The 112928-nt window shown below is 65.8% G+C and carries 105 protein-coding genes, 1 tRNA gene and 3 pseudogenes (2 of these 109 running past the window's edge); 55 read left to right on the plus strand and 54 right to left on the minus strand.

The window, feature by feature from the left end:
• Window positions 1-593: the 5' portion of a hypothetical protein gene (locus ACQR07_RS19660; RefSeq protein ID WP_434903972.1), read on the minus strand. It extends 319 nt beyond the left edge of the window; 593 of the gene's 912 nt are visible here — the first part of the coding sequence; it begins with the start codon at window positions 591-593; the stop codon falls past the left edge of the window.
• A 267-nt stretch (window positions 594-860) separates the two neighbouring features.
• On the opposite strand from ACQR07_RS19660, the gene ACQR07_RS19665 reads away from it, so the two are divergent.
• The gene (locus tag ACQR07_RS19665; RefSeq protein ID WP_434903835.1) at window positions 861-1424 is read left to right on the plus strand and encodes a nitroreductase family protein; all 564 of its coding nucleotides are present in this window, start codon (window positions 861-863) and stop codon (window positions 1422-1424) included.
• A 737-nt stretch (window positions 1425-2161) separates the two neighbouring features.
• On the opposite strand, the gene ACQR07_RS19670 is transcribed toward ACQR07_RS19665, so the two are convergent.
• Window positions 2162-2644, minus strand: coding sequence for a DUF1566 domain-containing protein (locus tag ACQR07_RS19670; RefSeq protein WP_434903836.1), 483 nt, complete (start codon window positions 2642-2644; stop codon window positions 2162-2164).
• 218 nt (window positions 2645-2862) lie between these two features.
• Here ACQR07_RS19670 and ACQR07_RS19675 point away from each other — a divergent pair, with 218 nt between their 5' ends.
• Together ACQR07_RS19675 and ACQR07_RS19680 are read left to right on the plus strand one after the other, a co-directional pair.
• Window positions 2863-3096 carry a hypothetical protein gene (locus ACQR07_RS19675; RefSeq protein WP_434903837.1) on the plus strand — a complete coding sequence of 78 codons (234 nt, stop codon included), beginning with the start codon at window positions 2863-2865 and terminating at the stop codon, window positions 3094-3096.
• A 52-nt stretch (window positions 3097-3148) separates the two neighbouring features.
• Window positions 3149-4015, plus strand: coding sequence for a hypothetical protein (locus ACQR07_RS19680; protein WP_434903838.1), 867 nt, complete (start codon window positions 3149-3151; stop codon window positions 4013-4015).
• A 195-nt stretch (window positions 4016-4210) separates the two neighbouring features.
• Here ACQR07_RS19680 and ACQR07_RS19685 read toward each other — a convergent pair whose 3' ends face one another.
• Window positions 4211-5293, minus strand: a complete 1083-nt coding sequence (locus tag ACQR07_RS19685) for a hypothetical protein (RefSeq protein WP_434903839.1) — start codon at window positions 5291-5293, stop codon at window positions 4211-4213.
• 256 nt (window positions 5294-5549) lie between these two features.
• Between ACQR07_RS19685 and ACQR07_RS19690 the strand changes: the two genes are divergently transcribed.
• Complete coding sequence (locus tag ACQR07_RS19690; protein WP_434903840.1) at window positions 5550-6575, plus strand: patatin-like phospholipase family protein; 1026 nt, start codon at window positions 5550-5552, stop codon at window positions 6573-6575.
• On the opposite strand, the gene ACQR07_RS19695 is transcribed toward ACQR07_RS19690, so the two are convergent.
• The 3 genes from ACQR07_RS19695 to ACQR07_RS19705 form a co-directional block, all read right to left on the minus strand.
• Window positions 6562-6990 carry a CBS domain-containing protein gene (locus ACQR07_RS19695; RefSeq protein WP_434903841.1) on the minus strand — a complete coding sequence of 143 codons (429 nt, stop codon included), beginning with the start codon at window positions 6988-6990 and terminating at the stop codon, window positions 6562-6564. The genes ACQR07_RS19690 and ACQR07_RS19695 overlap by 14 nt on opposite strands.
• 287 nt (window positions 6991-7277) lie before the next feature.
• Window positions 7278-8072 (minus strand): rhomboid family intramembrane serine protease, encoded by a 795-nt coding sequence (locus tag ACQR07_RS19700; protein ID WP_434903842.1) that lies wholly within the window; start codon window positions 8070-8072, stop codon window positions 7278-7280.
• 300 nt (window positions 8073-8372) lie between these two features.
• Window positions 8373-9227 carry a hypothetical protein gene (locus tag ACQR07_RS19705; RefSeq protein WP_434903843.1) on the minus strand — a complete coding sequence of 285 codons (855 nt, stop codon included), beginning with the start codon at window positions 9225-9227 and terminating at the stop codon, window positions 8373-8375.
• 202 nt (window positions 9228-9429) lie between these two features.
• Here ACQR07_RS19705 and ACQR07_RS19710 point away from each other — a divergent pair, with 202 nt between their 5' ends.
• Entirely contained in the window at window positions 9430-9726 is a 297-nt protein-coding gene (locus ACQR07_RS19710) for a hypothetical protein (protein ID WP_434903844.1), read from the plus strand.
• Window positions 9727-10031: 305 nt separating this feature from the next.
• Window positions 10032-10589, plus strand: coding sequence for a PAS domain-containing protein (locus ACQR07_RS19715; protein ID WP_434903845.1), 558 nt, complete (start codon window positions 10032-10034; stop codon window positions 10587-10589).
• Between the two features lie 9 nt (window positions 10590-10598).
• Here ACQR07_RS19715 and ACQR07_RS19720 read toward each other — a convergent pair whose 3' ends face one another.
• The gene (locus ACQR07_RS19720; protein WP_434903846.1) at window positions 10599-11582 is read right to left on the minus strand and encodes an MBL fold metallo-hydrolase; all 984 of its coding nucleotides are present in this window, start codon (window positions 11580-11582) and stop codon (window positions 10599-10601) included.
• A gap of 188 nt (window positions 11583-11770) precedes the next feature.
• Here ACQR07_RS19720 and ACQR07_RS19725 point away from each other — a divergent pair, with 188 nt between their 5' ends.
• The 5 genes from ACQR07_RS19725 to ACQR07_RS19745 all read left to right on the plus strand — a co-directional run bounded on the left by ACQR07_RS19725 (window position 11771) and on the right by ACQR07_RS19745 (window position 16003).
• On the plus strand, window positions 11771-12385 hold the full coding sequence (locus tag ACQR07_RS19725; protein WP_434864710.1) for a PilZ domain-containing protein: 615 nt from the start codon (window positions 11771-11773) through the stop codon (window positions 12383-12385).
• A gap of 332 nt (window positions 12386-12717) precedes the next feature.
• On the plus strand, window positions 12718-13344 hold the full coding sequence (locus tag ACQR07_RS19730) for a transglutaminase-like cysteine peptidase (protein ID WP_434903847.1): 627 nt from the start codon (window positions 12718-12720) through the stop codon (window positions 13342-13344).
• 273 nt (window positions 13345-13617) lie between these two features.
• Window positions 13618-14028 carry a hypothetical protein gene (locus ACQR07_RS19735; RefSeq protein ID WP_434864713.1) on the plus strand — a complete coding sequence of 137 codons (411 nt, stop codon included), beginning with the start codon at window positions 13618-13620 and terminating at the stop codon, window positions 14026-14028.
• 253 nt (window positions 14029-14281) lie between these two features.
• Window positions 14282-14800 carry a hypothetical protein gene (locus tag ACQR07_RS19740; protein ID WP_434864714.1) on the plus strand — a complete coding sequence of 173 codons (519 nt, stop codon included), beginning with the start codon at window positions 14282-14284 and terminating at the stop codon, window positions 14798-14800.
• A 315-nt stretch (window positions 14801-15115) separates the two neighbouring features.
• A complete protein-coding gene (locus ACQR07_RS19745) occupies window positions 15116-16003 on the plus strand; it encodes a dienelactone hydrolase family protein (protein WP_434903848.1) in 888 nt (295 codons plus the stop codon).
• 180 nt (window positions 16004-16183) lie between these two features.
• Here ACQR07_RS19745 and ACQR07_RS19750 read toward each other — a convergent pair whose 3' ends face one another.
• The 3 genes from ACQR07_RS19750 to ACQR07_RS19760 form a co-directional block, all read right to left on the minus strand.
• Window positions 16184-16321 (minus strand): hypothetical protein, encoded by a 138-nt coding sequence (locus ACQR07_RS19750; protein ID WP_434903849.1) that lies wholly within the window; start codon window positions 16319-16321, stop codon window positions 16184-16186.
• Between the two features lie 141 nt (window positions 16322-16462).
• A complete protein-coding gene (locus tag ACQR07_RS19755; RefSeq protein WP_434903850.1) occupies window positions 16463-16756 on the minus strand; it encodes a hypothetical protein in 294 nt (97 codons plus the stop codon).
• Between the two features lie 157 nt (window positions 16757-16913).
• The gene (locus ACQR07_RS19760) at window positions 16914-17453 is read right to left on the minus strand and encodes a hypothetical protein (protein ID WP_434903851.1); all 540 of its coding nucleotides are present in this window, start codon (window positions 17451-17453) and stop codon (window positions 16914-16916) included.
• 75 nt (window positions 17454-17528) lie between these two features.
• On the opposite strand from ACQR07_RS19760, the gene ACQR07_RS19765 reads away from it, so the two are divergent.
• Window positions 17529-17786: a hypothetical protein gene (locus tag ACQR07_RS19765; protein WP_434903852.1), complete on the plus strand. Its 258-nt coding sequence runs from the start codon at window positions 17529-17531 to the stop codon at window positions 17784-17786.
• The gene (locus ACQR07_RS19770) at window positions 17783-17950 is read left to right on the plus strand and encodes a hypothetical protein (RefSeq protein WP_434903853.1); all 168 of its coding nucleotides are present in this window, start codon (window positions 17783-17785) and stop codon (window positions 17948-17950) included. Before ACQR07_RS19765 ends, ACQR07_RS19770 begins: the two co-directional genes overlap by 4 nt.
• A 44-nt stretch (window positions 17951-17994) precedes the next feature.
• Here the strand turns inward: ACQR07_RS19770 and ACQR07_RS19775 are convergent, their stop codons facing one another.
• Window positions 17995-18525, minus strand: coding sequence for a gamma carbonic anhydrase family protein (locus tag ACQR07_RS19775; protein WP_434903854.1), 531 nt, complete (start codon window positions 18523-18525; stop codon window positions 17995-17997).
• Window positions 18526-18611: 86 nt separating this feature from the next.
• A complete protein-coding gene (locus ACQR07_RS19780) occupies window positions 18612-18941 on the minus strand; it encodes a DUF6949 family protein (protein ID WP_434903855.1) in 330 nt (109 codons plus the stop codon).
• Window positions 18942-19137: 196 nt separating this feature from the next.
• Here ACQR07_RS19780 and ACQR07_RS19785 point away from each other — a divergent pair, with 196 nt between their 5' ends.
• Window positions 19138-19836 (plus strand): hypothetical protein, encoded by a 699-nt coding sequence (locus ACQR07_RS19785; RefSeq protein ID WP_434903856.1) that lies wholly within the window; start codon window positions 19138-19140, stop codon window positions 19834-19836.
• A 346-nt stretch (window positions 19837-20182) separates the two neighbouring features.
• On the opposite strand, the gene ACQR07_RS19790 is transcribed toward ACQR07_RS19785, so the two are convergent.
• The gene (locus ACQR07_RS19790; protein ID WP_006611186.1) at window positions 20183-20395 is read right to left on the minus strand and encodes a DUF3126 family protein; all 213 of its coding nucleotides are present in this window, start codon (window positions 20393-20395) and stop codon (window positions 20183-20185) included.
• A 269-nt stretch (window positions 20396-20664) separates the two neighbouring features.
• Window positions 20665-21492 carry a serine O-acetyltransferase gene (gene cysE, locus ACQR07_RS19795; protein WP_434903857.1) on the minus strand — a complete coding sequence of 276 codons (828 nt, stop codon included), beginning with the start codon at window positions 21490-21492 and terminating at the stop codon, window positions 20665-20667.
• A gap of 417 nt (window positions 21493-21909) precedes the next feature.
• Here cysE and ACQR07_RS19800 point away from each other — a divergent pair, with 417 nt between their 5' ends.
• Complete coding sequence (locus tag ACQR07_RS19800) at window positions 21910-23298, plus strand: hypothetical protein (protein WP_434903858.1); 1389 nt, start codon at window positions 21910-21912, stop codon at window positions 23296-23298.
• Between the two features lie 160 nt (window positions 23299-23458).
• On the opposite strand, the gene ACQR07_RS19805 is transcribed toward ACQR07_RS19800, so the two are convergent.
• Window positions 23459-24208 carry an alpha/beta fold hydrolase gene (locus ACQR07_RS19805; RefSeq protein ID WP_434903859.1) on the minus strand — a complete coding sequence of 250 codons (750 nt, stop codon included), beginning with the start codon at window positions 24206-24208 and terminating at the stop codon, window positions 23459-23461.
• A gap of 45 nt (window positions 24209-24253) precedes the next feature.
• Window positions 24254-25405, minus strand: a complete 1152-nt coding sequence (locus ACQR07_RS19810; RefSeq protein ID WP_434903860.1) for a hypothetical protein — start codon at window positions 25403-25405, stop codon at window positions 24254-24256.
• A 295-nt stretch (window positions 25406-25700) separates the two neighbouring features.
• Here ACQR07_RS19810 and ACQR07_RS19815 point away from each other — a divergent pair, with 295 nt between their 5' ends.
• Together ACQR07_RS19815 and ACQR07_RS19820 are read left to right on the plus strand one after the other, a co-directional pair.
• Window positions 25701-25943 (plus strand): zinc-finger domain-containing protein, encoded by a 243-nt coding sequence (locus tag ACQR07_RS19815; RefSeq protein WP_434864727.1) that lies wholly within the window; start codon window positions 25701-25703, stop codon window positions 25941-25943.
• Between the two features lie 10 nt (window positions 25944-25953).
• Window positions 25954-27153 carry an FAD-dependent monooxygenase gene (locus tag ACQR07_RS19820; protein ID WP_434903861.1) on the plus strand — a complete coding sequence of 400 codons (1200 nt, stop codon included), beginning with the start codon at window positions 25954-25956 and terminating at the stop codon, window positions 27151-27153.
• 72 nt (window positions 27154-27225) lie between these two features.
• Here ACQR07_RS19820 and ACQR07_RS19825 read toward each other — a convergent pair whose 3' ends face one another.
• The gene (locus tag ACQR07_RS19825) at window positions 27226-27693 is read right to left on the minus strand and encodes a hypothetical protein (RefSeq protein ID WP_434903862.1); all 468 of its coding nucleotides are present in this window, start codon (window positions 27691-27693) and stop codon (window positions 27226-27228) included.
• A 391-nt stretch (window positions 27694-28084) separates the two neighbouring features.
• Here ACQR07_RS19825 and ACQR07_RS19830 point away from each other — a divergent pair.
• Window positions 28085-28171: transfer RNA gene (locus tag ACQR07_RS19830), tRNA-Leu, on the plus strand.
• Between the two features lie 82 nt (window positions 28172-28253).
• Here ACQR07_RS19830 and ACQR07_RS19835 read toward each other — a convergent pair.
• Together ACQR07_RS19835 and ACQR07_RS19840 are read right to left on the minus strand one after the other, a co-directional pair.
• A complete protein-coding gene (locus tag ACQR07_RS19835) occupies window positions 28254-28550 on the minus strand; it encodes a type II toxin-antitoxin system RelE/ParE family toxin (RefSeq protein WP_434903863.1) in 297 nt (98 codons plus the stop codon).
• Window positions 28540-28800 carry a type II toxin-antitoxin system ParD family antitoxin gene (locus tag ACQR07_RS19840; RefSeq protein WP_434903864.1) on the minus strand — a complete coding sequence of 87 codons (261 nt, stop codon included), beginning with the start codon at window positions 28798-28800 and terminating at the stop codon, window positions 28540-28542. The genes ACQR07_RS19835 and ACQR07_RS19840 overlap by 11 nt, the downstream gene beginning before the upstream one ends.
• Window positions 28801-29094: 294 nt before the next feature.
• Here ACQR07_RS19840 and ACQR07_RS19845 point away from each other — a divergent pair, with 294 nt between their 5' ends.
• Window positions 29095-29826: an SDR family NAD(P)-dependent oxidoreductase gene (locus ACQR07_RS19845; protein ID WP_434903865.1), complete on the plus strand. Its 732-nt coding sequence runs from the start codon at window positions 29095-29097 to the stop codon at window positions 29824-29826.
• Window positions 29827-29896: 70 nt separating this feature from the next.
• Here ACQR07_RS19845 and ACQR07_RS19850 read toward each other — a convergent pair.
• A pseudogene (locus tag ACQR07_RS19850) lies at window positions 29897-30004 on the minus strand (SRPBCC family protein); the annotation flags it as partial.
• Between the two features lie 137 nt (window positions 30005-30141).
• On the opposite strand from ACQR07_RS19850, the gene ACQR07_RS19855 reads away from it, so the two are divergent.
• Complete coding sequence (locus ACQR07_RS19855) at window positions 30142-31545, plus strand: methyl-accepting chemotaxis protein (RefSeq protein ID WP_434903866.1); 1404 nt, start codon at window positions 30142-30144, stop codon at window positions 31543-31545.
• 78 nt (window positions 31546-31623) lie between these two features.
• Here the strand turns inward: ACQR07_RS19855 and ACQR07_RS19860 are convergent, their stop codons facing one another.
• The 3 genes from ACQR07_RS19860 to ACQR07_RS19870 all read right to left on the minus strand — a co-directional run bounded on the left by ACQR07_RS19860 (window position 31624) and on the right by ACQR07_RS19870 (window position 37273).
• Window positions 31624-33237, minus strand: a complete 1614-nt coding sequence (locus ACQR07_RS19860; RefSeq protein ID WP_434903867.1) for an ABC transporter substrate-binding protein — start codon at window positions 33235-33237, stop codon at window positions 31624-31626.
• Window positions 33238-33693: 456 nt separating this feature from the next.
• Complete coding sequence (locus ACQR07_RS19865; RefSeq protein ID WP_434903868.1) at window positions 33694-35307, minus strand: ABC transporter substrate-binding protein; 1614 nt, start codon at window positions 35305-35307, stop codon at window positions 33694-33696.
• A gap of 352 nt (window positions 35308-35659) precedes the next feature.
• The gene (locus ACQR07_RS19870; RefSeq protein WP_434903869.1) at window positions 35660-37273 is read right to left on the minus strand and encodes an ABC transporter substrate-binding protein; all 1614 of its coding nucleotides are present in this window, start codon (window positions 37271-37273) and stop codon (window positions 35660-35662) included.
• A gap of 291 nt (window positions 37274-37564) precedes the next feature.
• On the opposite strand from ACQR07_RS19870, the gene ACQR07_RS19875 reads away from it, so the two are divergent.
• The 8 genes from ACQR07_RS19875 to ACQR07_RS19910 all read left to right on the plus strand — a co-directional run bounded on the left by ACQR07_RS19875 (window position 37565) and on the right by ACQR07_RS19910 (window position 48377).
• Entirely contained in the window at window positions 37565-38695 is a 1131-nt protein-coding gene (locus ACQR07_RS19875; RefSeq protein WP_434903870.1) for a M20/M25/M40 family metallo-hydrolase, read from the plus strand.
• 496 nt (window positions 38696-39191) lie between these two features.
• Complete coding sequence (locus ACQR07_RS19880; RefSeq protein WP_434864766.1) at window positions 39192-40133, plus strand: ABC transporter permease; 942 nt, start codon at window positions 39192-39194, stop codon at window positions 40131-40133.
• Window positions 40134-40145: 12 nt separating this feature from the next.
• Window positions 40146-41036: an ABC transporter permease gene (locus ACQR07_RS19885; protein ID WP_434903871.1), complete on the plus strand. Its 891-nt coding sequence runs from the start codon at window positions 40146-40148 to the stop codon at window positions 41034-41036.
• A gap of 133 nt (window positions 41037-41169) precedes the next feature.
• Window positions 41170-42816 carry an ABC transporter ATP-binding protein gene (locus ACQR07_RS19890; RefSeq protein ID WP_434903872.1) on the plus strand — a complete coding sequence of 549 codons (1647 nt, stop codon included), beginning with the start codon at window positions 41170-41172 and terminating at the stop codon, window positions 42814-42816.
• Window positions 42817-43080: 264 nt separating this feature from the next.
• On the plus strand, window positions 43081-44580 hold the full coding sequence (locus ACQR07_RS19895) for a M81 family metallopeptidase (RefSeq protein ID WP_434903873.1): 1500 nt from the start codon (window positions 43081-43083) through the stop codon (window positions 44578-44580).
• Window positions 44581-44602: 22 nt separating this feature from the next.
• The gene (locus tag ACQR07_RS19900) at window positions 44603-45766 is read left to right on the plus strand and encodes a M20 aminoacylase family protein (protein ID WP_434903874.1); all 1164 of its coding nucleotides are present in this window, start codon (window positions 44603-44605) and stop codon (window positions 45764-45766) included.
• A 60-nt stretch (window positions 45767-45826) separates the two neighbouring features.
• Complete coding sequence (locus tag ACQR07_RS19905; RefSeq protein ID WP_434903875.1) at window positions 45827-47248, plus strand: amidase; 1422 nt, start codon at window positions 45827-45829, stop codon at window positions 47246-47248.
• Window positions 47249-47486: 238 nt separating this feature from the next.
• Window positions 47487-48377 carry a crotonase/enoyl-CoA hydratase family protein gene (locus ACQR07_RS19910; protein WP_434903876.1) on the plus strand — a complete coding sequence of 297 codons (891 nt, stop codon included), beginning with the start codon at window positions 47487-47489 and terminating at the stop codon, window positions 48375-48377.
• Between the two features lie 298 nt (window positions 48378-48675).
• On the opposite strand, the gene ACQR07_RS19915 is transcribed toward ACQR07_RS19910, so the two are convergent.
• From ACQR07_RS19915 to ACQR07_RS19925, 3 genes are all read right to left on the minus strand, one after another.
• Window positions 48676-49653, minus strand: coding sequence for an NADPH:quinone oxidoreductase family protein (locus ACQR07_RS19915; RefSeq protein ID WP_434903877.1), 978 nt, complete (start codon window positions 49651-49653; stop codon window positions 48676-48678).
• Window positions 49653-50258 carry a 2-hydroxychromene-2-carboxylate isomerase gene (locus ACQR07_RS19920; protein ID WP_434903878.1) on the minus strand — a complete coding sequence of 202 codons (606 nt, stop codon included), beginning with the start codon at window positions 50256-50258 and terminating at the stop codon, window positions 49653-49655. The genes ACQR07_RS19915 and ACQR07_RS19920 overlap by 1 nt, the downstream gene beginning before the upstream one ends.
• Before the next feature lie 233 nt (window positions 50259-50491).
• A complete protein-coding gene (locus ACQR07_RS19925) occupies window positions 50492-51196 on the minus strand; it encodes a glutathione binding-like protein (protein ID WP_434903879.1) in 705 nt (234 codons plus the stop codon).
• 138 nt (window positions 51197-51334) lie between these two features.
• Here ACQR07_RS19925 and ACQR07_RS19930 point away from each other — a divergent pair, with 138 nt between their 5' ends.
• From ACQR07_RS19930 to ACQR07_RS19985, 12 genes are all read left to right on the plus strand, one after another.
• Complete coding sequence (locus ACQR07_RS19930) at window positions 51335-52357, plus strand: methionine synthase (RefSeq protein WP_434903880.1); 1023 nt, start codon at window positions 51335-51337, stop codon at window positions 52355-52357.
• A 374-nt stretch (window positions 52358-52731) separates the two neighbouring features.
• Window positions 52732-53865 (plus strand): TRAP transporter substrate-binding protein, encoded by a 1134-nt coding sequence (locus ACQR07_RS19935; RefSeq protein WP_434903881.1) that lies wholly within the window; start codon window positions 52732-52734, stop codon window positions 53863-53865.
• 178 nt (window positions 53866-54043) lie between these two features.
• Window positions 54044-54712 carry a TRAP transporter small permease subunit gene (locus ACQR07_RS19940; protein ID WP_434903882.1) on the plus strand — a complete coding sequence of 223 codons (669 nt, stop codon included), beginning with the start codon at window positions 54044-54046 and terminating at the stop codon, window positions 54710-54712.
• A complete protein-coding gene (locus ACQR07_RS19945; protein ID WP_434903883.1) occupies window positions 54709-56454 on the plus strand; it encodes a TRAP transporter large permease in 1746 nt (581 codons plus the stop codon). Before ACQR07_RS19940 ends, ACQR07_RS19945 begins: the two co-directional genes overlap by 4 nt.
• Before the next feature lie 107 nt (window positions 56455-56561).
• A complete protein-coding gene (locus ACQR07_RS19950) occupies window positions 56562-57899 on the plus strand; it encodes an amidase (protein ID WP_434903884.1) in 1338 nt (445 codons plus the stop codon).
• A 263-nt stretch (window positions 57900-58162) separates the two neighbouring features.
• Window positions 58163-58558, plus strand: coding sequence for a hypothetical protein (locus ACQR07_RS19955; RefSeq protein WP_434903885.1), 396 nt, complete (start codon window positions 58163-58165; stop codon window positions 58556-58558).
• Window positions 58559-58572: 14 nt separating this feature from the next.
• Entirely contained in the window at window positions 58573-60642 is a 2070-nt protein-coding gene (locus tag ACQR07_RS19960) for a DUF6745 domain-containing protein (protein WP_434903886.1), read from the plus strand.
• A 55-nt stretch (window positions 60643-60697) separates the two neighbouring features.
• Complete coding sequence (locus ACQR07_RS19965) at window positions 60698-61627, plus strand: STM4015 family protein (RefSeq protein WP_434903887.1); 930 nt, start codon at window positions 60698-60700, stop codon at window positions 61625-61627.
• Window positions 61624-62814, plus strand: coding sequence for an STM4014 family protein (locus tag ACQR07_RS19970; RefSeq protein WP_434903888.1), 1191 nt, complete (start codon window positions 61624-61626; stop codon window positions 62812-62814). Before ACQR07_RS19965 ends, ACQR07_RS19970 begins: the two co-directional genes overlap by 4 nt.
• On the plus strand, window positions 62811-63662 hold the full coding sequence (locus ACQR07_RS19975; RefSeq protein ID WP_434903889.1) for an STM4013/SEN3800 family hydrolase: 852 nt from the start codon (window positions 62811-62813) through the stop codon (window positions 63660-63662). Before ACQR07_RS19970 ends, ACQR07_RS19975 begins: the two co-directional genes overlap by 4 nt.
• Window positions 63659-65014: an STM4012 family radical SAM protein gene (locus ACQR07_RS19980; RefSeq protein ID WP_434903890.1), complete on the plus strand. Its 1356-nt coding sequence runs from the start codon at window positions 63659-63661 to the stop codon at window positions 65012-65014. The genes ACQR07_RS19975 and ACQR07_RS19980 overlap by 4 nt, the downstream gene beginning before the upstream one ends.
• The gene (locus ACQR07_RS19985; protein ID WP_434903891.1) at window positions 65005-65910 is read left to right on the plus strand and encodes an STM4011 family radical SAM protein; all 906 of its coding nucleotides are present in this window, start codon (window positions 65005-65007) and stop codon (window positions 65908-65910) included. Before ACQR07_RS19980 ends, ACQR07_RS19985 begins: the two co-directional genes overlap by 10 nt.
• Window positions 65911-66180: 270 nt before the next feature.
• Here the strand turns inward: ACQR07_RS19985 and ACQR07_RS19990 are convergent, their stop codons facing one another.
• The 3 genes from ACQR07_RS19990 to ACQR07_RS20000 form a co-directional block, all read right to left on the minus strand.
• On the minus strand, window positions 66181-66840 hold the full coding sequence (locus ACQR07_RS19990) for a hypothetical protein (RefSeq protein ID WP_434903892.1): 660 nt from the start codon (window positions 66838-66840) through the stop codon (window positions 66181-66183).
• A gap of 108 nt (window positions 66841-66948) precedes the next feature.
• Window positions 66949-67470, minus strand: coding sequence for a xanthine phosphoribosyltransferase (gpt, locus tag ACQR07_RS19995; protein ID WP_434864789.1), 522 nt, complete (start codon window positions 67468-67470; stop codon window positions 66949-66951).
• A gap of 37 nt (window positions 67471-67507) precedes the next feature.
• On the minus strand, window positions 67508-68245 hold the full coding sequence (locus ACQR07_RS20000) for a competence/damage-inducible protein A (RefSeq protein WP_434864790.1): 738 nt from the start codon (window positions 68243-68245) through the stop codon (window positions 67508-67510).
• Between the two features lie 228 nt (window positions 68246-68473).
• Here ACQR07_RS20000 and ACQR07_RS20005 point away from each other — a divergent pair, with 228 nt between their 5' ends.
• The 5 genes from ACQR07_RS20005 to ACQR07_RS20025 all read left to right on the plus strand — a co-directional run bounded on the left by ACQR07_RS20005 (window position 68474) and on the right by ACQR07_RS20025 (window position 73959).
• Window positions 68474-69892: a circularly permuted type 2 ATP-grasp protein gene (locus ACQR07_RS20005; protein WP_434903893.1), complete on the plus strand. Its 1419-nt coding sequence runs from the start codon at window positions 68474-68476 to the stop codon at window positions 69890-69892.
• A gap of 317 nt (window positions 69893-70209) precedes the next feature.
• Window positions 70210-71154 carry an alpha-E domain-containing protein gene (locus tag ACQR07_RS20010; protein WP_434864792.1) on the plus strand — a complete coding sequence of 315 codons (945 nt, stop codon included), beginning with the start codon at window positions 70210-70212 and terminating at the stop codon, window positions 71152-71154.
• A 149-nt stretch (window positions 71155-71303) separates the two neighbouring features.
• A complete protein-coding gene (locus ACQR07_RS20015) occupies window positions 71304-72158 on the plus strand; it encodes a transglutaminase family protein (RefSeq protein ID WP_434903894.1) in 855 nt (284 codons plus the stop codon).
• Window positions 72159-72394: 236 nt separating this feature from the next.
• Entirely contained in the window at window positions 72395-73153 is a 759-nt protein-coding gene (locus ACQR07_RS20020; RefSeq protein WP_434903895.1) for a peptidase, read from the plus strand.
• Window positions 73154-73203: 50 nt separating this feature from the next.
• Complete coding sequence (locus ACQR07_RS20025) at window positions 73204-73959, plus strand: SDR family oxidoreductase (RefSeq protein ID WP_434903896.1); 756 nt, start codon at window positions 73204-73206, stop codon at window positions 73957-73959.
• Between the two features lie 18 nt (window positions 73960-73977).
• Here ACQR07_RS20025 and ACQR07_RS20030 read toward each other — a convergent pair whose 3' ends face one another.
• Window positions 73978-75030: a glycosyltransferase family 2 protein gene (locus tag ACQR07_RS20030; RefSeq protein ID WP_434903897.1), complete on the minus strand. Its 1053-nt coding sequence runs from the start codon at window positions 75028-75030 to the stop codon at window positions 73978-73980.
• Between the two features lie 165 nt (window positions 75031-75195).
• Between ACQR07_RS20030 and ACQR07_RS20035 the strand changes: the two genes are divergently transcribed.
• Window positions 75196-76476: a glycosyltransferase family 87 protein gene (locus ACQR07_RS20035; RefSeq protein WP_434903898.1), complete on the plus strand. Its 1281-nt coding sequence runs from the start codon at window positions 75196-75198 to the stop codon at window positions 76474-76476.
• 13 nt (window positions 76477-76489) lie between these two features.
• On the opposite strand, the gene ACQR07_RS20040 is transcribed toward ACQR07_RS20035, so the two are convergent.
• Both ACQR07_RS20040 and ACQR07_RS20045 read right to left on the minus strand, forming a co-directional pair.
• Window positions 76490-77089, minus strand: a complete 600-nt coding sequence (locus tag ACQR07_RS20040) for a hypothetical protein (protein WP_434903899.1) — start codon at window positions 77087-77089, stop codon at window positions 76490-76492.
• A gap of 165 nt (window positions 77090-77254) precedes the next feature.
• Entirely contained in the window at window positions 77255-78481 is a 1227-nt protein-coding gene (locus tag ACQR07_RS20045) for an MFS transporter (protein WP_434903900.1), read from the minus strand.
• Between the two features lie 121 nt (window positions 78482-78602).
• Here ACQR07_RS20045 and ACQR07_RS20050 point away from each other — a divergent pair, with 121 nt between their 5' ends.
• Window positions 78603-79853, plus strand: a complete 1251-nt coding sequence (locus ACQR07_RS20050; RefSeq protein WP_434903901.1) for a NupC/NupG family nucleoside CNT transporter — start codon at window positions 78603-78605, stop codon at window positions 79851-79853.
• Here the strand turns inward: ACQR07_RS20050 and ACQR07_RS20055 are convergent.
• The 3 genes from ACQR07_RS20055 to ACQR07_RS20065 form a co-directional block, all read right to left on the minus strand.
• Window positions 79791-81767, minus strand: a complete 1977-nt coding sequence (locus ACQR07_RS20055; protein WP_434903902.1) for an acyltransferase family protein — start codon at window positions 81765-81767, stop codon at window positions 79791-79793. The two genes, ACQR07_RS20050 and ACQR07_RS20055, sit on opposite strands and share 63 nt — an antisense overlap.
• Window positions 81768-81933: 166 nt before the next feature.
• Window positions 81934-82557 (minus strand): cupin domain-containing protein, encoded by a 624-nt coding sequence (locus ACQR07_RS20060; RefSeq protein WP_434903903.1) that lies wholly within the window; start codon window positions 82555-82557, stop codon window positions 81934-81936.
• A gap of 210 nt (window positions 82558-82767) precedes the next feature.
• On the minus strand, window positions 82768-83052 hold the full coding sequence (locus tag ACQR07_RS20065; protein ID WP_434864802.1) for an usg protein: 285 nt from the start codon (window positions 83050-83052) through the stop codon (window positions 82768-82770).
• Window positions 83053-83432: 380 nt separating this feature from the next.
• On the opposite strand from ACQR07_RS20065, the gene groES reads away from it, so the two are divergent.
• The 3 genes from groES to ACQR07_RS20080 all read left to right on the plus strand — a co-directional run bounded on the left by groES (window position 83433) and on the right by ACQR07_RS20080 (window position 86273).
• Entirely contained in the window at window positions 83433-83747 is a 315-nt protein-coding gene (groES, locus tag ACQR07_RS20070) for a co-chaperone GroES (RefSeq protein ID WP_434864803.1), read from the plus strand.
• A 91-nt stretch (window positions 83748-83838) separates the two neighbouring features.
• On the plus strand, window positions 83839-85479 hold the full coding sequence (gene groL / locus ACQR07_RS20075) for a chaperonin GroEL (protein ID WP_434903904.1): 1641 nt from the start codon (window positions 83839-83841) through the stop codon (window positions 85477-85479).
• Between the two features lie 137 nt (window positions 85480-85616).
• A complete protein-coding gene (locus ACQR07_RS20080; protein ID WP_434903905.1) occupies window positions 85617-86273 on the plus strand; it encodes a hypothetical protein in 657 nt (218 codons plus the stop codon).
• A gap of 46 nt (window positions 86274-86319) precedes the next feature.
• Here ACQR07_RS20080 and ACQR07_RS20085 read toward each other — a convergent pair.
• Window positions 86320-86532, minus strand: a pseudogene (locus ACQR07_RS20085) (S26 family signal peptidase); the annotation flags it as partial.
• A gap of 208 nt (window positions 86533-86740) precedes the next feature.
• Between ACQR07_RS20085 and ACQR07_RS20090 the strand changes: the two are divergent.
• A complete protein-coding gene (locus ACQR07_RS20090) occupies window positions 86741-87313 on the plus strand; it encodes a hypothetical protein (protein WP_434903906.1) in 573 nt (190 codons plus the stop codon).
• Window positions 87314-87346: 33 nt separating this feature from the next.
• Here ACQR07_RS20090 and ACQR07_RS20095 read toward each other — a convergent pair whose 3' ends face one another.
• Together ACQR07_RS20095 and ACQR07_RS20100 are read right to left on the minus strand one after the other, a co-directional pair.
• Window positions 87347-88357: a hypothetical protein gene (locus tag ACQR07_RS20095; protein ID WP_434903907.1), complete on the minus strand. Its 1011-nt coding sequence runs from the start codon at window positions 88355-88357 to the stop codon at window positions 87347-87349.
• A 167-nt stretch (window positions 88358-88524) separates the two neighbouring features.
• Window positions 88525-89370, minus strand: coding sequence for a LysR family transcriptional regulator (locus ACQR07_RS20100; protein ID WP_434903973.1), 846 nt, complete (start codon window positions 89368-89370; stop codon window positions 88525-88527).
• A gap of 141 nt (window positions 89371-89511) precedes the next feature.
• Between ACQR07_RS20100 and ACQR07_RS20105 the strand changes: the two genes are divergently transcribed.
• A complete protein-coding gene (locus ACQR07_RS20105) occupies window positions 89512-90108 on the plus strand; it encodes a cysteine hydrolase family protein (RefSeq protein ID WP_434903908.1) in 597 nt (198 codons plus the stop codon).
• Here ACQR07_RS20105 and lepB read toward each other — a convergent pair.
• From lepB to ACQR07_RS20145, 8 genes and pseudogenes are all read right to left on the minus strand, one after another.
• Window positions 90105-91319, minus strand: coding sequence for a signal peptidase I (gene lepB / locus ACQR07_RS20110; RefSeq protein WP_434903909.1), 1215 nt, complete (start codon window positions 91317-91319; stop codon window positions 90105-90107). The genes ACQR07_RS20105 and lepB overlap by 4 nt on opposite strands.
• A gap of 136 nt (window positions 91320-91455) precedes the next feature.
• Window positions 91456-92801: pseudogene (locus tag ACQR07_RS20115) on the minus strand (RtcB family protein).
• A 253-nt stretch (window positions 92802-93054) separates the two neighbouring features.
• Complete coding sequence (locus ACQR07_RS20120; RefSeq protein ID WP_434903910.1) at window positions 93055-93636, minus strand: 2OG-Fe(II) oxygenase; 582 nt, start codon at window positions 93634-93636, stop codon at window positions 93055-93057.
• A 78-nt stretch (window positions 93637-93714) separates the two neighbouring features.
• Window positions 93715-95055: an RtcB family protein gene (locus ACQR07_RS20125; protein ID WP_434903911.1), complete on the minus strand. Its 1341-nt coding sequence runs from the start codon at window positions 95053-95055 to the stop codon at window positions 93715-93717.
• Between the two features lie 636 nt (window positions 95056-95691).
• Window positions 95692-96843 (minus strand): slipin family protein, encoded by a 1152-nt coding sequence (locus ACQR07_RS20130; protein WP_434903912.1) that lies wholly within the window; start codon window positions 96841-96843, stop codon window positions 95692-95694.
• Window positions 96844-97869: 1026 nt separating this feature from the next.
• On the minus strand, window positions 97870-98406 hold the full coding sequence (locus ACQR07_RS20135) for an HNH endonuclease (RefSeq protein WP_434903913.1): 537 nt from the start codon (window positions 98404-98406) through the stop codon (window positions 97870-97872).
• Window positions 98407-98433: 27 nt separating this feature from the next.
• Window positions 98434-98646, minus strand: coding sequence for a hypothetical protein (locus ACQR07_RS20140; protein WP_434903914.1), 213 nt, complete (start codon window positions 98644-98646; stop codon window positions 98434-98436).
• A gap of 1148 nt (window positions 98647-99794) precedes the next feature.
• A complete protein-coding gene (locus tag ACQR07_RS20145; RefSeq protein ID WP_434903915.1) occupies window positions 99795-100967 on the minus strand; it encodes a tlde1 domain-containing protein in 1173 nt (390 codons plus the stop codon).
• Window positions 100968-101618: 651 nt separating this feature from the next.
• On the opposite strand from ACQR07_RS20145, the gene ACQR07_RS20150 reads away from it, so the two are divergent.
• Window positions 101619-102419, plus strand: coding sequence for an FkbM family methyltransferase (locus ACQR07_RS20150; RefSeq protein ID WP_434903916.1), 801 nt, complete (start codon window positions 101619-101621; stop codon window positions 102417-102419).
• Window positions 102420-102427: 8 nt separating this feature from the next.
• On the opposite strand, the gene ACQR07_RS20155 is transcribed toward ACQR07_RS20150, so the two are convergent.
• From ACQR07_RS20155 to ACQR07_RS20165, 3 genes are all read right to left on the minus strand, one after another.
• Complete coding sequence (locus ACQR07_RS20155; protein ID WP_434903917.1) at window positions 102428-103945, minus strand: glycosyltransferase family 39 protein; 1518 nt, start codon at window positions 103943-103945, stop codon at window positions 102428-102430.
• A complete protein-coding gene (locus ACQR07_RS20160; protein WP_434903918.1) occupies window positions 103942-105075 on the minus strand; it encodes a glycosyltransferase family 2 protein in 1134 nt (377 codons plus the stop codon). Before ACQR07_RS20160 ends, ACQR07_RS20155 begins: the two co-directional genes overlap by 4 nt.
• 255 nt (window positions 105076-105330) lie before the next feature.
• Window positions 105331-105531, minus strand: coding sequence for a hypothetical protein (locus ACQR07_RS20165; RefSeq protein ID WP_434903919.1), 201 nt, complete (start codon window positions 105529-105531; stop codon window positions 105331-105333).
• Between the two features lie 152 nt (window positions 105532-105683).
• Here ACQR07_RS20165 and ACQR07_RS20170 point away from each other — a divergent pair, with 152 nt between their 5' ends.
• Window positions 105684-106508, plus strand: a complete 825-nt coding sequence (locus ACQR07_RS20170) for a DUF72 domain-containing protein (protein WP_434903920.1) — start codon at window positions 105684-105686, stop codon at window positions 106506-106508.
• 11 nt (window positions 106509-106519) lie between these two features.
• Complete coding sequence (locus tag ACQR07_RS20175) at window positions 106520-106987, plus strand: DUF488 domain-containing protein (protein WP_434903974.1); 468 nt, start codon at window positions 106520-106522, stop codon at window positions 106985-106987.
• A 4-nt stretch (window positions 106988-106991) separates the two neighbouring features.
• On the opposite strand, the gene ACQR07_RS20180 is transcribed toward ACQR07_RS20175, so the two are convergent.
• The 5 genes from ACQR07_RS20180 to ACQR07_RS20200 form a co-directional block, all read right to left on the minus strand.
• Entirely contained in the window at window positions 106992-108677 is a 1686-nt protein-coding gene (locus tag ACQR07_RS20180) for a tannase/feruloyl esterase family alpha/beta hydrolase (RefSeq protein ID WP_434903921.1), read from the minus strand.
• A 104-nt stretch (window positions 108678-108781) separates the two neighbouring features.
• Window positions 108782-110086 carry an adenylate/guanylate cyclase domain-containing protein gene (locus tag ACQR07_RS20185; protein ID WP_434903922.1) on the minus strand — a complete coding sequence of 435 codons (1305 nt, stop codon included), beginning with the start codon at window positions 110084-110086 and terminating at the stop codon, window positions 108782-108784.
• Window positions 110087-110125: 39 nt separating this feature from the next.
• Window positions 110126-111280 (minus strand): ABC transporter permease, encoded by a 1155-nt coding sequence (locus ACQR07_RS20190; protein WP_434903923.1) that lies wholly within the window; start codon window positions 111278-111280, stop codon window positions 110126-110128.
• Window positions 111277-112215, minus strand: coding sequence for an ABC transporter ATP-binding protein (locus tag ACQR07_RS20195; RefSeq protein WP_434903924.1), 939 nt, complete (start codon window positions 112213-112215; stop codon window positions 111277-111279). The genes ACQR07_RS20190 and ACQR07_RS20195 overlap by 4 nt, the downstream gene beginning before the upstream one ends.
• Window positions 112212-112928, minus strand: partial view of an HlyD family secretion protein gene (locus ACQR07_RS20200; RefSeq protein ID WP_434903925.1) — the 3' portion only. It continues 60 nt past the right edge of the window; only the last 717 of its 777 coding nucleotides appear in the window; its start codon lies beyond the right edge, outside the window; it ends in the stop codon at window positions 112212-112214. The genes ACQR07_RS20195 and ACQR07_RS20200 overlap by 4 nt, the downstream gene beginning before the upstream one ends.

The following is a 112928-nucleotide window of genomic DNA, read 5'->3' on the forward strand; positions in this document are numbered from 1 at the left end:
CTGAACAGGATCACCATGCCGGCGGTGCGCTCGGCAAACGGCTCCAGCTCCGGCGCGCCGTCGAGCACGCGCGTGCCGGCGATGAAGCGGCGACCGAGCTCGAGCACGAAGGTCTTCACAAAGGCTTGGTCGTTGAGCGCGGCCCGGTAGGCCACGGCTTCCGGAAGCACCGCACTCATGGCGTCGAACTGGACGCCCCAGCGCTCACGATGCAGCGCGATCAGCTTGTCGGTCGGCACCAGCGGACGCCGGCGCCGGTCGAGATTGGAGGCGGACGCGACGAGCCCGGTGGCGCGCATCAGGACCAGCATCGCCTCGCAGCGGCCGCCGCTGCACAGGCCAATCCGCGCGCACATCTCCTTCATGGCGCCGACGGTGAGCCCGAGTTCGCCCTCACGATGCGGAGCAAAGTGCAGGTACAGCGCGACATGCGGAAACAGCGCCCGCGCGCGGTCGCTCAGCAGCGCATTGAGGATCCGGTCGCCCCGATAGAGCGCAACGGCGGCCGCGGTCGAGACGCGCATCGCCTGGTCAAACCCAGGCTGGCCGCGCAGCCGTGCGACGGCATCGGGGGAGGGTGTCAGCGCTGTCATTCCCACGGCATAGTCCTGCAACACCGGGTCCTGCACCATCAGGTCTGGGCCGGGCCCCCCGGGCAGGCTTCTCATCGTCATCTTTTTACCGATCCGCCCAAATTTCCACAATTGCCAACCCAGAACACGGCCGCTGACAGATGGCCGCAGTTGCCCTCCCCCGCACTCCGCCGGGCGATAGAAGCGATCAAAACGCCGTGCCGGACCCTCGTTGCGGGTGGAGGCGCATGCTATCTCCGCGCCATAACCATTGAGAGATCCCGCCACGTGCCCGACGCGATTGAACTCCTGAAGACCCGCCGCTCCGTGAAGCCGCGCGAGATGAGCGGCGCCGGCCCCACCGCCGCCGAGCTCGACACCATCCTGACCATCGGCGCCCGGGTGCCCGATCACGGCAAGCTCGCGCCCTGGCGCTTCATCGTGTTCGAGGGCGACGGCCGGCGGCGAGCGGGCGAGGTGATCGCGTCCGTGTTCGCCAGCAGGAACCCGCAGGCCGGCGCCGCCGAACTCGAGGTCGAGAGGAACCGCCTCATGGAGGCGCCGCTGGTGATCGGCCTCGTCAGCTTCACCAGGCCGCATCCCAAGGTGCCCGCCTATGAGCAGGAGCTGTCCGCCGGCGCCAGCGCCATGAACATCCTGACCGCCGCCACCGCGCTCGGCTATGGCGGTTGCTGGCTGTCCGGCTGGTTCATGTTCGACCGCGACGTGATGAACGGGCTCGGCCTGAAGGCCGACGAGAAGCTTGCGGGGCTGATCCACATCGGCAAGCCGACCAAGCCAAGCGAAGACCGGCCGCGCCCGGCGCTGGCGGACATCGTGACAAGGTTCTGAGCGCCACCGACGACGCTGCAGTAGGGTGGGCAAAGCGACGCCGAAGGCGGCGCGTGCCCACCGTCGCGCGGCGTATTCGTTGCGCCATGGTGGGCACGGCGCCACGGCGATCTTGCACGAAGAAGCAATGGTGCACGCGCCTTTGCCCACCCTACGACTCCACATTCAGGCCTTCGATCGCTGCGCAAGTCGACAATGCGTCCTCCGCAGATCGAGGCCAAGGATGCGCAACTACGTTCCCGCGACGGACAATCGCCCGGGTGATGCATCATGCGGCGCCCTCGAACAGCGTGAGGGCGCAGGGAGGACCGGACCTCGACTGAGGCCCGTGGCCCGCCTGCGAAAAAAATGCAGGCGGCAGGTACCACAGGTCAGCCGGAAACCCGGCCCTCCCTGCGCGATGGCTTAACGGCTGCTTCGCGTTCTCCCTGGTGCGCCGTGCTTTCTGGCCACCATATCGCGACAACGCGCTTTCGCGCGCTGCACGGGACATCAGCGTCGGGATGTCAGGACCGCGCGACTTGACCGTGCGCAGCGAATTGTTCGTCGGCGCGAGCACCCCCGCGCTGCAATCCACCACGCCCACCGCTCCCCGCCCCGCGTGCCGTGACGACCGCGATACGCCCCTCAACATGGGACGGGATGCGCGAGAAGATCGATCTGATTTGCCCGACGGTGCAAGGACTAATAACTGCGACAAAGTAACCCGACGGGCAAATGCCGTGCGGGATGCCACTCTAGCGTTTCGCGCGAACGAACCTCACGGCCAGCTGGATGCCGCGCGAGTTCGCGTCCGCCTGCCCGTCCGTGAAGTCGAAATTCCAATACAGATCGAGCATGCCCATCGGCGTGGTCGTCCAGTACTTCGCGTGCCCCTCCTCATCAGGACTGATGTCGTCAAAAACCGCGCGATCGACAACGGGGCTGCCGCAATCGACATCGACGATGGTTTCGAGTTGAGGGCCTGACGGCACGCGCCAGCCATCGGCCTCCGCCGCGAGCGCCTCGTCGAGACTGACAGCGGCGATCTCACCGACGCAGCCGCTCTTGTCGTCCCACCGAGTGCCGAAGGTGCAGCGCTGCCAGATCAGTCCTGTCTTGATATCCTCGACCACGCCTCCCGAAACGCGAAAGCGAGTCTGCTGGCCGGCGTCGTCGCGGTCGTAGCATCCGGCGATAGCGGGCGGCGTGCCCGCCGAGACCAGGCCGAGCGCCAGCACGAGGCAGAGCCAACATGGAAGACTTCGACGCATCATGGTGCCATCTCAGGTGTCAGCGCGATGGCCCGCAGGTTTGCCAGCAACACGGCGAAATTGAAAGCGAAACGACGCAGCCGAGATCGTGAAGGATCGGCAAGCCGCTTGTTGTCGTGCCTGTCCCCGACATCGTCACTCCGTCACTCCTCCGCGCGCGAATTCCCGCGCCGCTGAGCGCGTTCATGAGCCGCTCGGTGCCCCCCGGACCGACCATGTTGGCCGCGCGGATCTCATTCAGCTCATCGCAAGGTGATCCAGCGCTTTCGCTCGCCGACCGCGATTGCGCAGCGGATGAAGTCCGAGACGTGCATGCTGCGCTCGCGATCTATGACCTCACCGATCGGGAGCGCGCTCATCATGACGAGCAGGCACGCCGCGATACCATCCTGCCCTCCAGCTCGGCGATGACGGGATGATCAAGTCAGTGCTAGGCTGTCCCTGGACCCAAGGAATCGAGCGACACGCCCCATGACGGCAATCCGCGCAATTGCGCTTGGTTTGATGTTCGGCTGTCTCGTGATGGCAGCGGCTGCTGCCGAGCCGATCTCGCAAGCTGAATTCCACGCCAAGGTCACCGACCTCTACAGCTTCGAGCCGCACAAGCTGGAGCGTGCCGCAATGCAGGCGAAGTCGGCTCAGCTCGATCAGTTCTGGACGATGGCGAAGGCCGATCCGGCAACGACCTTGCCACAGCTGCGGCGCGAGCTGGAAACAGCATCGAACTCGGCGTTCTTCTACTATGATGGAGCCAAGCTGCTGCTCGCCCTCTCGACGGACCGGTCCGACCAGGCGATTGCGCTGCGCGCGATCGCCAAGGCCGATTTGAGGGGGATCCAGCCGACCGACTATGTCAGCACGGTGCACCGGCTTGCGGGCACAGGGCTCGATGCGCGCGAGGCCGCCTTCCAGGTCCTTCCGTTTTCCGATCTCAAGGTGTTCTTTCCGCAGCATGCCCTGACGCTCGGGCAGAACTTCGCACTGATCTGCATGCTGTTTCCGATGGAGGAGAACCTGTTCGTCCCCGACCTGATCGAGAGACTCGGGCGCGAAACTGATCTCAATACTCAGAAGTCGCTGCTATTGGCGCTCTGGTACGCCGTCACGCCGGAGGCGGACGCCGCCCTGCAGTCGTTCGCCGACGGTCAGCGCGACAGCGCCGAGGCTGTCACCTTTGCCAAGGCGCTATTGGACGGCGCAAAGACCACCGACTCTCCCAGCCCGACACAGATAGAGGAACTTCGGAAGGATCGGCGCAAGGTCATGCAACGTCCCATCAGCGATGAGGCGCTGACAGAATTCGACGAACTGACCTTGAAGATCCGCGGCCGGTCGTAACTTTCCGGCAGAAAGCGGATGCACATCCGTAACACCCACCGCGGTGTGTAGCGTGGGCGCGAAGCTTGCGCTCTCCTCAACACGGGGTCGCGGTGGCGCCGTGCCCACCAAGCAAATCATGCGCTTGCTGATGCACGGTGGGCACGCTGCCGCCGCTTCGCAGCGGCTGCTTTGCCCACCCTACGGCAGCTGCGCTCAGCGCGCGAGCACCTCGACCTCGCCGTCGACGCCGTTGACGACGTTGAAGGAGCGTTCGAACACCTTGCCTTCGTTCTTGGCGATGGCGCGGTAGTCGCCTTCGGACAGCACGACCTTGGGGAAGGCGCCGATCGATTCCTTGATCACGTCGCCGCCGGGGTTGATGACCGACCAGGCGGTGTTGGCGAGCGCCTCGCCGCCCTTGTCGGAGACGAGCTTCAGGGTGATGACGGCGGCGCGATGCGTCACCGTGACGTCGGTGAGCTTGCTGGCCTGCACGCGGATGTCGGAGCGCACCACCGAGTTGGCGTCGCCATAGTTCGAGACGATGTAGTAGGTCCCCTCCGGCAGCATCAGCACGTCGCCGGCCGCGACGTTGGGAACGATCGGAGCGCGCTCGCGACCGTCGAACTGGCTGCCCTTGTAGATCGCGAAAGAGATCTGATTCTGCGGGATCTTGCTGGTTCCGACCCGGCCCTCGAGGCGCAGGCCGCCGGCCGGCAGCATGAAGGATTCGCGGTCGGTCTCCGCCTTCAAGGTCACCGTCCTCACGGCGCTGACGAGGCCGAGCGCGACATGGACGACGTAGTTGCCCGGCGGCAGCACGATGTTCGGCGTCGCGCCGCGATCCTCGCGCAGCATCTTGAAGGCGCCAGTCTCGTCCGGCCGGTCGGCGAAGACGCGCCAGACCAGGCCACCATTGATGCCCGGCAGATCCTTGCCGTAGCGCGCCGACAGCGACAGTACGCCCTGGTTCGGCGCCGCCGTAGGAGGCGCGGCGACCGCTGGAGGCGTGACCGGCGCCCCCGGCGGAATCGCGGCCATCGGCGGACCGGGCAACGCCTGCGGCACGGCCGGCGGGGCGACGGGACCGGCTCCAGGACCGGACGGCGGCGCCAGGCTGACGGCGGCGCCGGGATCGGGCACCGAGGCCGGCGGAATCGGCGGCGGACGATCGCTGAACAGTTGCGCCGCGGCTGGCGACGTGACGAGGCTGGGCGGCAAGCATGCCAAGGCGAGCACGAGCCATAGTGGCCCGCTGCGCCGGAATCTGCTGAACCCGCGACCTGTCGTCATCATCCTGCTTTTGACCGAAAACGGGGCAAATTCAAGCCTCTACTGTCAAGTCCGAAGGGAACATCACCGCCCTGCGACGCCGTTGCAGGCGTTCTCGGCCGGGCCGGCGACGGTGCGGGCCAGCGTAGGAGATCAAATCGGCGGCATCGCCTGCCCACGTCAACCGGCATAAAGAATGCTTCTGGTAGGCTTGCCGCGGAATGATGGCGCGGCCGCGGTGTGCGGCCTGCCACCCTGGTTGCAGTGCGTGGAGATGACGGTGCTGGACATGTTGATGGGACGCCGCCAAAGCGGGGGCGATGCCTCCGCCATCGGTCTCGGCACGATCCGAAAGCCGGTCATCGGACTCGCGCTCGGCGGCGGCGCGGCGCGCGGCTTTGCCCATATCGGCGTGATCAGGACCCTGCAGGCGCATGGCATCGTGCCCGACGTGGTGGTCGGCACCTCGATCGGCGCCGTGGTCGGCGGCGCGTATGCGGCCGGCCAGCTCGATGCGCTGGAAGAATGGGCGCGCAGCCTGCAGATGCGCAACGTGCTCGGCTATCTCGACATCCGCCTCAACGGTTCCGGCCTGATCGGCGGCGAGAAGCTCGCTGCCCAGCTCGAGGCGTCGCTCGGCCGGGTCGGCATCGAGGACCTGCCGATGAAGGTCGCGACCGTCGCGACCGAGATCCGCACCGGGCACGAGATCTGGCTGACTCATGGCAGCCTGGTCGATGCGATGCGCGCCTCCTATGCCCTGCCCGGCATCTTCGCACCGGTCCTGATCGGCGACCGCTGGCTGGTGGACGGCGCCATGGTCAATCCGGTGCCGGTGTCGGCGGCGCGCGCGCTCGGCGCCGAGATCGTCATCGCCGCCAATCTGTCGAGCGACGTGTTCACGCATTCGACGACGATCTACTCGCATGGCCAGCCCGTCGAGGTGCCGGAGACGTTGATCGAGAGCACCCCGCCGAAGCGGCGCTTCGGCAAGCTGTTCTCGGCCGAGCGCGCCGTGAAGCGGCAGTTCTTCGGCGGCGGCGGCCGGCCCGGCATCTCTTCGGTGATGGTCGACGCCTTCAACATCATGCAGGACCGCATCACTCGCGCCCGGCTCGCGGGCGACCCGCCGGACCTCCTGATCTCACCGCGCGTCGGCCAGATCGGCTGGTTCGATTTTCATCGCGCGGCCGATCTCATCGCGTTCGGCGCCAGGGCGGCCGAACGCGCGCTGGACTCGATCCACGAAGCGATCGGCCAGACGACCGGAGCCGCCACGCCGACCGGCGGAGCTATGCCGTCTTGATGTACTGACGGAGCGCTTCCTGCTCGGTCTCGTACTCGTTGACGCGCCACTTCACGACGTCGCCGATCGAGATCAGGCCGACCACGACACCGCCTTCGATCACCGGCAGATGCCGGAACTTGCCGTTGGTCATCATCTCCATGATCGCGGCAACCGTGTCCGCCGGCTTGCAGCTGATGACCCTGCGCGTCATCACGCCGGACACCGGCTCGGTGAGGACACCGGCGCCGCGCTCACCGAGCGAGCGCACGATGTCGCGCTCGGAGAGAATGCCCTCCATCCGCGAGCCCGACATCACCAGCACCGCGCCGATCTTGCGTTCGGCGAGCAGCTTGGCGGCTTCGGCGAGTGTGGTCTGAGGCTCGACGCTCTCGACCTTGTGGCCCTTGGTGTCGAGGATCGCACGTACTGTCATTGCTCGTCTCCTTGAGAGGCCGGTGCGCCCTTCTCATCGAGGCATCGTGGCGGCCGATGCTTGCAGCAGTCTTCAGTCAGCGAGTCTTGATCACGTATCGTCAATCACAGTTTGGCAATGCACCCATTGCGCTTGAGTTGCATCGCGTTCTGGTTGCAATGCTCATGACAAACGCCCGGAAACCGGCCGAGACCGCCTGCCTTATTTGTCCGGAATCGTGTTCCGGTTGTATCGGACGCAAATGATGAATGAAATCACCCGCGCTCGCAAGCACGGGATCGCGGCAACTAACTGTCGACCGGCTCGGAAGGCAACGCAGGTGCAACATCATCACGCACATGCGGGATCGGGTCGAACAGCGCAAACAGGACCAAGCCGGCGACGAAGCCGCCGATATGGGCCTGCCACGCTACGCTGGCACCTTCGGCGCCGGGCGTCAGGTCGAAGGCGCCGAACAGGATGTTGACGCCGAACCATACGCCCAGGAAACCGAGCACCCGCGGATTGCGCAGTGCACGCGACAACGACAACGCCGGTACCCGCGCCGCCGCTTCGGCATCGCCGCGATTGAACGACAGGAAGCCGCCGCGGACGAAGGCGAAGCGCATCGCCGCGGCCATCGCGCCCGACACCGAGGCCGAGGCACCGATCATCGGCGCCAGCGCGTGCTCATGGGTGACGAGATGCGCCAGCGCCCCGGCCGCCGCCGTCACCGCCATGAACAGATAGAACCTGACAGCCCCGAAGCGGCGCGCCAGCGCGCTGCCGAACGGCAACAGCCACAGCACGTTGAAGCCGATATGCATCAGGTTGGCGTGCAGCAGCGAGTAGCTGACGAAGGTCCAGATCTTGGCCGGCGTACCGCCCGGAAACGCGCCATCCATGAGGGTGGAGTCGTACCGTTTCGGGACAAAGGCGAACAGGTTGACGATCCAATTGTCCCAGTCGTCGGGCAACACGACACGCAGATGGATCACCGCGATCAGGACGACATAGGCCGTCAGCGCGCGCGGCAGGTTCAGGATCGGTTCCCGCGGCGTGACCAGCGGCGGATCTTGCGTGAGGTCGGACGGGGAATCCAAGGGAACATACGCTTTCGACGGAGAAACAGACCCGTCAGATAGGCGGCTTCAGCCGGCCTGCGCAAGCGCACACATGCAGAGTTGATGAGCGGGGTCGTCGCGGGGATCGCAGGAGAAAGAAAAAGAGGGAGGGTTCTGAGAAAATCGCCCCCTGCGGTTGAGATCATGGCTCCCTTCAGAGCATCAGGTCCGTGAGACCCGCCGAAATTCTTGGAACGGAACGAGATCTGGAAGATGCAAGAAGGCGCCATGAAAAGGCCGTCCGGCGAGACGGCTTTCAGGGCTTGAGTTCGAGTTCGATCAACGCGCGATACCGAGCCGCGCAGCGCCGCGCTTGATCAGTGATGCGACCAGATCGACAGCGCGAGTTTGGTGGACAACAGGGTCTTCCATGTGGACAGCCCGAATCTCGCTCGCAAGCCCGGAGTGGGCGGTGCTCAGCTCGAGCGAGACCCGGAACGGTGCGTCTGCCACCTTACGATATGCCGCATTGAGGTTGAAGCAAGGAATGACGGTCCCGAGGTCGTCGTTATCGGACTGCTCCAGCGGAGCGCGCGCCTTCCTAAAATCGATATCAGCCGGGATACACTCCGAGGTGCGCGTGTAGAAAAGGTCCACCTTTTCGTAGCCATTCGCCAGCTGCAGATCATCAAAGAACCGCGGGTGATAGCAGAAGTACCCGTGGTTGACAGACCCGATGCTGGGGTTCTGATGGACGGACACGCCTCCTACATTCAGAGCGTCGTGCATGACCTTGAACAGGTTCACCTGATTGATGATGTGCTCGGAGGTTCCGAAATTGAGAGCAACGTTGAATGTTCCCCGTTGGTCGCCGCTGACGTCCTCACGATTGAGGTCGAACACCTGCGTTTTGTGCCCCGGGCACACGTCATACGAGACATAGTCGATCGTGGTGTGGCCGAGGAGTTCGGACAGATACAGCATGTCTCGCCCAGGGCGCAGGTAAGACCGTTCTGAAAGATCCTCCGCGACCCCTTGCTGAAGGTCTTGTCCGCCAAATGCGATCACCAATTGCCGCGCATCTTCGACGGTGAGTTCGTGGAGGAACGAGGACCCGATGTCGAGCAGCCGATACCCCGGCTTCAAAATGCCCTTCCTCTGCAGATACCAAAGATACTCTGACTGAATTCCCAACTTACCCCCTCCCGCACACAACCAGAGGGAGAGAGACTACCGATCGTAGCTGGGCTTGCCTAGAGCCGTTCGGAGGACCATGAGGTCCATGAGGATCAGAAGCACGGCAGCATGGGCGTTCCCGCCTCCCGTATTCTGGACGGTGATTGCTGTGGCGGCGCTATGGATCGGAGCGTCGTGATGCCGGGACCACCGGCGCCCGATGCGCCTCTGGATCGCCTTCGTGATCGTGCTCCATGCCGGCACCTCAGCCATGGCATCGTTCACGTGCGGTGGGTCGACTATCAGCCAGACGATCCGTTCGGGATGTGCTTCAGGATGGCACATCGCAAGAATCTTCGCCTCCGCGATCAACCGCGCGACTGATTTGGAAAGCGGGACGGCTCAGGACGAAACCAGCGGCCGCGCGGCGCCACAAAAGAAAAAGAGGGAGGGTTCTGAGAAAACCCTCCCTCGCGAGATCCGCCGGTCTTTTCCGCTGCAGGGAGCCCGGGATTGATTGATCCCCACCCCTCCCCGTCGCGACGACCGGACTTGTTTGACGCCGCCTTCGTGTACCTGCGTCCCGGCGAAGTTTTGAAGTTCCGCCGCGACCTGATGAACGGTTCTTTAACGATCCTCCGGGCGCTGCCAAGCACATCGTTAATTTAACCTTAACGCGCGGAAGCTGGCGACAAGGCTGGCAGGGTCGCACCATCGGCATGGACGCTGCACAGCCCCTCCTGCACAACAAACCAGGGAGGCGCCTGGACGAAAGCGGGACAGCGATGTCCCGGCGACGTCGAGGACGCGAGGGGTCATCCAATGAAACATCCGTCCAATCGCGAGCTGTTCGCCTATTGGAACGCGAAGCGCGGCCATGGCAAGGCGCCGGAGCGCTGCGACTTCGTGCCGTCCGCCGTGCGCGAGCTGCTCGGCGACATCTTCGTGCTGTCCTGCGACGCCGACTTGGGCTTCCCGTTCCGCATGGCCGGCACGCGGCTCTGCGCCCTGCTCGGCGGCGACGTCAAGGACAAGAGCTTCCCGGCACATTTCACCGCGTCGAGCCGCCGCGAGATCGAAGAGATCACCACCGTGGTCGCCGAGGACGTGTTGCCGGCGATCGCCGGCATCAAGGCCGAGGCGCCGGACCACAGCATCGCGCATTTCGAGCTCCTGCTGCTGCCGTTCGCCATGCGCGCGCATGAGCCGATCAGCCTGACCGGCCTGCTCGCACCGTTCGAGACGCCGCAAGGCGCACTCGGCCCGCTGGAGATCGTCTCCTGGCGCTACATCCATCCGCCGGCCGAGCCGATGGTGCCGCGCACGTTGCGCAAGCTCGCGCTCGCCCGCGGCCTGATGGTGTATGAGGGCCTGCGCTAGCAGAAAGCGTCAGGGCGTGCCGGTCAGCGGCGTCACCGGGCTGCCGTCCGGCGCGAACACAGCGATGCGGTCCGACACCACGATGGACGTCAGATCGCGTCCGACCACCAGCGGTCCCTGATAGGTCGTCCGCGTCCGCGCGATCAGCGCGGCCTCGGGCACGTCTTGCACCGGCTTTACCGTGGCAAACACGATGTGCGAGTAGACGGCGAGCTTCGGCTTCGCGCGGGTAAAGATCTGGCCGGCCTCCTCCGGCGAGGTGTGGTGATCCTCGATCGCCCGGTAGGTCGGATAGGTCTTGACCAGATCCGGCTCGATCACCGCGACCTCGTGGATCAGGAGGTCGGCGCCTTCGGCCGCCTTCTCGACCCGCGGATCCGGCTTGGTGTCTCCCGAAAGCACCACCCGCTTGCCGTCGAACTCGACGATGTAGCCGAGCGCCGGCTTGATCTTCTCGCCGTGATTGACCTCGATCGCGCTGACCTTCACCCCATTGCGGTCGTAGACGACGCCCGGGCCGATGTCGGTCGCGGCGAAGGCGACGCCCTCCGGCCCATAGTTCTCGTCCTCGGTGCGAATGCGGATGTCCTCCGAGAACGCCTTGGTGAGATTCTCGGTCATGGCGACCGTCCCTTTCGGTCCGAACACCACCATCGGTGCCTTGCGCGACGCCCAGGGCGTGCCGAGCCAGCCGCTCAGCCACAGGTCAGGCAGGCCGACGACGTGGTCGGAGTGCAGATGGGTGATGAAATGGGCCGTGATGCTGCCGAGCGGGATGCCCTTCTGGAACAGTCGGATGGACGAGCCCCGGCCGAGATCGAACAGCAGCCGCTCGGGTCCCGCCTCGATCAAGGTCGCGGCGCTGAAGCTCGACAGCCGCGGCGTCGGCGTCCCCGTCCCGAGCAGCGTGACCTTGAGGTCGGCGCAAACCGCCGGCGACGATCCAAACGCGGCGCAGGCAATCGCCAGCACCGCACCCACCATGCTCCGCATCGAACCCCTCCCTGAGATGTCATTGGCGCTTCCGCGCGGCAGCCGTTGTAGCAGCATCGCCAGCAACGTCCACGTGGTTGCCACGGCCAACGAGGCGGTGCTGCGATAACGCTGAATTAACCGTGCAGCATTTACTTTCGTTGCCGGATCATCCGGTCCTGTAAAGAGCCGGCTTTGAGTGGCGAAACATGGCGTTGCCGAACAAAAAACTCTCTCTTCCGGCCGCCGAGGAGCGCCGCCGTTTCCAGCGCGTCAAGGTTCACCTGCTCGGCCGCTACATGCTGCCGGACCGGCGTGAGTTTCCCTGCCAGGTGATCAACATGTCGCCGGGCGGGCTGGCTTTGCTGGCGCCAGGCATCGGCAATGTCGGCGACCGCGTGATCGCCTATCTCGACCATATCGGCCGCGTCGAGGGCAAGATCACCCGCATCATCGACAACGGCTTTGCGATGACCATCGGTGCCACCGCGCGCAAGCGCGACAAGCTCGCGGCACAGCTCACCTGGCTCGCCAACCGCGACATCCTCAATCTGCCGGAGGATCGCCGCCACGACCGTATCATTCCGCGCAACCCGATCGCGGTGATGACGCTCGAGGACGGCACCAAGATGACCTGCCGCATCATCGACATGTCGCTGTCGGGCGCGGCCATCGCGGCGGAGAACAAGCCGCCGCTGAAATCGCAGGTCATGCTCGGCCGTGTGCAGGCACGCGTGATCCGCAATCTCGAAGGCGGCTTCGCCATCGAGTTCCTGCACGCGCAACTCGCCGAAACGCTCGAAGAGAGCGTTACCGCGCGGTAAAGCCGAAAGCCGCGCAAATCCCGCAACTTCACGGAGCACACGGCGCCCGCCACCACGGGCGCCGTGTGCCGTTCGGCGATCGCACGCCTCGTCCAGCGCAGTTAACAATCGACCTGAAGAGCGCGCCCGACGCTGCAATCACAGCGGTTCCCGGCTTAATGCACAGCCTTTGAATCAAACCCGATTGATTCAAATTTTAAGCGAATTCGATTCAAGAGAAGTACGAATTATCCCTTTGTTTTACTTGGATTTGCGTCAAATCCATCGTGGCGATTTAGCGGCAGCGAAAAATCTTTGTGAGACACATGGTCCCAACGAAAACGGGGGCCAAAATGGTCAGGCGGACGGGACAGATCAAAGCGCTGGCGGCGGGCGCCATGCTGATGGCGATGGGCGCGATGGCGCATGCCGGTGATGACCGGGTGCTCTATGCGAGCCTGGGCGACACCACGCGGGCCCCGATCGGCTGGATCGAGTTCTGCACCGAGACTCCCGAGGAATGCCGCGGCGGCGCGTCGCAGCCCCGCGACATCGTGCTGTCCCAGACGGCGTGGCGGGATCTGATAAAGGTCAACCGTTGGGTCAACGAGAACGTCAAGCCGATCACCGACATGGACCATTGGGGCGTGGTCGAGAAATGGTCGCTGCCGTCGGACGGCTACGGCGACTGCGAGGATTACGTGCTGCTGAAGCGCAAGCTGCTGATCGATGCCGGCTGGCCCCGCGAGGCGTTGCTGATCACGGTGGTGCGCGACAAGAAGGGTGAGGGACATGCCATCCTCACCGTGAAGACCGACAAGGGCGAATACGTTCTCGACAATCAGAGCGAGAGCGTCGTTGCCTGGACCGAGACCGGCTACCGCTTCGTCAAGCGGCAGTCGCAGAGCGACCCTAACGTCTGGGTCTCGCTCGGCGACGGTCGCCCGGCGGTGGCCACCGCCAGCGCCCGCGAACGCTAAGGCGTTCGAGAACGCTGAAGCGTTCGAGAACGCTGAAACAGAGGCGACACAGGAATTCGAGTTACGCGACCCGGTCACATCCCCACCCCTCCCCGTCCCAGACCGGTTCGCGCGCGGCCAGGCCTCCCCCAAGGCCTGGCCGCACCTTTTTGGAGCGCACGATCGACGCGCCGCGCAAACTTGTTTTGGCCTTGCTTGCCATGTACGTCCGCGAGCGGCCGGCGTATCCGGCGGAGCTTGTCTTCTCGTGGCTGTCCAGTTTAGGTTGCCGGCATGATCATTCTGCGATGCGCGACGCTGCTGGCCGCAGCCCTGACCCTGGCGAACTGCTGCATGTCGGGCACCGGCTGCTCGGGCCCGATGGCGTCTGCCAGCGCGCCGGCGGCTGAACCGGCCATGGCTGCCGCGCCGAAAGTGGTAACGGCACAGCCGGTAGCGGCGGAAGCCGATTGGGATGGCCGGGTCGCCTCCTCCGAGACCGACACCGAGATGGTGATGGAGCCGGATGTCGGGGGCGCGCGCAAAGGCGGCAAGCGCCGCGATTCCCGAGTCGACGCAATGTCCTCGCAATCGACCGGGCGCGGCCGCATGAGCTGGGAGGACGAGCAGGCGGCCGACCTTGCCGACGAGGCCCGCCTGAAGCAGAAGCTCACGATCTGCCGGAACTGCGGCCCCAACCAGTAAAGACCGCCTACGCCTCCCTGTCTGCCGCGTTCCGAAATGTGGAACCGCGCCATCCCCGGCAACGCCCTGCCACCTTTCAGTCTTGCAGGCCTCTCTTTTGTCGGATTTCCTAATCAAATCTTGACGGCGTGCTCGTCCGCTAGACGCACGACCTGCGCCTCGAGCGGATAAGGTTCTTTGCTCGAATTTGTCCGCGCCTTCCGTTTTGGGAGGAGCGATCGAGAAGCTTTTTTCGATTGAGGGTGGTTTCGTGATGAATCCGGTGACCCGCGACATCAGGCTGTATGGCGACACGTCCAGCCCCGTCGCCCTCAGGAGCTCGCAGCCGATCGCGCTCGCGGCGGCCACCTTCGTGGTGCTCGTCGCCGGCATTGGCGGTATTCTGTTATGGCGCGCCAATGGCGGCTCGCCTCCGGAGGTCGAACGCGGCGCCGTGACGCGACAGCTGCAGGCTCGCACGGTGCAGGCGTCGGAGCAGCTCGTCGAGAAGACCAGGGGTCTCGAAGCCACGCAGCAGGAATCGATCGATCAGCTGCAGCTCATGCAGGAGGAGTTGCAGACGATGCGTCGGCTGCTCGCCACGCAGCAGGCCGACACCAAGCGGCTGTCGGAGCAGGTCTCGACGCTGCGCGACTCCATCGACGGCTTGCGCCAATCGTTCGCCAGCACGCAGTCCTCGGACCAGGCCTCTGCCCCGCCGCGCAACCGAAGCATACGGGCCCGCGCCCACGCCAGCCGCAGCGGCCACCGGCATCGCCGCAGCCGGTCCTGACACGAGGCTGTACAATTCCTGCCGAAATTTCCCGGGCCCTTGTGAAGTGTTTCACAAATGTCCGCCACGATTCAGGCCATCTTCATCGTACCGGATGGCGAGCCAATTTCAGGATGGCACAGGGCCAATTTCAATATCCGGGGCTGGCAAGGTCGTTGGCGTCATACTGCGCCGACGGCCTTGTTCTTTCAGCACCCCGCTTTCCGCGGTGCGGGAGCTGGAATGGCCGGCCCAGACACGGCTCTCCGGCTGGTGACTTGCTTTTCACCGGCACTTCTCGGCTCAATGCGTACCCAAGACGCAGAGGAGCTCCCCATGTCCGCCGAAACCGCACTGACACCCGACGTGATCGGACTGACCAAAGTCGCGCCGTTTTCGCGCCGCGGCTTCATGACGGCCTCCGCGGCGGTCACCGCCGGCTATACGCTGGCTGCAGGCCCGGTCCGGGCGGAGGTGATCACGACCGACACCAGCGGCCTGAATGTGGGCGACGCAAAGATCAAGGTCGGCGACGGCGAGATGCCGGCCTACTTCGCGCGCCCCGCCAGCGCCAGCAACCCGCCGGTCGTTGTTGTGGCGATGGAGATCTTCGGCCTGCACGAATACATCAAGGATGTGACGCGCCGTCTCGCCAAGCTCGGCGCGCTCGCCGTGGCCCCGGACTACTACTTCCGCAAGGGCACCGACCTCACCAAGATCCCAGACATCAAGGAGCTGCTGCCGATCGTGAATGCGAAGCCTGACGCGGAGCTGGTGTCGGATCTCGACGCCACCGTCGCCTGGGCCAAGTCACAGGGCGGCGACACCTCGCGGCTCGGCATCATCGGCTTCTGCCGGGGCGGCCGCACGGTGTGGGAATATGCGGCCCACAATGCCGGACTGAAAGCGGGCGTCGCGTTCTACGGACCGTTGACCGATGCGCCCAATCCGGTCTGGCCAAAAAGTCCGACGCAGCTCGCGCCCGAGATGAAGGCACCCGTGCTCGGCCTCTACGGCGAAGCCGACACTGGCATTCCCGTCGCCAGTGTCGATGCCATGAAGGCCGCGCTCGCAGAGAACAAGAAGACCGCGGAGTTCAAGATCTATCCCGGCGCGCCGCACGGTTTCCACGCCGACTACCGCCCGACCTATCGCAAGGATGCCGCCGAGGATGCGTGGGCGCAGATGCAGGCCTGGTTCAAGAAGTACGGAGTGCTGAGCTGAAGGCACGATGACGTACGAAGGGGCAAAGCAGCCGCCGCGAGGCGGCAGCGCGCCCACAATCGCTCCACGAACTCATCAGTGGTTTGGTAGTCACGGCGTTACGCGATCCCCGTGCGGAGATGCAGAAGAAGAGCGCGTTTGGCGCGCCCTTCATTCTCGACCACAAGAGCGCCCTGCCGATCAGCGCCGGCGCCGGACCTTGGCAGGCTGGCGAGCGCCCTGCTCGATCTCCCAGGCCATCCAGACCAGCGCAGCGCCGAGACTGATGACGATGCCCATGAAGACGAACGTGAGTTCAGGGGATGTGAGTGAGTTCATCATACCTGGATCCCATGCAAGCGTTGCGCCAGCTCTTTCTCCGTTGCCGCTTCGTGGATCGCAGCGGCAACAAATGGTGACGAGATATCGTTAAGGCGAAGTGACTGGCCAACGCGTCACAGCACCTGAAGGTTCACCGGATCACTCGCAAACTTCGACCGGTCGTGTGCGCCAGCCGTGCGCCGTGCGGACGCGCTGACGGACGACATAGCAGCCCCCGAGGTCCTCATAGGTGTAGGGGTAGTAGTATGGAGAGCCGTAATAATAGGGGGAGCCGAACCCGAAGCCGATCGCGAAGCCTGGACCGAATCCGTGGTGAAAGCCGCCGTGGTAGAAGCCGCCATGATGGAAGCCGCCGCGCGCCGATGCCGTCCCTGGCACCATCAGCAACGCGATCACGCCGCCCGCCAGCAATCCCACCCATGTCTTGCGCATCGATCCGTCTCCAATCCAGGCAGCCACACTCGAGCAGCGACGATCGCGTCATTGCACGAGGGTGTCTTAGCTCCTGATTTGGAACAGCGTGCGGGCAGCGCACTCACATCTGCGCGATCGTCGCAACTTCGTACCGGAGTTGCGATTGCGGCAACAATCAGCAACCGCGGCAGATGCTCTTGACCTTCTGATCGACCTTCTTGTTCTCCTGCTGGATCTCGGCGTCGCCCGCCGCATCGCCGCTCCGGTTCGGCCCCGTCGCCGCCGTGCCGCCGACAGCACCGCGACCGGTCCCCGTCGTCACGCCCGAATTCCCCGCCCCTGAGCCGCTCGCCCCTGAGCCGGAGGATTGCGCGGTGCCCAGATTGTTCGTGCCGGGCGCGCTGGGCTGCGAGAGCCGCGAGGCATTGCCCTGCCCGCTCGGATCGTTCAGCGAATTGTTGAGGCCGGCGGCATTTCCCGGGCCGGCCGGAACGCCGCTCACGCCGGTGCTGCCGGCGCCCGCGGCACCGGCACTGGGCGTACCTGCGGCGCTCGGACTGGTGCCGCCCGCAGCGCCGCCGCTCGACGCGCCGCCGGCGCTTGCTCCCCCACCGGAGCCGCCGGCTCCGCCACCACCGCTGCTCTGCGCGAACACGGCGGTGGCCGTGGTGAGGCCTGCAATCACGATCAACGTAGCTAATGAAAACCTGGCCATGGGACGCTCTCCCTTTACACGTCAACCCGACGGGGCAGACCGCGTTCCGGAACGAATGTGGATCGGAGGGGATTGATGCGACGAGGAGAGCAACGCGCCGTGCGCAAGCTGATCGCTTTCGATGAGGACACGTTCGACAAGCTGAAGCAGCTGGGCCGCGATCAGATGCTCAGCCTGCAGGATCTGGCGGACGAGGCCTTCATGGATCTGCTCGAGAAGCACGGCGTGCCGGCCGACCTGAAGGATGCGCTGCGCAGGAGCGTGGCGGAGGACGGCGGCCGCGCCGAACGGCCCGGACGCAAGGCGAAGAAGAGGAGCAAGACGGCAGCATGAGCACCGACCCAGATCCGTTCGAACAGGGCGAGCGCGCCGCCCGCGAGAACATTCCGGCCGAGGCCAATCCCTATCAGGATGGCAGCGAGCAGCATGCGCTCTGGGCGAGCGGCCATGAGCGCGTCGCCAGCGCCCGCGAGGCCAGCGAGTCCGAAGGGATTTGAGGCGACGAGATCTGCGATGAGCGCGACGCCGCTCGGCGCCTGCCTCAGCCGATCTTTTTCAGGCCCTTGGTGTAGCGCGGCCCCTTGGCAACGTAGGCCTGGGCCGCGATCCCCATCCGCTCGACCTGCGACGGCTCGAGCGTGCGCACGACACGGGCCGGCGCTCCGATGATCAGCGAGTATTCCGGAAAGTCCTTGCCTTCGGTGATGATGGCGCCGGCGCCGACCACGCTGCCGCGGCGGATGTGGGCGCCATTCATGACGATCGAGCCCATCCCGATCAGCGCGTCGTCCTCAACCGTGCAGCCGTGCAGGATGACGTTGTGGCCGACCGTGACGTTGCGGCCGACGCGCAACGGAAAGCCGGGATCAACGTGGCAGGTGGAGTTGTCCTGGATGTTGGAGGCTTCGCCGATCTCGATCCAGTCATTGTCGCCACGAATGACCGCGCCGAACCAGACGGTGACCTGCTTGGCGAGCTTGACGCGGCCGATCACGGTCGCGTTCTCGGCGATGTAGTAGTTGCCGTCAGCAGGCAGCTCGGGCGCCTGCCCGTCGAGTTCGTAGATGGCCATCGAGGTCTCCCGTTCGCGAGCGACCTTGGCACAGCCCCGACGCCGATTTCAAGCAACCGCGCCGCCATGCGGCGGGCTTGCGGAACTCAGGTCAGCACGCCGGCGGCGCGCAGCGTCATCACGAAGAAGGTGCCGGACATCATGCTCCAGAAGCCGGCGATCACGGTCGCCAGCATCACGAACTCGAACCGGCGGCGCTCGATGCGGGCGCCGCGCAGCGTGTTGCGCATGATGATGAAGGGCGCGGCGAACACCAGGAACGGCACGGCGGCGAAGCGGCGCGGCGTGACCCCCTCCTGCAGCAGCTCGAAGCCCGGCGGACGCTCGGCATAGGCCTGAAAGCCGCTGGCCAAGGCCCCGGCCAGGGCGAAACCGATCAGGAGCGAGAACAGCGAATTGAACGCTTCCACCGACATCGAACGCACTCACACACTTACAGAACTGCCCGATGCTGGTTTTGGCAAAAACCCGGCTCGCCCGCCACATTATCCTTAAGGAAGGGTTAATTCCGGCTGCGTCGGGCGCACGGCCGGAGGCCGGTAAGATTCTGCAGAAATGCGCATCGGCGTGGCATAGTCGGCGGTGATTCGATCCAGAGATCCCCTGCCCGTCATGTCGATGTTTTCGGTCCGCAGTGCCCGCTCCGCGAACGGCCATGGCCATGCCGTGCCGATCCTGGCCGGCGGCGTGCTGGCCGTGACGGCAGTCGCACTCGTTGCCTATCTGTTGTGGCCGACGTGGCGCGCCGGTCAGTTCAAGGGACCTGAGCGTCTGCCGGTCAGCATCGGCGGCACCGTATTCAACGTGCCTTCCGCGGCCATCAGGGTGAAGATCCAGCGTCACACCGGGCCGCAGGAGCGCGTCGATCTCGGCTTCGACTATCCGTCGCTGACGCCGCCCGAGGCGCCGCATCACGTCTCGGCCGACCAGATCGACCAGACGCCGCACCCGATCGACCGCATCTTCGTGTCGATCTCGGCGCATCATGACGCGATGTCGCCCGAGGCGCGGCTGAGGACGATCTACCCGCGCTATCTCAATCCGGCGGCGGTTTCGGTACAGGACGGATTGACGATGCGCGGCTTCCGCGCCGGCACGCCGTATGACGTGGAGGACCTGTTCGTGGCCGAGCAGCCCGCGCTCGCCGCGCGCTGCACCCGCGATGCCGCCACGCCCGGCATGTGCCTCAGCGAGCGCCGCGTCGACGGTGCCGACATGGTGTTTCGATATCCGCGCAGCTGGCTGTCACATTGGCAGGACGTCGCGAGCGCGATGGAACGGCTGACCGCGCAGATGCACGCGCTGAAGTAGCTGGCGGCAAGCTCAATAGTGGAGAACTATCAAGCCGCCCTAACGATGGCGCCCAAGCGTGTGCAGATCAGCGCGGTGCCAGTGAATGCGCCCTCTCCCCCAAGGCGAAGCGAAGCTTCGCCAGGGCGGGAGAGGGCATGTAGGACAGAGCAGCAGACTCACTTGGGTGAGGGGTATGCTTCGACGAGTACAACTCGCGGAGAGATACCCCTCACCCAAGCGAGCAAGTTGATAAGCCGTTGCAGCCCTCTCCCACCCTGGCGAAGCTTCGCTTCGCCTTGGGGGAGAGGGCACATTCACTGGCATGGCGCCTGAACGTCCGTTCTTTAAACGCAGGCGCTATGATCTACTCCACCAGATCGTCTTCCAGGATGGCCATCTGGAACTGGAACGAGCGATCGTCGTCCTCGTCGTCCACGAACAGCACGCCGATGAACTCCTCGCCGATATAGACCTCGGCGGAGTCTTCCTTCTTCGGCCGCGGCACGACGCGGATCTTGGGATTGCCGAACACGCGCTTCAGATACGCGTCGAGCTTCCTGACTTCCTGTACGTCCACGGGTGATCTCCAATCGCAGCAGGGTTTGTTCGTCGCTTGAGAACGATACGGCAGTTTCGTCCGTGTCCTCGAAGCTTGTTAGTTCAGTCCGTCCATCCCGGCACTCATGCCAGCATCATCGCACGGACCTGAAAGGGACGCCGTGGATCTCACATTCACTCCGCCACGGCAATGGCGGATCGTCAGATCCACGGATCAGCGATGTGTTCGCACGAAATCCCGTGGTTGAAAAGCTCTTGACTCGGAGATTGAGAGCATGCGGTCGGGGTTCAGATGCCGATCGCGTTGATCATCTGGTCCATGGTGCGCGACGGTTCGGCGCAACCGGCCTCGCCGACGATCTTGGCCGGCACGCCGGCCACCGTGACGTTGTTAGGCACCGGCTTCACCACCACCGATCCGGCGGCGATGCGCGCGCAATGACCGACCTCGATGTTGCCGAGCACCTTGGCGCCGGCGCCGATCAGCACGCCGTGGCGGATCTTGGGATGACGATCCTCGTTCTCCTTGCCGGTGCCGCCGAGCGTCACGCCGTGCAGGATCGACACGTTGTCTTCGATGATGGCGGTCTCGCCGCATACGAAGCCGGTGGCGTGATCGAGGAAGATGCCGCGGCCGATGCGCGCCGCCGGATTGATGTCGGTCTGGAACACCGCCGAGGAGCGGCTCTGAAGATAGAAGGCGAAATCCTTGCGGCTGTTGCGATGCAGCCAATGCGCCAGGCGATGCGTCTGCAGCGCGTGAAAGCCCTTGAAGTAGAGCAAGGGATCGATGAAGCGCGAGGTCGCGGGATCGCGGTCGTAGACGGCGACGAGATCGGCGCGGAAGGCGTGGCCGAGGTCCGGCTCGCCGCGCAGCGCATCGTCGAAGGTCTGGCGGATCAGGTCGCCGGACAGCGCGGAATGATCGAGCCGGTCGGCCACGCGATGCACGACCGCATCCTCGAGGCGGCTGTGATGCAGCACGGTCGAATAGATGAAGGTGGCGAGCTCCGGCTCGCGCCGGACGATCTCTTCGGCCTCGTGGCGGATCCGGTCCCAAATCGGATCAAGCGCAGCAAGCTTTCCGCCCTGGTGGTGAGTCTGATGCATGGCCATGGCTGCTTCTCGCAACGTTCACTGGGCGGGATCTATAGCACGGAGCATGAAATGGTGTCCTCCGCGAGCTCGTCGAGGTGACTCATTCCTTGCAGCGTATCGAAGTTGAAGAGAACACAAGGATTGAGACAATTCCGTTACAGCCGCCGACACCGGCCGAGGCCAGCCGTGCGCGTCGGCTCAAATTGGTCAGCCGGAACCGGAATTCAAGGCGAGCGCCCGCCTCGACCCTTGCTTTGTTTCACACCGACGTTTCACGGGGAGCGCCGAGTTCCCGCGCCGCGGGATACCGGCCTGAGGCAAAAAGGAACCAGTCCGGCCGAGAATGGCGGCCGTCCCCCGCTGGATCACGGGGTCGGCTTTACCGTGCAGACCTCTGCGTCTATTGCTGAATATCGCCCCTGACCATATCTGGCCATGGTGCTCCTAACGGGGGGACGAGGCATCAGCAACATTCAGATCCTGGACGAACGCACGACCGAGGCCGGTGCGGCCTGGCTGCCCGTCATCGTCCTCCCGCTCTTCCTGGTCGCGCCGGCGTTGTGGAACGGTTATCCGCTGCTGCAATGGGACACCGGAGGATATCTCGCGCGCTGGTACGAGGGCTATCTGGTGCCCAGCCGCTCGACGGTGTTCGGCCTCTATCTGCACTGGGGCGAAGGATCGAGCTTCTGGCTCAATCTCGGGCTGCAGGCGCTGGCGACGTTATGGATTCTGCAGCTGACCTTGCGCGTGCTCGGCCTGGCCCAGCCGCTGCGCCTGTTATGGATCGGCCTGCTGCTGATCCTGACCACGGCCCTGCCCTGGCTTGCCAGCCTGCTGCTGACCGACATCTTCGCCGGCCTGTCGGTGCTCGCGCTGTTCATCCTGGTGACCCAGGCGCGCCGGACCTCGGCGTTGGAGAAATGCGCGCTGTTCGGCTTCGTCGCCTTCTCGTCCGCGACCCACAGCGCCACGCTGGGCGTGCTGCTCGGCCTGTGCTGCGCCGGCTGGATCGCCTATCCGTGGATGCGCCGGCAGATTGCGCTATCTGGCCTGATCCAGGCGAGCATGACGATCGTCGCTGGCGCAGCCATGCTGCTCGCCGCCAATTTCGCGCTGTCGGGCCAGTTGGCCTGGACTCCCGGCGGCACCGGCGTCGCCTTCGGCCGTATGCTGCAGGACGGCATCGTCACGCAATATCTGAAGGATCATTGCGCGCAGGAGAAGCTGAAGCTCTGCCCCTACCGCAACGAGCTGCCGCCCACGGCCGATGACTTCCTGTGGGGCAACAGCATGTTCAACAAGCTCGGCCGCTTTGAGGGCATGAACGACGAGATGGGCTTCATCGTGAAGCGCGCGCTCGCCGCCTATCCGCTGTGGCAGGCCAAGGCGGCGGCGGTGGCAACGGCCGAACAGCTGACGCATGTCGCCACCGGGGAAGGCACCAGCGGCTGGGTGCCGCACACCTACGGCATCATCGAGCGCTACATCCCCTCACAGATCAAGCAGATGCGCGCCGCACACCAGCAGCATTGGGAGATCAACTTCGCGGTGGTGAACTGGCTGCACGTGCCCGTCGCCCTGCTGTCGATGCTCATCGCCGCGGCGATCGCCGCCCATGCGGTGTGGCGTCGGCGGCGCGACGACGTTGCGCTACTCGCGGTGACCGTGTCGCTAGCCCTGCTCGGCAACGCGGTGATCTGCGGCGTCATCTCCGGGCCGCATGATCGCTACGGCGCGCGTATCGTCTGGATCGCGACCTTCACCGTGCTGATTGCGGCGACCAGGTGGTTCAGCGGCAGCGAGCGGCCCGCTCAGCAGTAGGGTGGGCAAAGTGGCCGCCGTAGGCGGCAGCGTGCCCACCGTCGGGCGGCGCATCGTGTTGTGAGATGGTGGGCACGGCGCTACCGAAAGCGCATGCGCGGACAGAGCGCGGCCGCGCCTTTGCCCACCCTACAGCAACGCGTCGTTCCGCACGCGAACCTCACCGACGCGCCAGGAAATCCACCACGCCGGCCTTGTAGACCTTGTCGCCGACCGCGCGCATGTGGTCGCGATTGGGAATGTCGAGCACCTCGGCGCCCGGGATGAGCGCGCCGAGCGCCGGCCCCGAACCCGAGACTTCGTCCGTTGTCCCGACCGCAACCAGCGCCGGCACCGCGATCCGGCCAACGTCCTCGCGCGACATCAATCCGCGCGAGCCGCGCATGCAGGCGGCGAGCGCAAGTCGGTCGGAGCGGGTCTGGTCGGCGAAGGCGCGGAAGGTGCGCCCGACCGAATCTGTGACGTCGTCGAGCGACGGCGCCTCCAGCGCCGCGGCGACATTCTCGCCCGGACCGCCGCCCTCGATCATCGCCATGCCGATGCCGCCGAAGATCACCGAGCGCAGGCGCTCCGGCGTGGTCAGCGCGATGTGGCCGGCGATGCGGCCACCGAGCGAGTAGCCCATGACGTCGGCGCTGGCTAATCCGAGATGATCCATCAGCGCCGTCACGTCGCTCGCCATCGCCGCGATCGCGTACTGCGCCGGATCGTAAAGCTTGGCCGAGTCGCCATGACCGCGATTGTCGAGCGCGATGACGCGGCGGCCGGCCTTACGCAGCTCAGTGACCCAGCCCGGATAGATCCAGTTGACGTTCTTGGTCGAGGCGAAGCCGTGGACGAGCACGATCGGATCGCCCTCCCCCTCATCGATGAAGGCGATGTCGACGGCGCCGTTGGAGAAACTCGGCATCGGTCTGAGGTCCCGGGATTCTGGAGTGAGATGGTTCGGCGAACTCTAGCCGCAGGGCGCGGCCGCGGCCAGTTCGGCGCGCACCGTGGCGGCCTGCATCCGGCGCAGCCGCCGCCGCTTGCCGCGATCGATCAGCCCTTGCGTGGCGCGCTCAGTCATGGACTTGAGCGACGCGACGAAGCCGAGCAGCGTCATGGCGGCGCCGAACAGCCAGAGCACGAGATTGAACGCGCCGGCCGTCAGCAGCAGCGCTCCGCGGCCGAGCAGCTTGAGGATCGCGCGTGTCTGGCCGCCCTTGGATTCGGCCAGGCGAGCGGCGCGAGCGACGTCCTTCGGCCCCTCGGCGAGCTTCAGCGAATCCAGCGCGCCGCGGGTGCCGGCCTTCTCGGTGATGCGGCCGACATCCTTGCCGAGCCGCACCAAAGCGCCGGCCTTCTCGGCGCGGAACGCCGCCCGGATTGCGGTCGCCGTCTCCCCCGGCCGCAGCACCGAGCCCGAGGCGACCGCCTGCTGCAACAATGGCGCATCGACCACCTCGCGCGCCGAGCGCCCGGCCCATGCCGCCAGCCCTTCGCCGAGCCGGCCGACTTTTCGCGCATCCTTCACCAGAGTAAGACCCGCCCGCACCGGCGCAGCGCCGCCGGCCGAGACGTAAGTCGCGGCGGTCACGGCAAGACCGGCGGTGGCGAGACCAAGCACCAGCCGGTCGGTCTCCTCGCCCATCACCAGATGCTTGCCCTCGCGCACCGCGTCGCGGATGTCGCCGAACACGAACAGGTCACCGGCCACCGTGCCCGACAGGCTCGCGACATCGTCGGCCTGCCCGGTGACGAGACCGGTCGCAAATCGCTTGGCGACACTCGTCGGCGCCTGCTCGGCCGCGACTGCGTCGCTGACGCGCTGCACCAAGGCCGGGTCGGGCACGATGTGATGATCCCTGGCCAACGCGACGAAGCTCTCGGCGAGATCGGGATCACCGGCGGCGAGCGCCTCCTCGACGCCGCGTGCGATGCGCGCCGGTTCGTTCTGTAGCAACGGCGCCAACTGCAGCTCCGACAGCCGCACCGGATCCTCCTGCGCAGCGATGACGGCGCCAGCCCGCGTGGCATGCGGCCACAGCGCAACGCCGACACCAGCGCTGACTGCAAGGCCGGCCAGAGCCAGGCTGAACCTCAGACCGATTCGCTTCGAGATCACGCTGCCATCACGTTTTCGCGCGGGAATGCACGTCAAACATAGGATGTCCGGCCGCCGACACAACAGCCCCGACGAAAGAAGGGCTTCTCGCGGGCGGCAGGTTTGTGTCGAATCCACAAGCGCGAAAATAACGGCGTGCGTCACACCCAACGCAGGTTCCCAACCCCTAGGAATTGGCCTACTGGCTCAGTATGGTGCGCCGCCGTTCCGCGACGCTCGGCGCTGCGATCCTGTCCTGTCGGCCGTTTTCCCGCGCTGATTCGTTCTGCTCTTCTTGAGACCCAAGGTGAAACCGATGGCCGATAACGTCGTCCCGCATTTCCACAACGATGCCGGTGTGCCGGTGATCGAGATCGGCTCGCATGAGTTCATGTGCGTGGGCGCGAACCCGCCGTTCGATCATCCGCATGTGTTCCTCGATCTCGGCAACGACAAGGAAATCATCTGCCCTTACTGCTCGACGCTGTACCGCCATGCGCCGGATCTCGCCGCAGGCGAAGCGCGGCCGCCGGAATGCGTTCTGAAGGACGTCGCCTGATCGGCGTGTCGTGGCGTCGCGTACCATCACCGTCGCGGGGGCCGGGATCGGAGGGCTGACGGCAGCACTGGCGCTGGCAACCAAAGGGTTCCGCGTCGTCGTGCTCGAAAAGGCCGAGCGGCTCGAGGAAGTCGGCGCCGGTCTGCAGCTCTCCCCCAATGCCAGCCGCATTCTCAACGATCTCGGGCTCGGACCGCGGCTGACTGCGCGCGCCGTGGTGCCGGAGGCCATCAGCATCATGAGCGCGCGGGCCGGCGGCGAGATCGCCCGGCTGCCGCTCGGCGCCGCGGCGAGCGAAGCGGCCGGTGCACCCTATTGGGTGATCCATCGCGCCGATCTGCAGGCCGCGCTCGCGGCCGAGGCGATGGCGCATCCCGATGTCGAGCTGCGGCTCGGCTGCCAGTTCGAGGACGTCGCCGCGCATGCCAAGGGTCTCACCGTGGTGCATCGGCGCGGCGACGAACGCCGCCAGGACGTGGTGCTGGCGCTGATCGGCGCCGACGGCGTCTGGTCCGCGGTCCGGCATCACCTGTTCCCGCAGGTGCGCGCCGAATTCTCCGGCCTGATTGCCTGGCGCGGCACCTTGGACGCGCGGCAATTGCCGCGCGAATACACCAGCGCCCGGGTTCAGCTCTGGATGGGGGCCAATGCGCATCTGGTGGCCTATCCGATCTCCGCGGGCCGCCAGGTCAACGTGGTGGCGGTGGTACCGGGCACCTGGAATCGTCCCGGCTGGAGCACCGAGGGTGATCCGTCCGAGTTGAAGGCGGCGTTCGCCCCGCCGCACTGGCCGGCGACCGCGCGGCTGCTGCTCAATGCCGTCGACAGCTGGTGCAAATGGGCGCTGTTCGGCGTGCCGGAGGGCATCGAATGGACCGCGGGCAACATCGCGCTGCTCGGCGATGCCGCGCATGCGATGCTGCCGTTTGCCGCGCAGGGGGCCGGAATGGCGATCGAGGACGCGGCCGTGCTGGCGAAGACGCTGAGCGAGGCGCGGTCCGACGGTCCGGCCGCGATCGAAGGGGCGCTGAAGCGCTACGCAAAACTGCGCCGCCCCCGCGTCGGCCAGGTTCAGCGCACGGCGCGCAATCAAGGCCGCGTCTATCACATGACCGGGCCGCTGGCCCTGGCGCGCGACGTCAGCATCAAGGCAATGGGGCCGCAGCGGCTATCGGCGCGGCAGAGCTGGATCTACGATTGGCGGCTGTAGAGCATGATCCGGAAAAGTGGAATCCGGTTTTCCGGAAAGATCAAACAATGATCTAGGCGCCGGCCGCGTGCCTCAATAGACCGAACCGCCACGCGGCGAGGTCGACGCTGCTCCTGCGCCGCTGGAGGCCGTCGGACGCGTGGCGCGCCCCGGCTTGGCCGGCTTGCCGCTCTTGGCCATGGCAGGCGCCGGCGGCGTCTCCTTGCAGTTGTTGCGGCGCCAGGCTTCCTCGGCGAACTGCGACTGGCCGCGCACGGCAATGTAGTCGTTGCGATAGGCGAGCTCGGCGACAACAGCGCCTCCGGCCCCGGTTTCGGCCTTGGCCATCAGGCCCTGCAGCTCGGCGGATTTTGTCGCGAGCGCCTTGCGCTCGTCTTCGAGCTGCTTGCACTCATAGAGTTCGTATTTGGCGGGGTCCGCGAAGGCGGTCGACATGCTGTCGCTCATGCCGGCGCAGCCGGACAACAGCGATCCCAGCGCGAGCAGTCCCGCAGCAAGCCCGAGGCGCAGATGAGCCCGGCGATGGCAGTCAGTCGTCATGCAGCCTCGATAAAGCAGCCGTCTTAAAACATCGTCTCGCCCGACGTCCGGGCCGATCCGCAGCGACACACCGATCCGGCCGGACCAGCCGCCGGCTCGCGACATCAGCCGCAGGTTTCGTTCATTCCGCGGCCGCTTGCAACGCCATGCGCAGCCGGAGCGAGACGTTTTCCTGTGATCTCTCCGCGCCTTGCGACAGCCGCCTCGTCCATCCCGCGAAACCGTCGGGACCGGCGCGAGCCAGCTCACGTGCCATCTGAACCAGCTGGAGACGGCCGGATTGAGGCTTTACCAAGGCGGCCGCGTTGGCTTAAGCAAAGGATGAGCTTCGGAGCACCGAACAGCCTCATTCCCTGGGCACGAAGGCTGAGCTAGGTCTCTGATCCGAAAAGCGGACGTGGCGGAATCGGTAGACGCAAGGGACTTAAAATCCCTCGACGGCAACGTCATGTGGGTTCGAGTCCCACCGTCCGCACCAGTTTCGTGACACTCCCCGAACCCATCTCTTCCATCGCTCCCGGCTGGCGACGCGGTCATCGGCTTCGTCTCTGGTTTGTGCCCTACTCCAGTTCTTCGGCGGTGATGTCGCGTGCCGCATGGAGGATACGGACGACTTCGATGGCGTTTGTGGCGGGGATGTAGAAGAGGATGTAGTTGCCCACCGGAAAGCTGCGGATGTCGCGGCCGAGTTCGGGGCGCTCACGTCCGGCGAGCGGGTTGTCGGCAAGCGTTCGAATTGCGCGATCGAAGCGCTGGAGAAGCGCGGTGGCTGCCGTCTCGTTATCGGCTGCGATGTATTGCCAGATCTCCAGCGCGTCTTCCCGTGCCTGCGGGCGAAGCAGGCGGCTACTTTGCACGCGAGGCCTTCCGGCGTTTCGCCTCGGCGATCAGGTCTTCCACATCCCAGGCCTCGGCAGGACCGCTATCGAGTCCCTCCTGGATAGAGGAGCGAAGGGCTTCGAGTTTGGCCTTACGGCGCTCTTCCTTCTCTTCGATCAGCCGCAGACCTTCGCGCATGACCTCGCTGGCCGTTGAATAGCGGCCGCTGTCCACCAAGCTCTTGATGAACTCCTCGTAGTGTTTGCCGACGGTGTAGCTGCTGGCCATGAGAACCTTCCTTCAGCATAATATAGCATTTTATGCTATAGCGGCTCAAACCGTTTCTGAATACTCCTGGCGTATACTGTCGCCAGCGAGACATTCTGGCACTTCGGCAAAGTTTATGGCCAGGCAGACCCTCGACGGCAACGTCATGTGGGTTCGAGTCCCACGGTCCGCACCACGCATCCGCGCTGGTGTTTCATCCGGCCGAATCCAGCTCGTCGCAATGGGGGCCAATCCGAGCCCGCTGGCTCTGCGTTTCGATGGGAAAGTCATCCTCAATCGAGCAGGAGGCGAACCGTGGATGCATCTCTTCCGATTGCCCTGATCACCGGCGCGGGGCGCACGACCGGCATCGGCTTCGAGGCGGCGCGGCAGCTGGGCCAGCGCGGCTATCACATCGTGCTGACCGCGCGCAAAGTTGCCGACGCGCAGGCGCGGGCGGATGAACTGAGCGCGGCGGGAGTGAGTGCGGAAGGTCACGGCATGGACATCACCGAGCCCGACGCGGCGGCGAAGCTGGCGGCGCTGCTGGACGAGAGGTTTGGCCGGCTCGACGTGCTGATCAACAATGCCGCCACGCTCGGCAGCTATGACGAGACCGCGTCGACCGCCGATCTCGGCGAAGTCCGCGCCAATTTCGAGAGCACGCTGTTCGGGGCGTGGTCCGTCGCCCAGATCTTCCTGCCGCTGTTGCGCAACAGCGCGCATGGCCGCCTCGTCAACGTCTCCAGCGGCGCCGGATCGCACAGCGACCCGGAGTTCGGCCTTGCTACTGCGGCGCCGATGCCGGCCTCCTACGGCGTTGCCAAGGCTGCGCTCAATGCGCTGACGGTGAAGCTCGCCCGGGAGAACCCCGGGCTCCGCATAAACGCGGTCTGTCCCGGCTTCACCGCGACCTTCGACGGCGGCGAAGCGATGGGCGCGCGACCCGTCGCCGACGGGGCCGCCAGCGTGGTGTGGGCCGCACTGCTCGGCGATGACGGCCCGACCAGCGGCTTCTTCCGCGATGGCCGGCCGCTCGGCTGGTAGGCGCGCGCCTACGCCGCCTGCGCGCGCACCATGGGCTGCGAGGGATAGCTGATCGCCCGCCATGAACGACTCACGATGCGGCGCTGCCTTCCGCCTCGGCCACGAAATGCTGCAGCAGGCCGGGCCAGCCGCCGTCGACATCCCGGCGCATCGACGCGCCGGCCAGCTCGACGCGGGTCGCCGATTCTGCAGCTCCCGCCAACCAGTAGTTGCAGCCGGAAACCATTTGGTAACCAAACTGCAAGCAAGTTGAATTTGGAGCGCCGGCAACCTCGGCGCAGGTCGTGGCGCCGTGCGTGGGCCTTGAGGGGACAGATGCTGGGATTTCGCAGCCGCAAGAACGATCAACCGCAGGCCTCTCTCCAGGTCGACGACACGACACAGGACGCATTTCAGGAGGCGCTGGCGCGCTGTCTCACGGACTGGGCCGACGGCAAGCTCGATCGTGATGTCGCGGACGTCAATGCGGCGGCGCTGCGCGCGACGGTCAAGCCCGAGCTCATCGCGGCCATCCATCGCCTCGGCACCACGCTGGCGGCACGCGCGTCCACAGAGCTCGATGCGGTGGTCGACCTCTGCATCAACAGCAACGAAGCCTCGATCAGCGCTGCGCGCCTGATCGGCGCCTCGAACAATCAGTCCGAACGCTGCCAGAGCCTCGCCTCTGCCTCGGTGCAAATGCAGGCCTCGGTCCAGACCATCAGCGCAACGTCGACCGCGGCTGCAACCGAGGCCGCGGCAACCCGCCAGGCGGTCGAGACCAGCGTGACGGCGGTGCGACGTACGCTGCAGACCATGAACGGCATTGCGAGCTCGGTGCGTGACACCTCGGCCAAGATCACCGACCTCAGCGCGGCGTCGGCGGAGATCGGATCGATCGTCAGCACCATCGACGCCATCGCCAACCAGACCAACCTGCTGGCGCTGAATGCGACCATCGAGGCGGCGCGCGCCGGCGAGTTCGGCAAGGGCTTCGCCGTCGTTGCGTCCGAGGTGAAGAGCCTGTCGCAGCAGACCACGAAGGCGACCGAGGACATCAAGGGCCGCATCGAGCGGCTGCAGGGCGAGATGAACGGCATCGTCGAGGCGATGGCCGGCGGCGCCAAGGCCGTCGAGGTCGGCATGTCCGAGATGACCGATCTGGCCCAGACCATCGACCAGGCGGGAACACGCACGACCGTGGTCAGCGCCAAGATGGACGAGATTTCAAGCATCCTCGCCGAGCAGACCGCAGCGACCGACGAGGTGGCGCAGGGCATCACGATCATCGCCGACCTGGCGATGGCCAACGCGAACGAAGTGATGTCGCTGGCCGACACGATGAGCCGGACGGATTCGAAGGTCGGCAAGATGCTGGCCGAGATTTCCAAGCTCTCGCTCGACAACCAGGTGATCCGGCTGGCCAAGGCCGATCATGTCATCTGGAAGAAGCGGCTGGTCGACATGTCCGTGGGCAGGCTGCAGCTGAAGGCCGACGAGCTCAGCGACCACCACACCTGCCGGCTCGGCAAATGGTACTACGGCGAGGCCGGCCAGCGCTTCGCCGGCGATTCCGCATTCCGCCGCCTCGAGCGGCCTCATGAGGCCGTGCACCGCCACGGCAAGGAGGCCGCGCGTCTTTTCAGCTCCGGCCGCATCGAGGAGGCGCTGAACGAGATCGGCAAGGTCGAGATCGCCTCCACCGAGGTGCTGGCGGCGCTCGACGAGATCAAGCCATAGGCGACATGACGGCTGCCGGAGCGCCTGCGCGCGTCCGACTTCAGCTGACGATCACGAGCGCGGCCAACCCGCGCGACATCACTCGCTCTTGTCGACGTTCCAGAACACCGGGACCGCCTGCCCTTCCAGCACGCCGCTGATTGATTTGCGCCAGGCGCTCGGCGCGAACCATTGCCCGAGCGGGACATAGATCACCTGCTCATAGACTTCCTGCTGGATGTCGGCTGCGATCTTCTTCTGATCGGCGGCGCTCGTGGCGCGAGCGAAGGCATCGCGCAGCTCTTCCATCTTCGGGTCGTTGGGCCAGCCAAATGGGCTCTTCTGACCGCGCGCACCGACGAAGGTGCTGCCGATGGGATTGCCGGAATCGGCGATCACCGAATTGGTGAAGAACATGTTCCAGCCGCCCTCCTTCGGCGGCTTCTGGCTGGCGCGCCGCGTCACCACGGTCTGCCAGTCGGTGGTCTGCAGGTCGACCTTGAAGCCGGCAGCGCGCAGCAGCTGCGCCGCGACCACCGGCTGGGCCTTCAAGGTGATCGCATCGCCCGGCGCCAGGATCACCACCGGCGTGCCGTCGTAGCCGGCCTCGGCGAGCAGCTTCTTGGCCTGCTCGACCCCGTTGCCCTTCACCAGCGTCTCCGAGCCCACATCGCTTTCCAGCGGCGTGCCGCAGCCGAACACGGCGCCGCAGACGCGATAGAATTTCGGATTGCCGACCAGCGCGTCGAGCACGTCCTTCTGATTGAGCGCCAGGAACGCCGCGCGACGCAGCTTCACATTGTCGAACGGCGGAAACAGGAAGTTCATGCGGCCGAGCGTCTGGTAGCCGAACTTGTTGAGCACGTTCATGGTGAGATCGGGATTGGCCGCCAGCACGGGCTCCAGATCCATCGGCGGAAATTCCATGAAGTCGATGTCACCGGCCTGCAGCGCGTTGACCGCGGTCTGCGCGTCCGGCATGGAGATCCATTCCACCCGGTCGACCTTCACCACCTTGCCGCCCGCGGTCCAGCTCGGCGGTTCCTTGCGCGGCACGTAGTCGGTGTTCTTCTCGTAGACCGCCTTCACGCCGGGCTGAAACTCGGCCTTCACGAACTTGAAGGGACCCGACCCGATCTGCTCGGAGATCTGCTGGTTTGCCGGCGTCTCGGCGAGCCGCTTCGGCATCATGAACGGCACGTAGGAAGACGGCTTGCCGATCGACTCCAGGACGAGACCGTAGGGCTCCTTCAGCTTCAGCGTGATCGTCTTGGAATCGGTCGCCTCCAGCGAGGCGGTCGCATCGATCAGCTTCTGGCCCATGCTGTCGTTGGTGCTCCAGCGCTTGAGCGAGGCGACGCAATCCTCCGCCGTCACAGCAGTGCCGTCATGCCATTTCAATCCGTCGCGCAGCGTGAAAGTATAGGTGAGCTTGTCGTCGGAGACCTTCCACTGCGCCATCTGCGGCTGCACCTGGAAATTGGCGTCGGTGCCCAGCAGCGTGTCATAGACCATGTAGCCGTGGTCGCGCGTGATGTAGGCCGGCGTGAACACCGGATCGATCACGCGCAGATCGGAATGCATCACCGCCGTGATCGTCTTCTTGCCGGCGGCGAGCGCTGCGGGCGCAAGGCCCGCTGACGACAACGCCATGACCGAGGCGACGAGCCAGGAGACGAGCGCGGAGGACGGTCGGCGCTGACAATGTGACATGCGATCTCTCTTGACGTGATGCTTTCGAAAAACCCGGCGCGAGCGCGAGCGAGACTTGCAGCAGTTCCCATGCGCGTCAATCGCTTTGCTCGCAATCCCGCGCTGCCTGTCGCGCGCGAACTGAGCGTCCCGCTCCGTGGCTTCGGCTCCCAGCCTTCGTCGTCGTCCCACTGCGAGGAACTCGCATGGCCGCGGTCCGTTATCGAGGCAGACAAGGAGCATGATGATGTCGAGCGATGCCGCAGACCAGCAGCGTGGTCACCCCAGTCCCGCCGCACCGATCCGCAGCGGAAGGATGCCGACGCGTGACAATCCCGCCCCGCCTCTGCTGGTCGAGGGCCCGGAAGCCGTCCGCGATCCGCACTGCTGATCCCCAGTCATTCAGCAGGACTCTATCAAAACAAGAGCGCGGCGAAGTTGCTTTCGCCGCGCTCTCTTTTTGCCTGACCGCGGGTGCTATTCCTTCTTGTCGATGTTCCAGAAGATCGGCGTTGCCGGGCCGTCCAAGACGCCGCTCAGCGACTTGCGCCACACGCTCGGCCCCAGATACTGGCCGAGCGGAATATAGATCACCCGCTCATAGTTCAGCTTCTGGATCTCGGTTGCGATCTTCTTCTGCTCCTCCGGCGAGGACGAGCGCGCATAGGCGTCGCGCAGCTTCTCGATGTCGGCATCCTCGGCCCAGCCGAACCAGCCGCCCTTGGTGCCGCGCCCGCCGACCGAAACGTTGGCGACGGGATTGGCGACGTCGGCACCGACCCAGTTGGTGAAGAACATGTTCCAGCCGCCCTCCTTCACCGGCTTCTGGCTGGCGCGCCGCGTCACCACGGTCTGCCAGTCCGTCGCCTGCAGGTCGACCTTGAAGCCGGCCTCGCGCAGCAGCTGCGCGGCCACGATCGGCTGCGCCTTGAGCGCAACGACGTCGCCCGGCGCCATGATCGCGATCGGCGTGCCGTCATAGCCGGACTCGGCGAGCGCCTTCTTCGCCTCCGCCATGCCGTTGCCCTTGATGAGGGTCTCAGCGCCGACATCGGTCTCCAGCGGCGTGCCGCACACGAACACCGCGCCGCAGACCTTCTGATACTTGGGATTGCCGACCAGCGCGTCGAGCACGTCCTTCTGGTTCATCGCCAGGAACGCCGCGCGGCGCACCTTCACATTGTCGAACGGCGGATTCAGGAAGTTCATGCGGCCGAGCGTCTGGTAGCCGAGCTTGTTCAGCACGTCGATCTGGAGCTCGGGGTTCGCCTCCAGCACCGGCAGCAGCTCATAGGAAGGAGCCTCCATGAAGTCGATATCGCCGGACTGCACCGCGTTCACCGCGGTCTGCGCATCCGCCATCGTGATCCATTCGACGCGGTCGACCTTCACCACCTTTCCGCCGGAGGTCCAGCTCGCCGGCTCCTTGCGCGGCACGTAGTCGGTGTTCTTCTCGTACACCGCCTTCACGCCCGGCTGGAATTCCGCCTTGACGAACTTGAACGGGCCGGAGCCGATCTGCTCCGGAATCTGCTGGCCCTGCGGCGTCTCGGCGAGCCGCTTCGGCATCATGAACGGCACCAGCGACGACGGCTTGCCGATCGACTCCAGCACGAGGCCGTAGGGCTCCTTCAGTTTCAGCACGATGGTCTTGGCGTCCGGCGCCTCCAGGCTTGCCGTGAAGTCCATCAGCTTCTGGCCCATGCCGTCGTTGCGGCCCCAGCGCTTCAGCGAGGCGACACAGTCTTCCGCAGTGACCGGTGCACCGTCATGCCATTTCAGACCATCGCGCAGCGTGAAAGTGTAGGTCAGCTTGTCGTCGGAGACCTTCCAATCCGCCATCTGCGGCTGGATCTTGAAGTTCGAGTCCGTCGCCAGCAGCGTGTCGTAGACCATATAGCCGTGGTCGCGGGTGATGTAGGCCGTGGTGAAACCCGGGTCGATCACGCGCAGGTCGGAATGCATTACGGCTGAGATGGTCTTCTTGCCGGCCGCGAGCGCCTGGGACATGAAACTTGGTAGCAGCAGAACGGTGGACGCAACCAGCAGGGATGCGAGCGCGGTATGAGCCCGGCGCGGATGAGGTGACATGCGATCTCTCTTGACCTGACGGGGGTGAACAACCGTCTCGAGACGCGTCGAGACACGGGATCAGCCGAGCGTCGGACCCGGCGTTCCGCGGGCATCGGCTCAGCGTTCTTCCGCAAGCGAAGAGTTGCAACAGTTCCCGGGCGCGTCAATCGACTTTGCTGATCCGCATTGTCGCGCTTGCGCTCCGGTCTGAGCCGAACATAGACCCGGTTACCGCTTGCTGTTCAGCCGTGGTCTCGAATTCCGGAATCCGGAACCGACGGGATGCGAAAGCCCGGGCCTGGCAGACATGAAAATGCGGCGGAGTTGCCTCCGCCGCATGGTTGCAATAGCCGCGTCGCACCCGCGCGCGTTACTCGCTCTTGTCGATGTTCCAGAAGATCGGCGTCGCCGGACCGTCGAGCACGCCGGTCAGCGACTTGCGCCAGCCACTGGGCAGCAGGTACTGGCCGAGCGGGACGTAGATCACCTTCTCGTAGTTCTGCTTCTGGATCTCGGTGGCGATCTTCTTCTGCTCCTCCGCCGAGGCTGAGCGCGCATAGGCGTCGCGCAGCTTCTCGATCTCGGCATCCTCGGCCCAGCCGAACCAGCCGCCCTTGGTGCCGCGGCCGCCGATCGACACGTTCACCACGGGATTGGCAACGTCGGCGCCGACCCAGTTGGTGAAGAACATGTTCCAGCCGCCCTCCTTCACAGGCTTCTGGCTGGCGCGCCGCGTCACCACGGTCTGCCAGTCGGTCGCCTGCAGGTCGACCTTGAAGCCGGCCTCGCGCAGCAATTGCGCGGCAACGACGGGCTGCGCCTTCAGCGTGGTGACGTCGCCCGGCGCCATGATCGCGATCGGCGTGCCGTCATAACCGGACTCTGCGAGCGCCTTCTTGGCCTCCGCCATGCCGTTGCCCTTGATCAGGGTCTCCGCACCGACATCGGTCTCCAGCGGCGTGCCGCACACGAACACCGCGCCGCACACCTTCTGGTACTTGGGATTGCCGACCAGCGCGTCGAGCACGTCCTTCTGGTTCAGCGCCAGGAACGCTGCGCGGCGTACCTTCACATTGTCAAACGGCGGATTCAGGAAGTTCATGCGCCCGAGCGTCTGGTAGCCGAACTTGTTGAGCACGTCGATCTTGAGGTCGGAGTTCGTCTCCAGCACCGGCAGCATGTCGTAGGGAAGATTCTCCATGAAATCGATGTCGCCGGCCTGCAGCGCGTTCACCGCCGTCTGCGGATCCGGCATCGTGATCCATTCGACGCGGTCGACCTTCACGACCTTGCCACCCGCAACCCAGCTCGCCGGCTCCTTGCGCGGCACGTAGTCGGTGTTCTTCTCGTACACCGCCTTCACGCCCGGCTGAAATTCCGCCTTGACGAACTTGAACGGGCCGGAGCCGATCTGCTCCGCAATCTGCTGGCCCTGCGGCGTCTCGGCGAGCCGCTTCGGCATCATGAACGGCACCAGCGACGACGGCTTGCCGATCGACTCCAGCACGAGGCCGTAGGGTTCCTTCAACTTGAGCACGATGGTCTTGGCATCAGCAGCCTCCAGGCTGGCCGTGAAGTCCATCAGCTTCTGGCCCATGCCGTCATTGCGGCCCCAGCGCTTCAGCGAGGCGACGCAGTCTTCCGCAGTGACCGGTGCACCGTCATGCCACTTGAGACCGTCGCGCAAGGTGAAGGTGTAGGTCAGCTTGTCGTCGGAGACCTTCCAATCCGCCATCTGCGGCTGGATCTTGAAGTTCGAATCGGTCGACAGCAGCGTGTCGTAGACCATATAGCCGTGGTCGCGGGTGATGTAGGCCGTGGTGAAGCCCGGGTCGATCACGCGCAGGTCGGAATGCATCACCGCCGTGATCGTCTTCTTGCCGGCAGCGATGGCTTGCGTGCTCAGCGCCGTCGAAAGCGACAGCATGGAGACGGCAAGGCTCGTGGCGAGCGTCAGGCGTTTCCAGCGCGGGGTGCGGAACATTTACGAGGTCTCCTGAAGGAATTGTGTTGACGCCAAACTGATCAGAACCCGATCATTCGTTGTGCGAGCCGGTCAATCCTTGTGCGAACTAACAGGCGCTCAGTCGTGAGCTTTCGACACTTGCATCGGTGGTCGTGCACGTCAATCCGCATTCGGCGCATGGCGCCAGTCGCGGAGGACGCCGTTAACGACTGCATAGCTTTCGCTTTACAAAACCCGTGCGACTCCGTCTCGTGCGATCCGATCATGACAATTCCTTGAACGGAATCCTTGAACAGAGAAGAGAGCAACATGAATCCCGCCAATCTCCCGTTCGATGCCGAGGCCATGCTGCAGGGATTGCGCGGCTGGGTGGAGTGCGAAAGTCCGACGTGGGACGCCGCCGCGGTCGAGCGCATGCTCGACCTCGCCGCACGCGACATGGCGATCATGGGTGCGACGATCGAGCGCATCGCCGGCCGGCAAGGATTCGCCGGCTGCGTGCGTGCCCGCTTCCCGCATCCGAAGCAGGGCGAGCCCGGTATCCTGATCGCCGGCCACATGGATACGGTGCACCCGGTCGGCACCCTGGCCAAGCTGCCCTGGCGCCGCGAGGGTAACAAATGTTATGGGCCCGGCATCTGCGACATGAAGGGCGGCAACTATCTCACGCTGGAGGCCATCCGCCAGCTGATCAAGGCCTCCGTCACGACACCGTTGCCGATCACGGTGCTGTTCACGCCCGACGAGGAGGTCGGCACGCCGTCGACCCGCGACATCATCGAAGCCGAGGCGCAGCGGAACAAATACGTGCTGGTGCCCGAGCCGGGCCGACCCGACAACGGCGTGGTGACCGGACGCTACGCGATCGCCCGCTTCAATCTCGAAGCCATCGGCCGGCCGAGCCATGCCGGCGCGCGTCTGGCGTCCGGGCGTTCCGCAATCCGGGAAATGGCGCGGCAGATCCTCGCGATCGACGGCATGACGACGGAGGACTGCACGTTCTCGGTCGGCATCGTTCACGGCGGCCAATGGGTCAATTGCGTGGCCACCACCTGCACCGGCGAGGCACTGAGCATGGCCAAGCGCCAGGCCGATCTCGATCGCGGCGTCGAGCGCATGCTGGCGCTGTCCGGCACCGCTGATGACGTGACGTTCAACGTCACGCGCGGCGTGACGCGGCCGGTGTGGGAGCCGGATTCCGGAACCATGGCGCTCCACGAGACGGCGCGCGGCATCGCTGAGCAACTGGGCATGTCGCTGCCGCACGGATCGGCCGGCGGCGGCTCCGACGGTAACTTCACCGGCGCGCTGGGCATCCCGACGCTCGACGGCCTGGGCGTGCGCGGAGCCGACATGCACACGCTGAACGAGCATATCGAGATCGACAGTCTCGTCGAACGCGGCCGCCTCATGGCCGGGCTGCTCGCAACGCTCACATAGGCCAGTCCTTGCTGTATGGGCGTAGGGTGGGCAAAGGCGCGGTCGTGCCGCTTCATACAAGCGAGATCGCTGTTGCGCCGTGCCCACCATCTCCAAGCAGTTTGTGCCGCGGGACGGTGGGCACGCTGCCGCCTGCGGCGGCTGCTTTGCCCACCCTACGGCACCGCGCTCAAACGCGCTGTTGCGCAGCAGCACGGTTTCATTTTCTGGGACCTGAGGAGCAAGTGGACACCACTCTCCAGCCCGCGCATGATGGCATGCGGCTTGCAAAGTCGCGGCGTGAAAGTTCGCTGCAAAGTTGCCGCGACATTGTACGCAAATGCGATGGATCGACGCGGTGGCGGCGGTCGCATCGCCGATGTGCAACAGCCGGCGAGCATGCGCCGGAGATCTTGAAAGCGCCGGAGATCTTGAAAGCGAATGACAACGATGACATGCAAGCTCCCTCACGACACCACGTGCGCGACCTCAGCCCCATGAAGACGGTTCTATCAAGATGATCGGTTACCTGCTCCGCCGCATTCTCGCATCCATCCCCGTGATGGGCGTCGTGGCGCTGTTCGTCTTCCTGCTGCTGCGGCTCACACCCGGCGATCCCGCGGCGATTCTCGCCGGCGACAACGCGACGCCCGAACAGCTCGAACGCATCCGCACCACGCTAGGCCTGAACGAGCCGCTCTACATCCAGTTCTTCACCTGGATCAATCAGCTCCTGCATGGCGATCTCGGCGTGTCGCTGATCTCCAAGGTGCCGGTGCTGCAGATGATCGGCCAGCGCATCGAGCCGTCGATCTCGGTGGCACTCTCGACGATCATCCTGTCGATTCTCGTCGCCGTTCCGCTCGGCGTCATTGCGGCCTGGAAGCACGGCACCTGGATCGACCGCTTCGTGATGGCGCTTTCGGTGCTCGGCTTCTCGGTGCCGGTGTTCGTGATCGGCTACATCCTGATCCAGGTGTTCGCGATCAATTTGCGCTGGGTGCCGGTGCAGGGCTTCAAGAGCCTGAGCGTCGGCTTCGGCCCGTTCTTCGAGCGCATCATCCTGCCGACCTGCGCGCTGTCCTTCATCTACGTCGCGCTGATCGCGCGCATGACGCGCGCCGCCATGCTCGACGTGCTCGGCGAGGATTTCGTGCGCACCGCCCGCGCCAAGGGCGTCAGCGAGATCGCGGTGCTGCTGCGCCACGCGCTGCGCAATGCCGCGGTGCCGGTGATCACCGTGATCGGCTCCGGCTTCGCGCTGCTCATCTCCGGCGTCGTGGTCACCGAGAGCGTGTTCAACCTGCCCGGCATTGGACGACTGACGGTCGACGCCGTGCTGGCGCGCGACTATCCGGTCATCCAGGGCATGATCCTGCTGACCTCGTTCATCTATCTCGCGGTCAATCTGCTGATCGACCTCGCCTATACGATCCTCGATCCCCGCATCCGCTACTGAGGCCCAAATCCGATGGCAATCGTCACCACTCCCGAGCCGTCGATTCCAGTCACGACGCGACTGGGGCCTCGATTCGGCTTCCTGACTTCGACGCCGATCATCGCCGTGGCCACCGTGTGCCTGTCGCTGATCGTGATCGTCTCGGTCCTGGCGCCGCTGCTGGCGCCGCATGATCCGGTGCTGCTGGCGCCGTCGCAGCGGCTGAAGCCTTCGAGCGCGCAATTCCTTCTCGGCACCGACGCCTATGGCCGTGACCTGTTGTCGCGCACCATCTATGGCGGCCGCATCTCGCTGCTGGTCGGCGTCGGCGCCGCCATCATCTCGATCGCGATCGGCCTGGTCATCGGCCTCGTCTCCGGCTTCTTCCGCTGGGTCGACGCCATCCTGATGCGCGTGATGGACGGCCTGATGGCGATCCCGAGTATCCTGCTCGCCATCGCCGTGGTGTCGCTGTCCGGCGCCAGCGTAGGCACGGTCATGATCGCGATCACCATCGTCGAGATCCCGCGCGTCGCCCGCCTGGTCCGCTCGGTCGTGCTCACCGCGCGCGAGGAGCCCTATGTCGAGGCCGCCATTTCGCTGGGCACTTCGATGCCCAAGATCATGTGGCGGCACCTGATGCCGAACACCATCGCGCCGCTGATCGTCCAGGGCACCTACATCTGCGCGGCGGCGATTCTCACCGAGGCGATCCTGTCCTTCCTCGGCGCCGGCATCAGCCCGGAAACGCCGACCTGGGGCAACATCATGGCCGAAGGCCGCTCCTACTTCCAGATCAAGCCACAGCTGATCTTCTGGCCGGGCCTGTTGCTGTCGATCGCGATCCTGTCGATCAACCTGATCGGCGACGCCGCCCGCGACGCGCTCGACCCGCGCATGAAGCAGCGCGAGTCCGGCAAGTGACGGCACCGCTTAGCCCAGATGATCATCTCACTTTTCGTCATTGCGAGCGAAGCGAAGCAATCCAGGGCCACGCCCGCGACTCTGGATTGCTTCGTCGCTTCGCTCCTCGCAATGACGGCGGAGACCTGACCCAATGACCGACACCATCCTCGACATCGACAATCTCGTCGTCACCGTCGGCAAGACCAAGAACCCGAACGGTCCGCGCATCATCGATGGCGTCTCGATCAAGGTCCAGAAAGGCGAGACGCTGTGCGTCGTCGGCGAGAGCGGCTCCGGCAAGTCGGTGACCTCGCTGACCACGATGGGCCTGTTACCCAAGAACGCGCTGCATCCGGTCAGCGGCAGCGTCAAGCTGGTCGGCGAAGAGCTGCTGACCGCCAGCGATCGCCGCCTGCGTGAATTGCGCGCAACGCGGATGGCCATGATCTTCCAGGAGCCGATGACCGCGCTCAATCCGGTCGTGCCGGTCGGCCGCCAGATCGACGAGGTTTTGCGCGCGCATACGTCTCTCGACGCCCGGGCGCGGCGCAAGCGCATCCTCGACATGATGGAGCAGGTCCACCTGCCAGACGTCGAGCGCATCTTCGGCTCCTACCCGCACCGCCTGTCAGGCGGTCAGCGCCAGCGCATCATGATCGCGATGGCGCTCGTGCTCGAGCCGAAGCTGCTGATCGCCGACGAGCCGACCACCGCGCTCGACGTCACCACGCAGAAGCAGATCCTCTCGCTGATCCGCGAGCTGCAGCGCGATCACGGCACCGCCGTGCTGTTCATCACCCACGACATGGGCGTCGTCGCCGAGATCGCCGACCGCGTCTCGGTGATGCGGCAGGGCCGCCTCGTCGAGACCGGTGCACTCGACAAGATCCTGCGCACGCCGGAGATGGACTACACGCGCAACCTGCTTGCCTCGGTGCCGAGCCTCATTCCGCGCCCGCCGCGGCCCGAGACCCAGGAGCCGGTGGTGCTGGAGGCCAACGATCTCGGCAAGGTCTATCGCGAGCGCTCCTTTCTCGGAAAGGCGCGCGAGGTCGTCGCCGCACAGAACGTGACGCTGTCGCTGCGCAAGGGCCGCACGCTCGGCATCGTCGGCGAAAGCGGCTCCGGCAAGTCGACCGTGGCGCGCTGCATCGTCCGCCTGATCGACCCGACCTCCGGCGGCGTCCGCCTCGCCGGCCACGAGATCTCGATCCTGACCCGCCGCCTGCTGCAGCCCCACCGCAAGCGCATCCAGATCGTGTTCCAGGACCCTTATCGTTCGCTCAATCCGCGACTGACCGTCGGCGAGAGCATCGCCGAGGGACCGGTCAACTATGGCACAGCGCACGCCAAGGCGACGGCGCGGGCGCGCGAGCTGCTCGAGCTGGTCGGCCTGCCGGCGGATGCGATCGGCCGCTATCCGCACCAGTTCTCCGGCGGCCAGCGCCAGCGCATCGCGATCGCCCGCGCGCTCGCGCTCGATCCCGACGTGCTGGTGGCCGACGAGGCGGTCTCCGCGCTCGACGTCTCCGTGCAGGCCCAGGTGCTGGAGCTGCTCGACGAGATCCAGCGCCGGCTCGGCATCGCCATCCTGTTCATCACCCACGATCTGCGCGTGGCCGCACAGATCTGCGACGACGTCGTCGTGATGCAGAAGGGCCGCATCGTCGAGCAGGGTCCGGCCGGCGAGATCCTGACCCATCCGAAGGAGGCCTACACCAAGTCCCTGCTCGAAGCCGCGCCCGGGCGGAACTGGGACTTTGCCAATTTCCGCCCGGTGTCCGAGGCGGTCGCGTAGCAACGCTTTCCATTGATGCGTAGGGTGGGCAAAGCGGCCGCCGAAGGCGGCAGCGTGCCCACCAGCGGTGTCGGCGGATGCGGACGGTGGGCACGGCGCGCGAAAGACCGTAGCCTACGACGCCGCGGGTGGCGCGCCTTTGCCCACCCTACGGCACTACACCGCTCCGCTCACGCGGCATGCAAAACGGCATCGCTCCTTCGCTTGCTTGGGCTGCAAGGGCCGGTCTAACCTCATGCAAAGTCAACGGCCCGAGGCGGAGTGATGACGCGCGTCGCGATTGGCGGCTTCCTGCACGAGACCAATACATTCGCACCGACGAAAGCTGACTACGACGACTTCATGCATGGCGGCGGCCGCGCCTCGATCGCCGACGCGGCGAGCGTGCTGACGACGATGCGCGGCATCAATGCCGGCCAGGCCGGCTTCATCGCAGTCGCAGAAGCGAACGGCTGGAACATCGTTCCCAGCATCGCCTGCGCGGCAAGCCCGTCGGCGCATGTCACCAAGGAGGCGTTCGAGCGCATCACGACCGTGATGGTCGACCGCATCAGGGACGCCGGCCCGCTCGACGGCGTCTATCTCGACCTGCACGGCGCGATGGTGACCGAGCATCTCGACGATGGCGAAGGCGAGATTCTCGCCCGCGTGCGCCGGGTGATCGGCCCGAACGTGCCGCTGGTCGCGAGCCTCGACCTGCACGCCAACGTCACGCCCGAGATGATGGCGCATGCCGACGCGCTGATCGCCTATCGCAAATATCCGCACACCGACATGGCCGATACCGGCCGCGCCTGCGCCGAGCACCTCGCGCTGCTTCTGCAATCGAAGGAGCCGCTTGCGAAAGCCTTCCGGCAGCTGCCGTTCCTGATCCCGATCAGCTGGCAATGCACAAACGACCAACCGACCAAAGGCATCTACGAGAAACTCGCTGCATTGCAGAGCGACATCGTGCCGACCCTGTCGTTCGCGCCTGGCTTTCCCGCCGCCGACTTCGCCCATTGCGGTCCCAGCGTCTTCGCCTATGGCCGTACGCAGGCGGATGCAGATGACGCAGCGGATGCAATCGCGGCCGTCGTGACGGGCCACGAGCATGATTTCGACGGCCGCATCTACACGCCGGACGAAGGTGTGCGCCATGCGATGACACTGGCCAAGACTGCGACGCGGCCGATCGTGATCGCCGACACCCAGGACAATCCCGGCGCCGGCGGCGATTCCGACACCACCGGCATGCTGCGCGCCTTGGTGCGCAACCGCGCGAGCCGCGCGGCAATCGGCATGATCTACGATCCGCAGGCGGCGCTCGCGGCCCATTCCGCCGGTGAAGGCGCGACGGTGACGCTGTCGTTGGGCGGCAGGAGCGGCATCCCCGGCGATGCGCCATTCGAGGAGAGTTTTGTTGTCGAGAAAATCTCCGACGGCCGCTTCATCGCGCCGGGCCCGTTCTATGGCGGCCGCAAGATGGAGATGGGACCGTCAGCGTGCTTGCGCATCGCCGACGTCAGGGTCGTCGTGGCCTCGCACAAATCTCAGCTCGCCGACCAGGAGATGTACCGCTTCGTCGGCATCGAGCCGACCGAGCAGGCGATCCTGGTCAACAAGAGCTCGGTGCATTTCCGCGCCGACTTCGAGCCGATCGCCGCAGCACTCCTGATCTGCGCTGCCCCCGGCGCGATGCCTGCCGATCCCTCCACCCTGCCCTGGACCCGCCTGCGCCCGGGCATCCGCCTCAAGCCGAACGGCCCTGTTTTCACAGCTTAAACCTCTCAACGGAAACACGCCCATGCCCACCATCGATCGCATCCAAGGTTACGCCGACGAGCTCACCGCCATCCGCCGCGATATGCACGCGCATCCCGAGATCGGCTTCGAGGAGACCCGCACCTCCGGCATCGTTGCCGACAAGCTCGCGCAATGGGGCATCGAGGTGCATCGTGGCCTCGGCGGCACCGGCGTGATCGGCGTGCTCAAGGGCAAGGGTGACAGCGGCAAGCGGATCGGCCTGCGCGCCGACATGGACGCGCTGCCGATGGAGGAGAACACCAACCTGCCGTGGCGCTCGACCATTCCCGGCCGCTTCCACGGCTGCGGCCATGACGGCCACACCACGATGCTGCTCGGCACCGCGCGCTATCTCGCCGAGACGCGCAATTTCGACGGCACCGTGCACTTCATCTTCCAGCCGGCCGAGGAAGGTCTCGGCGGCGCGCGGGCGATGATCAAGGACGGCCTGTTCCAGAAATTCCCCTGCGACGAGCTCTACGGCCTGCACAATGCGCCCGACCTCGAGCACGGCGAGATCGCCATCCTGCCGGGTCCGGCGATGGCCGGCGCCGACTTCTTCGATATCAGGATCTCCGGCTACGGCGCCCATGGCGCGATGCCCGAGCGTTCCAAGGATGCGGTCGTCATCGCCACCAGCGTGGCGCAGGCGATCCAGACCATCGTCAGCCGCAACGTCGACCCGCTGCAGGCGGCCGTCGTCTCGATCACCCAGATCCATGCCGGCTCGGCCTACAACGTCATTCCCGGCGATGCCTGGCTCTGCGGCACCGTGCGCGCGTTCTCGGATAGCGTGCGCGCGCTGGTGCGCGAGCGCATGCGCGCGATCTGCGCCGGCATGGCGGCGGCGTTCAATTGCGAGATCGACGTCGACATCCGCGACACGTTCAGCGTGCTGGTGAACCAGGAGGAGCAGTCCAAGGTCGTCGAGGAGGTTGCGCGCACCGTGGTCGAGCCGTCCAAGGTGCTGACACGCTCGACGCCGAAGATGGGCAGCGAGGATTTCGCCGACATGCTGCAGACCATCCCGGGCGCCTATTTCTGGGTCGGCCATGACGGCTCGGTGCCGGTGCACAATCCCGGCTACGTGCTCGACGACAAGATCCTGCCAATCGGCGCCAGCATGTTCGCGCGCATCATCGAGACGCGTCTGCCGGCAGCCTAGCGCTGATCTATGTCGATGGCGGGCGGCGAGTGAGAACAGCTTCGGTGACGGAGGACCAGCATGCACAAGCCCGTGTCTAACGACATCACTTCGCTGCACGATCTCTCCGCCGTCGACCTGATCGCCGGCTATCGCGCGCGCCAGTTCTCGCCGTCCGAGGTGATGGACGACGTGCTGGCGCATGTCGCGGCGTGGGAGCCTGATATCAAGGCGCTGTATCTGCTCGATGGCGACGCCGCCCGGGCTGCAGCCAAGGCGTCGACGGAGCGCTGGGCCAATGACGAGCCCGCCGGCGTGCTCGACGGCGTGCCGGCCACGGTCAAGGACAACATCGCCACCAAGGGCCAGCCGATGCCGCTCGGCGCCGCGAGTGTCGCGCAGGCACCGCTCGCCGCCGACGCGCCGCCGGTGGCGCGGCTGCGCGAGGCCGGCGCGATCATCTTCGCCAAGACCACGATGCCCGACTACGGCATGCTGTCGTCAGGCCTGTCGAGCTTTCACCCGCTGACGCGCAATCCCTGGGATCTCAGAATGAACCCCGGCGGCTCCAGCGCGGGTGCAGGGGCTGCGGCCGCCGCGGGCTACGGCCCGCTGCATGTCGGCACCGACATCGGCGGCTCGATCCGGCTGCCGGCGTCGTGGTGCGGTCTCGTCGGACTGAAGCCGAGCTTCGGCCGCGTGCCAATCGACCCGCCCTATGTCGGCCGCGTCGCCGGTCCGATGACGCGCACCGTCGACGACGCCGCTGTCATGATGAGCGTGCTGTCGAAACCCGACCGCCGCGACGGCACTGCACTGCCGCCGTCGGACCTGCACTGGAAGGTTGCGGAGAAACCGGTGCGCAAATTGCGCATCGGCCTGATGCTCGATCACGGCGGTGTCGGCCAGGCGCTGGAGGAGCCGGTGCGCGCAACGACGCTGGCGGCGGCCAAAGCCTTCGAGGATGCCGGCGCTGTCATCAGCGAGGTCAAGGGCTTCCTCACCCGCGAGATGCTCGATGGCCTCGACAATTTCTGGCGCGCCCGGCTGTGGGACGATCTGGCCCGGCTCGCCCCCGAGGTGCGCGCGAAAACCCTGCCCTACATTCTGCAATGGGCGGAGCGCGGTGCTGATCTGTCGGGCGTCGAGGTGGTCAGAGGCTTCAACGTCACGATGGCGCTGCGCGCGGCGGCCGCAAGACTGTTCTGCGAACACGACTACATCATCTCGCCGGTCTCGCCTGGCGTGAAGTTTCCCGCCGAGTTTGCCTCGCCCGTCAACGACCCGCAGGCGCCGTTCGAGCACATCACCTACACCGTGCCGTGGAATATGTCGGAGAACCCGGCGATATCAGTCAATGCCGGCTACGATTCCGACGGCTTCCCGATCGGCCTGCAGATCGTCGGCCGCCGCTTCGACGATGTCGGCGTGCTCGGCCTGGCCAAGACCTTCGAGGGATTGCGCGGCGAGCAGCGGCCATGGCCGCAACCGCCTGTCTCGTAGGGTGGGCAAAGGCGCGCGCACCGCACGATCCAAGCTTGCCATGCTCATGGCGCCGTGCCCACCGCCGCAGCATCGGTGCAAATGGTGGGCACGTCGCCGCGCGCGTTGCGCACGGCGTCTTTGCCCACCCTACGGAATACCGCGAGCGTGCCTTGCCGCGTGACATGGCTCGACGCTTGCGCATCGCGCTGGAATGCCGTTTCTAACAACGAGAACAACAAGACGACAGGAAACCCCCATGGCCTACCAGACCATCCTCTACGACGTCGCCGACAAGATTCTCACCATCACGCTGAACCGCCCGGAGAAGCTCAACGCGTTCACCGGCACGATGATGACAGAACTCATCGACGCCTTCGACCGCGCCGACAAGGATGACGGCGTCAGGGCGATCATCGTCACGGGGTCCGGCCGCGCGTTCTGCGCCGGCGCCGATCTCTCCTCGGGCGCCGACACCTTCGACCGCGACGCCAAGCGCGGGCCGGTCAAGCGGCATGCCGATGGCCGCGTCGACTATTCCGATCCGCAGGTGCGCGACGGCGGTGGCCAGGTCACCTTGCGCATCTTCAAGTCGCTGAAGCCTGTCATCGCCGCGGTCAACGGTCCTGCCGTCGGGATCGGCGTCACCATGCAGCTCGCAATGGACATTCGCATTGCCTCGGAGGCAGCGCGGTTCGGCTTCGTGTTCTCCCAGCGCGGCATCGTGCCGGAGGCGGCCTCGAGCTGGTTCCTGCCGCGCATCGTCGGCATCTCGCAGGCGCTCGAATGGTGCTACACCGGCCGAGTATTTCCCGCGCAGGAGGCGCTCGCCGGCCGTCTCGTCAGCAAGGTCGTGCCGCCGGACGACCTGCTGCCGACCGCCCGCGCGCTCGCCCGCGAGATCGCCGACAAGACCGCGCCGGTGTCGATCGCGCTGATCCGCCAGATGATGTGGCGCATGATGGGATCAGACGATCCGATGGAAGCGCACAAGGTCGACAGCCGCGGCATCTACGCGCGGGGACGTTCCGACGACGTCAAGGAAGGCGTGGTGTCGTTCCTGGAGAAGCGTCCGGCGCAGTTCAAGAACACGGTGACGGCCGACATGCCGGACTATTTCCCGTGGTGGGACGAACGGGAGTACAAATAGTTATCGTCATTGCGAGGAGCGCAGCGACGAAGCAATCCAGCGTCCCCCAATAGCCCTGGATTGCTTCGCAAGCGCTCGCAATGACGGCGAGCGGTGTCAACCCCACCCTCGATGTCGTCCCGGACAAGCGCGCGGCACGCGCGCGCTGATCCGGGATCCATAACCACAGGATGGTGTTTGGCGAAGAACGACGTTCAGGGTGCCACAAGGGAGATCACGCGGTATGGGTCCCGGCGCGGAGGCCGGGACGACAGCGGGGGGTGTGGCGGCGGCGTGCCTCACTCCATCCCCCTACGGCCTAATCCATCACCAGCGCCACCCGACCGATCGCCTTGCGATCGATCAGCAGCCGCATCGCTGCGGCATAATCCGCGAACGGCATGCGTTGCGAGACGTTCGGTCGCAGCTTACCCTGCTCGGCAAACTCCAGCAGCGTCGCCATCCGGCGCTGGCCCAACTCGGGATCCCTTCGCACGGCCTCGCCGGCGCGCACACCGAGGACACTGGCGCCCTTCATCAGGATCAGGTTGGTGCGGGCAAGCCCGATCCCGCCGGTGAAGCCCACCACGAGCAGCCGGGCGCCCCAGGCAATGCAGCGGACGCTGTTCTCGAACACCTCGCCGCCGACCGGATCGAACACCACGTCGACGCCGCGTCCGTCAGTGATGCGCTTGACGGCGTCGCGGAACGGCTCGCGGGCATACAGCACGAGGTGATCGGCGCCGCGTGCCTTGGCCACCGCGAGCTTCTGCTCCGATGACGCCGCAGCGATCACGGTTGCGCCGAGCAGCTTGCCGAGCTCGACGGCGGCAAGGCCGACGCCGCCGCCGGCACCGTGCACCAGCAACGTCTCGCCCGGCTCGAGCCGGCCGCGATCGACCAGCGCGTGATACGCGGTGCCATGACCGGCGAGATAGGTTGCCCCCTCGGCGTAGTCGAAGGTCGACGGCAGCGGCGTGAGCTGGCTGCTTGCGACCACCGCCTCCTCGGCATAGGCGCCGAAACGCATGCGCACGATCACCTTGTCACCGACCGTGCGATCCGTCACGGCGGCGCCGGTCTCGATGACGTCCCCCGCGGCCTCCACCCCGGGCGTGAACGGCAGCTCCGGCTTGAGCTGATACTCGCCCGCGGCCATCAGAATATCGGGAAAGTTGATGCCCGCCGCACGGATCTTCACCCGCACCTCGCCGTCACCCAGCGTACGCGGCGGCAGCTCTTCGAGCCGCAATCTCTCCGGCGGACCGAGTTCGCGGCAGACGATCGCACGCGGCATCAGGCGCGCCCCTTCGCGCGCGCCAGCGCCTCGCGGATCAGCGGCAGGCGATCATTGCCGAAATACATGTCGGTCACGTCGAGGAAGATCGTCGGCGAGCCGAAGCCGCCGCGCTTGACGACCTCCTCGGTGTTGATGCGCAGCTGATCCTTGATGCCCTGCTGCGCGATGCCGTCGAAGAAGGCCTGCGGATCGATGCCGACACGCCGGCACACTTCGGTGAGCACCGCATCCTGCGAAATGTCCTGGTCCTCGCCCCAATAGATCTCGAACACGGTGCGCGCGAACGGCACCATGTCCTGCCCCAGCCAGATGCAGCCGCGCATCGCCTTGACGCTGTTCACCGGGAATACCGTCGGCGGCATCTTGATCTTGAGCCCGGCCGAGCGCGCCCAGTCACCGAGGTCCTTCAGCGTGTAGGCCGCCTTGGCCGGCACCGGCGTCTCGCGCTGCGCATAGACGCTGGGATTGATGGTGTTGAAGATGCCGCCGACGAGAATGGGGCGCCAGACGATCTCGACGCCGAACTCACGGGCGAGCGGCTGGATGTTGTGGAAGGCGAGATAGGTCCAGGGACTGGAGCAGTCGAAGAAGAATTCGATCATGTGGGTTACCTCAAAGGTCGCTATAAGTTCGTCACCGAGAGCGCTACGGAGTCATTGAGACCATTCGTGTCGCCCCTGGATTGCTTCGCTGCGCTCGCAATGACGGCGGAGAGAGTAGGCGCACACGACTCTCTCCGTCATTGCGAGGAGCGGAGCGACGACGCAATCCAGGGGCGGCAACACACGGTCTGAATGGTTTTCGCCATGCTCTCGCCCCGCGCCATGAAGCTCGCTCACGATCTCCCCGTCATCTCCTTCGCCCGTGCGCCGAACATCACGTGGCGGGTCTCGTCGTTGAACGGCTCCTTCACGAACTTGCCGAGCGCGATTCCTGCCTGCAGCTTCGGCCGCGCGCGCAAGACAGCGTACCAGCGCTTGATGTTCGGATAGTCGTCGAGCGCAAAGCCCTGTGCCTTGTGGGTCATCATCCAGGGGAAGCAGGCGATGTCGGCGATGGTGTAGTCGTCACCGGCGACATAGGCGCCGGTGTTGCCGAGGTGCACGTCGAGCACGTGGAACAGCCGCGCGACCTCGTCGCGGTAACGCTGGATCGCGTAAGGAATTTTCTCCGCGGCATACAGCGCGAAGTGTCCGTGCTGGCCCATCATTGGGCCGAGCCCGGCCATCTGCCACATCACCCATTGGATCACGCGCGAGCGTCCCCTGATGTCCGACGGCAGGAACCGGCCGCTCTTGTCGGCGAGATAGATCAGGATGGCGCCGGTCTCGAACACGGAAAACGGCGCTCCGTCATCGGCCGGCGCGTGATCGACGATCGCGGGAATCCGGTTGTTGGGGCTGATCGCCAGGAACTCCGGCTTGAACTGGTCACCGGCGCGGATGTCGACGGGAATGACGGTATAGGGCAGCCCGAGCTCCTCGAGCATGATCGAGATCTTCCAGCCGTTCGGCGTCGGCGCGTAATAGAGATCGATCATGCCTGTCTTGCTTCCTTCCCCGGACCATTATGCCGCGCTGCGGAACGCAGGCGCGGCTCCGTTCTTCTGTACCTGAAGGGTAAGCCATGGCAGACAGGCGCTCAAGCCTGACCGCCCCACACGCCGGAGAGTCCGACCATGCTGTTTCCATCGACCATCGCAGGCTCGTTGCCGAAGCCGGAATGGCTGGCCGAACCGAACGTGTTGTGGGCCCCGTGGAAGTCGAAGGGCGAGGAACTGGCGCGCGCCAAGCGCGACGCCACCATCCTGGCGCTGAAGCTGCAGGAGGATTCCTGCATCGACATTCTCACCGAGGGCGAGCAGTCGCGGCAACATTTCGTGCACGGCTTCCTGGAGCGCGTCGAGGGCATCGACTTCGCGCACAAGGTCGAGATGGGCATCCGCAAGGACCGCTACAAGGCGATGGTGCCGCAGGTCGTGGCGCCGCTGTCGCTCAAGGGCCGCGTCCATGGCGACGAGGCGCGCATCGCGCGCACGCACACGACGCGCGCCGTGAAGTTCACCTTGCCCGGACCGATGACGATCATCGACACCATCGCCGACAACTACTATGGCGACCGCGTCAAGATGGCGTTCGCCTTTGCCGAGCTGTTGAACCAGGAGGCCAAGGCGCTGCACGACGACGGCATCGACATGATCCAGTTCGACGAGCCCGCCTTCAACGTCTACATGGACGAGGTGCGCGACTGGGGCATCAGGGCGCTGGAGCGCGCCGCCGAAGGCCTGACATGCCCGACAGCCGTGCACATCTGCTACGGCTACGGCATCAAGGCCAACACCGACTGGAAGCAGACGCTCGGCAGCGAGTGGCGGCAATACGAGGAGACCTTCCCGGTCATCGACGCCAGCAGCATCCAGCAGGTCGCCGTCGAATGCCGCAATTCGAAGGTGCCGATCGAGCTGCTCGGCCTGCTCAAGAACAAGATCGTGCAGGCCGGCGTGATCGACGTCGCCAGCGACGAAATCGAGACCGCAGAGGACGTCTGCAAGACGCTCGAAGCCGTCATGAAGGTGGTGCCGAAGGAGAACATCATCGCCACGACCAATTGCGGCATGGCGCCGATGCGGCGCGAGGTCGCCGAGGCCAAGCTGATGGCGCTGGGCACCGGCGCGAAGCTGGCACGGCAGCGGTTCGCCTGAGGGCGCTGCCTGGGCGCCGGCCGGTGACAGTGTCGGCTGGCGCCTTGGCCTGACCTTGGCATGACGATGACCATGCCATCATGCGCGGGCGATCCCGCCGCTGCGCTATCGCAGAGCAGCATCCCTCCTCCACAACCCGCGCGATACTTTCCGGCGGCTTGAGTCAAGCCCGCCTCCGAGACCTTTCGTCTCACACCCCCTGTGTTGAAAGACCGCAGCCCAGCCCGTACTGTCCCGCACAAGGGGCGGGCCACCGCGGCATTTGCGGTGGTCCGGAATAAAGCCCGGCGATCAGGGTCATGATCATCACGTGTCGTGATCGCGCGAAGTGTCGAAGAACACGCAGAACGAACGCACAGGGAGGGGCAGCTTCAATGACCACCACGAATCCGTCCGCGGCGACCCGCCGCAAGTTTCTCGCAGGCGCAGCGGTCGCAGGCGTCGCGACCGTTTCGGCGCCCGCCGTCGTCAAGGCGCAAGGCCCGATCAACATGCGCTGGCAGAGCACCTGGCCGGCGAAGGACATCTTCCACGAATACGCGCTCGACTTCGCCAAGAAGGTCAACGACATGACCGGCGGCGACCTGAAGATCGAAGTGCTGCCCGCCGGCGCGGTGGTGCCGGCCTTCGGCCTGCTCGACGGCGTCTCCAAGGGCGTGCTCGACGGCGGCCATGGCGTGCTGGTCTATCACTACGGCAAGCAGACGGCGCTGGCGCTGTGGGGCTCCGGCCCGGCCTTCGCCATGGACGCCAACATGCTGCTCGCCTGGCACAAATATGGTGGCGGCAAGGAGCTGCTCGAGGAGCTCTACGCGTCGATCGGCGCCAACGTCGTGTCGTTCCCCTACGGACCGATGCCGACCCAGCCGCTCGGCTGGTTCAAGAAGCCGATCGCCAAGGCCGACGACATGAAAGGCCTGAAATACCGCACCGTCGGCATCTCGATCGACGTCTTCACCGGCATGGGGGCTGCGGTCAACGCCCTGCCCGGCGGCGAAATCGTCTCGGCGATGGACCGCGGCCTGCTGGATGCGGCCGAGTTCAACAACGCCTCGTCCGACAAGCTGCTCGGCTTCCCTGACGTGTCCAAGGTCTGCATGCTGCAGAGCTACCATCAGAACGCCGAGCAGTTCGAGATCATGTTCAACAAGGACAAGTTCAACGCGCTGCCGGAGAAGATGCGCGCGATCATCGGCAATGCGGTCGAAGCGGCCTCCGCCGACATGTCCTGGAAGGCGGTGGACCGCTACTCGCAGGACTATCTCGCGCTGCAGAAGGACGGCGTGAAGTTCTACAAGACGCCCGAGGCGATCCTCAAGCAGCAGCTCGAGATCTACGACGAGGTGGCGAAGAAGAAGGCGGCCGAAAATCCGATCTTCAAGAAGATCCTGATGTCGCAGCTCGCCTTCGCCGAACGCGCGGCGCGCTGGGAGCAGGACACGGTCGTCAACCGGCGCATGGCCTTCGACCATTATTTCGGCGCCAACGCGGCGGCGAAGAAGCTCTGAGGCGGATCGAAACCGCAGGGCACCGGCCGGCTGGACCGCCGGACGGTGCCCTGCTGCTTGACGTCCGGCTTGCGCGATCTTGAAAGCCTGGACCCGATACGGGATGGTCGGGGGTGGATTGAAGTGGGGAGGCTCCGGCAGACCGCGACGCACGCGGCGGCCGAGCGGGGACGAGGGCATGGAAACTCAGAAAGTCCTGCATACCATCGACGGCATCAGCACCTGGGTCGGCAAGCTGGCTGCCTGGCTCATCATCGCCCTGATGCTCGTCGTGTGTGCGGAGGTGTTCAAGCGCTACATCATGAACATGCCGACGGCATGGATCTTCGACCTGACGAACATGCTGTACGGCTCGCTCTTCATGCTGGGCGGCGCCTATACGCTGGCGCAGAACGCCCATGTGCGCGGCGACTTCCTCTACTCATCGATGCGGCCGCGCACCCAGGCTGCGCTCGATCTGGTGCTCTATATCGTGTTCTTCCTGCCCGGCATCGCGGCGCTGGTCTATGCCGGCTATTTCTACGCGGCCGATTCCTGGCGCATCGCCGAGCACTCCAACGTCACCGCCGACGGCCCTCCGGTCTATCACTTCAAGACCGTGATTCCGATCGCCGGCGCGCTGGTGATGCTGCAGGGCCTGGCCGAGGTGGTCCGCGCCGCCGTCTGCCTGAAGACCGGCGAATGGCCGAGCCGGCTGAAGGACGTCGCCGAGATGGACGTGGTCGGCGAGCAGCTCGAGCACAGCGAATATGTCGACGACGCCGAGCGCAAGGCGGTCATCGAGAAGGCGGCGGCGATCGACGAGATCGCCCGCCAGCGCGGCATGGGTGGAGATCTGAGCAAATGAGCGATCCGGCACTCGGCCTCCTGATGCTGGGGCTCATCGTCGTCGTCATCATGCTCGGCTTCCCGACGGCATTTACGCTGATGGGCCTCGGCATCGTGTTCGGCTTCATCGCCTTCTACGATCCCACTCACCTGTTCACCGAGAACAAGGTGTTCGAGCTGATGGTCCAGCGCACCTATGGCGCCATGACCAACGACGTGCTGATCTCGATTCCGCTGTTCGTGCTGATGGGCTACGTGATGGAGCGCGGCGCCCTGGTCGACAAGATGTTCTATTCGATCCAGCTCGCCTTCCGCCGCGTGCCCGCGTCGCTCGCCGTGGCCACCTTGATCGTCTGCACCTTCTGGGGCATCGCATCCGGCCTGGTCGGCGCCGTGGTCGTGCTGATGGGCGTCATCGCCTTCAATCCGATGCTGCGCGCCGGCTACGACGTCAAGCTTGCCGCAGGCGTCATCACGGCCGGCGGCACGCTCGGCATCCTGATCCCGCCCTCGGTGATGATCATCGTCTATGCCGCGGTCGCCGGCCAGTCCGTCGTGAAGCTCTACGCCTCGGCGATGTTTCCCGGCTTCTTCCTGTCGCTGCTGTATCTGATCTACATCGTCGGCTGGGCGCTGCTGAATCCCAAGGTCGCGCCACCGCTGCCGAAGGAGCAGACCGAGGTGCCGGTGCCCGACTGGATGCGCAAGTTCCAGGCGGCCTACGGCACCAACATGTTCTCCGGCCTGCTCAAGGCGCTGGGCTCGCCGGCGCGGGCCAAGGCGATCAAGGCCGACAACGGACCGCTCGGCTATCGCGAGGTCGCCAGCAACTTCCTCTACACGCTGGTGCCGTTCCTATGCGTCGGCTCCACGCTGGCGCTGGTGTGGTGGTACGTCGTGATCCATCCGCAAGGCGTCGCCGAAGCGGCGCCCGAAGGGCTGGAGCAGCTCGGCTCGTCCGGACCGGCGACGCCCGAGGCGCCGAGCGACAACGGGCCGCCCGCCGCATTCTACTGGTGGTTCGGCGGCATCGCACTGGCCTGCCTGGCGCTCCAGGTCCGTTATTATCTCCGCCTCGATGCCGAGCGGCTCCAGGTCATCAAGCTCCTGACCACCTCGATCATGCCGCTCGGCATTCTCACCGTGGTCGTGCTGGCGGTGATCCTGTTCGGCATCACGACCGCCACGGAATCGGCCGCGGTCGGCGCGGCCGGCGCGTTCCTGCTGGCGATCCAGGCGCGCACCCTGAACTGGCAGCGCACCAAGGAGGCCGTGTTCCTCACCGCCAAGACCACGGCCATGGTGTGCTGGCTGTTCGTCGGCTCGGCGCTGTTCTCCGGCGTGTTCGCCATCCTCGGCGGCCAGGCCCTGGTCGAGAAATGGGTGCTGTCGCTGGATCTGTCGCCGGTGCAGTTCATGATCCTGTCTCAGGCGATCATCTTCGTCCTGGGCTGGCCGCTGGAGTGGACCGAGATCATCGTGATCTTCTGTCCGATCTTCCTGCCGCTGCTCAAGCACTTCAACATCGACCCGATCCTGTGGGGCACCCTGGTGTTCGTGAACCTGCAGGCCGCCTTCCTGTCGCCGCCGGTGGCGATGTCGGCGTTCTATCTCAAGGGGGTCGCGCCGAAACACGTAACGCTGAACCAGATCTTCGGCGGCATGATGCCGTACATGCTGATCGTGATCCTCTGCATGGTCATCATGTATCTGTGGCCGGGCCTGACGCTGTGGCTGCCGAAATATCTCTATGGCGGCTGACAACGGATTTGACGCCGCGGCTCGGCCTGCGGCATCAAGGCCGTAACGTTGCGCGACGATGGACCCGGCTGCGCCACTGCCGGTCGGACTATCGTCGGCCTTGAAGGATGAACCGATTGTCCGGCCTCGATCCCAGCCAGCTCACCGCCACCGCCGTCGCGCAAGGCATCGCCGCCGGCACGTTCTCGTCCGAGGAGATTGCCGCAGCGCTGATCGCACGCATCGCGGCGATCGACGGCGAGATCCAGGCCTTCGCCCATGTCGACCCCGAGGTCGTGCTGGCCGAGGCGCGCGCCCGCGACGCCTGGAAAAGCATGGGCGGCCGGCTCGGGCCGCTGCACGGCGTTCCCGTCGGCATCAAGGACCTGTTCGACACCGCCGACTATCCCACCGAATACGGCTCTCCGATCTTCGCCGGCCACCGCCCGTCCGCTGATGCGGCCGCGGTCCGCCGGTTGCGCGAGGCCGGTGCGGTCGTGATCGGCAAGACCGTCACGACCGAGTTCGCCTATTACGCGCCGGGCAAGACCCGCAATCCGCATGACACGGCGCGCACGCCGGGCGGCTCGTCATCGGGCTCTGCGGCCGCGGTCGCCGCCGGCCTCGCGCCGCTGGCGCTGGGATCGCAGACCAACGGCTCGGTGATCCGTCCGGCATCGTTCTGCGGCGTCCACGGCGTCAAGCCGAGCCACGGCCTGGTCTCGCGCGCCGGAGCGCTGATGCTGTCGCGCAAGCTCGACCATGTCGGCGCCTTCGCGCGCTCGCTCGATGATCTCGCGCTGGCGCTCGACGTGCTGGTCGGACAGGACGCTGCCGATCCCGACAGCCGGCCCTATGCCGCACCTGGCTTTGGCGCGGCGCTCCGCAGCGCCTGGCCGCTGCCGCCCCGGCTCGCCTTCGTCAGAACGCCGGTGTGGGACCGCGCCGATGCGGACGCACGCAGCGCCATCGAAGCGCTCGCGCGGGATCTCCACGCCGAGGAGGTCGAGCTGCCTGCCGGCTTCGCCGGAGCCTGGGACGCGCACCGCGCGATCATGGCGGTCGACATGGCCCACAATCTCGGCCACCACGCCGACCGCGGGCCGGTGAGTCAGCAGTTCGCCGAGCTGATCGCCGAAGGCCGCCGCATCACCGCTGTCCAGTATCTGGCCGCGCGCCGCGACGCGGAGCGCTACGCCGAAGGCCTGTCAGGCGTGTTCGAGCAGGTCGCCGACGCAATCATCACCCTGCCCGCTGTGGGCGCCGCGCCGCAGGGCCTGGAGGCGACCGGCGATCCCGCCTTCTGCTCGCTGTGGAGCCTGGTCGGCTGTCCCGCGCTGAGCCTGCCCTTGCTGACGAGCAGCGACGACATGCCGGTCGGCGTCCAGTTGATCGGACAGTTCAACCGCGACGAGCGCCTGTTCCGCACGGCCAAGCACGTACTCAGCAGGTTAGGCCGCAACTGAGATGAGGCGCTTGTCTTCGTCGCATCACCGTTCGGGATGATGGATCCCGGGCTCATCGCTTCGCGATGCCCCTGACGGCATGGGGGAGTGTGCCGTTCGCTGCGTGGGCGGATGCTGTAGCGGAAGGCCCTACAACCCAGGGACGTTGCGGCCCATTTCTCCCCATCACACCGCAGGTCATGGCGATCTCTTGCTGAATGCCGCGCGGCACGCGAGAGTGTCGTCCATCAATTCGCCCCGATGCCACATTCAAGGTCCGCGCCGTGTCGATCATATCCACCCTGCTGCAGTTGTTTCGCCGCCCGGCGGTCCGCCCGGCCGCGGCTGTGCCGGACACGACGTGGCCGTTGTGGCGGCAGGGCGACATCCTCATTCGCCGTGTCGACAAGATTCCCGACCAGGCACAGCGCAGCCCGGTGCCGCATGGCATTCTGGCGCATGGCGAGCTGACCGGACACAGCCATCGGCTCGAACGTCCGCAGAGCGCCCTTCTGTTCCAGGGCGCGATCACGCTCGGCGAATTCTTTCTCGACGCCCGCCGCGCCGGCGCCCGCATCGTGCACGAGGAGCACGGGCCGATCGAGCTGCCGTCAGGACAGTACCGTGTCTGGCGCCAGCGCGAATATGCCCAGCGCGAAATCCGCGTGGTCGGCGACTAGCGCGGCATGACCATATGAAAATGACGTCGGACGACAGCACGACCGCAAAGATCGCAACCCGACGCGCTGCCATCGCCGAAGACTATCTCACCTGGGACAGCTTCGATGAGCAGCAGCTCAGCGACCTCGGACCAACCTTGGTGACATTGATTGTCTCGCAATCGGAGACTCACGTCTCCTGGATTGAACGCGAGCGCGTGCACTGCATTTCGCCCGACACCCGCCTGAATTGGGCCATCGACGTCCTCGTCCTGATCCAGGCGAACAGCTACAGCGACAAACCCGTCGCAGACGCTCTGCTCGCACAGCTCCGGCTGCTCGCAGAGGAGACCGGCGAGCAGCGGCTATGGGATGCATGGGCGGCAGGCGCGCGGAGCGTCTGTCGCTGGCTGGATGAAGACAAGCGCGCTCCTTTCATTACGCAGTTGCAGGATTGCGCCGGGACGCATGCTTCGCCGGCCGTGAGGCTCGCGCTGGCACGGACGCTCTCGCATGAACTTGGGAAGCATCCGGTCGCTAGCATTCTGGAGGTCATGTCGTACATTCGTACGCTCGCCGAGCGTCACGGCGAGCCTGCGCTCGACACGGTCTGGGCCGAGACCGCCGCCAATGTCATCTGGCGAACTCAGCAGCAGGCCCCTGCTGTGGCAGAGCAGATCTTCGTCCAGCTGGATGACTTCACCAAGTCCAGCCAGAACCCGAAGCATCGGACAATCTGGGCATCGGCGGTCTATCGACGGCTGACCCATGAAGATTACGTTGCAGCCGATCCCGCGCGCGCCCGAGCCCAGCTCGATCAAATTCGTCCCCTGCTCGGCCGGCTCGTTTTCGAACGCTGGCCGGAGGCGGCCGTCGTCGTCCATAAGGTCCTCGTCAAAAAGGACCTGAATGCCGCAGCGGCGCTTCGCGCCGAGTTGAAGGCCGCAGCGGCCGCGTCGGGCAATCAGGAAGACTTGCGCAACTGGCTCGACGCCTGCGTTGCAGAAATCACCGCCCGACGCCTGACCGATTACGCTGCAGCCCGAGCCCTGTATGCCGAGATGCGCGCTCACGCGATCGGCGCCACCGACTATCACAGCAAGCATGCCTTCCAATCCGCCCGCGATCTGATCGAGGACTACGAGTTCAAGGTCGACCAGGGTCTCGTCAAAGAACTGCTGCAGCCGCTCGAATTGACCGCTCTTGCGAAGGAGACCGGCGACGATCTCCATGTCAGCAGGCTGGACGCCTCGCATGCTCCCGACCTGACGACGGTCGGCCATCGCATCCGTTGCCGCGACATGATCCTGGCGAACACCGCGATCGAGGCGATCCCGGATGACGTGCAGGTGACGCAGCATCTCGACGTCAGCAACTGCCGCAATTTGAAGCGCCTGCCGCGCGGCCTCAAGGTCGGACGGCTGACGGCACGGACGTGTCTCGCGCTGGAAACGCTGCCCGAGGGCCTGAACGTCGGTTATCTCGATCTCACCGGCTGTACCGCGCTCAAAACCTTGCCGGCCGATCTGGTCGTGCGCCATGGCGCCCTGATGCTGCGCGGCTGCCTGCATGTGCCGGCGCTGCCCGACAGCATCCGCCAGATCGCGCATCTCGACATTTCGGGCTGTCCCGGGATCACCTCCGTGCCGCCTAGCCTCATGGTCACCGCCTCGATCGATGTCGGCGGCTCAGGCCTGACGGCGATGCCGCCGCATTTGGCCGATGTCCCGATCCGCTGGTACGGCGTGCCGGTCGACGAGCGCATCGCCTTCCGGCCGGAGACGCTGGACGTCCAGGAAATCCTCGGCGAGCACAATGCCGAGCTTCGCCGCGTCATGATGGAGCGTTTCGGCTTCGAGCAGTTCATGACCAAGGCAAAGGCGGAAGTGCTGGACAGGGATCGCGACAGCGGCGGCCCGCGCAGCCTGCTCCGGGTTGCCGTTCCCAACGACGAGCCATTGGTCTGTGTCAGCGTGATCTGTCCCTCGACCAAGCGTCAGTTCATGCTGCGCGTGCCGCCGACCATGCGCAGCTGCCGGCAGGCCATCGCCTGGACCGCCGGCTACGACAATCCCGACGACTACCAGCCGATGGTGGAGACATGACGCCGTCCGGCACGACGCTGCCTACGCCCCTGACCGCAGCATGTGAGAGACGCGCATGAGCATCGAAGCCAACCTCTGGACATTCCACGGTCGCGACGTGGTCGATTTCGAGCCGGGCGGCAGCCTGCCCGATCCGACGCAATCCGCCATTCGCCTGGCACTGCGCGTCGAGGGCCCGTTCTCGACCTTCTCCGACCTCTGGGGCGAATTCATGAGCACCGAGGGCGTCGAGAACACCGAGGCGCTGGTGATCGGCATCTGGGGCGATCCGGAAGAAGGCATGCCCGGTTCTTCCGACCAGGCGGTGCCCATCATCGTGGCCGATGCCGATCGGCTGTCCAGGCTGCGCGCGCTGTTCTTCGGCGACATCTCCAGCGAGGAAAGCGAGATTTCGTGGATCGAGCAATCCGACGTCTCGGCGTTCTGGGGCGCCTTTCCGGCGCTGGAAGAGTTCGGCATCCGCGGCGGCCAGTCGCTGCAGCTCGGCCGCATCAAGCATGACCGGCTGAGGATCCTGAAGGTCGAAACCGGCGGCCTGTCGGGCGCTGTCGTTCGCGAGATCGCGTCCGCGGAGCTGCCTGAACTCGAGCATCTTGAAATCTGGCTGGGCAGTGAAGGCTATGGCGGCGACAGCACGCCGGCGGATCTGATCCCGATCCTCAGCGGCAACCGCTTTCCCAAGCTCGTCACCTTGGCCCTGCGCAACTGCGAATGGGCCGATGATCTCGCCGCGATCGTGGCACAGGCGCCGATCCTGTCGCGCATCAAGCGGCTCGATCTGTCGCTGGGAACGCTGGGCGACGACGGCGTCGACTATCTGGTGGCCAGTCCGGCGATCCGTGGCCTGGAGCATCTCAACATCGCCCACCATTTTGTCTCGGAAGCCGGCCTGACCAAGCTCGCCGCGCTCGGCATTCCCGTCAACACCGACGACCGGCAGAAGCAGGACAGCGACGGCGATCGCTACGTGGCCGTGGCGGAATGAACCGGCCGGTCGCCCAGAGTATGGCGTGGCAGGACCAGGCCGGGCGGAAGGCTGCGGTCATCATCGGCAGCGCCGGTGATCCACGCGTCGCGTCGTATCAGGCGGCCCGTCACCGCGCGGGACACGCACCCGCGCTGCTGATCGACTATCGTGAGCTGATCGCCGATCCCGACAAGGCGGCGTCCCGCATTCCCGCTGAGGCCGATGTCCGCATCGACTCTCCCGGCCGAGCCCCCGACGTGCTCGCGGGCCTGCTGTCGCGCGGCATCGCCGCGAGCGCGCAGCGCGGCCTGCACCATCTGTCGTATCGCGAGATCACCGAACAGCTTGAGGATCGCGGCCGGCTGCTGCCGCCGCGTCAGCTGTTCTTCGGACTGATGGACGTGCTTGCGGCGGTGGCGCGGCGGGCCGCAGCGCATGACGGCATCCGCCTCGTTCCCGATGTCGACGCCATCGCCCATGCCTTCGACAAGACGTCCTGCCACGCGAGACTCGCGGCGCGCGCGATTCCCGTTCCGGCGACGCTGCCGGCGATCGGCTCGTTCGAGGCGCTGCAGGCGGCGATGATCGCGGCGCGGATGCCGCGCGTGTTTCTCAAGCTGCAGCACGGCTCGGCCGCCGCCGGCACGGTGGCGCTGGCGACCTCGAAGCTCGGCATGCGCGCGGTGACGACGGTCGAGACCGTCGCGGACGGCGCCGGCGTGCGGCTCTACAACACGCGCGCGATCCGCAGCGAGACATCGCCGGCCGCGATCGCCCGCCTCGTCGATGCGCTGGCGCCGCATGGGCTGCATGTCGAGGCATGGGTGCCGAAGGCCAGCATCGACGGCCGCGTCGCCGATCTGCGCGTCCTCGTCATCAATGGCGAGCCGGTGTTCCGCGTGCTGCGCAAGAGCCGCCATCCGATGACCAATCTGCATCTCGGCGGCGAGCGCGCCGATGCCACAGCGCTGCTGTCGCGGATGAGCAAGCCGGCTGTCCTCGCGCTCGATGCGACCTGCCGCGCCGTGGCCCAGGCGTTTCCGGGCGCGCTGCAACTCGGCATCGACGTCGCCGTCGCCACCGGCTTTGCGCGGCACGCCGTGCTGGAGGTGAATGCGTTCGGCGACCTGCTCAAGGGCATCGCGACGGAGACCGGGCTCGACGCCTACGATCTGCAGCTCCGCGCGCTGGAGGCCGCCGCATGACGGCGCGCGCTCCTGACATCGATGCGAAGGCGGTGGTCGGCAGCCACGACATCCTGATGATCACGCTCGACACGCTGCGCTACGACGTCGCCGTCGCGGCGCTCGAAGCCGGGCAGACGCCCAACCTCGCCGGCCTGCTGCCCGGCGGCCGCTGGGAGAAGCGGCATGCGCCAGCGAGCTTCACCTATGCCGCGCACCAGGCCTTCTTTGCCGGCTTCCTGCCGACGCCCGCGCGGCCAGGTTCACATCCCCGGCTCTTCGCGGCGCGCTTTGCCGGCAGCGTCACCACGACCGACACGACCTGTGAGTTCGAGACGCCCGACATCGTCACGGGCCTGGCCGGGCGCGGCTATCACACGCTGTGCATCGGCGGCGTCGGCTTCTTCAACAAGCAGACTCCGCTCGGCAGCGTGCTGCCCGGCCTGTTCGCCGAGAGCCATTGGGACGAGACGCTCGGTGTCGCCTCGCCGCACTCGACCGAGCGCCAAGTCGCGCTGGCACTGTCGCGCATCGCCGCCCTGCCTGCGGAGCAGCGGCTGTTTCTGTTCGTCAACGTCTCGGCCCTGCACCAGCCCAACCGGCTGTTCCTGCCGGGCGCCACGCACGACACTCCGGCCTCAATGGCCGCGGCGCTGGCCTATGTCGACCGCCACGTTCCGCCGCTGTTCGCGGCGCTGACGCAGCGTGCACCGCTGCTCGCCATCATCTGCGCCGATCACGGCACCGCCTATGGCGAGGACGGCTTCCATGGTCACAGGCTTGCGCATCCCAGTGTCTGGGACGTGCCCTATGCGGAGTTCGTCTGCGCGCAGCCGGGCGAATCCGCCACAGCCGAGGTGGCGCCATGAGCATGCCCGTGGCCAAATCTGCCGACGAGACGCCGGCCACGGAGCTCACCCGCCGGCTCGCGGGATCGTTCTATCAAGGTTATGCCTATGCCTATCCGCACAAGACCGCCTATCGGCCGCTGACGCCGCCGCGGCAACTGTCCGAGATATGGTCCGCCGAGCCGAAACAGGCGCTGGAGCTCTACGTCCACATCCCGTTCTGCGCCATGCGATGCGGCTTCTGCAATCTGTTCACGACCGTCAATGCGGAGGCCGACGCAGCCGCGCGGCTGCTCGACCAGATCGCGCACGAGGCGGCAGCAGCGGCGCGCGCACTGGGACCGGCGCAATTCGCCCGCATCGCCATCGGCGGTGGCACGCCGAGCTATCTGTCGACAGACGAACTCGCACGGCTGTTTGCCATCATCGCAGAGCGGTTCGGCCTGACGCCCCAGGCGGTCACGACCTCGGTCGAGGTGTCGCCCGAAACTGTGACCGCCGAGAAGCTGGCGCTGCTGCGGTCGCTCGGCATTGATCGCATCAGCATCGGCGTCCAGTCGTTCGACGATGCGGAGGCGCGCGCGCTGGGACGGCCGCAGCGGCGCGCCGTGGTCGAGACGGCGCTCGCCGCGATATCAGCGGCGCAGTTTCCGGTGCGCAACATCGACCTGATCTATGGCGGACGCGGCCAGACGCCGGCGTCCTGGAGCGCCACACTCGAAGCCGCGCTGGCCTGGCAGCCGGAGGAGATCTTCCTCTATCCGCTCTATGTCCGCCCGCTCACCGGGCTGGCGCGCGGCGCCGACACCATCACTGCTGTCGACATCCGTCGAGATCTCTATCGCGCAGGACGCGACCGGCTGCTTGCCGCTGGCTATCAGCAGATCAACATGCGCTGCTTCCGAAGGGCCACGCCGCATCCGCCCCGCCATGACGCCATGACCGACGGCACGCTCGGGCTCGGCTGCGGCGCGCGCTCGATGACATCGGCCATGCACTATTCCAGCGAGTATGCCGTCGGACGCTCCGGGGTTCGCGACATTCTGGCCGCCTATCTCGCGCGCACGCCGGACAGCTTTGCCCAGGCGCATTTCGGCGTGGCTCTGTCGGCCGAAGACCAGCGGCGCGCTCACGTGCTGCGTGCGCTGCTCGAGGTCAGCGGCGTCTCGCGCGCGAGCTACCGGCTGGCATTCGGAACCGAGCTGGACGACGACATGCCGCAACTCGACCTGCTGGTTGGCGCCGGCCTCGCCGAGAACACCGCCGACACGTTGCGCCTCACCGCGGCAGGCCTGGAACGCGCCGATGTGATCGGCCCGTGGCTCTACACCGCCGAGGTCAATCTTCGCATGGAGAGTTTTGGATGGCGCTGAACCTGTCCATTCTCTATCGCGGCCATCTGGCGAGCTGCAATTACGGCTGCCCGTATTGTCCGTTCGCCAAGCGTCATGACAGCCGCGAGGCGCTGGCGCGCGACTATGCTGCGCTGGAGCGTTTCCTGGCCTGGATCGAGGCCCGCCCCACCGATCGCTTCAAAGTGCTGTTCACGCCGTGGGGCGAGGCTCTGATCCGAAAACCCTATCGCGCGGCGATGATCCGTCTCAGCCGTCTCGGCCATGTCGGGCGCGTCGCGATCCAGACCAACCTGTCCTGCAATCTCGACTGGGTCGCCGATTGCGACCTCGAGCGCGCGGCGTTCTGGTGCACCTATCATCCCGGCGAGATCCCGCGCGACAGCTTCCTCGACCAATGCCGCACGCTGGAGCGCATCGGCGCCCGCCATAGCGTCGGCATCGTCGGCCTGCGCGAGCATCTCGACGAGATCGAGGCGCTGCGCGCGGCGCTGCCGCCGACGACCTATCTGTGGGTCAATGCCTACAAGCGAGTCGCCGACTACTACACGTCCGAGGACATTGCGCGCATCGTCGCCGTCGATCCACTGTTCGAGCTCAATCTGCAGGTCTATCAAAGCCGCGGCCGCGCCTGCCGCGCTGGCGAGGAGATGGTCACGGTCGATGGCGACGGCGCGGTGCGGCGCTGCCATTTCGTCCGTGACGTGATCGGCAATCTCTACGATCCCGGTTTCGAGCAGGTGCTGCAGCCCCGCGCGTGCAGCGGCGACATCTGCCGCTGCCACATCGGCTACGTCCACATGCGCGATCTCGACCTCTACACCCTGTTCGGCGACGGCGTGCTGGAACGCATCCCGGCCGACACTCCTATCCGCGCCGAAGCGCAGCAGCGCCTCGCGAATATGATGCTGCCGTAGGGTGGGCAAAGGCGCGGGGCACGTTGTGAGTTCGTGGCACATCGTCGCGTGCCGTGCCCACCATCAAGCGGCGCACGCGCGGAGATGGGCGCAGTGTTTCTCCAGGCGTCATTCCGGGGCGTGCGCGGCACGAGCCCGGAATCCATAGCCACGATCGGTCGTGAGGCACGAGATCGACGTGGCACTTGTCTTGGTCCAAACCAACGTTCGGGGTTATGGATTCCGGGCTCGCGCTATCGCGCGCCCCGGAATGACAGCGGAGTGTGTGGCTTAGGGTGGCAAAAGAGCGCATCCGCGCCTTTGCGCACCCCGCGACGCCTTCACACTCGGGTGCAGTACGGGCTGATAGCCGGCCTGAAGAGCGCGCAAGGTCGAGGGCGGCGTCAGCAGCTGCGGTGTGGTCAATTCCTCGCGCGGCTGCCCATAGCCGGCGAACGACCACGGAAGTGCTCTGCCCTGCAGAATCAGAAAACTTTCGTCCCCGGCCTGAACCATCGCGCCATCGGGCAGCGTTCGAAACGGCGCGGTCAGCGGATGCAGCCGTTTGCGGCGATGGTCGAGCCGCTCGCCGTGCAGCACCTTGTCGATATCAGCCGCGCGGACGCCGCTCACGCCATTGCCCTGCTCCCACGCGGCGCGAAACCGGTTGGCGTCGTCGCGGCGGCAGTAGAAGCAGGGACGGTGGCCGGCGGCGAGCGCGGTAGCCTCATCGAGGAAGAACAGCTCGGTCCAGCTCTGCCGCGCCATGACCTCGCGGCGCTTGCCGCGGAACGCGCACAGGCAGACCAGCCAGGCAGGGCTCGACCAGCGTTTGGTCAGCAGCGTCTTGGTTGCGGGATCATGAATGATGCCGCGATTGCCGGTGAACGTCCCGCGATGCGGCGTGGCGACGATGTCGCCCATTGGGGTGACGCGGTTCTGCAGCGGCATGGCGGCACTCCATACCCGTCGTCATTGCGAGGAGCGAAGCGACGAAGCAATCCAGAGTCCCGATGACAGCCCTGGATTGCTTCGCTTCGCTCGCAATGACGACGTTGACTACGCCGCCCCGTCGCGCAGCGGCGGCGCGAACGACAGCGCCGTGTCCCACGGGAAGAAGATCCAGGTATCCTGCGACACCTCGGTGATGAAGGTGTCGACCAGCGGCCGGCCCTTCGGCTTGGCGTAGACGGTGGCGAAATGCGCATCGGGGAGAAGATCCCGGACCATGCGTCCGGTCTTGCCGGTGTCGACGAGGTCATCGACGATGAGCAGCCCCTTGCCGGTGCCGCCGCCGAGCTTGGCGGTGTCGGGCGAGATGCCCTTCAGGACCTGAAGCTCGCCCTGCTTGGTGTGGTCGTAGCTTGCGATGCAGATCGTATCGATGATGCGCACGCCAAGCTCACGCGCCACGATGGCCGCCGGCACCAAGCCACCGCGGGTGATCGCCACCACGGCATGAAACGGCCCGATCTCGTTGAGCCGCCAGGTCAGCGCCCGGCAATCACGGTGGAATTGGTCCCAGGACACCGGGAAGGCCCGGCCCGCTCGCTCCTCAGCACTCAAGGTCTTGTCTGGCATTCATCTCGTCCGTGCGTTCTCGAAACCTGAACCAGCTTTAGCGCGTCACGTTGAGCCCGGCGAGCATCTCCTTGACCGCCGCCATCGCTGCCGACAGCTTGTCCTGGTCGCGCGAGCGCACCACCAGATGGGTGTTCGGCTTCTGGTCCTCGTCGATGAAGGGATAGCTGCCGATGATGGTGTCCGGGTGCGCCTTGGCGATCTCGCGCAGCGGACCGCCGATGTCGCCCTCGCGCGAGTTGGCGCGGACCGTCTCCGACAGCATGCGGACGCCGGATTTCAGCTTCGGCGCCACGATGTCCATCATCGCCTGCATGATCGAGGGCACCCCCGCCATGACGATGACGTTGCCGAGCTTGAAGCCCGGCGCCAGGATGGTCGCGCTCTGGATCAATTCGGCACCGTCCGGAATGCGCGCCATGCGCAGCCGGGCCTCGTTGAGCTCCTGCTCGCTCCAGCGCTCGCGAAAGCGCGCCACGACCTCGGGATGATGGTCGATGCCGACGCCGAACGCCTTGGCGATCGCATCCGCCGTGATGTCGTCATGGGTCGGCCCGATGCCGCCTGTGGTGAACACATAGGTGTAGCGGTGCCGCAGTGCATCCAGCGCGGCGATGATGTCCGGCTCGTCGTCCGACACCACCCGGACCTCCTTGAGGTCGATGCCGAGATTGGTCAGGTATTCGGCGATGAAGCCGATGTTCTTGTCCTTGGTCCGGCCGGACAGGATCTCGTCGCCGATGACCAGCAACCCCGCGGTGACGATCTCGCTCATGGTATCTCCTCGCATCTCCCGTCTCTTTTGGCCCGCCGCGGCGCCAATGTCATCCGGAACGTCTGAACTTATGCCGTGGATTTGAGCATCATGCAGCCGGTTTTTCAGGCACGCTTTCCGCAACCCCTGCGAAATGCCGCCGAGGAATGCATATCGCGCTGGCCCGGGCCTTGCTACCATCCTCAGGAGTCATGCAATGTATGACGAGGCTGGGACACACGGGCATCTATGGCAGTCGCGTTCGACGAAATGAACCAGCCGGGCGGCGATGTCCGCCAGGCTTATCAAGAGCTGTCGCGGTGGCTGAAGGAAACGCCGCCGGAGGCGCTGGAGTATCGCCGTCACGAGGCGGAGCTCTTGTTCCGGCGAATCGGCATCACCTTCGCGGTGTATGGCGAGGCGGAGGCGCAGGAGCGACTGATCCCGTTCGACGTCATCCCGCGCATCCTCTCGGGCAAGGAATGGACCCTGCTGGAGAAGGGGCTGAAGCAGCGCGTCAAGGCGCTGAACATGTTCCTGCGCGACATCTATCACGGCCGCGACATCCTGCGCGCCAACGTCGTGCCGGATGACCTGATCTTCCAGAACCCGGTGTTCCGCCCGGAGATGAACGGGCAGGACGTGCCGCACGACGTCTATGTCCACATCGCCGGCATCGACATCGTCCGCGTCGACGCCAACGACTTCATCGTGCTCGAGGACAATGCGCGCACGCCGTCGGGCGTGTCGTACATGCTGGAAAACCGCGAGATCATGATGCGGCTGTTTCCGGACCTGTTCGCGAGGCACCGCGTCGCGCCAGTGGAGCGCTATCCGGACGAACTGCTGTCGTGCTTGCGCTCGGTCGCGCCGCTCAGCGCCTCGGCCGAGCCGACGGTCGCGCTGATGACGCCCGGCATCTACAATTCCGCCTATTACGAGCACTCGTTCCTCGCCGACAAGCTCGGCATCGAGCTGGTCGAGGGCCGCGACCTCATCGTCAAGAACGACGAGGTGTTCATGCGCACCACCGAGGGGTTGAAGCGGGTCGACGTGATCTACCGCCGCGTCGACGACGACTTCCTCGACCCCCTCACCTTCCGGCCGGATTCGGCGCTCGGCGTGCCCGGGCTGATGTCGGCCTATGTCGCCGGCAACGTCACGCTCGCCAACGCGGTCGGCACCGGCATCGCCGACGACAAGGCGATCTATTCCTACATGCCGGACGTCGTGAAGTTCTATCTGGGCGAGGAGCCGATCCTGAAGAACGTGCAGACCTGGCGCTGCCGCGAACCAGCCGACCTGTCCTACGTGCTCGACCATCTCGGCGAGCTCGTCGTCAAGGAGGTGCACGGCTCCGGCGGCTACGGCATGCTGATCGGCCCGGCGGCGACGAAGGCGACCATCGAGGCGTTCCGCGACAAGCTGAAGCGCGAGCCGGAGGGCTTCATTGCCCAGCCGACCCTGGCGCTGTCGACCTGCCCGACCTGCGTGACCTCGGGGCTGGCGCCGCGCCATGTCGATCTCCGGCCGTTCGTGCTGACCGGGCGCGACCGCACCACCATCGTGCCCGGCGGCCTCACCCGCGTGGCGCTGAAGGAGGGCTCGCTGGTCGTGAACTCCAGCCAGGGCGGCGGCACCAAGGACACATGGGTGCTGGATGAGTAGAGGTTACGCACATATCTCGCGGCTCGGTCACCTCTCCCCGCTTGCGGGGGCGCGACGAGCTTCGCTCGTGCTGAGAGGTCGGATTGCATCGCCAGATGCAATCCGAGTGAGGGGGTACAGGTCAATCAACTCGCACCACCCGCGCGGCTGCCCCTCACCCCAGCCCTCTCAGCGCGAGCGAAGCTCGTCGCGCCCCCGTGAAGAACGGGGAGAGGGAGCGCACTGCGCTCGCCGCAATAGCTCGACCACGAGCTTCATTCCCGTGCACGCCTTCCCCGTCGCCGGGGCAGGTTCACTCCGCACATTGTAGATTGCCCATGCTGTCGCGCACCGCCGAAAACCTGTACTGGCTCGCCCGCTATGTGGAGCGCGCCGAGTATCTCGCCCGCACCATCGACGCGACGTTGCGCGTCACCGCCCTTCCCGCGGCCTATATCGGCAAGACCAACGAGTGGGAATCGGCGCTGCTGACCGCCGGCGTCAGTGCCAGCTTCTACGAGCACTATTCCGAGGCCAACGAGCAGAACGTCATCGAGTATCTCTCGTTCAACCCATCGAACCCGTCCTCGATCAAGAACTGCATCGAGGCCGCCCGCCTCAACGCGCGCTCGGTCCGGACGGCGCTGACCTCGGAGATGTGGGACACCCTCAACGGCTCCTGGATCGAGTTGCAGGAAGTCTGGAGCAAAGGCACCAAGACGCGCGAGGAACTGGCGCGCTTCCTGCGCTTCGTGCAGGAGACTTCGCTGCGCTTCGACGGCTCGGCCTATCGGACCATGCTCCGCAACGACGCCTATTGGTTCTCGCGGCTCGGCCTGCATCTCGAACGCGCCGACAACACCGCGCGCATTCTCGACGTGAAATATCACTTGCTGCTGCCCGAGGAGGAGCATGTCGGCGGCCCGCTCGACTACTACCAGTGGACCTCGATCCTGCGCTCGGTGTCGGCGCTGACGGCCTATCACTGGGTGTATCGCGAGACGCTGAAACCCTGGCTGATCGCCGATCTCCTCATCCTCAACGACACGCTGCCGCGCTCGCTGGCCAGTTGCTACGGCAACCTCGTCCGCAATCTCGACCAGATCGGCGTCGCCTATGGCCGCCAGGGTCCGTCGCAGCGGCACGCGCGCGGCGTCCGCAACCGGCTCGAGCATTCCAACATGGACGACATCTTCCAGCACGGCGTCCACGAGTTCATCCAGGAGTTCATCGCCGACAATTCGCGGCTGGGAGAGATCATCACCAAGCAATATCTGATCTGACGACGGCGGCGCGCCGGACTGTGGCCGCAAGACCACGCCCGGAGCCCCGATTTACTCGTCGATCCAGCCCAAGGCCCGGCCTGCCCTTTCGGGCGAAGGTGAAACGAGCTACCGCGGACAGCACATCTGACGAAGACTGGTCGACCGCCATGCGCCTGCGTATCTCCCATTCCACCACCTACCGCTACGAGCCGGCGGCGACCGGCGTCATCCAGATCATCCGCATGACGCCCGGCAGCCATGACGGCCAATATGTGGCGGAATGGCAGATCGACGTCTCGACCGATTCGCGGCTCGACATGCACGAGGACGCGTTCGGCAACGTGACCCATGTGATCACCCATGGGCCGCTCGGGGATCTCACGATCACCGCCGAAGGCCTGGTGGAGACCCACGACACCGGCGGTGTGCTGAAGGGATCGGACGAGCGGTTTCCGCCGAGCTTCTTCCTGCGCCAGACCCCGCTCACGACCGCCAACGCGGCGATGGCGACCATCGTGCGCGACCTGCGCGCGGAATCGGAAAGCGACGTGCTCGGCTTCCTGCACACGCTGATGACGCAGATCTACGAGCACATGACCTTCGACGAGAGTCCGACCCATAGCGGCACCTCGGCCACGGAGGCGTTCGGTCTGCGGCGCGGCGTCTGCCAGGATTATGCTCATATCTTCATTGCCTGCGCGCGCGCTGGCGGCATCCCGGCGCGCTTCGTGTCCGGACACTTCCTGCGCTCCGATGGTGCAGTGCACCAGGAAGCCGGCCATGCCTGGGCGGAAGCCTTCATTCCCGGCCTCGGCTGGGTCGGGTTCGACGCCGCCAACTGCATCTGCACAACCGACGCGCATGTGCGGGTGGCGCTCGGGCTCGATTATCTCGGCGCGGCGCCGGTGCGCGGCACGCGCTATGGCGGCGGCGCCGAGACCCTCACCGTCAAGGTCAAGGTCGAGCAGGTCGGCCGCGGCGGCCAGTCGCAATCGCAGTCGCAGTCGCAGCGGCAGTCCTGAATTCGGGCCCGCGCCCGTAACCCCACCCTCGATGTCATTCCGGGGCGCGCGCAAGCGCGAACCCGGAATCCATCGCCCCGCAGAACGTGCCGAAAGATGGATTCCGGGCTCGTCGCTTCGCGCCGCCCCGGAATGACGACCTCTGTTGTAGCGACGGCGGGGGTCTTCGGCACAGCGGGGTTGGACCGGCCGCCGATTTTCGCTAGTAATTCGCGCTCTGGCTCGAGGGGACGACGATGACCTATTGCTGCGGAATTCTGGTGCGTGACGGGCTCGTCATGATCGCCGACACCAGGACCAACGCCGGTCTCGACAACGTCTCGACGTTCCGCAAGCTGCACATCTTCTCCAATCCCGGCGAGCGCATCCTCGCCATCGCCAGCGCCGGCAATCTCGCCATCAGCCAGTCGGTGCTATCGACACTGACCGAGGGCATGGAAGATCCCAACACGGGCGAGGTCGAGACGCTGATGAACGCGCCAACCATGTTCCAGGCGGCACAGCGCATCGGCAAGGCGATCCGCACGGTGCACGCCACCGAAGGCCCGGCGCTGAAGGCCGAGGACATCTCGTTCGACGTCTCGTTCCTGTTCGGCGGCCAGATCAAGGGCTCGCGGATGCGGCTGTTCATGGTCTACACCGCCGGCAACTTCATCGAATGCACGACGGACACGCCCTATTTGCAGATCGGCGAGCACAAATACGGCAAGCCGGTGCTCGACCGCGCGATGCACTATGACGTCGAGCTCTATGATGCCCTGAAGACGGGTCTGATCTCGATGGATTCGACGATGCGCTCGAACCTCGGCGTCGGGATGCCGATCGACGTTCTGGTCGTGCGTGCGGAGGCCTGCGAGGCCGACCTCAACCACCGCATCGAGGCCGGCGAGCCGTATTTCCACGACCTCCGCTCGCGCTGGTCGGCCGCCCTGCGCGCCGCGCACAACAACATTCCACGGCCGCCCTACAAGACGCAAAGCGAATCGAAGCACTGAAACGCAGAAATCGAAACTGCAATACCGATCAAAACTGAAGGTGAGGAAACATGGCTGAAGCGGCAAAGAAGATCGCAGTGGTGACGGGCGCAGGCACGGGTGTCGGCCGCGCCGCATCACTGGCGCTGATGGATGCAGGCTTCACGGTCGTGCTGGTCGGGCGCCGCAAGGAGATGCTGGAGGAAACAGCCAAGCTCGGCCCGGCCGGCATGAGCCTCCCCGTCACAGCCGACATGATGGACCCCGCCTCGATCGCGGCGCTGTTCGACACCGTCAAGTCGACCTACGGCCGGCTCGACCTGCTGTTCAACAACGCCGGCATGGGCGCGCCGCCGGTGCCGTTCGAGGACCTCACGATGCAGCAATGGCAATCGGTGGTGGCGACCAACCTCACGGCGCCGTTCCTGTGCACGCAGCACGCCTTCCGTATCATGAAGGACCAGAACCCGCGCGGCGGCCGCATCATCAACAACGGCTCGATCTCGGCACACGCGCCGCGGCCGTTCTCCTCGCCCTACACCTCGACCAAGCATGCGATCACCGGGCTCACCCGGGCGTCGAATCTCGACGGCCGCGCCTACGATATCGCCGTCGGCCAGATCGACATCGGCAATGCCGAGACGCCGATGACCGAGCGCATGGTCGGCGGCGTGCTGCAGCCGGACGGCCGCATGATGCCGGAGCCGCGCATGGACGTGAAGGCGGTCGGTGACGCCGTCGCCTACATGGCCGGCCTGCCGCTGTCCGCCAACGTCCTGTTCATCACGGTCATGGCGACCAAGATGCCGTTCGTCGGCCGGGGCTAATCCAGCGCGGCGCGCGGCTCAGGCCGTGCGCCGCCGCAACGGCTCGCGCTCCTCGCGCGGCACGATCGAGACGCCCTGCTCCGCCTGGCTCAGGCCGACGCTAAACTTGCGACATTTGTGCAGCGAGGGATGCAGCGGCTCCCGCGGGCTCGCGCTCATGTCGTAGTTGAGGAACGACAGCAGCAGCTGGAAGCCCATCAGCAAGGTCAGCGCTGCGACCATGATGGTTCCGGTCGGCACCAGCTGGTCCGGCGGCGCCGCCAGCCAGTGATAGCCGCCGAACACCAGACCAAAGCCGAGCAGCGCCACGCCTGCAAGCAGCTGCAGCGAGGCCAACGACAGGTCACGGAAGAAGTATCGATAGAGCACGCGGCGGCTCAGATTGCGCAGATGCCCCGCGAGGAACGGTCCGAACTGCTCGGAGACACGCAGGTTCGAGATCTCGCCGCCGTAGCGGGCGCGCATCGGAAACTCGACCACCTTGGCGCGCAGCAGGCCGAGATGGAACAGCAGGTCGGTCTCGAAGAAGTAGCGGTTGGCGATGCGGTCGACGTCGAGCAGTTCGGCGATCCGCGCATGCACGGCAAAGAAGCCGTTGGTCGGATCCATGATGGTCCAATAGCCGGTCGACAGCTTGGCCATGAACGACAAAGCGAGATTGCCGAACAGGCGTACCGGCGGCATCGTGGCGGCGTTGTTGAGGAAGAAGAAGCGGTCGCCCTTGACGTAGTCGGCCTGTCCGCTCTCGATCGGCTGGACCAGCGCCGGCACCAGCGCCGGGTCCATCTGGCCGTCGGCGTCGATCTTGACGATGATCTCGGCGCCGCGGCGGATCGCGAATTGCAGCCCGGAGAGAAAAGCGCCTCCGACACCGCGATTGGCATCGTGGCGAAGCACAACCACCCGTTGATCGGAACACAGATTGGCCACCAGAAGCGCGGTCCCGTCGGGACAGCAATCGTCGACCACCACGATCAGGCCGACCTCCGGCCCGATCGCGGCGATGACCGGCAGGATGGTATCCGCCGCCCGAAACGCAGGAATGACCACGGCAATTCCAGCCGCATCCATGACGAGCCCCCTGCTGCGCTGCCTTCTGCTGAACGGTCGAACCGCCGTCGCGCAACCTAAGGTAATATGGCCCGGCAGGATTAAACGGTATCTTAAGGCGGGCCCGATAATTTGCGGAGGTTACCGTCTTCGTCCGCCACCTGGAGTCGTCACCGAGCCAGCTCCATGCCGCCATCCGCGTCGCGCACCATACGGACGACAGGGCCGGGACGACTGCTCGAGGTCGTGACGCCGGCGGCCGCTGATCCCGCCGACCGCGAGATGCTGCGCAGCCTGCTCATCCTGGGCGGCCTGCTGTTCGTGCTGACGCTGGCGACCTATTTAGCGACCGCGCATTGGACCTGGCCCTTTCCGCGCGACAAGACGACGCTGGTGATCGGCCGCGACTTTCTGAACCTCTGGATGTTCGGCCGCGCCGCCTTCGGCGACGATCCCACCCGCTTCTACGATCTCGTGGCCTACAACCACGAGTTGGCGGCCATGCTGGGCTCGGACTATCCGATCCAGAACTGGCCCAATCCGCCCAATGCGCTGGTGGTGATGGCGCCGTTCGGGCTGCTCGACTACTTCCCGGCGCTCGCCGCCTGGGCCGTTCTCAGCGCGCTCGCGCTTGACGTGGCCTGCCGCGATGCCTTCGCCGACCGGCGGGCACTGCTGCTCGTGGCCGTGTCTCCCGCCGCGCTGATGTGCCTGCTGTCGGGCCAGAGCTCGTTTTTGACGACGGCCGCGCTATTCGGAAGCCTCGCGCTGATGGACCGCAGGCCGGCGCTCGCGGGACTGCTGATCGGGTTGCTCACCGCCAAGCCGCAGCTCGGCCTGTTGCTTCCGGTGATGCTGGTCGCTTCCGGTCGCTGGCGCGTCATCGCCTGGTCGACTCTGGCAACGACGGCGCTGTTCGGCGCCAGCGTCGCGATCGGGGGCGTGCAGGCTTGGCACGACTACGTCACCAAGGCCGCTCCGATGCTCAGCGAAGTGCTGCGTGATCCCACTGGCATCGCCGTGCCCTATCACGCCACGCTGTTCATGAGCTTCCGCGGCCTGCTCGGCGATCGCGCCGCCGACGCGATCCAGCTGATCGCGGCGGTGGCGGCGGTCATCGGCGTGTTCGTCGTGTACCGCCTGCGCAAGGATGCCGATCCGGCACGGCTGCGAGCCTTCCTGTTCGCCAGCACGATCTGCGTGTCGCCCTATATGGGCACCTATGACGTGCTGCCGCTGACCTGCGCCGCTCTCGCGCTGCTCGCCGCTGGAGGCCTGGACGATGTCGGCCGCAGGCTGGTGCAACTGGTGTTCTGGCTGCCGGCCCTGCAACTGCTGCTCGGCAACGTCCAGCTGCCCGGCGCCGGCCTCATTCCGCCGGCCTTTGCCCTCTATCTCGGCTGGCACCTGCTCGCGCCGGCGCGACGGACAGCGCAACTCGACGAACCGAGCATTGCGGCTAGCTAAGGAAGGCTACCCGTTAAGCGGGCTTGCCCATTTTCTGCCGCCGCTGTTCGCGAACCCGCTCGATCTCCGGAAATGGTCCATACTTAGCAAGCATGCAGCCTTTCGGGGTGTGGTTCATGGCGACTCTAAATTCCATTTTTTCCCGACCACCTTCGCCCGGCTCAAAATGCACCACCGTGACCCGTGTCGTCGGTATGAGCGGCAGCTCAAGTTTAGCCGAGACGCAATAGATCGTGATGCGCTGTGGCTCGAACGGACCGCCGCCATACTCGAAGGGTCCGGAGAATTTCGCCTCGGAAAGGCGTGGCGCGCCGTCGTCCAACCAGGTGCGGTAGCCCAGATGCTCTTCCAGAACTCGCGCAATGGCTTCACGCCGGCGCTGCAACGGCACCGGATCGGCTGCGACTGACGCCGCCAGCGCTCGCGAGTCCTTCTTGGACATGTCGCTCGGCTGCGCGACCGTCTGCCCGGCCTCCGCCTGAAGCACCGGAGCCGCCGCGCTGGCGCACCCCGCAAGGAGCAATAGCATCAGAATGCTCGAAAGCTGCAAAAGCCGATCTCCCGCGAACGGTGTCGAAATGCGTTCTGCCGGCGCAGCGGCCGCCGGCAGCATCGAAGGTCCAACCATGAAGCGTCCCCCACCCCAAGGGACAGGCCTTTTCAGCTTGCCCCATAGTGATCGGGCTACCATCGGAGCTTCAGTGCGTCCAGTTGCAAACTTCGGGACGTCGGACCTCAGGCTGCTATTGCGGGATGCGCATGATCCACGAACGAGCCTCTACTCCAGCCGCTCGACCTTGCGCAGTTCCGGAAACAACCTCATCCACAGCAGCGCGATCGCGATCGTCCCGACGCCGCCGAGCACGGCCGCCGGCATCGCGCCGAACAGTGCCGCGGTCAGGCCGCTCTCGAACTGGCCGAGCTGGTTGGAGGCGTTGATGAACAGGAAGTTCACCGCACCGACGCGGCCGCGCATCTCGTTGGGCGTCGCCAATTGCACCAGCGAGAAGCGGATCACCACGCTGATCGTATCGGCAGCGCCGAGAATGGCGAGCGCCGCGACCGAGACCCACATGACGTGCGAGACTGCAAACACCACCGTGGCGACGCCGAACAAGATCACCGCCTGGAACATGCGCAGGCCGACGCGGCGCGTGATCGTGGTGCGCGCCAGCACCGCGGTCATCGCCAGCGCACCGACCGCGGGCGCGGCGCGCAGCACGCCGAGCCCGAACGGCCCGGTATCGAGAACGTCGCGCGCATAGATCGGCAGCAGCGCCGTGACGCCGCCGAGCAGCACCGCGAACAGATCGAGCGAGATGGTGCCGAGGATCGCCGGATGGGCGCGGATGAAGCGGACGCCGGCGAACAGATCGTCCTTGCTGCCATCGACGCGCTCCGCCGGCACGTCGTCGGGCACCTGCATCAGTCCGGTCAGCACCATGCCGCCGAGCCAGAACAGCATCATGATGCCATAGGGCAGTCCGGGCGCGACCGCGTAGGCGAAGCCGCCGATCGCGGGACCCGCGATGGTCGCGAGCTGCGCCGCCCCGCTCGACAGTGCACTCGCCCGCTGCAGCGTGCCCGACGGCGCGATCAGCGGCAGCAGCGCTGCAGTCGCCGGGCTCTCGAACGCGCCGGTGATGCCGAGCACGAAGGTCGCCGCGAACAGCTGGAATTCACCGAGCTGGCCTGCATACGCGCCCCAGCACAGATAGAGAGCGGTGAGCGCCTCCGTGAGCTGGCAGAGCTGCACCACACGTTTGCGCGGAAATCGATCGGCGGCGCTGCCGGCTACGAACACCAGCAGCGCCGTCGGCAGGAACTGGATCAGCCCGACCAGCCCCAGATCGAAGGCGCGCCCGGTGAGATCGTAGATCTGCCAGCCGATCGCCACGGCGGCGATCTGGCTCGCGAAGCGTGACAGGCTGCGTGACGACAAGAACAGCAGGAACGCGCCTTGCTTCAGGAGCTCGCGCGCGCCGATCGGGACGGTGGTCGACATGATGGCGCCCTGGGTGACGCAGGGCCAGATGCTTGTCAATCGCAGCCCCGCGCATGGCCGCACGGCATTGCGCGGGGCTGGACCCTGCGCTCATAATCGCGCCGGGGTTCGGGGGGACGTGATGCTTCAGCTGCAATCGGCATTCGGGATCGTGGCACTGCTGGCGATCGCATGGGCGCTCGGCGAAAACCGGCGCGCGGTCTCACTGAAACAGGCCGCGCTTGGGCTGATGGTGACGCTGCTGACGGCGGTGGTGCTGCTCAAGGTGCCGACGGTGGCGCGCGCCTTCGGCGCCATCAACGACGCGGTCGGCGCGATCTCACAGGCCTCCCGCGCCGGCACGTCGTTCGTGTTCGGCTATGTCGGCGGCGGCGCCCTGCCGTTCGACCTCAAGGCGCCCGGCGCCGACTTCGTGCTCGCCTTTCAGGCGCTGCCGATCGTGCTGGTCATGAGCGTGCTGACAACGCTGTTGTTCTATTGGCGCGTGCTGCCTCCGCTGGTGCGCGGCATGGCTTGGCTGCTCGAGCGCACGCTCGGCGTCGGCGGTGCGGTGGGCCTTTCGACCGCGGCAAACGTCTTCCTCGGCATGGTCGAGGCGCCGCTGTTCGTCCGTCCCTATCTGGCGCAGATGACGCGCAGCGAGCTCTTCCTCGTCATGACCGGCGGCATGGCCGGCATCGCCGGCACCGTGCTGGTGCTTTATGCGACGTTTCTGGCTCCGCTGATTCCGGATGCCGCCGCGCATTTCGTGATCGCTTCGGTGCTCGGTGCGCCGGCGGCGATCCTGGTCAGCCTGATCATGGTGCCGGAGACCGGCAAGCAGCTCACCGGCGGCGCGCTCGGCGATCCCGAGATGCAGGTGTCCTCGACGATGGACGCCATCGTCAAGGGCACCAGCGCCGGGCTCGAGCTCCTGATGAACATCGTCGCGCTGCTGCTGGTGCTGGTCGCGCTGGTGCATCTCGCCAACGCGATCCTGTCGCTGCTTCCCGCGGTCGGCGGCGCCGCGATCTCGCTGCAGCGGCTGCTCGGCCTGGTCATGGCGCCGGTCTGCTGGCTAATGGGACTGCCGTGGTCGGAAGCCGTCACCGCCGGCAGCCTGATGGGGACCAAGACGGTGCTCAACGAGCTCATCGCCTATGTCGAGCTGGCAAAGCTCGATACCGCCGCGCTCGATCCGCGTGCCCGGCTGATCATGCTCTATGCGATGTGCGGCTTCGCCAACTTCGCCAGCCTCGGCATCATGATCGGCGGCCTCGGCACGATGGCGCCGACACGGCGCGACGAGATCAACGCGCTCGGCCTCAAATCAATCGTCTCCGGCACTCTCACCACGTGCCTGATGGGCGCGATCGTTGGCCTGCTGAACTGAGCCGGGCTGCATCGGGCCTGGAAGAATTCGCGGCACCATCTTCCTCATGACCGTCTCCGAGCCCTGCGCCGTGAGATGGGCATGATCGAAGGATAGCGGGAAATTGGCGGTGGTGAGCGGACATCTGCCGCCTTCACACACCGACGCCAGCACCGAGACATAGGCAAAGCCCGCGCTCGTCGGAAGAGCGGCCTGCATCGCCGCATCCAGCGCGAAGATGTCCGACCGGACGAATGCAACGGGATCGGGCGTCACGCCGCGCAAGATCGCCCGCGCCAGCATCGACGGCAGCCGCGCCCGGAACTGCACAGCGGGGCCGAGCAGCACCACCGGGATTCCGGCGGCCCGCAACCGGTCCAACATCGACTTGAGATCGCGCACCATGCCGGGAAAGCGCGGCGGGCGCGCGTTCTCGAGCCAGTCCGCCGACAGCAAGATCAGATCGGGCCGCGTCGTGGCGAGATAGTCGCGCATCTGGTCGGCCAGCGCGCGGCAAGCCGGTACGCCTTGCGTCTCCGCGCTGAAGGTCGGCATGCAGGTCGGCTGGCTGGCCTGCATGATGTTGACGCTCTCCGGATCGAGCTGCGCCCTGAGGCCATGGTAGTACTGCGCGGCGAAGCTGTCGCCCCAGAGCAGGACGTTGGTCTTGCCGGTTACGGTCCGCAGGCACTCCGCCGCGACCCGCCCGTCCGGCGTGGCGAAGCAGGTGCCGACGCGGTAGGGCTGCGCCCTGTCATAGTCGTTGTAGGCATCGAGCCGCTGCGCCTCACGGTCGACGTCGGACAGGGCTCCGGCGCGCAGCAGGCCGGTGCCGCTGCCGGCCAGCAGCACGACGCTCGCCGCCGCCGCGAGGCCGAAGGCCGCCCGCGGGGTGGCCACGAGCCGGCGCGTGCGGAACGGCTGCTCGACAAAGCGCCAGGAGAGCGTGGCGACCGCGACCGTCAGCATGAACAGGCCCAGCCGTTCCCAGCCATCGAGTGCGAGACCCGGCTTGGCAAAGCGCGCGAACGCGAACACCGGCCAGTGCCAGAGATACAACGAATAGGAGATGCGGCCGAAGAAGGCGGCCACGCCGAGCGGTGACAACGGGCTGCGCCGGACGTTGGCGACGCCCACCCCGCTCCACAGGAACAGCGCAGCGCCCAGGCACGGCGCCAGTGCGTTGACGCCCGGGAAGCCCGGTCCCGGCCGCAGCGACAGAATCGGCACGACCATCAGCACCAGCGAGAGCACGCGCGCCGAACGCTGAGCCAAGCCGGGCCGTGGCTCCGGAAGGCCCGAAACCGCAACCAGACTGCCGAGCAGGAACTCCCAGGCACGCGGCGGGCTAAGGAAGAAGGCGCTCGCGGACGCGCCGCTTCGCATCAGCATCAGACCGAGCGCAAACGAGCCGGCGGCGAGCAGTGCCAGGATCAACGGCAGCCAGCGGCCGCGCGCGCCCCGCAGCACCAGCCAAACCACGATGGGCAGGACCAGATAGAACTGCTCCTCGACCGCCAGCGACCAGGTGTGCAGCAGCGGCTTGTCCACCGCCGCGTGATCGAAATAGCCCGACTGCAGCCAGAAGAAGATGTTCGAGGTGAAGCTGACCACCGCCGCCGCGGAGCGAAAGAACTCCACGCGTTCCGAGCTCAGCAGGTCCCGAGACGCAGGAATCGCAGCGACAGCGACCATGACGTAGAGCGCGGGCAACAGCCGCCGCACCCGCCGCTCGTAGAAGCGGACGAACGAGAACTCGCCCTTGGCGATCTCGGCCGTGATGATGCCGGTGATCAGATAGCCCGAGATGACGAAGAAGATGTCGACGCCGACGAAGCCGCCGAAGATCGCCGGCGCCTCGAAATGAAAGGCGACGACCGCAAGCACCGCGAGGGCGCGCAACCAGTCGATGTCGTCGCGATGGATGGGCAACACTTGGCGTTCCTCCCGAACGAGGAGGATTGACGCTCGCCGGTAGCCAGCGGGACGCAGATGCCGATCTGCAGCTGGCCTGACTGAGCCCACGCACCGCTAAAACAACCCTGGCGCGGACGATTCCCCCAATCCTTGTTCAAAGGTTAGAGGAACCGCAGTTTTATGTCTAATTGTTGTTGGCCACAATTTCGACCGTTTTGAAATCGGCCGGCAGGATCACCTCGAGCAGCTCGACGTCGTCGGAATAGTCGAGGATCATGTGCCGGATCTTCGGCGGCTGCGTCCAGCAGCTGCCCTCCTTCATCAGCGTCTCGCCAACGCCTTCCAGATAGCTCTTCACCCAACCTTTGAGCACGTAGACCATCTGGAAATCGACCGCATGGGTGTGCAGCTTCGACACCTCCTGCGGATTGCACGGCGGCAGCATGCGGATGACGTGCGCCCGCGCCAGCCCGTGAGTCGCGGCGGCAATACCGAGATCGCGGTAGTGTGCATAGGCGCGCAGGCCGTCGGCCTTGAAGTCCTCCTCGCGGTGATGGCTGATCGCGACCTTCTGCTTCGGCCGCCTTGGCGCCGGTGCTGGGCGGCCCTTGCTGACGAGCGCCTTGCGCGCGGACGGTGCGGCCGCCCGACCGGGCTTCGAGGCTGTCTTGGCAGCTGTCTTGGCAGATGCCTTAGCAACTGTCTTGGCGACGGTCTTCGCCGCGGGCTTGGTCTTTGCCGTCTTACGCGGCGCGGCCTTGGCGGCGGCGCGAGATGCTGACGTGGTGCTGCGGCTCTTCCTGGCCATGGCGCTCTCCCTGCGAGTCCTCGACCCGAGGCTATCACAGTTGGAAGAAACTCCGCAGACGCTCCGCACAAGGTCGTCATTCCGGGGCGTGCGCAGCACGAGCCCGGAATCCATTGCTCCGCGCGCTCTGCCGCCCGATGGATTCCGGGCTCGCGCTGCGCGCGCCCCGGAATGACACCGGCCAATGAGGCGGCTACGGTGGCCTTCAGCTCAATGCAGCCGGAACACGCCGTCCACGGCGCGCAGCTCGGCCGGCTTGATCAGCTTCGAGTGCGCCACCGTGACCGAGTACAGCGGCCCCTCGAGCTTCTCCTGCCAGAATGCCAGGAAGTCCTGCAGCGCCGGGAATTTCGGGAACAGGTCGTAGTTCTGCCAGACGTATGTCTGCAGCAGCGAGCGATGGTCCGGCATCCGATACAGGATCTGCGCGGTCGTCAGCCCGTAACCCAGCACCTGTTTCCGAAAGTCCTCGGAAACCTCAACCTTCGACACCATGCCAACCTCCGTTTCTGGAGCGCATGTCCGTGTGGCCAACCCGGGATGGAGCCACCCGGCAAAGATGCGCTCACGCTCTCGAAATGTGACGCATGTCCTCAACCCATCTCAAGCTCAAATGTTTAACGGCATGTTGAAAAATGCTGCATTAGCAGCCACTTAGCCCGGGTGCTAATACGGGGTTTCACGCTCCGTTCCGGCCGTGTTAACGCTATCGGAACGCTTTGGCAGAGGCTGGAGTCGACTGCTAATTTTTCTGCTACAAGCCCTTGCCCGGCCGAAAACTCTCGCCTAAATCCAGCCCGCGTGCTGGCACTCGCCGGCACCGACTGCCAAATCTCCAGAAACTGACAATCGCTTCAATTGCTTAGGAGGACTGTATGGCTTTCCGTCCGCTTCACGACCGCGTCGTGGTCAAGCGCATCGACGCCGAAGAGAAGACCGCTGGCGGCATCATCATTCCCGACTCGGCCAAGGAAAAGCCCTCGCAGGGCGAAGTGATCGCGGTGGGCCCCGGCGCCCGCGACGAGAGCGGCAAGCTGGTTCCGCTCGACGTCAAGGCCGGTGATCGCGTGCTGTTCGGCAAGTGGTCGGGCACCGAGGTCAAGATCGACGGCCAGGAGCTGCTGATCATGAAGGAAAGCGACATCATGGGCGTCCTGACCGACGTCGGCGCCAAGAAGAAGGCCGCCTGATCCAAGCTCGCACAACGCTCACCCTGAGGAGCGCGCCCGCGGGCGCCTCGCCAAGGGGTGAGACAGACAATTCAACTCAGGGAAATCCAATATGTCAGCGAAAGACGTAAAGTTCGGCGTCGAAGCCCGCGACCGCATGCTGCGCGGCGTGGACATTCTCGCCAATGCCGTGAAGGTCACGCTCGGTCCGAAGGGCCGCAACGTCGTCCTCGACAAGTCGTTCGGCGCTCCGCGCATCACCAAGGACGGCGTCACCGTCGCCAAGGAGATCGAGCTCGACGACAAGTTCGAGAACATGGGCGCGCAGATGGTGCGCGAGGTCGCCTCGAAGTCCGCTGACGCGGCCGGCGACGGCACCACCACCGCGACCGTGCTGGCCCAGGCCATCGTGCGCGAAGGCGCCAAGGCGGTTGCCGCCGGCATGAACCCGATGGATCTGAAGCGCGGCATCGACCTCGCGGTCGAGGCGGTCGTCGCCGATCTCGTCAAGAACTCCAAGAAGGTCACGTCGAACGACGAGATCGCCCAGGTCGGCACCATCTCCGCCAACGGCGACTCCGAGATCGGCAAGTTCCTCGCCGACGCCATGAAGAAGGTCGGCAACGAGGGTGTCATCACCGTCGAGGAAGCCAAGTCGCTCGAGACCGAGCTCGACGTCGTCGAGGGCATGCAGTTCGATCGCGGCTACATCTCGCCCTACTTCGTCACCAACGCCGACAAGATGCGCGTTGAGATGGACGACGCCTACATCCTCATCAACGAGAAGAAGCTGTCGTCGCTGAACGAGCTGCTGCCGCTGCTCGAGGCGGTGGTGCAGACCGGCAAGCCGCTGGTGATCGTTGCCGAGGACGTCGAGGGCGAGGCTCTGGCCACCCTGGTCGTGAACCGTCTGCGCGGCGGCCTGAAGGTCGCGGCCGTCAAGGCGCCGGGCTTCGGTGACCGCCGCAAGGCCATGCTGCAGGACATCGCGATCCTGACCGGCGGCCAGGCGATCTCGGAAGACCTCGGCATCAAGCTCGAGAACGTCAACCTCTCCATGCTCGGCCGCGCCAAGAAGGTGATGATCGACAAGGAGAACACCACGATCGTCAACGGCGCCGGCAAGAAGGCCGACATCGAGGCGCGCGTGGCGCAGATCAAGGCGCAGATCGAGGAAACCACCTCGGACTACGACCGTGAGAAGCTGCAGGAGCGTCTGGCCAAGCTCGCCGGCGGCGTCGCGGTGATCCGCGTCGGCGGCGCGACCGAGGTCGAGGTCAAGGAGCGCAAGGATCGCGTGGATGACGCGATGCATGCGACCCGCGCGGCTGTCGAGGAAGGCATCCTGCCGGGCGGCGGCGTCGCCCTGCTCCGTGCCTCCGAGCAGCTCAAGGGCGTCCGCGCCAAGAACGAAGACCAGAAGACCGGCATCGAGATCGTCCGCAAGGCGCTCTCCGCCCCGGCCCGCCAGATCGCGATCAACGCGGGCGAGGACGGTTCGGTCATCGTCGGCAAGATCCTCGAGAAGGATCAGTATGCGTACGGCTTCGACTCGCAGTCGGGCGACTACGTGAACATGGTGTCCAAGGGCATCATCGACCCGACCAAGGTCGTGCGCGCCGCGATCCAGAACGCAGCGTCGGTGGCCGGCCTGCTGATCACCACCGAGGCGATGGTCGCCGAGCTGCCGAAGAAGAACGCCGGCGGCCCCGCGATGCCTCCGGGCGGCGGCATGGGCGGCATGGACTTCTAAGTCCACGCGTCATCTGACGAGTTGCAAAACCCCGGCAGCGATGCCGGGGTTTTCGTTTGTACGGGGAGCGTCGAACGGCTAGCGTCGGTTCGCGCCCATGCAAACGCACATTCCAAACCGCTCACGAATATCGCCGCATGCTCAATCGGAAGACATTTGCTTGGAAGACACTTTTTGCTTGGAAGACACTTGCGTCTGTCTTGGCCATCGTCATCCCCTTGTCAGTCGCGCTGGGCCAGGGCCTGCCGAACCTCGACAACGGGCCAGAGAAGCGTGTGCCGGCGCTTGAGGCCAACTGGCCGAACTGGCTGCCCAAGACAGCAGGCCAATGTCCCGCCGATGTGATGTCGCGGCATCAGGCTGACCCACTGGATTTTTCGATCGAGCGCTGCACACAAGCGTTCGATCAATGCCTGAGCAGCTGCCGTTCCGGTTCGGCTGGAGACTGTTACGGTGCCGCTCTCGTCGGGCAGCGGGTAAGCGAAGGAGACTTGGCTCACGCTCTTTTCCTGAGAGCCTGCGTATTGGGTGTCACCTCCGGCTGCACCAATCATGCCGCCAAGACCGACATGACCGACGACGGAAACGCCTGCGCCATTCGCACGTTCGAGCTCGCCTGCGAACGGGACGATCCCTGGGCCTGTTCAATGATTGGCTTTCACCTGATCCGCGGCACAGGCGTCACAAAGGATCACGCGCGAGCTAGAAAGATGCTGTCGAAATCGTGCAAGTATGGTCCTGATGATCAAGCTTGTCAGGCGGGACGTTCTTTGCTGAGAGAGATTGAGAACTGACGCATTTGCCCGCGCCGTCGCAATCGCACGCGACGATCCTGCTCACTCACAGCACGACGATCGCCCGGTTGCGTTCGGTGCGGAACTTGCCGGGCTGGCCCTGCTGTCCCTCCGCGATGGAGAAAAAGATCATCCCGGCACGGCCGATCACGTCCTCCACCGGAATGAAGCTCATCTGCGACATGACGCGGCTGTCGGTGGAGTTGTCCCTGGTGTCGCCGAGCACGAACAGATGCCCCGCCGTCGCCGGAGCATGGTAGAAGTCCCGGCATGACGCAACCGCTGGGTGACCGGCATTGGACGCGTTCGGTCTGCGTCCAAGCTCGTCGACGTCGATCACGCGGAGCGAGGGCCGGCGCCCTCTTGCATCTTGGATTTGGGTCATATCATTATCCGTCCGCCGCTACGTACGACCGGCGCAGCCGCGGACGAATTGGCAACGACTTCATTCGAGACGACAACACATCATGACCGATCAACCGCCGATGGGCTTTGCCGGCCTAGCCGATCAGGTCTCAGCGATTCCCGATCGCGTCGACCCGCCGGCCAAGCCGGCGGAGCACCCCAAACTGTATCTCGGTCTGGTCGTCGGGGTCGGCCTGCTGATCACGAAGCTCTTCCTATCCTACGGACTTCCCAAGAATCCGACCTACACGCCCACCTCTGTCATCACTTATGCGCCGGGCCCGACGATCCAGAGCTCGCCGCCAACGTCCTCGCCCAGCGTGCAGTCCACCACGATTCAGTCGACGGCGATCTCCGAGGTCAAGCCCGAGGCAGGATTGAAACGCTCGCTGACGCAATCGGAAATCCTGTATTGCCTGGCGGAAAGCGCCCGCCTCAACGTCATGGATCCACTGGTCGACGAGCAGTCTCCGGCACAGTTGAACGGATTCAATGCTCTCGTCGCGGACTACAATCTGCGCTGCCTGGACTACAACTACCGGCAGTCCGACCTCGATGCCGCGCAACGCCGCATCGAGTTGCTCCGTCCTGTCCTGAGGACACAAGCCACGGACCAGCTCGCGGCGTGGCGCTGACGCGCTCGTCCGCGGGCGACGGTCGGCGTGGCGTCAGCCGGCCTGCCGTGGCGCCGGCGCCAGATCCTGCTCGAGACGCGCCGAAAGCGCCGCGAGCAGGCCGAACTCACGGCGCAGGATCGCATAGATCTGCCGCATCGCCTCGATCATGCGCTGGTCGTTGCACAGCCAGATCGCGAGGCTGCGCATCCGCAGCGCAAGTTCCCTGCTGGTCGCATGATCGACCCCATTGGCCCGCTGCAGCAATTGCATCGGCTTCATCACCCGCGTCCAGTTTGACGCGACCCTGCCGAGCGCATCGATCGTCGTCGTCATCAGGCTGTCGCGTTGCGCAGCTTCGGTCCGGATTCGCGCAATGAGACGGTCGGCGTTGGCCATCTCGCCGGCTGCGAATTTCTGCGCCTCCCTCTCGTAGGCATCAACGAGGTCACTGACCAGCAGCGGCGCCTGGCGGCTGCCATGCTGCGTGCTCTGGGCGACGACCTCGACCACCGCTTCGATCAGCTCGCTGGTCGGCAGCGTGTCCAGGAGATCGCGAATGACGCGAACATGGTATCGCCGTTGCGCCGGCAAGGCGCGGTTCAGAACATCGACATTCGGCACGGCGAGAATGCCGGCAGCGGCGCGATCCGAATTGATGTCGTTCAGCAGATCGTCGAGGTCGATGAGGTCGGTCGCTGACGCGAGCCGAAGGCTCTCGAGGACGACCGCGCTCCGGCCCATCGGACTCCGCCGCTCTTCCATGCCCGCCGCGATCAAGTTGGCAAGCGCCAGCGGCGGCAGAGCGGCAGCCGGATCGACCTCTTCGAGCCGATCGAGCCAGAGCGCGACCAATGACGCCTGCTGCTCCGACACTCCGGGCAACCACCCAAGCTCCGCCTCGAGACGGATACGCGGGTTGATCAGTCGGGCGCACGCGCTTCGTCGAGCCAAGGCATCTGCGGCCATCTCCGGGTCTTCGGACAGCGCGAACAGACGTACGGCAGGATCGCGCGGCGTCGCGCCGAGAACATGGAAAGAGTTGCGGTGCAGAGCCGTGGTCATGCGGAATCCAGGACGAAAGCGGGCGGGAGACTCTCCCGCTGGCCGCACGTTGCGTTGCCCAACCTGGAGCTGTCAAGCAGACGAGGACGCGGCGCGAGCGTCTCATGCCGATCACGATCGCCTTTGTGCGGCAGACGGCGCCATCATCGGCAACGCCTTTGCCACCCCTACCGATCCTGCGCGCCCTGATAGTCCGCAAAGCAATCGCGCAGCCAGTCGATGATCACCCGCGCGGCGGGATCGCGCTTCAGATGCGTCTGCACCAAGAGCCAGATGTCACGGCGGCGCGGCAGTTGCGTGATCCGCAGCGTGCGGTCGGACAGGAGATCGCGGCAGGCGTGCTCGGGAAGCACCGCCGCGGCCTGGCCGCTGCGCAGCAACTCCGACATCACCCGCACATTGTCGGTGATACAGCGCGCGGCATCGATGAGCTTGCGTTGCTTGAGGACCTGCTGCTCGGGAATGTCATCGAGCGCGTCCGGATAGGCGCAGACGAAGTCCGGCGCCGCATTCGCCGGCTCGATCAGATGGAGCCTGACGCTGCCGAGCCGCGTGATGGTGAAGTCGCCCTTGTCGGGCTTGCGCAACCGAATGGCAAAGTCGGCCTGCCAGCGCGAGAAGCTGACATTGTGGCTGGCGGTGAGCACGTGCAGCCGCAGGCCGGGATGTGCGCCCAGCAGCAAGGCCATCTGGGGCGCCAGAATGCCTTCTGCAACGGCAGGCGTCGCAGCGATGCGAAACCGGCCGCCGACGCCGGTCTGGACCGCGCCGACCCGCGCGAGTTCGGCAGCATGACCAGCCATCGCGTCGACATGCGCCAGCACCGTTTCGCAGGCCGCCGTCGGCCGGCGCACGCCGTCGACCGCCTCGAACAGCCGGACCCCGAGCGCCGCCTCGATGCGTGACAGCCGCCGGCCGACCGTGGTCTCGTCGATGCGCAGCCGTGCGCCGGCGCCGGCGTAGCTGCCCGCATCGCGCACGGCGGCAACGATACGCAGGTCGTCCCAGTTCAGATCACCAGGGTTCATTCTCCGGCCGTAGCATGACGACCCATGGCCTGCAATCCTGCAGCAAATGGCTGCGATTTCCCTGCAATCCTGCAGGACGGATCCCGGCTATCCTGCGCCAGTCAACTCATAACGCAGGACCAAGCCATGACCATTCCTCCGACGCTGCTGCAGCTGGCCGGTGCCGATCTCAGCCTGCCCGCCCTCGCCGACTCCAGCCTCGTCCTGATCGACATCCAGAGCGAATATCGCGACGGCCCGCTGGCGTTGCCCGGCGCCGAGGCCGCGATCGCGCAAGCGGCCCGCCTGCTCGCCCGCGCCAGGGCCGCCGGCAGCGTGATCATCCACGTCGCCCATCGCGGCAAGGCCGGCAGCCTGTTCGACCGCGAGGCGCCGCGCGGCGCGATCGTTGCAGCGGTGGCGCCGCTCGCGGGTGAGGCCGTCATCGAAAAGACGCTGCCGAATTCCTTCGCCGGCACCGATCTGCAGGCCCGCCTCACCGCAGCCGGCCGCAACAACCTCGTGCTCGCCGGCCTGATGACGCACATGTGCGTGTCGTCGACGGCGCGGGCCGCGCTCGATCTCGGCTGGCGCGTCACCATCGATGCGCAGAGCTGCGCGACGCGCGACCTGCCGGACGGCAAGGGCGGCACGCTGCCGGCGGCGCTGGTTCACGACGTGGCGCTGGCCGAACTGTCCGATCGCTTCGCCATCATCGCCCGCGATGGCGCCGCGCTGGTCTAGCGCACCACGGTCCCGATCCGCTCGAAGCGGACATGTCCGGGCGCGCCGGCTTCGCGCGAGAAGAAGATCATGCCGACACGGCCGATGAGGTTCTCGAACGGAATGTAGCCGATGGCCGTCAGCATGCGGCTGTCGGTCGAATTGTCGCGATTGTCGCCGATCGCGAACACATGGCCCGGCGGCACCCTGTACGGGTTGGTGGTGTCGTAGTAGCCTCCGTCGACGCAATCGAGCGTGTCGTAGCTGACACCATTGGGCAGCGTCTCGCGCCAACGCTTGACCCGGCGAACGTTCTCAGTGCCGCAGGCATCTGCATCGACGAGGTCATCGATCCGCTCGCGCGCGACCGGCGCATCGTTGATGAAGAGCTGACCCTCCTTCATCTGCACGCGGTCGCCCGGCAGTCCCACGATCCGCTTGACGTAGTCGGTCTGGCCGTCCGGCAGACGGAACACGACGACGTCGCCAAGCGCGGGGTCGCGCGGCAGCAGGCGCCCGGAGAAGATCGGCGGCGAGAACGGAATCGAGAAGCGGGTATAACCATAGGCGTATTTGGTGGCGAACACGTAGTCGCCAACCAGGAGCGTCGGAACGTTCGAGCCGGACGGGATGCTGAACGGCTGGAAAAGAAAGCTCCTGATCAGCGACGCCGCGAGCACGGGAATCAACCACGTCGCGACGGCATAGGCGAGCAGCGTCTTGCCGACGCCGAAGCGCGCGGCGCGCGCCAGCATCAGCAACGCGACGATGATCGCCCATAAAGCGCAGACGCCGCTGATCAGCTGCAACACGGCACTGCTGACCGACGGCACCAGCCAGGCCACCAGCAGGCTCAGCAGCAGACCCAGAATGCTCGGCAGCATCGCGAAGGCCAGCACCGCACGCATCGTCGCGGCCGAGACCTCGCCGCCGAGCCAGCGCCCCACCCTGCTCAGGAGGTAGGCCGAGACGTAAAGGGAGACGACACCGAACAGGCTGCCGCCGACCAGCAGCGCTCCGAGCAGAAGACGCCCGTCGATTAGGCCGCCCCCGGTGCCGACCACGCCGGACAGCAGATTGACGGCGCCAGCCATGCCACCGAACACGGCGAGCAACAGGACCAGCCATGCGCCCGGCCTCGCGGCAACGATGTCATCGGCCGCCCGGCGGGGCGCCCACCAGATTGACAGCAGAGGCGAGCGCGAGGGGGGCGCTGCGATGGGCTCGGACATGGGGTCTCCTCGTTCACGACGACCAGCTAACAGGATTGGCAAGAGAGCGCCAGGATCGGAGCCGGCCGGCGGTCGCCATCACCCCGATCAGCTGCAAGCGACGCGGCTACACGCAACGCCACGAACGATGGCGCCCTCACCGCTTCTTCCGCCACGGCGCGCTGTCCTCCCAGTCGCCGGCCATGATCGAGCCGTAGGGGATCACCTCGTCGACGACTTCGCCGAGCCCGAAGCGTGCGATCTGCGCCCGCACGGCGGCTGCGTTCTTGTAGGCCTGGGGCAGCTCCGATAAATCGGGCTTGCCGCAATAGAACCGCGCATCGATGCCCTCGGGCAGTTCCGGACGATGCGCGCGCAAAAACGCCTTGCGGCCGAGATTGCGGCCGGCGCCATGCGGCGCGAAGCCGAGCGCGTCCTTGTTGTCGCGATGCTTCAGGATCAGCACCGGTTCGGCCATGTTGAGCGGCACGATGGTGCGGCCATCGTCGTCGGCCGAGAAGCCCGACCAGTTCGGCGTCGCGCCCTTGCCGTGGTAGTACATGCCATCGCTTTTCTGGAAGACGAAGTTGTGTTCGTTCCAGAACCGATCGACGACCTTGTTGCCGAGCTTCGCCGCGGCGAGATCGTGGATGGCGTGATGGTTGGCGCGCGTCCACAGCCGCGCCGTCTGCAGCGCCTCCCAATAGGCGCGGCCGTCATCGCTCGAGGCCTTGATCCAGGCGCTGTGCTCCGGGATTTTTGGCGCGTGGATCGCGGTGTGCCGCTTCGCCACTGCCATGCCGCGCTTGTAGAGCTGCGCGCGCCAAAGCCGCGCGAGCCGTGATGCGTCACCAGCGCCGGCTGCCCGGTCGATTTGAGATGGCCGACGAAGGCGAAATGATTGCCGTCCCCCTGGGTCGCGAAATGGCCGACCGCGAAGCGCTCCAATCCCTTCAGGAAAGGATTGGACTCGAAGCCCTGCATCATCTCGTCCGGCGGCTGGTGCAGCCGGTCGCGGCCGCCGGGACCGAAATGGGTCACGGCGTGGACCGCATCGAGGATGCGCTTCGGATCGTCGTTGCGGCCGAACACGGTCACCGCCACCGAGCAGCAGATGTCCGAGGAGTGGAAGCCCGGGTGAATGGCATCCTCGCAGGCCACCACGCCGCCGACCGGGATGGTGCCGAGCGCCGTGCCCGACGGGCAGGCGTCCGGCATGACAGCCCCAGCCACGATGGTCGGCACCCGCATCAAGGCATCCATATGCTGCGCCACCGCCGCGACATTGGCCCGCTCGAGCTCGTTCTCCGCCTCGATCAGCATCGCGAAGGGTACGCCATTGGTGCGCATCAACGTCTCCGCCGGCTGCAAGGCCTGCAGCGCGATGAAGATCGCATCGTCATCGGCGCCGCCGGCGCGCATCGCGTTGGCCGTCGCCAGCCCGTCCTTGAACCAGCGGCCCGGCTTGAAGCCCCAGGCGATCAGTGTGTTTCCGTCGATCATGGCGGGTCTCGTGTTCAGTCTGATTCATTTGTAGCAGCGTGCGGCATCTGCGTTCATTGCCGCAGCCCTCGCCTCCCTCTCCGCCGTCATTCCGGGGCGCGCGCAGCGCGAGCCCGGAATCCATAGCCACACGCCAGGGTGTGTCGCGCGATGCGTGTGGCGCTTGTCTTCGATCCACTTCCGCTCGTGGTTATGGATTCCGGGCTCAGCCGCGACGCGGCTGCCCCGGAATGACGAGGAGAGAGCTCACCCCTCATGTCATCCGCCGATACATCACGTCCGTTCGCAGCACGTATTTGCGGCCCCGTATCACCCGATCGCCGCGATGCATGATCGGGTGATGGAACAGCAGCGCCATGCCCTTCTCCGGCTTGATGCGCAACGGCCCCTCCGGCATCAGGCCGGTGTCGTCGCAGAACGACGTCGCGCCGCCCTCGAAATCATCGTTGAGGTAGATCAGGAAAGTGAAATAGCTGCGCTCGCCGTTGTCGCGCGCGAAATGACCGTCGCGATGCCAGTCGAACTTCCGGCCGACATCGTAGCGATAGATCCGCAGCCGCTCGTTCAGCCCGACCGGTTGCCAGCGATGCTGGAACGCCGGCGCGAGGTGGCGGCTGAGCCGTTGATAAAGCGCCTGCGCGCGATCGCGATCGTCGACCATGACCCGCTCGTTGTCGCGCACGTCCTTGGCCATGATCATGCCCATCGAGGTCGAGATCGGCGCGTCCGTGAAGCCGAGGGCCTCGCCCCAGCTCACATAGGCATCGCACTCCTCGGCCGAGAGGAAATTCGCGATCGTCTCGATGTTGTCGGCTCTCCAGGTCAGTTCGGTCATGATCGGATCCTCCGGAAGGTGACGGGCCGCTCGTGAGCGGCCCGTGATGTTTCGATGCGGTTTCAACCGAGCACTCGCTCAATCCTTGAACGGATCGAACTCGCCCTCGCCGGCCATCGCCACGGCGAACGGCCGCAGCGTGTGGACGACCTTCACCGAGCCTGCGTGCTCGGCGAGCACCTCGGGCAGACGGCGATAGGCCATCGGGCTTTCGTCGAGGTCGGCACCGACCAGGGTGACGCCGCGGCCCTGCAGCCATTCGTCCATCTCGGCGCGCGTGAAGCGGCGCTTCGCCTCCCTGCGGCCGAACAGACGGCCGGCGCCGTGCACGGTAGAATACAGCGAGGCCTTCGCCTCCTCCGACTCCACGCCCTCGATGATGACGGCGTCGTCGCCCATCGAGCCGCCGACGAAGCCGCGCTGGCCCGGAAAGGCCGGCGTGGCGCCCTTGCGCACCACCCACAGATCGCGCCCGTCGTGGGTCTCACGCCACGCGTAGTTGTGGTGGTTGTGCACGCTGTCGGTGACGCCTCCGCCGATGATCTGGCGCACGCGCTCGACCACCCACTCGCGTCCCGCATAGGCGTAGCGCCCGGCGAGCTGCATCGCGGCGATGTAGCGCTGGCCGACCTCGCTGTCCTCGTCGACGACGGCGGGCGGCACGTTCATGCCGTCCTTGCCGCCGGCGGCCTTAAGGTAGCGCGTCGCCGAGGTATGGCCGAGACCACGGCTGCCGAAATGCACGCCGATCCAGACGAAGCCTTGCTCGTCGCGCATCAGATCGACGTAGTGGTTGCCCGACCCGACCGTGCCGAGCTGCCCGACCGCCTTCTGCCGGTACTCACCCATATCGGACTCCCGCCACGCCTCGGCGTCGTCGAACAGCGCATGCTCGACGCGCTCGGCATTCTTGCGGCCGACGCCGAACGAGATCACCTTGGCGACGTCCTTGATGATCGCGCCGACCTTGTCCTCGATCGCGCTGAAGGGCGTGTCGAGCCGCACCGCCATGTTGCCGCAGCCGATGTCGAAGCCGACGCCGGAGATGCTGATCTGCTTCTCATAGGCGATCACGCCGCCGACCGGCTGCGCATAGCCGAGATGGCCGTCGGCGCAGATCACGCCGGCCACGGCGTTGCCCACGGCCATGCAGTTCTTCATCTGCGCGATGGTCGCGTCATCGTGCTGGCCAAACACCTTCAGCGGGCTGTTCTGATACTGCGCCGCCTGCGGCCGGCTCGCCACGGTGTCGGCCAGCGCCTCGGCCTCGCGCGCGAGCTGCTCCTTGCGCGCCGCATCGCGGAAGGTGCACCACAGCGGCATCGAGCGCTGCCCGGGCCGCTCGACCCGCGCATCCGGATCGAGCCCGGCCTCGATCGCCAGCTGTCGCGCGCGCTCCTGATAGGGATCGGCTCTCATGTGATCCTCCTCTCTCGTCTTCGAATGCGGACACACCAGCGCCAACGCGGCACTCGTGTGGCAGACCTGCATGGCGTGATGCCGCGCAAATCAGTTGATGCAAACAGAGAGATGGATCTGATGGGGCGTCCCCGAGGGGACCTGAACCGGACGAATCGTCTCTCTGGCCTTCAAGGCAGAGGATCGATCCGCTGCCTCGCTATGCTGCGAGCTGATTGTGACGGGATAGCGCACTTGCCGCGGAGACCGCCGGCACGCACAGGACGCAACCACGGCGCCGCAGCAGCGGCAGCGCGATGTCCTCTATCTGGCGTGCGTTCAAAATCGACATGGGTCTCTCGCAGGCGGAATGCCGCCGAATGAGTTGGCGCGTGCTCTTACAGGAATTTTCGAATTTGTAAAGCCGCGATCGGCGGCAAGCGCAGCAGCCGTAGGGTGGGCAAAGGCGTGTCACGCTCTCTCCACGTTCGAGACCGCAAAGGCGCCGTGCCCACCGTCTCGCCGCGCCATCTGCCGCCCGATGGTGGGCCCGCGCCGCCTCGAGGCGTCGCTTTGCCCACCCTACGCACCGTCGATGCGGTGTCGTCCGAGCAAACAAAAGGCCGCCCGTGGGCGGCCTTTCTCATCAGTTGCGGCTCACGCCGCATCCGGCGTCTTCAGCCGGACCAGCTTTGTCAGCAGCGCATCGAGGCCTGCGCCGTCGCCGGCATGCAGGTCGATGCGGCCGACCTTCTCGACCAGGCGCTCCAGCGACTCCAGCTCCTTGAGCCGCAGCAGCAGCGGGTTTTCCTCCATCAGCTTGGCGGTGTTCAGAAGCGAGCGCGTCGCCGCGGTCTCCTCCTGCCGGCGGATCAGGTTGGCCTTCGCCACCCGCTCCGCCTCCACCACCTTGTTGACGAGCTCGCGGATCTCGCCGGGCAGGATCACGTCCTTCACGCCGAGCTCCGTCACGTCAATGCCCGAACCGTCGAGCCGCGCGCGCACGTAGTCGCGCAGCTCGGCATCGAGCGAGGCCTTCGCCGCCAGCACCTCGTCGAGCGTGCGCGACGCCACCGCTTCCCGGATCGCGAACTGCACCAGGCGGTACAGCCACGCATCCACGTCAGGAGTGGTCGCCACCGCCGCCTCCGGATCGACGATCCGGCGGAACGCCGTCAAGGTCACCCGCAGCGCGATGCGATCCTTGGTCAGCATCTCCTGCGCGGTGATCTCCAGCGCCGTCGGCCTGAGATCGAGGCGCTTGACCTCGATCTTGCGACCGACCGCCCAGAAGGCATGCCGGCCCGGCACCAGCCGCTCCGTCAGCCGGCCGTCGACGTGCAGCAGACCGGCCTCGTGGTTCTCGACCACGACCTCGGTCACGATGCCCGGGCGGTTGCGCTCGATCATCGCCAGATGCCGCGCGCTCACGCGCACGTCGCTGGTGATGTCGATCCGCTCGACCTCGACCTGCGTGGCCACCTTCCAGTAGACGCGGGTCTGCCAGGGCGTCAGCAGGTGCGCGGGCCGACCGTCGAGGCTGACGATCGCGATCTCGTTCGCGCCCGTCTCCACCGCCTCGAACAGCTCGGCAGCGAGATCGGGCCGCGCCGCCTTCAGCACCGCGTAACGATCCGCGCTGTACTCGGCCTTGACGACGTCGAACAGCTGCACGGTCAGCCGGTGCAGCGGATCGAGCAGCGCATGGCGGCCGGGACCGAGCACGCGCACGAGCTGGCCGTCACGCCAGACCAGCGCCCGCTCGCCATCCGCCACCGTCTGCGTCTTCATCATCACATGCCAGCTCATGACACTCTCCTGTCACGCAAGGTCCGGCCGGATGCCGGGCCCCGCTCTGTTGGCTGCAGGCCTGCGCCTGCAGCAGTTTGAAATTCAAAGGACGTGAGGACCGGACGGCGCGTCCTGCCTGAACCGAGCGGGCCGCGGCTTGAGCGTCGCCTGCGCACGGGCGCCCGCGCATCTCACGGCCGCCGAAGCGGACGTGGCGATGCGCTGGCTGTCCCGGCGCAGACGACGCGGTATCCACCGCGGCACAGAGCCGGCTCTGCAGTGTCCTGATCAGGTCGCAATGTCCGAGGCATTGCCTCGGAGCAAAACGGCCGGACCGCGACTGAAGCGCGCGTCCGGTCCTCGTCGTCAGAAGAGGCGCCTAGCTTTCAAGCTATTCCGGAGCGCTGGAGCGGGAGTCGAACCCGCGACCCGATGAACCAAAATCATCTGCTCTACCCACTGAGCTATCCTTTTGCAGCAGGGCCGGCCCAAAGGGAACGGCGACCTGCAACTGCATCCTCTCTTCAGCGGAATACGCCACCGGAGACCGGCGCGCACCAGTCGGGATCTCAGCGAGCCCGAACCCATGGCCGAAGCGAAGGACGCTGCACATAGATCAACTAATTTTATTGTGCAAGTGCTAATTAGTAACTACATCTGAAATTCTAACTCGTTCGCTGGTCACAGACGCAAATACATCCTCTCCGTCATTCCGGGGCGCGCGTAGCGCGAGCCCGGAATCCATAACAACGAGCGGAAGTTTGTCGAATACAAGCGCCACTCGCATCTCGTGCCAAATGAAAGGCTGTGGCTATGGATTCCGGGCTCGCGCTGCGCGCGCCCCGGAATGACGATGAGACCACTGCAACATCGCATGCAGATCAACAAGCTGTCCGCCAAAGCACGAGGCAAGTGGTAGTCCGGATGAGCGAAGCGACTTCCGGGTTCACACACAGCTCACGAGAATCCGGATATCGCCCACGCCGCCGCCTATTTGGCGGCGACGTGGGCTCATCCGGCCTACATACGCGAGCAAGGAGGCAATCACAGCTCCAGCTCCACATCCCAGTAGAGATAGTCCTGCCACGTCACGTGCAAGAAACGCGGCGGAAACAGGCGCTGTGCGGCCATCAACTCGTGCCGCGTCGGCTCGAACGGCGGCCGCCGCGGCTTGACGTAGCGCCGGTCCTTGCGCGCGTTGCAGGGACTGCAGGCGGCGACGATGTTGGTCCACGACGTCTCGCCGCCATCGGCGCGCGGCACGACGTGGTCGAACGTCAGCTCGCCGTGGAGATGGCGCACGCCGCAGTACTGACATTCGAACCGATCGCGCAGGAAGACGTTGAAGCGCGTGAACGGCACGCGCATCGCCGGCCTGACGTAGTCGCGCAACGCGATCACCGACGGCAACCGCATCGTGACGCTCGGGCTGCGCACGACGCGATCGTACTCAGCGACGACCATGTGAGAGCCGCTGACGATCGCCCTGATCGCGTTCTCCCAGCTGAACACCGAGAGCGGGAAGTAGCTCAGCGGCTGGAAGTCGGCGTTGAGAACGAGTGCGGGGTGTGTTGCTGACATCGCGGACCTCCTTTCCTTCTGGCAGGCTCATCGATGGCGATGCGCCTGAATGCAGCTGCCTTCGTCCGGAGCGCGCTCCGGCCGAACACCGTTGATGTAGTCGAGATAGATCTGGCGGGCCGTTGCCTCGCTGACGCCGCGGCAGGCCATCACGATGCGCACGAAGGCAAGCGCGACCGGCGAGCCGAACACGCGAATGTGGTCAGAGGCTTGAAAGTCTGGGCTGATCATGCGGGTCATCGGACCCTCCGCTCGAAATGCGGAGGGTGAGATCCCGCCGCCGGTTACGCTTCTGCTTGAATTGGGTGTCCCGATTTGCTCAGGGACAGCACGAGATAGCTTGGACCTTGACAGGCGACGCCCATGCCGAACCGATCGCGCGACCAGGTAAACGGTCGTTCGTTGGTGGCGACGTTCGCGAGATGTGAGCGTAGGCTCAACACGGTCGTGGTCCTCAAGGGAGCGCCTGAATGCGGCGGTCCGATTTTCGATGGGGCAGAGCTATGCGCAGAATTTTCCGAAGCCGTCAAGGCCGGAGCGTGAGGCGCGCTTGCGGCTCGCCCGCACACCGCGACGAATTTGCAACAATCAGACTGCCCGTCGGGCAAATCAGTTGGGCATTGTTGCTGATCAGCCGGCCGATCAGCGCCCGTCGGGGGCCCCGAAACGGATGCGCAGAGAAACTCATTTGTTGAAGACGTTCAACAGGATCAGCCGCGCCAGCCCACCGGCCCTCGATTTTTCTGTTTTCAAAAATCAGAAATCATGCATCATGCCCGCGTCCCGTCCTCATGAGAGGGACGCCTCGCGATCGTCACGAACGTGGAGGGCGGGATGCGGTGGGCGCGTCGGTCGCAGCGTGATCTGATCATGCGGACGAACGATCCGGCGCGCACGGCGAAGTCGTGATGTCCTGACACCCCGACGCTGGTGTCAAGGTCGAGGGCCCGACGTGCTCCGACCGATGGTGGCCAGACAGCCGGCGCACCAGGGAGACCACGTATAAGCCGTAAGGCCATCGCGCGGGGAATGCCGGATGATGCGGCTGAACCTGTGGTGACTGCCGCCTGCTTTCTTTTCTGCAGGCGGGCCATGGGTGAGGCCCTCACCCGGCATTCCCCGCGCCCTCTCACGATTTTCGAGGGCGATGTCGACAGCAGCACTCGGGCGTCATCCGCCGCGAGAACGCGATGCCATGCGTGCATCAAGCAGGATACGTAGGGTGGGCAAAGCGGCCGCAGAAGGCAGCAGCGTGCCCACCGGCAAGCAGCGTGTTGTTTCGAGAGATGGTGGGCACGGCGTCGACTAAGAGTATTCGCGGAGCGCGAGCGGTGCCGCGCCTTTGTCCACCCTACGGGACCTCGGACAACAAGGATTCCCTGCCCGCTCTACTCGACGCGGGAGAGCACGGCGAGCTTGCGGATGCCCTTGGTCTTGTAGGCATCGAGGAACGCGTAGTAATCGCGGAACGACACGCAGCCGTTGGAGTCGCCGTTCGGGCCGAGCATGAAGGTGTGCGCCAAGAGACCGTTACGGCCGTGGATCGCGTCCTCGCCGCCGATCGGATTGAGCCGCAGTGCCGGCACGCCGTGGAACAGCGCCTCGCGCGGCTTCAGCTCGTAGATATGCGGCGGGGTGACGCCGCGCATCCTGATCTTTTCCGAGCTCGGCTTGTCGAGGTTGTCGCCGAGGCCGGAATGCGCCTCGAGCTTGGTACCGTCGGGCAGATACACGGCCTTGGCCGAGATGTCGTAGACCGCGGTGCTCAGGTCGTAAGGCGGCCGGCCGCCGCGGGTCGGATCCTTGGCGATGCTGGCGGTGATGTTGGCGTCAGCCGAGGCGTAGGCCAAGAGCCCGCCATCCTGGTTCTCCGGCTTGCCCCAGAGCTTCTCCTGGATCGAATGGCGTTCGCCGGCGATCGACAGCACCGCCGCCTTGGCGCGCTCGGTCATGGCGCGCAGCGAGAAGCTGTTCTTCGGCGCGTTGCCCTCGGCGGCCTGCGCCGGGGTCGTGGCGGGCGGCTGCGCCGACGGCTTCGGATTGGTGTTGGCAAGCGCCAGCTGCATCGGCGGCCGGGCATCCTTCTTCGGGACTTCCGCGACCTTGGCAGCCTCGGCGGGCTTGGCATCGGTTGGCTTGGTCTCGATCAGCTTCGGCGCAGCGTCGGCGAGCCTGGGCAACGGCGGCGCACCGGCGGCAGCGTTGGAAGCAATGCCCTGCGGCACGGCCGCGCCGAAGCGGTCGTTGAACATCTGCGGCGTGATGGCAGCGACGGTGGTGGTGGCCGGCGTTTCCGGGAAGGCCGAGAACGCGTCGCCCACGGCATCAGCCGCGCTACGCGCCACGATCCGCGGCGGCGCTGGGCGCACAACGGGCTCGTCCTGCTCGATGCTGCCGAGTGTCGGATAGGCGTCGGCCGCGATGATCTTGGTATAGACCAGGACGGCGCAGCCTCCGATCAGGCATGCGACAGCCGCGCCACCAATCAATTTGTGAGAGAACGCGATCAGGGAGGATTTCCTGCGGTTTCGTGCAGCCAACGCAGTTCGACTTTTACTCATTCACTCACGCCCGAACGAATACTCGAAAACTCTCACGCGATGCGTCACGGACACCCGCTTTGCATCTCGCAGAAGCACCGAGCTTCATTAAGGCGACTTTTAGTTAAATGCTGATTAAGTTTTGACGGATTAAGGGCGGGTTAACCATGAACGTCTGTTTTGCCGGCAAAGAGGGCGGAAACAGGGCAAAATTGCAGATCGAAGCAATAATGCCGCACCGGGAAATTCCGGGGCGACAGCATTCGACCATCCGCCGAATCCGTAAAACATCGCAGATCGCGTTAACGATTGAGCGCCGACAGACCGCGTCAATCAATGATCTCTCGTTGCGAAGCATTGGCAAGGTAAAATACGCAGTCTTCGATGATCAACGGGCCCTGCCCCCGTGTGGGCCCGAGGATCTTTGCGATGCCGGTGCAAGTATTGGTTACGTAAAGGGGCGCATGGGTCGCCCCCATCAACCGGACCGATCCGGCCGGTGGCGATCGAGGCCCGGCAGCCGGCAGCTGCGCCTGCGTAGCACCCGTAGCATTCCGGATTTTGCGGCACGCAGCCATGGGCGGCGGTATGGTAGCGAGCGATTCCCCGCATCACTTCGTCGGCACATCGTTCCGCGTCCGCTCCTGCCGAAACGACACGAGAAGGACCTCCATGCAGATCCCCGACCGGAAGCTGGCCTTCGTTCTTGCCTCGAGCAATCACGGCACCATGATCGTCAACCGGCTCGACTACCGCATGGTCGACGCCACCAGAGGCTACGGCGTCGGCTATCAGATTCTCGAGAGCGGCGCCTTCGACCCTTCGGAAGTGCAGCTTGCGGTTCGACTGCTCCTGGTGCGCCGCCGGCATCATGGCGACGGTGCGGTAGCGATCGACTGTGGCGCCAATATCGGCGTGCATACGATCGAATGGGCCAAGGCGATGACCGGCTGGGGCTCGGTGCTCTCGGTCGAGGCGCAGGAGCGGATCTACTACGCGCTCGCCGGCAACATCGCGATCAACAACTGCTTCAACGCGATCGCCATCCATGCCGCGGTCTCGTCGGAGCGCGGCGTGCTGAACATCCCGAGCCCGAACTATCTGACGCCGTCGAGCTTCGGCAGCCTCGAGCTGCGACAGCGGCCCAACACCGAGTTCATCGGCCAGGCCATCGACTACGCGAAGGATACCGTCGAGGTGCGCAAGCTGCCGCTGGACGATTTCAATCTGCCGCGCTGCGACCTGATCAAGCTCGACGTCGAAGGCATGGAGATCGAGGCGCTCGAGGGCGCCGCGTCGACGATCGAACGCTGCACGCCGATCATGCTGATCGAAAAGATCAAGACCGATGCCGACCAGCTGCGGCAATGGCTCGAACGCCGCGGCTACAAGACCGTCGACGCGGGCATCAACATGGTTGCGATCCACAGCCGCGACAAGTCGATGGGGGACATCATTCCGCAGCAGGCCTGATGCGGCCGTCAGCGCTGCAGCTCCGGCGGCGGGGTGCGATCGATGACGTCGCCCTTGGGCTCGCTGAGCGCGTAGAAGGCATAGGTCTCGATGGTCAGGGGGCCGCGCATCCGCGGCGCCTCGCCCACCATCTCGACGCGAGCGAATGTGCTGCTGGTGTAGAACCGCGTTCCGATCTGCGCCTCGTCGACGAGCAGCTGCGTTCCCGCGAGCTTGGCAGGATCAGGCTCAGGAAAATTCACCCAGCGGATGCGCTGGATCGGCTGCAGCACGCAGGTGCCCCGAGGCAGATAGAACGACAGCCACGCGGTGGTGCCGTAATCCATGGCGAGCACGCAGTTGGCCCCGGCGCGGACCCTGGCCGCTTCGATCTCGGCGGCGAGAGGCCGCCAGCCGACGCCGACGCTGCGGACGGTGGCGTCGCGCCTGTAGCCCGAGAGCAGCCCCGTATTGGCCTGCACGATCAGCGCAACGAACATCACGACGCCGGCCGGCAGCGCCCAGCGCAGGCAGAAGGCCGCCGTGCGCTGCTCGCGCGGCTGCCACGCGACGAGATGGGCGGCCGCCGCCGCGGCGACGACGAAGGCCGGATAGATCGGCGCGAACCAGTTGGCTTCGACCCGGGCATGCAGGCCGTGCCAGACAAAATAGACGACGATGACCCAGACCATGACCTCGACCAGCAGCCGGGCCGCCGCCTCGCCCGCCCTGCGCCGCGCCAGGGCGTAGAGGCCCATGAGGCCGAGGATGAAGACCAGCGGGGTCGCAAACGCGAACTGGGTCGGGATGATCTCGGCGATGTAGACCGGCCTGATGCCTTCGATCCTGGCGCGGCCGAGCTGCTTGATGAACGACACCCATTGATGATGGGCATTCCACAGGATGACCGGCGAGAAGATCGCAAACGCCACGGCGCCGCCGAGATACGGCCAGGGCGAGGCCAGCCAATGCCGCAGCTTCGGCACGGCGAGGAGCCAGATCAGGATCGCGGCGCCGAAGAACAGCGCGGTGTATTTCGACAGCAGCGCCGCGCCGACCGCAGCCCCCACGGCGAGCCACCAGACGCCCCTGCCCGTCTCCAGCACCTTCGCGCAGAACAACAGCACGAAGCTCGATGCGACCAGCAGCGGCGCATCGGGCGTCACGATCAGCGTGCCGACCGCAGCCATCAGGGTGACGTTGAGCAGCAGCGCAGCGGTTGCCGCCACGCGCACGCTGCCGAACAGGATCTGCGCGGTGCGATACACGGCGTAGCTCATGGGCAGGCCGAGCAGGATCGAGACCAGCCGCACGCCGAGCTCGCTGTCGCCGGCGATCAGCGTACCCAGGCGGATGACGACGGCAACCATCGGCGGGTGGTCGTAATAGCCGCCGGCGAGATGCTTCGACCACATCCAGTAATAGGCTTCGTCGAAGGTGATCGGCGTGACCGCAGCCGCAATCAGCCTGAGCACGACGAGGCCCGCGATGGTCAGCCAGACGTTGCGGACCAGCCTCGCGTCGTCGGCAGCTGCCGCAGCGATCATCGCTTGCGCCAGACGAACAATCCGGAGATCGCGTAATTCCAGACCACGCCCATCAGAGCGCCCGCCGCGCCCGCCAGCCACCAGATCGGCTCCTGGTCGTAGACCGAGAAGGCGACGCCGACATTGGCGAGCAGGCCGACCGAGCAGACCAGATAGAACACAAGCAGGCCGCGCAGGATGGCAAAGCCCCTCAGGCGCTGGTCGCGATAGGTGAGGAAGTTGTTGAGGATGAAGTTCGAGGTCATCGCGACGAAGGCGCCGAGCGCCTGCGCTTCCGCGAACGGCATGTCGAACGCATTGAGACCGAGGAAGAGCGTGGCCAGATGCACGACGAGGCCGGTGCCGCCGACCATGGCGAACAACAGGAAGCGCAGCGACACCACGTCGTTGGTCATCTTGGCCAGCACGAGGCCAAGGAAGTCTAGCGCAACCATCGAGTCGAGCTTGCTCTCGCCATGCAGGCGCGAGCCGAACGTATAGGGCACCTCGACAGTCTTCAGCCCGCCCTCGGCGCTGGCGACGATGTCGAGCAGGATCTTGAAGCCCTGCGTGGAAAGCTTCGGCGCGATCTCCTCGAAGCGATCGCGGCGTATCATGAAGAAGCCGCTCATGGGGTCGTTGACCTCGACCTTGAGCGCGCGGCGCGCGATCTCGGTGGCGAAGGCGCTGGCGCCGGCTCGCTTGCTGTCGAAGCTCGCGGCACTGCCGCCCGCGATGTAGCGGCTGCCGACCACCAGCTCGGCCGCACCGCTCTGCAGCAACGCCAGCATCTTCGGCAGCTGGGTCTCGTCATGCTGCAGATCGGCGTCGATCACGGCCGCATAGGGCGCACTGGCCGCCAGGATGCCCTCGATGCAGGCGCCGGACAGGCCGCGGCGGCCGATGCGGCGGATGCCGCGGACGCGGTTGTCATTGCGCGACAATTCGCGCACCACCTGCCAGGTGCCGTCCGGCGAGTTGTCGTCGACGAACACCACCTCCCACGGCACGTCCTTGAACGTCGCCTCCAGCCGCCGGTACAGCGTGGTGACATTGTCGCGCTCGTTGAAGGTCGGCACGACCACCGAAACAACCGGAATGTCAGAGGTTTGCAGCGGCACGGGCGGGGCCGATCGGATGGCTTCGTTCATGGTGCGGATGCGTATATCCGCCGCATCCGGCACTGCCAAGCGCAACGGCCCCTGGACAGCGGCAAAAAGCCCGCTGTGATGCCGCCGGGCATCGCACGGCCCCAAAATGCCAACGACCACAAACAAAGGGCGCGCGTACATCCGGCGCAACCGCTCTGCCGTGGTCGTCTCGGTACCGGAGCCGATGAAGCTCGACGTCACCGTCCCCACCCAGATGGGGTGCCCCAGCCGGAATGCAAGGCCCCCCGTTCTGGGCTAGTTCGGAACCTCGCGGACCACCGGTCCCCGCACCGCCGGTGCGACGGGAACGGTCTGCACGGCGGTCGGCGGCACCTCGACCTTGCCCGGCTGCATGTGGCGGGCCATCGGCCCGACCGGAACGAAATAGAAGGCCGACGCAAGCACGGCCGCCGCAACGATTGCGCCCAGCAGGCCGCCGACAGATTCCGCTCTCATTGCCATGTCTCCCCTTCCCGGCCCGCGTCCTGGATACACGAGGCTCGGGGCAGCTGGAAGAGCGGCGGCGCAACACCGTGGCAACTGGCCAGGACTGCCGCAGTTGACTACTGTCCCCGCTCCAATACCTCTCCTCAGCAGTGGAACTTCCGGTGAGCAAAGCGCCTGCACGTGCCTCGCAATCCAAGAGCCAGATCTATATCGGCATCGGCGGCTGGACCTTCGCGCCGTGGCGCGGGGTGTTCTACCCGGACAAGCTGCCGCAATCGAAGGAGCTCGAATACGCCGCCTCCAAGCTGACCTCGATCGAGATCAACGGCACCTATTACGGCTCGCAGAAGCCGGAGAGCTTTCGCAAATGGGCGCGCGAGGTGCCCGACGGCTTCATCTTTTCGCTCAAGGGCCCGCGCTTCGCGACGAATCGCCGCGTGCTCGCCGAGGCCGGCGATTCCGTGAAGCGCTTCTATGACACCGGCGTGCTCGAACTCGGCGACCGGCTCGGCCCGGTGCTGTGGCAGTTCGCGCCGACCAAGAAGTTCGACGAGGCCGATTTCGGCAAGTTCCTGGAGTTGCTGCCGCGGGAGATCGACGGCCGCAAGCTGCGCCACGTCGTCGAGGTACGGCACGACAGTTTCTGCGTGCCCGGCTTCGTCAAGCTGCTGCGCGAGTTCGCGACGCCGGTGGTGTACGCCGAGCACGGCAAATATCCGGCGATCGCCGACGTCGCTGGCGACTTCGTCTATGCGCGATTGCAGAAGGGCAACGACGAGCTCAAGACCTGCTATCCGCCAAAACAGCTCGACGCCTGGGCCAAGCGGCTGCAGCTGTGGGCCGCCGGCGGTGAACCGGATGATCTGCCACGGGTTGATGAGACATCTGCGAAGAAGACGCCGCGTGACGTGTTCGCCTACGTCATCCACGAGGGCAAGGTGCGCGCGCCAGCCGGCGCCATGGAATTGATCGAACGGGTCAGCTGAGGTGCGTCATGATGGCCAATGCCAAGAGCAACAGCCTGTTCACCATCGGCTATGAGCAAACGCCGGCAAAGGCCGTGCTCGACGAGCTGCAATCAGCCGGCGTCAAGCTGCTGGTCGACGTTCGCGCGGTGGCGGCGTCGCGGCGGCCGGGCTTTTCGAAGAGCCAGCTTGCCGCGGGGCTTGACGAGCGCGGCATCGGCTATGTCCACCTGCGCGGGCTCGGCACGCCGAAGGAAGGCCGCGAGGCGGCCCGCAGCGGTCACTACGATACGCTGCACAAGATCTACAGCGCGCATCTGAAGACGCCGCAGGCCAAGGAGCAGATGGACGAGCTGGCGTCACTGGTGAAGAGCGCCGGCCCGGTGTGCCTGCTCTGCTACGAGCGCGACCACGCCCATTGTCACCGGCAATGGATCGCCGAGATCATCGAGAAGCGCGACCAAGTCCGTGTCGAGAACCTGGTCGCGCCTCAGATTTGAGCCGTCACTCCGCGGCGCAGGTGAAGGACGATGCCTGCTCGACGTCGCCGCTGACGTATTTGGCGAATTTGGGCCACGGGCACAGCGGCCGGGTCCGCTGCGGCGTCCAGCTCGCGGGCACTTCCTTGTTGGCAGCATTTACCGAGGCCGTGATCGCCTCCGGCGCCTTGCCCTTCTCGACCCAGTCCATCAGCGCGCCCAGCGCGTCGAACTTCTCCAGCGTGATGCCGCCACCGCAATGGGTCTCGCCGGGCAGCGCAAACAGGCGCGCGAAACCGTCGGCCTTGCCCTGCACATTGGCGTTGAGCTTCTCGTACCAGTGGATGGTGTCGTTGACCGAGAACACCGGATCGGCCTGGCCGTGATAGATCAGGATCTTGCGGGAGCCGTTCTGGAACGCCGGCAAGGTCGGATTGTCGACCGCAGGCGGGGCCATGAAGTCCATCGCGGACTCCGTGAACGCGCCCTCCTTCGCGTAGATCTTCGGCGCGTCCTTGTCGAAGTCGTAGGCCTTCAGCTTCTCGACCAGCTTGTCGGGCGAGCCTTCGACTTCCACGGGCGGCGTCGAGAAGATGTAGTTCAGCGAGGCGCCGCCCATGGTGGCGATGATCGGAAGGTTGTTCCACGGCGCCACCGGGCTCTCGACCTTCCAGGCGCGCCAATTGCCGGTGCCGACGCCGCCATCGGCGGGCCAATCGGAATACAGCGCTTCGCCCTTCGAATTGCGGGGACCAGCAAAGATCGTCTTCAGCGCATCGACCTTGGCGGCCGGCAGGCACGCGTCGGTCGCGCCCGCCGCGCAGCGCAGGCTATCGAAGTTGAACGCCTTCTGGCAGGCCTTGAGGTTCGCGGTGAGCCCGTCCTTGGCGCCGTCGAGGCCGTCGCAGATCTCGATGATCTTGGACGAGATCAGCTTGGCATCCTCGCGCGTGATCGATTTGCGGATGTCGGCATCGGCCTTGGTCAGCGCCTGAACGTCCCAGGCGTGCTGCACGGCGGCGCGCGGCAGGTTGAAGCCGGGGTTGCCGACAAGGAAGCCGTCATATTGCTCCGGCATGCGCTCGGCGGCGACCATTGTATGGCGGCCGCCATTCGAACAGCCGGCAATGTAGGAATAGTCCGGCTTCTTGCCGTAATGCGCCGAGATGATCGCCTTGGCGATCGGCGACAGCGTGACGTCGGCCGCGTAGCCATAGTCGCGCCGCGCCTGCGGATCCATGCCGAAGGCGGAGCCCGCCGCAAGACCGCGCGGCTTGTTGGCGGGATCATTGCCGGAGTGCCCGCTATCCGACGACAGCACGGCGAAGCCGCGGGCGAGCGGCGTCACGCCGCCGCCGACGAGGCCGTCGGCCCTGTCGCCGAGCGCTGGTACCACGACGCCGTCATTGCCGCCATTGACCTGGTGCAGGAAGCGGCCGTTCCAGGCCTCCGGCAGGCGGATCTCGAACTGGATCGCGTAGGCATGGCCGTCGGCACCGGTGCGCTCGTTGACCTTGCCCGAGAGGATGCAGTGCCGCGGCAGCCCGTCGGCGGCCTCCTGCAGCTTCGATCCGGTCAGGACGAGCCCCGGGACCTTCAGCGCCTCGGCGGTCACCTGGCTGCAGCTCGCCTCCTCGGCTTGCGCGGAGCCGGCGGTGACGGCGCAGACGAGGCTCAGTCCAGCCACCAACGAAGTCCTGGTTCGGATCATGCATTTCCCCCTGAATTGCTGTTCGTTGGCGGGCAGTTAAACGCGGCTCTCGCCCAATGTAAATCGCCCAGGTCGATCGCCACCCGCCATCCTGAACGAACGGTCTACTGCAATTGCCAGACCTCGAACGGCCGGTCGTATCCGCGCACCGACACTTCGCCGTGGAAAACGGCATCGCGGGCCCCGTCTCCCACGGCCTCGCGCACTTGGCTCGATATCAGAAGTTGCGAGTCGAACTCCTTGTTGAGCGCCTCGAGCCGCGAGGCGAAGTTCACGGTGTCGCCGATGACGGTGTATTCCTTGCGCCGCGGCGAGCCGATGCTGCCGGCAACGACCTCGCCAAGATGCAGACCAATCCCGAGCCGCAACGGCCAGGACGACGCAGCGTTGACGCGCTCCATCGCGGCCACCATCTCGCGCGCCGCGGCCACCGCATGCACGGCCGCGTCGCGGGACTCGAACGGGGCGCCGAACAGCGCCAGGAAGCCGTCGCCGAGAAACTTGTTCACGATGCCGCCGTGGCGCTCGAGAATCTCGACCAGCACGGCGAACGCGCCGTCGAGACGATCGACGATCTCCTGCGGCGCCTTCGCGCGCGAGGCGGCCGTGAAGCCGCGGAAGTCGACGAACATCACCGCGACCTCGCGGATGTCGCGCGCCTCGGCCGTGCCCTCCTTCATCAGCCGTTCGACCACCTGCGGCGAGACGTGCTGGCCGAACAGATCGGTCACGCGATCGCGTGCGGAAGCGGCCTCGATGCTCGCGGCGAACTGGCGCCGCAGCTGCACGCTGACAGCGCCGGCCAGGATCCCGCACAGCAGGATGATGAAGCTGCGCTCGCCGTGATAATAGATCTCCGGATTCTGGCTCACGTCGACAGACGGACGGTCCATCAGCGCCACAATCAGCAATTCTGCCGCGGCGACGAAACCGGTGAAGCTGGACAACCAAAAGTCCAGACGCAGGGTCGAGAGGATGATGAAGATGAAATAGACCAGCGGCGCGCCAAAACCGAGGGCCCGGTCGCGGCCGATGCCCTCGATCTGCAGCATGAGCACGAGGGTGGGCATCGACGTCTCGATCACTGCGCTGACGTAGCGCAGGAACGTGGGAGGATCTTGGCCGAGGCGGATGTTGGCTTTGATCCTGGACAGGACCAGAAGCTCGAAAGCAACGAAGCAACCGATGATGGCGTAGACGTAGAGGACCCCGACCCGGCTCGGCCAGATCCATTCCAAGATCCTCGGCTCGATGATCTCGACGCACGCCGAGGTGACAAGGAACAATCCTGCCGTCGCGATCAACGCCTTGACCCGCAGCAGCTCGGTGTTCAACGTCTGGCGCATCAGCGCCTTGTTGAACTCCGACGCCGCCGCGCCGTTCCCCTTGCCAGCCCCCGCGAACTGCATCTTGCCTCAGCCGATCTGCCACGCCGCCGCCATTGTGCCTCAATCGAGGGTGCGGCGGAAGCGCAAGACGGCCACCGTCATGGCGAACAGCATCAGGCCGAACAGGGCCACCGTATCGTATTGCAGGTTCGGCAGCGTCGAGCCCTTGAGCATGATGGCGCGGACGATGCGCAGGTAATGCGTCAGCGGCAGGCACTCGCCGACGATCTGCGCCCATTGCGGCATGCCGAGGAACGGAAACATGAAGCCCGACAGCAGGATGCTCGGCAGGAAGAACATCATGGACAGCTGCATGGCCTGCAGCTGGTTCTGCGCCAGGGTCGAGAACGTGTAGCCGATCGACAGGTTGGCCGCGATGAACAGGGTCGACAGGATGGCCAACAGCATCAGGCTGCCCATGATGGGAACGCCGAACAGGAACACGCCGATGCCGATGATGATGGCGGCCTGCAGGAAGCCGACCATCACATAGGGAATGATCTTGCCGAGCATGACCTCGACCGGCTTGATCGGCATCGACAGCAGGCTCTCCATGGTGCCGCGCTCGATCTCCCGTGTGACCGAGAGCGCCGTGAAGATCAGCATCGTCATGGTCAGGATGGTGCCGACCAGACCGGGCACGATGTTGAGCCGGGACGAGGCGGCCGGATTGTAGCGCGCATGCGCCCTGATCTCGAACGGCGACGTGGCCGGATCGCCGGTGTAGAGATCGTGCGACAGCGCCGTCTGCACGATCATGCCAAGCGAGGACAGCGCGGAGGACGCCGCGACCGGATCGGTCGCATCGGCCGCCACCAACAGCGCCGGCCGTTCGCCGCGGCGGACTGCGCGCTCGAAGCCGCGCGGGATCTCGACGCCGAACAGCACCTTGCCGGACAGCAGCAGGTCGTCGAATTCGGCGACGTTGTCGACCTCGCGGGTGAAGCGGAAATAGGCGGTGTTCTCCATCGCCTTCAGGATCGAACGGCCGAGATCGCTGTCTTCCTGCAGCAGCACCGCCGCTGGCAGATGATGCGGCGTGGTGTTGATGGCATAACCGAACAGCATCAGCTGCATCACCGGAAGCATCACGATCATGGCGAAGGACACCCGGTCGCGGCGGAGCTGGATGAACTCCTTGACCAGCATCGCGTAGGTGCGGCGCCAGAAACCGAAGCGCGGCTCGGGCGAGGCGTGGTGGAGAGCTTCGCTCATTGGAAATTGTCCCGCGAGCGGTTCATCAGGTCGATGAAGACGTCCTCGAGCGAGGGTGCCGCCGGCTGCCAATGCAGGTCGGGCCTGTCGCGCCAGGGCGCGATCGCGGCATCCAGCGCCCTGCCGTCGCGGCCGGAGACGTGCAGGCTGGTGCCGAACGGCGCCACCATGTCGACGCCGGGCTTGCCCGTGAGCGAGGTCGTGAGCTCGCGCAGGTCGTCACCGCTGACCGTGTAGGTGGTGAGCGCCGATTGCGCGATGACCTCGGAGACGGTGCCGTGCGCCAGCAGATGGCCGTAGGCGATATAGGCGATCTCGTGACAGCGCTCGGCTTCGTCCATGTAGTGGGTCGAGACCAGCACCGTCAGCCCGTCCCTGGCCAGCGCGTGGATCTCGTTCCAGAAGTCGCGCCTTGCCTTGGGGTCGACGCCGGCGGTGGGCTCGTCGAGCAGCAGCAGTTGCGGATTCGGCAAGGTGCAGGCGCCGAGCGCAAGCCGCTGCTTCCAGCCGCCCGACAATTCGCCGGCCAGCTGCCGCTCGCGGCCGGCAAGCCCGAGCCGCTGCACCATGTCGCGCGCGGCGGCTCGCGGATCCGGCATGCCGTAGAGCCGCGCGACGAATTCGAGATTCTCGCGCACCGACAGATCCTGGTAGAGGCTGAAGCGCTGGGTCATGTAGCCGACCCGGCGCTTGATCTTGTCGGCGTCGCGGCGGATGTCGAAGCCGAGACAGGTGCCCTCGCCGCCGTCGGGCGTCAGCAGGCCGCACAGCATGCGGATCGTCGTGGTCTTGCCCGACCCGTTGGGTCCGAGGAAGCCGTAGATCGCGCCACGCCGCACCTGCATCGACAGATCGTGCACGACCTCGCGACCGCCGAAGGACTTGGACAGTCCCTTGACGTCGATCGCGATCTCGGCCGGGCCTGCTGCCGTCATTGCTTGTCCGCCACGGGCGTCTTCGGATGCGGATAGATGCTGACCGGCTGGCCGACGCGCAGCGCGTCGGGGCGCGAGGGCCGCGCCTGGATCAGGTAGACGAGCTTGTTGCGCTCATCGAGGCTGTAGATGACGGGCGGGGTGTACTCCGCCGTGGTCGCGAGGAAGTAGACCCGCGCGCTGAGATCGGCGGCGCAGTTGTCGCAGGTGACCCTGACCTGGTCCCCGATCGCGAATTTGGGCAGATCCGTCTCGGGCACGTAGAAGCGCAGCTTGATGTTGCCCGGCGGCATGATCGACAGCACCGGCCGCTGCGCCGCGACCATCTCGCCCTCGCGGAAATAGATCTGCTGGATCGTGCCGGCGACCGGCGCCACGCCCTTGCGGCGCGCCAGGCGGGTCTGCGACGTCACGACATGGGCCTCGGCGATGCGCAGCGCCGACACCGCCGAATCGAGCGTTGCCTGCGTCCCGGCCCCGGTCTTGCTCAGCGCCGCTGCACGGTCATAGGTCTGCTGCGCATTGGCGAGCGTCGCCTTGGTCTGGTTGAGATCGGCCTGTTGCAGATCATCGTCGACGGCGTAGAGGGGATCACCAACCTTGATCTCTTCGCCCTCGTGCACGTTCAACTTGGTGACGCGTCCCGCCTCGTCGGGACTGACGAAGATCATGTCGGCCTCGACCCAGCCCTGATAGCCGGGATCGCGAGTGTC

The sequence above is a fragment of the Bradyrhizobium sp. HKCCYLS20291 genome, assembly GCF_051167715.1.
In the GTDB taxonomy this organism is placed as follows: domain Bacteria; phylum Pseudomonadota; class Alphaproteobacteria; order Rhizobiales; family Xanthobacteraceae; genus Bradyrhizobium.

What these genes read in the sequence shown, in the direction of transcription:
- ACQR07_RS19675 (WP_434903837.1), top strand. Translation starts at nt 2,863, where the DNA reads ATGAGCCGCTCGGTGCCCCCCGGACCGACCATGTTGGCCGCGCGGATC.
- ACQR07_RS19680 (WP_434903838.1), top strand. Translation starts at nt 3,149, where the DNA reads ATGACGGCAATCCGCGCAATTGCGCTTGGTTTGATGTTCGGCTGTCTC.
- ACQR07_RS19685 (WP_434903839.1), bottom strand. Translation starts at nt 5,293, where the DNA reads ATGATGACGACAGGTCGCGGGTTCAGCAGATTCCGGCGCAGCGGGCCA.
- ACQR07_RS19695 (WP_434903841.1), bottom strand. Translation starts at nt 6,990, where the DNA reads ATGACAGTACGTGCGATCCTCGACACCAAGGGCCACAAGGTCGAGAGC.
- ACQR07_RS19710 (WP_434903844.1), top strand. Translation starts at nt 9,430, where the DNA reads ATGCGCCTCTGGATCGCCTTCGTGATCGTGCTCCATGCCGGCACCTCA.
- ACQR07_RS19715 (WP_434903845.1), top strand. Translation starts at nt 10,032, where the DNA reads ATGAAACATCCGTCCAATCGCGAGCTGTTCGCCTATTGGAACGCGAAG.
- ACQR07_RS19720 (WP_434903846.1), bottom strand. Translation starts at nt 11,582, where the DNA reads ATGCGGAGCATGGTGGGTGCGGTGCTGGCGATTGCCTGCGCCGCGTTT.
- ACQR07_RS19725 (WP_434864710.1), top strand. Translation starts at nt 11,771, where the DNA reads ATGGCGTTGCCGAACAAAAAACTCTCTCTTCCGGCCGCCGAGGAGCGC.
- ACQR07_RS19730 (WP_434903847.1), top strand. Translation starts at nt 12,718, where the DNA reads ATGGTCAGGCGGACGGGACAGATCAAAGCGCTGGCGGCGGGCGCCATG.
- ACQR07_RS19735 (WP_434864713.1), top strand. Translation starts at nt 13,618, where the DNA reads ATGATCATTCTGCGATGCGCGACGCTGCTGGCCGCAGCCCTGACCCTG.
- ACQR07_RS19740 (WP_434864714.1), top strand. Translation starts at nt 14,282, where the DNA reads ATGAATCCGGTGACCCGCGACATCAGGCTGTATGGCGACACGTCCAGC.
- ACQR07_RS19745 (WP_434903848.1), top strand. Translation starts at nt 15,116, where the DNA reads ATGTCCGCCGAAACCGCACTGACACCCGACGTGATCGGACTGACCAAA.
- ACQR07_RS19750 (WP_434903849.1), bottom strand. Translation starts at nt 16,321, where the DNA reads ATGAACTCACTCACATCCCCTGAACTCACGTTCGTCTTCATGGGCATC.
- ACQR07_RS19755 (WP_434903850.1), bottom strand. Translation starts at nt 16,756, where the DNA reads ATGCGCAAGACATGGGTGGGATTGCTGGCGGGCGGCGTGATCGCGTTG.
- ACQR07_RS19760 (WP_434903851.1), bottom strand. Translation starts at nt 17,453, where the DNA reads ATGGCCAGGTTTTCATTAGCTACGTTGATCGTGATTGCAGGCCTCACC.
- ACQR07_RS19765 (WP_434903852.1), top strand. Translation starts at nt 17,529, where the DNA reads ATGCGACGAGGAGAGCAACGCGCCGTGCGCAAGCTGATCGCTTTCGAT.
- ACQR07_RS19770 (WP_434903853.1), top strand. Translation starts at nt 17,783, where the DNA reads ATGAGCACCGACCCAGATCCGTTCGAACAGGGCGAGCGCGCCGCCCGC.
- ACQR07_RS19775 (WP_434903854.1), bottom strand. Translation starts at nt 18,525, where the DNA reads ATGGCCATCTACGAACTCGACGGGCAGGCGCCCGAGCTGCCTGCTGAC.
- ACQR07_RS19780 (WP_434903855.1), bottom strand. Translation starts at nt 18,941, where the DNA reads ATGTCGGTGGAAGCGTTCAATTCGCTGTTCTCGCTCCTGATCGGTTTC.
- ACQR07_RS19785 (WP_434903856.1), top strand. Translation starts at nt 19,138, where the DNA reads ATGTCGATGTTTTCGGTCCGCAGTGCCCGCTCCGCGAACGGCCATGGC.
- cysE (WP_434903857.1), bottom strand. Translation starts at nt 21,492, where the DNA reads ATGGCCATGCATCAGACTCACCACCAGGGCGGAAAGCTTGCTGCGCTT.
- ACQR07_RS19800 (WP_434903858.1), top strand. Translation starts at nt 21,910, where the DNA reads ATGGTGCTCCTAACGGGGGGACGAGGCATCAGCAACATTCAGATCCTG.
- ACQR07_RS19805 (WP_434903859.1), bottom strand. Translation starts at nt 24,208, where the DNA reads ATGCCGAGTTTCTCCAACGGCGCCGTCGACATCGCCTTCATCGATGAG.
- ACQR07_RS19815 (WP_434864727.1), top strand. Translation starts at nt 25,701, where the DNA reads ATGGCCGATAACGTCGTCCCGCATTTCCACAACGATGCCGGTGTGCCG.
- ACQR07_RS19825 (WP_434903862.1), bottom strand. Translation starts at nt 27,693, where the DNA reads ATGACGACTGACTGCCATCGCCGGGCTCATCTGCGCCTCGGGCTTGCT.
- ACQR07_RS19840 (WP_434903864.1), bottom strand. Translation starts at nt 28,800, where the DNA reads ATGGCCAGCAGCTACACCGTCGGCAAACACTACGAGGAGTTCATCAAG.
- ACQR07_RS19855 (WP_434903866.1), top strand. Translation starts at nt 30,142, where the DNA reads ATGCTGGGATTTCGCAGCCGCAAGAACGATCAACCGCAGGCCTCTCTC.
- ACQR07_RS19860 (WP_434903867.1), bottom strand. Translation starts at nt 33,237, where the DNA reads ATGTCACATTGTCAGCGCCGACCGTCCTCCGCGCTCGTCTCCTGGCTC.
- ACQR07_RS19865 (WP_434903868.1), bottom strand. Translation starts at nt 35,307, where the DNA reads ATGTCACCTCATCCGCGCCGGGCTCATACCGCGCTCGCATCCCTGCTG.
- ACQR07_RS19870 (WP_434903869.1), bottom strand. Translation starts at nt 37,273, where the DNA reads ATGTTCCGCACCCCGCGCTGGAAACGCCTGACGCTCGCCACGAGCCTT.
- ACQR07_RS19875 (WP_434903870.1), top strand. Translation starts at nt 37,565, where the DNA reads ATGAATCCCGCCAATCTCCCGTTCGATGCCGAGGCCATGCTGCAGGGA.
- ACQR07_RS19880 (WP_434864766.1), top strand. Translation starts at nt 39,192, where the DNA reads ATGATCGGTTACCTGCTCCGCCGCATTCTCGCATCCATCCCCGTGATG.
- ACQR07_RS19885 (WP_434903871.1), top strand. Translation starts at nt 40,146, where the DNA reads ATGGCAATCGTCACCACTCCCGAGCCGTCGATTCCAGTCACGACGCGA.
- ACQR07_RS19890 (WP_434903872.1), top strand. Translation starts at nt 41,170, where the DNA reads ATGACCGACACCATCCTCGACATCGACAATCTCGTCGTCACCGTCGGC.
- ACQR07_RS19895 (WP_434903873.1), top strand. Translation starts at nt 43,081, where the DNA reads ATGACGCGCGTCGCGATTGGCGGCTTCCTGCACGAGACCAATACATTC.
- ACQR07_RS19900 (WP_434903874.1), top strand. Translation starts at nt 44,603, where the DNA reads ATGCCCACCATCGATCGCATCCAAGGTTACGCCGACGAGCTCACCGCC.
- ACQR07_RS19905 (WP_434903875.1), top strand. Translation starts at nt 45,827, where the DNA reads ATGCACAAGCCCGTGTCTAACGACATCACTTCGCTGCACGATCTCTCC.
- ACQR07_RS19910 (WP_434903876.1), top strand. Translation starts at nt 47,487, where the DNA reads ATGGCCTACCAGACCATCCTCTACGACGTCGCCGACAAGATTCTCACC.
- ACQR07_RS19915 (WP_434903877.1), bottom strand. Translation starts at nt 49,653, where the DNA reads ATGCCGCGTGCGATCGTCTGCCGCGAACTCGGTCCGCCGGAGAGATTG.
- ACQR07_RS19920 (WP_434903878.1), bottom strand. Translation starts at nt 50,258, where the DNA reads ATGATCGAATTCTTCTTCGACTGCTCCAGTCCCTGGACCTATCTCGCC.
- ACQR07_RS19925 (WP_434903879.1), bottom strand. Translation starts at nt 51,196, where the DNA reads ATGATCGATCTCTATTACGCGCCGACGCCGAACGGCTGGAAGATCTCG.
- ACQR07_RS19930 (WP_434903880.1), top strand. Translation starts at nt 51,335, where the DNA reads ATGCTGTTTCCATCGACCATCGCAGGCTCGTTGCCGAAGCCGGAATGG.
- ACQR07_RS19935 (WP_434903881.1), top strand. Translation starts at nt 52,732, where the DNA reads ATGACCACCACGAATCCGTCCGCGGCGACCCGCCGCAAGTTTCTCGCA.
- ACQR07_RS19940 (WP_434903882.1), top strand. Translation starts at nt 54,044, where the DNA reads ATGGAAACTCAGAAAGTCCTGCATACCATCGACGGCATCAGCACCTGG.
- ACQR07_RS19945 (WP_434903883.1), top strand. Translation starts at nt 54,709, where the DNA reads ATGAGCGATCCGGCACTCGGCCTCCTGATGCTGGGGCTCATCGTCGTC.
- ACQR07_RS19950 (WP_434903884.1), top strand. Translation starts at nt 56,562, where the DNA reads ATGAACCGATTGTCCGGCCTCGATCCCAGCCAGCTCACCGCCACCGCC.
- ACQR07_RS19960 (WP_434903886.1), top strand. Translation starts at nt 58,573, where the DNA reads ATGAAAATGACGTCGGACGACAGCACGACCGCAAAGATCGCAACCCGA.
- ACQR07_RS19965 (WP_434903887.1), top strand. Translation starts at nt 60,698, where the DNA reads ATGAGCATCGAAGCCAACCTCTGGACATTCCACGGTCGCGACGTGGTC.
- ACQR07_RS19970 (WP_434903888.1), top strand. Translation starts at nt 61,624, where the DNA reads ATGAACCGGCCGGTCGCCCAGAGTATGGCGTGGCAGGACCAGGCCGGG.
- ACQR07_RS19975 (WP_434903889.1), top strand. Translation starts at nt 62,811, where the DNA reads ATGACGGCGCGCGCTCCTGACATCGATGCGAAGGCGGTGGTCGGCAGC.
- ACQR07_RS19980 (WP_434903890.1), top strand. Translation starts at nt 63,659, where the DNA reads ATGAGCATGCCCGTGGCCAAATCTGCCGACGAGACGCCGGCCACGGAG.
- ACQR07_RS19985 (WP_434903891.1), top strand. Translation starts at nt 65,005, where the DNA reads ATGGCGCTGAACCTGTCCATTCTCTATCGCGGCCATCTGGCGAGCTGC.
- ACQR07_RS19990 (WP_434903892.1), bottom strand. Translation starts at nt 66,840, where the DNA reads ATGCCGCTGCAGAACCGCGTCACCCCAATGGGCGACATCGTCGCCACG.
- gpt (WP_434864789.1), bottom strand. Translation starts at nt 67,470, where the DNA reads ATGCCAGACAAGACCTTGAGTGCTGAGGAGCGAGCGGGCCGGGCCTTC.
- ACQR07_RS20000 (WP_434864790.1), bottom strand. Translation starts at nt 68,245, where the DNA reads ATGAGCGAGATCGTCACCGCGGGGTTGCTGGTCATCGGCGACGAGATC.
- ACQR07_RS20005 (WP_434903893.1), top strand. Translation starts at nt 68,474, where the DNA reads ATGGCAGTCGCGTTCGACGAAATGAACCAGCCGGGCGGCGATGTCCGC.
- ACQR07_RS20010 (WP_434864792.1), top strand. Translation starts at nt 70,210, where the DNA reads ATGCTGTCGCGCACCGCCGAAAACCTGTACTGGCTCGCCCGCTATGTG.
- ACQR07_RS20015 (WP_434903894.1), top strand. Translation starts at nt 71,304, where the DNA reads ATGCGCCTGCGTATCTCCCATTCCACCACCTACCGCTACGAGCCGGCG.
- ACQR07_RS20020 (WP_434903895.1), top strand. Translation starts at nt 72,395, where the DNA reads ATGACCTATTGCTGCGGAATTCTGGTGCGTGACGGGCTCGTCATGATC.
- ACQR07_RS20025 (WP_434903896.1), top strand. Translation starts at nt 73,204, where the DNA reads ATGGCTGAAGCGGCAAAGAAGATCGCAGTGGTGACGGGCGCAGGCACG.
- ACQR07_RS20030 (WP_434903897.1), bottom strand. Translation starts at nt 75,030, where the DNA reads ATGGATGCGGCTGGAATTGCCGTGGTCATTCCTGCGTTTCGGGCGGCG.
- ACQR07_RS20035 (WP_434903898.1), top strand. Translation starts at nt 75,196, where the DNA reads ATGCCGCCATCCGCGTCGCGCACCATACGGACGACAGGGCCGGGACGA.
- ACQR07_RS20040 (WP_434903899.1), bottom strand. Translation starts at nt 77,089, where the DNA reads ATGCTGCCGGCGGCCGCTGCGCCGGCAGAACGCATTTCGACACCGTTC.
- ACQR07_RS20045 (WP_434903900.1), bottom strand. Translation starts at nt 78,481, where the DNA reads ATGTCGACCACCGTCCCGATCGGCGCGCGCGAGCTCCTGAAGCAAGGC.
- ACQR07_RS20050 (WP_434903901.1), top strand. Translation starts at nt 78,603, where the DNA reads ATGCTTCAGCTGCAATCGGCATTCGGGATCGTGGCACTGCTGGCGATC.
- ACQR07_RS20060 (WP_434903903.1), bottom strand. Translation starts at nt 82,557, where the DNA reads ATGGCCAGGAAGAGCCGCAGCACCACGTCAGCATCTCGCGCCGCCGCC.
- ACQR07_RS20065 (WP_434864802.1), bottom strand. Translation starts at nt 83,052, where the DNA reads ATGGTGTCGAAGGTTGAGGTTTCCGAGGACTTTCGGAAACAGGTGCTG.
- groES (WP_434864803.1), top strand. Translation starts at nt 83,433, where the DNA reads ATGGCTTTCCGTCCGCTTCACGACCGCGTCGTGGTCAAGCGCATCGAC.
- groL (WP_434903904.1), top strand. Translation starts at nt 83,839, where the DNA reads ATGTCAGCGAAAGACGTAAAGTTCGGCGTCGAAGCCCGCGACCGCATG.
- ACQR07_RS20080 (WP_434903905.1), top strand. Translation starts at nt 85,617, where the DNA reads ATGCTCAATCGGAAGACATTTGCTTGGAAGACACTTTTTGCTTGGAAG.
- ACQR07_RS20090 (WP_434903906.1), top strand. Translation starts at nt 86,741, where the DNA reads ATGACCGATCAACCGCCGATGGGCTTTGCCGGCCTAGCCGATCAGGTC.
- ACQR07_RS20095 (WP_434903907.1), bottom strand. Translation starts at nt 88,357, where the DNA reads ATGACCACGGCTCTGCACCGCAACTCTTTCCATGTTCTCGGCGCGACG.
- ACQR07_RS20105 (WP_434903908.1), top strand. Translation starts at nt 89,512, where the DNA reads ATGACCATTCCTCCGACGCTGCTGCAGCTGGCCGGTGCCGATCTCAGC.
- lepB (WP_434903909.1), bottom strand. Translation starts at nt 91,319, where the DNA reads ATGTCCGAGCCCATCGCAGCGCCCCCCTCGCGCTCGCCTCTGCTGTCA.
- ACQR07_RS20120 (WP_434903910.1), bottom strand. Translation starts at nt 93,636, where the DNA reads ATGACCGAACTGACCTGGAGAGCCGACAACATCGAGACGATCGCGAAT.
- ACQR07_RS20125 (WP_434903911.1), bottom strand. Translation starts at nt 95,055, where the DNA reads ATGAGAGCCGATCCCTATCAGGAGCGCGCGCGACAGCTGGCGATCGAG.
- ACQR07_RS20130 (WP_434903912.1), bottom strand. Translation starts at nt 96,843, where the DNA reads ATGAGCTGGCATGTGATGATGAAGACGCAGACGGTGGCGGATGGCGAG.
- ACQR07_RS20135 (WP_434903913.1), bottom strand. Translation starts at nt 98,406, where the DNA reads ATGTCAGCAACACACCCCGCACTCGTTCTCAACGCCGACTTCCAGCCG.
- ACQR07_RS20140 (WP_434903914.1), bottom strand. Translation starts at nt 98,646, where the DNA reads ATGACCCGCATGATCAGCCCAGACTTTCAAGCCTCTGACCACATTCGC.
- ACQR07_RS20145 (WP_434903915.1), bottom strand. Translation starts at nt 100,967, where the DNA reads ATGAGTAAAAGTCGAACTGCGTTGGCTGCACGAAACCGCAGGAAATCC.
- ACQR07_RS20150 (WP_434903916.1), top strand. Translation starts at nt 101,619, where the DNA reads ATGCAGATCCCCGACCGGAAGCTGGCCTTCGTTCTTGCCTCGAGCAAT.
- ACQR07_RS20155 (WP_434903917.1), bottom strand. Translation starts at nt 103,945, where the DNA reads ATGATCGCTGCGGCAGCTGCCGACGACGCGAGGCTGGTCCGCAACGTC.
- ACQR07_RS20160 (WP_434903918.1), bottom strand. Translation starts at nt 105,075, where the DNA reads ATGAACGAAGCCATCCGATCGGCCCCGCCCGTGCCGCTGCAAACCTCT.
- ACQR07_RS20165 (WP_434903919.1), bottom strand. Translation starts at nt 105,531, where the DNA reads ATGAGAGCGGAATCTGTCGGCGGCCTGCTGGGCGCAATCGTTGCGGCG.
- ACQR07_RS20175 (WP_434903974.1), top strand. Translation starts at nt 106,520, where the DNA reads ATGGCCAATGCCAAGAGCAACAGCCTGTTCACCATCGGCTATGAGCAA.
- ACQR07_RS20180 (WP_434903921.1), bottom strand. Translation starts at nt 108,677, where the DNA reads ATGATCCGAACCAGGACTTCGTTGGTGGCTGGACTGAGCCTCGTCTGC.
- ACQR07_RS20185 (WP_434903922.1), bottom strand. Translation starts at nt 110,086, where the DNA reads ATGCAGTTCGCGGGGGCTGGCAAGGGGAACGGCGCGGCGGCGTCGGAG.
- ACQR07_RS20190 (WP_434903923.1), bottom strand. Translation starts at nt 111,280, where the DNA reads ATGAGCGAAGCTCTCCACCACGCCTCGCCCGAGCCGCGCTTCGGTTTC.
- ACQR07_RS20195 (WP_434903924.1), bottom strand. Translation starts at nt 112,215, where the DNA reads ATGACGGCAGCAGGCCCGGCCGAGATCGCGATCGACGTCAAGGGACTG.